We start from the raw sequence: 115,343 nt of genomic DNA, 5'->3' as shown, positions 1-115,343 counted from the left end.
AGCGCGGTAGCCCCTGCTGGCCGTCGGTGGTGGTCAATACCGTCATCGTGTCTCCCCTGGTTCCAGCGACGCTAGTCGGCCAAGACACGCTGTTCCATGGGAAACTTGGCCGCGGATCACGGAGAGTTCATGAAAAGGCCCCCTAGGGGGCCGGGCCCCTGCCCGTCAGTCGGTGATTCCGGCGTCCTGGTCCCGCGCGCCGCGCATCCGCGACCGCACCAGCCGCCCCACGAAGACCGGCAGCACGAAGCCGACGATGGCCACGACCCAGAGCCCGATGGCCAGCGGGCTACCGACCAGCGTCAGGTAGTCCCCGTTCGAGATCGTCACCGCGCGGCGCAGATTGTTCTCCATGGTCGAGCCGAGGAGCGTGCCCAGGATGATCGGCACCAGCGGCACGTCGAGCTTGCGCAGCACCCACCCCAGAACGCCGAAGCCGACCATCACCATCAGGTCGAAGGACGACCCCGAAATGCCGTAGATGCCCACGAAGCTGACCATCGCCACCAGCGGCATCAGGATCTTCGGCGGCACCATCAGCACGCGGGTGAACATGCCCACCATCGGGATGTTCATGGCCAGAAGCATGAAGTTGGCGATGAAGAGCGCGGCGATCAGGCCCCAGACGACGTCCGGGTTCTCCGTGAACAGCAGCGGCCCCGGTGTGATGTTCAGCGCCAGAAGCACCGCCAGCAGCACCGCAGTGGTGCCCGACCCCGGCACGCCGAGCGCGAGCATCGGCACCAGTGCCCCCCCCGCGGCGGCGTTGTTGCCGGCTTCGGGGGCGGCGACGCCGCGGGGATCGCCGGTGCCGAAGGTGCCCTCCCTGTCGACCATGCGCTTTTCCATCGAATAGGCGATGAACGATCCCAGCGACGCGCCGGCCCCCGGCAGCACGCCCGCCACGAAGCCAAGTCCGGAGGCACGGAGCATCGACGGGATGCAGCGTTTGATCATCGACCAGGGCGGCGTCAGGCGGCCGACCTCGACGCGGCCGACGGAGTCGGATTTGTCGTGGCGGGTTTCCAGGAAGATGAACACCTCCGACAGGGCGAAGAGGCCGACGATGGCCACCAGGAAGTCGATCCCGTCATAAAGGTGCACCTCTCCGAAGGTGAGGCGCGGCACCCCCGTCTGGGTGTCCACGCCGATCACGCCAACGCCCAGCCCCAGCATCGCCGCAAAGGCGGATTTCGCCTGGTTGGTAGAGGACACGCCGCCCAGGGTGGCGAAGGCCAGCACGAAGAGCGCGAAATATTCCGCAGGTCCGAAGAGCAGCGCGAACTTCACAAGCTGCGGCGCCAGAAGGATGAGACCCCAGGTCGCCAGGAACGCCCCCACGAAAGAGGAGATGCCCGAAAGCGACAGCGCCTCTCCGGCCAGGCCCTTCTTGGCCATGGGGTGGCCGTCGAGACAGGTCATCATCGCCGGTTCGTCGCCGGGAATGTTCAGCAGGATCGAAGAGATTCGCCCGCCGTACATCGCCCCGTAGTAGACGCTGGTCAGCAGGATCAGCGACGGCGTCGGCCCCAGCCCCATGGTGAAGGCGAGGGGGATCAGGATGGCGACGCCGTTCGACGGCCCCAGCCCGGGCAGCGCGCCCATGACCGTGCCCAGAAAGCAGCCCAGGAGCGCCAGGCCGATGTTCTGCCAGGTCAGCGCGACGGCGAAGCCGTCTCCGAGCGATGCGAGGGTTTCCATGGGTGAACTCCTCAGAAGCCGAACGGTCCGCGCGCGAGCGACAGACCGAGGACGAGGTTGAAGACGACGTAGATCCCGACCGAGATCGAGATCCCGGCGACGATGGCCATGAGGATCGTGTTGCCCAGCCGCCAGCTGAGATAGGCCGAGGCGAGCGCGGTCGCGGTCACGAACCCGACTTCGGGCAGGAACTGCGCATAGAGGATCATCACCACGGTGGCGGCGGCGATTTCGGCCAGCCGGCCGATGCCGGGCCAGTCCGGCCCTTCGTCAGGGCGCAGCAGGATCGCCAGCGACGAAATCGCCAGGATCGCGGCGATGGCCAGCGGAAAGGTCTTGGGCCCCACGGCGTCGGAGAGAAAGCTCACCTGGATCTGCAGCGTGGCCCATGCGTAGAAGGCGGCCAGGATCAACCCGACGGCCCCGAAAATTCGGTCGCTCATGTCATCCTCCGCGGATCGGTTTGCCCGCGCCGCGGGATGGCGGCGCGGGTCACGGACGGGGCCGTTACTGGATGATCCCGATTTCCTTGGAGATCTCCTGGATCTGCGCGACAGAGTCCGCGACGAACTGCTCGAACGCGGCGCCCTGCAGGTCGAGCGGGGCAAGGCCGTTGTTCTCCATGACCGTCTTCCACGCGTCGGACGCGTAGAGGTCGGAGATCTTGCCGACCCAGCCCTCATACGCCGCGTCGCTCATGCCGCCGGGGGCGTAGAAGCCGCGCCAGTTGGCACCGATGGCGTCCACCCCCTGCTCGCGCGCGGTCGGCATCTCGGCGAATTCGCCGTCCAGCCGTTCGGGCGCCAGCACCGCGATGACCTTGATATCGCCGGAATCCACGAATCCCTTGGCCTCGGAGATGTCGCCGGTGAAGGCCTGGACCGATCCGGCCAGAAGCTGCGTTACCGCCTCTCCGCCGCCGTCGAAGGCGATATACTTGACCGAGCGCACGTCCTCGATCCCGTAGGCCGAGGCGGCGATCAGTACCTTGAGGTGATCCCAGCCGCCCACCGCCGACCCGCCAGCGATCGACACGGCGGTCGGATCGGACTTGATCCGGTCGAGCAGGTCGGGAAGGGTCTCGACCTCGCTGTCGGCCGCCACCGCGATCACGCCGTAATCGGCGCCGATGGAGGCCAGCCAGCGAACCTGGTCCATGGTGTTGCCGGGATAGGCGCCCTGGGCCAGCCGGGTCGCCGTGGCGGCAGAGGCCGCGACGATCAGGTCGTCATCGTCGGGGCGCTTGGTCACCACCTCGGAAAAGGCCACGCCGCCGCCGCCGCCGGCCAGGTTCACGACCTGCATGGTCTGGTCGAGCAGGCCCGCGTCCTGAAGCGACTTGCCGACCTGGCGGCAGGTGAAGTCCCATCCGCCGCCGGGATTGGCCGGCGCGATGCATTCGGGGTTTTCGGGGGTAAAGCCGGTATGGCTCTCGGCCAGCGCGGCACTTCCCGCAAGGCCAATGGTAACCGCGGCGACAGCGCCGCGGAAGAACGTGATGGTCATCGGTTTCCTCCTCTTTCGACCGTCTGACGCAGATGCGCCGCGGCCTTGCCGACCTGCATAGCGGTTGAACCTGTCGGGAACCTGTCGGATGCTGCCGCCTGGCCGGAACGGGGACAACCGCGTGCGCATCCTTCTGATCGAGGACACCGCAGACCTGGCGGACACCATCGCCGCCGGACTGGCTGCGCGCGGGATCGCCTGCGACCAGGCCGCGACGATCCGCCAGGCCTGCGCGCATCTGGACGTGCAGGCCTATGACGCCGTCGTGCTCGACATCAACCTGCCAGACGGCTCCGGCACCGATCTGCTCCGCGACATGCGGCGGCGCGGCCGGAAGGTGCCCGTCCTGATGCTGACGGCGCAGTTCTCCGTCGACGACAAGCTCTCCGCGTTCTCGCTCGGCGCGGACGACTATCTGGTGAAGCCCTTCGACCAGCGTGAGCTGGAGGCGCGGCTCCACGTGATGGTGCGCCGCCCCGCTGCCGATCCGGGCGGTGCGATCCGGCTGGGGCGGATCAGCTACGATCCGATCGGCGGGCGCGTCCGAAAGGATGGTGAATGCGTGGACCTGACCCGCCGGGAGCTGGCGCTGCTGGATCTGATGCTGCGCCACCGCGGTCAGGTGCTGAGCAAGGACCGGCTCCTTGAGGGGCTCTATTCCTTCGATGACGCCGTCGTGGGCCTGAACGCCATCGAGCTTTACGTCGCGCGGCTGCGCAAGAAGATCGCCGGGGGCGGCGTCGTCATCCGTACGCTGCGCGGACAGGGCTACGTGCTCGAAGCCGATGGCTGAACGCATGGCGGCGCATACCATGTCCCTGACGGCGCGGATGGTCATCGGTCTGACCGCGCTTCTGCTGGTGGGCGGTGCGGCCCTGTCGGTCGCGGCGCTGATCTACGGCCGCACCGCGGCGCGGGACGCGTTCGACCGGCTTCTTGTGGGGGCCGCGGCCTCCATCGCCGCATCGGTGTCGGTGGAGGACGGCACCCCGGTGGTGGACCTGCCCGTCTCCGCCTTCGAGCTTCTGGCCCTGGCGCCGGACGACCGGGTGGCCTACCGCGTCACCGGGCCCGGGGGCGGGCTTCTGACCGGTTACGCCGACCTGCCCGCCGGACCGGCACCGGAGCGCGCCGGAACGGTCTTCTACGACGCGCCCTTCGGCACGGAACCCGCCCGCTACGTGCGCACCTCGCGCCTCTTTGCGGAGCGCAGCTTTTCGGGGCGGGTCGAGATCACCGTCGGGCAGACCCGCCGGGCCCGGACCGAGCTTGCCTGGGACATCACCCGTCGCGCGCTGATCGTGCTGGGGATTCTGGGGGGCGCGGTCCTGATCATGGCGGTGGTGGTGATCCGCACCGCACTCAGCCCTCTCGACCAGCTGGCCCGCACACTCTCGGCCCGCGACCCGCAGGATCTCGACCGGCTGGACACGCGCGTGCCGCGCGAGGTGGCCGCCATGGTCGAGGCGATGAACGGGTTCATGGCCCGGCTGGACCGGCAGCTTGCCTCCATGCGGACGCTGATTTCCGACAGTGCGCACCAGCTGCGCACCCCCGTGGCGGCCCTGCGCGCCCAGGCCGACCTGGCCGCCGGGGCAACCGACGACCGCCAGCGCGCGCAGCTTGTGGGCCGGATCCATGCGCGCACCATCGGCCTTGGCCGTCTGCTGGACCAGATGCTGGCGCGGGCGCGGGTGGCGCACCGCGCCGACGCCGTCCGGCGGGCGCGGATCGACCTGCGCGACATCGCCCTGGATGTGGTGGAGTCGGGCGACCACACGCTGGTGGCGCCGGGCGCGGAACTGCGGCTGGAGATCGGAGAGGATCCGGTCGCCGTGCGGGGCGATGCGCTGTCGCTGAGGGAAGCCGTGTCGAACCTCGTGGCCAATGCGCTGATCCACGGCGTGCCGCCGGTCCGGATCGGCACGGACCTGGCGAAGGGCGCGCGGATCTGGGTCGAAGATCAAGGCCCCGGCATACCGCCCGCGCTCCGCGACCGGCTGGGCGACCGGTTCCTCGGCGCCACAGGATCCCGCGGAGCATCCTCCGGGCTCGGCCTGGCCATCGCGTCGGAGATGGCGCGCTCCTTCGGCGGGCGGCTCTGGGTGGAGGACCGACCGGATGCGTTCCGCATCGGACTGGCCTTCCCGCAGGATCCGGCATGAGGCGGCTTGCGGCTCTGGCCGTGCTCCCGGTCCTCTTCGGTGCCGCTGCCCCCGCGCAAGAGGTCAGCCGCAGTTTCGGACCCGCCGATGCCCCCCGGCGCCTGACCCTGCGCACCACCACCGACATGGATATCCTGGCCCCGACGGTCGTGCGGTTTCTGGCCACCCGCCCCGATCTGGCGCTGGACTACGAGCAATGGGGATCGAACGACCTGTTCGCGCTGACGGCCGCCGAATGCCGCGCCGGCACGCCCGCAGCGGACCTGGTCATCAGTTCCGGCGTGCATCAGATGGTCAGGCTGGTCAACGACGGCTGCGCCGCGCCGTGGCGGTCGGACGCGACGGCCGCCCTCTCGCCGGCTCTGTCGTGGCGGGATGAGCTCTTCGGCGTCTCAAGCGAACCGGCGGTGATGGTCTACAACCGCGACCTTGTCCCCCCGGAGGAGGTTCCGCTGTCGCGCTTCGACCTTCTGGACCTGCTGCGCCCGGCCGACACCGCCTATGCCGGCAGGATCGCGACCTACGACATAGAGCGGTCGGGGCTGGGGTATCTCTTCGCGTTCGTGGACAGCCAGGAGGCCAGTACCTTCGGTGCGCTGATGGAAGGGTTCGCCCGAACCGGAGCGGTGGCCACATGCTGCTCGTCCGAAATCATCGCGGGGGTGAGCGACGGCACCTATCTCATCGCCTACAACGTGCTCGGCTCCTACGCGCAGAGTGCGGCGGCCGACGACCCGTCCCTGGGGATCGTGGAGCCTGCGGACTATACGGTGGTGCTGTCGCGCGCGGCGCTGCTGCCAGGTCCGGTGGCAGGGCCGGAGGCGGGCGCGCTTCTCGACTACCTGCTGTCCCCGGACGGAATCCGCAGCCTGGCGCGGAACCACCTGACCGATGCGGGGCAGACCGGCGAGGAGACGACCGGCGGGCGGCGCGTGCCGATCGGTCTGGGCCCGTCGCTTCTGGTGGCGATGGATCAGGCCAAGTCGCGCCGCTTCATCGCGCGCTGGCGGCAGACCTTCTCGGGCGCGGGGGCGCCCGATACATCGCGCTGAGAGTCAGGTCCCGGCCGCCGAGGCGACGGGTACGCAGGAGCGATGCCGGCCGGTCCCCGCCTTGTCCGGCGCGGCTGGAGCCGAACCGGTCGCGGCGGCCGTTCCATCGAACGCCGACCGCGGCGAAGGCCGATGGATCTGACCTGTCACGGCTTTGTCAGGCCGGCAGAGCGACCCGTAGGATAGGCTTGACCACAGGGATCGGAGGAATCGACATGCTGAGACTGGCGATAGCGGGAATGGTTCTTGCCGGAACGGCCTCGGCCCAGGGGGGAGAGCGCGTGCAGGTCACCGGTGAGATCATCGACACCTGGTGCTATTTCTCCGGGGTCATGGGCGGGCCGGACGCGGTCGTGGGATCGGCGCATCACACCTGCGCGCTCTGGTGCTCGGCCGGGGGGATCCCCGTGGGCCTGCTGGCAGAGGACGGCACCGTCTACATGGTGATGAAGATCGATGGCAGCGCCGACAGCGCCGGCGGCGACACGCAGCTCAGCCTTGCCAGCCACGTGATCACCGCCGACGGACTCCTGTACGAACGTGACGGGCTGAACTATCTGATCGTGGAAAAGGTCGTCTCGGACCAGGATATCCAGGTCCGGAACCACCTCGACTACGGTGCCGTGCCGGGCTTCGCCATTCCCGACAGCGCGATAGAGCAATAGGAGCCGCCGCCATGATCCGCGCCCTCATCGCCACCCTTGTCCTGGCGCTGCCCGCTGCGGCCCAGGATTTTTCCGAAGGCTCCGAAGCGTCGTCGTGGAACCTCTCTGCAGAAAAGCCTGCGAAGTTCGAGGCCCGCGTGGTCGATATCCTCTGCGAACTGTCCGGCGACTGTCCCGAGAATTGCGGCGACGGTGCACGGCAGCTGGGACTGGTCCGCGCCGCCGATGACGTGCTGGTCTTTCCCAACAAGAACGGCCAGCCCGCCTTTACCGGTGCGGCAGTCGAACTCCTGCCGTTCTGCGGGACGGACGTGGTGGTGGACGGGCTGCTGATCGACGATCCCGACCTGGGCGCCCGAAATATCTATCTGGTGCAGACCATCACCCCCGCCGAAGGCGGCGAGACGGTCAAGGCGGACCGCTGGACCAAGGTCTGGGCGGACGAAAACCCCGATGCCGGGGGCAAGGGGCCGTGGTTCCGCCGCGACCCCCGCATCATCGGACAGATCGAGGAAGAAGGCTGGTTCGGACTCGGAGCCCAGGCGGATCAGACCGCGTTCGATGAGCTTTACAGATGAAGCAAGCGTCGGCGGCCTGTGCCGCGCCGACCGGCGCCGAGGCGGCGCAGGGCCCACGGCCGTTCGGCGGCACCGGCGGGGCGCTCGGATTGGGCGCCTTTCCCGGCACCCACGGCCCCGAGCGGCGCTGCGACGGACGTCATCCACCGCGGTGTCTGGGATGCGCGCCCGGCGCGCAGGTTGACGTCGCCCTGCCGCTGACCGGCCTTGCCGGGCGCAACGTGGATCCGCGCCCCGGCACGCCCGAACACGCGCGCGATACGGATGACCGCGAGACGCCGGAACCGGCCCGGCATCGCCGGGACGGTCCGGGACTGACCGGCGCCCCGCGGGCTATCGGCCGCACGGTCCCGTTTGCCGGACCGGACGACGACGATCGGCGCGCCCGGTCCGCCGTTTTCCGCCCGCGGTCGCACGACGTTGAGCGTCTCGCCGCGGTCCCGCCGGACCCGCCGGCAGATCATCGGACGTTCGGGACCGCCGCGCGCCGTGTCAGTGGCGCATGAGGGTCATCGGGCTCATCGTCGCCCTCATCGCGGGACAGGCCGCGCAGGCGGGGTGCGGCCCGGATCCCGCGCCCTGCGCCATCGACGGCGGCGACTACCATGCTGCGCGTCCGGACGCGCCGGACGGCAGCGCGCTGGTGTTCATCCACGGCTACAACTCCAGCGGCGAGGCGATGATGCGCGCCCGCGGCATGGTCGAGGCCGCGCTGGAGCGGGGCTACACGGTGATCGCCCCCTCCGGCCAGCCGATGCAGTCGGGCGACGGACGCACATGGAGCTTTCGCCCCGACCGGTCCGGCGGCCGCGACGACATCGCATTTCTGCAAGCGGTCCGGGACGATGCGGTGGCGCGGTTCGACCTGGACCCCGCGCGAATGCTGCTGGCGGGCTTTTCCATCGGCGGCTCCATGACCGCCTATGTCGCCTGCGCCGTGCCCGGCGCCTTTTCCGCCTACGCCCCGGTCAGCGGCAATTTCTGGCGCCCCTACCCCGAAAGCTGCGCAGGCCCCGCGCCGATGTTCCACACCCACGGCTGGCGCGACGGCACCGTGCCGCTGGAGGGCCGCGTGCTGCGCGGGGGCGCCCTTCGGCAGGGGGACGTCTTCGCCGCCATGCGGATCTGGCGCGATACCAACGGCTGCCCGAAGCTGCAGGCCGACGGTTTCGACACCTCGGGCGATTTCTGGCGCCGCCGGTGGAGCGATTGCGCCGCCCCGCTGGAACTTGCGCTTTTCGACGGCGGGCACGAGATCCCGCCCGGCTGGACGGACATGGCGCTCGACTGGTTCGAGGGCCTGACCGCGCCGGAGTGACGCCTAGGTCGTGAACCCATAAACAGGATTCCCTTGGTTTCTGTGTCGTGATTCACTTCCGGGAGGTGGAGGTGATATATGTCGGGCAGGCACGATCTGACGGATGCGGAGTGGGCTGTGATCGCGCCGCTCCTGCCGAACAAGCCACGGGGCGTCGCGCGGGTTGACGACCGGCGGGTCATCAGCGGCATCTTCTACATTCTCAGGACCGGGACACCGTGGCGCGATCTCCCGGAGCGCTACGGTCCTCGGACGACCGTCTACAACCGGTACAACAGGTGGGCCAAGAGCGGCGTCTGGCTGTGCATCTTCGAGGCTCTGGCGGAGCGCTCCCCGGGGTCGCTGCATCTGATCGACAGTTCCATCGTCCGCGCCCACCAGCACGCCGCCGGCGGAAAAAAGGGGGCGAGGATCACGCCATCGGTCTCTCCCGTGGAGGCCTGACGACCAAGATCCATGCGGTGGTGGACGGTCGCGGCCTGCCGGTTCGGCTGCTCCTGACGCCCGGCCAGGCCTCGGACAAGACCACCGCGCCGGAGCTTGTCGCGCCGCTCGGACTGACCGGCGACGTCGTCGGCGACCGGGGCTACTTCGGACAGGCGGTGATCGCCGCCATCGAGGCGAGCGGTGCGACGGCACATATCCCGAGCCAATCGAACGTCAGGGTGGTGCGAAGCGTCGACCGGGACCTCTACCGCCAGCGCAACAGGATCGAACGGTTCTTCAACCGCCTGAAACACTTCCGCGGCATCGCCACGCGCTACTTCAAGACCGCAACGAACTTCCTCGCCGCCCTCCACCTCGCCTCAACCCGCATCTGGATCAGGACTAATGAGTCCACGACCTAGTCCCTGGGCGTCTTCATCGCGTCGGCCAGCCCGGCGAAGGGCTTCAACGCGGCGTCCTTTAGCGGCTCGGCCCCCGGTGCCGTCGCGGTAACGGTGCCGATCCCGGCACCTTCGGCGCGCGGAAAGGCGGGGAGGGCGAGCGACAGCGCCTCGATCATCACGGCATCGAGGTCGAGAACCCCGGGGACCGCCTCGGTTTCGGTATCCTCCGGGATCTCGACCTCTTCAGCGTCGGGCGGCGCGTCCTGGTATTCGGCGAGGTAGCGGCGCGCGACGGGCTGGTCGATGCGCGTGACGACCGGCTCCAGCGTAACGCCGCAGGGCTGCACGACCGTGGCGCCGAGCGTGGCGTCGAGCCGCCAGTCGCGCGCCCCCTCCGGCACCAGCTGCCCCGAGAAGCGCAGCTTGCGCAGGGAGGACAGGCCGAGTTCCGCGGCCATGGCGGCGCGGACCTCGGCATCCGGCTGCAGGTCGAAGGCGTGGGCGGTGCGATCCGCGCGGCCCGACAGGCGCAGGCGGGACCGGGGGGCTGTGGCTGTCATGGTGTCTCCATTCTTGATGCCGGGCCGGGTCTTGATGTAGGCACCCCTCAGGCCCTCGGGCAAGGCAACGGGACAGATCAGATGAATCGACCAGTCCGGCTCATATGCGCGTGCCTGTTGGCGGCTGCCCTTGCGGCCTGTGCGCCGATCGTCCGCAATCACGGCTACGTGCCGCCGGACGACCAGTTGCGCCAACTGGCGGTGGGCCGGGACAGCCGCGCGGAGGTCGCGGAACTGGTCGGCCGTCCGACGACAGAGGGCGTGCTGGGCGAGGACGCGTGGTACTACGTCCAGAGCCGGTTCCGCCAGTCCGGCTACCGCGCGCCGCAGGAGATCGACCGCGAGGTGGTAGCGATCTCCTTCGCGGCGGACGGCAGGATCGAGAACATCGAGCGGTTCGGCCTTGAGCGCGGCCGCGTCGTGCCGCTGTCGCGCCGGGTGACGGAGCAGAACGTCAAGGGCGTGGGCTTCCTGCGCCAGCTCTTCGGCAATATCGGCCAGTTCAATCCGGGCGACTTCTTCAACGAGTAGCCCGGGCGCGACACGGCGTCGCGGCGGGCGCTACGCCCTGTCGGCCGGCTCGAACTCCAGCGCGACCCCGTTGATGCAGTAGCGCAGGCCGGTGGGCTGGGGTCCATCGGGAAAGACATGGCCCAGATGGGCATCGCAGCGCGCGCAATGCACTTCCGTTCGCGTCATGAAGAACTTGCGGTCCTCGGACGTGCCGACGTTCTCCGGGTCGGCGGGATCGTAGAAGGACGGCCAACCGGTGCCGCTGTCGAACTTGTGCTCCGCGTCGAATACCGGCAGCCCGCAGCAGACGCAGTTGAACGTGCCGGGGCCGTCGGGAAAATCCTCATGGGTATAGGCACGTTCGGTGCCGTGCTTGCGGGTGACCTTGTAGGCCAGGTCCGAAAGCTGCGCGCGCCACTCGGCGTCGGATTTTTCGATTCTGTCCATGGTGTCCTTCGCCGATCGGTCACGAAACCGTCGCCCGGTTTCTGTTATTGCTTTCCTTGAGGAATATAGGCTCGATCAGATGTGTTGAAAAGGCGGGAGGCGGCGCCGTGACGCTGGTGACGAAGGGTGGATACCGGGCGTTCGAGTCCGCGGATCCCGGAGAGGTGGCCCGCGCCATGGCGCTGCGCGCGCGGCTGTTTCCGTCCGATCGGGCGGCGCCCGACCCCTACGACGCACGCTGCCGCCACGTGTTGGTGGAGGATCGGCGCGGCCGCGTCCTGTGCACCTTCCGGCTGATGCCGCTGGCGGGCGGCGGGGAGATCGGCGGCAGCTATGCGGCGCGCTTCTACGGGCTGGACCGGCTGGGCGTCTATGACGGTCCGATGGTCGAACTGGGCCGGTTCTGCGTCCATCCCGACGAAGTGAACGGCGACGTCCTGCGCGTCGCCTGGGCCGCGCTGACACGGATCGTGGACCGTGAGGGGGCACGGATGCTGTTCGGCTGCGCGTCCTTCCCGGGCACGGACGCGCGGACCCACGCGGATGCCTTTGCGATGCTGCACGCGCGTCACCGCGCACCGCTGCGATGGCGCCCCCGCGTCAAGGCGCCGCGGATCGTGTCCCTGGCCCGCGCGCTGTCGCGGCCGTTCGATGCGCAACGCGCCGCGGCGGGCCTGCCGCCGCTTCTGCGGACGTACCTTGGCATGGGGGGCTGGGTGTCCGACCATGCCGTCGTCGATGAGGAGATGGGCACCATGCATGTGTTCACCGGCGTCGAGGTCGGGGCGATCCCGCCCGCGCGGAGGCGGCTGCTGCGCGCCATGGCGGCGTGATCACTCCTTTTCGGTCGTGAACGTCAGCGGATAGCCCTCTGCCGCGCCCATCTCGTTGGCTTGGGCGGCCTTGTCCTCGGCGACCTCCCGGGTGAAGACCGCCACCACCGACGCCCCCAGCCGATGGGCGGTGAGCATGACGCCCAGCGCGTCGCTTTCGCCCATGCGGAACACCGATTTCAACACCCGGGTCACGAAGTCCCGCGGCGTGAAATCGTCGTTCAGCAGGATCACCTTGTAGAGAGGCGGGCGCGTGGCCTTCGCCTTCGCCGCAGGTTTCAGGAGGGTGTCGTCATCGGCCATGGCGGTGATATAGGGCGACACGGGCTTGATGCGGCCCGCGGGCACCTCTAGGTCGCGGCCATGGCGCGCGCACCCCTTCTCCAGCTTTCCGACATTTCCCTGACCTTCGGGGGCGATCCGGTGTTCTCCGGCCTCGATCTGGTGGTCCAGCCGGGGGACCGCGTGGCGCTGGTCGGTCGCAACGGGTCGGGCAAGTCCACGCTGATGAAGGTCATGGCCGGGCTGGTCGAGCCGGACCGCGGCGCGCGGGTGCTCTCACCCGGCACCACGGTGGGTTACATGGAGCAGGAGCCGACCATGGACGGCTTCGCCACGCTGGGCGATTTCGCCGCCTCTACCCTGGACGAGGCGGAGCGCTACAGGATCGAGATGGTGGCCGAGGGGCTGACCTTCGATCCCGACACCGACCCGGCCAAGGCGTCCGGCGGCGAGCGTCGGCGCGCCGCACTCGCCAAGCTGCTGGCCGAGGCGCCGGAACTGATGCTGCTGGACGAGCCGACCAACCATCTGGACATCCGCGCCATCGCCTGGCTGGAGGATCAGCTTAGGAGCACCCGCGCGGGCTATGTGCTGATCTCTCACGACCGCGCCTTTCTGCGCAACCTGACACGCGCGACCCTTTGGATCGACCGGGGCGCGGTGCGGCGGCAGGAGAAGGGCTTCGCCGATTTCGAGGACTGGCGCGACCGGGTCTGGGACGAAGAGGACACCCAGCGCCACAAGCTCGACCGCAAGATCAAGGCCGAAGGTCGCTGGGCGGTGGAGGGCATCAGCGCGCGGCGCAAGCGCAACCAGGGCCGGGTGCGGGCGCTCCAGCAATTGCGCGACGACCGCTCGGGCATGATCCGTCGCCAGGGCACCGCGGCGATGGCGCTGGAGCAGGGCTCGCAGAGCGGCAAGAAGGTCATCGAGGCCGAGGCGATCACGAAATCCTACGGCGATCACGAGATCCTGCGCCCGTTCTCGATCCGCATCGGGCGGGGCGACCGGGTCGCCTTTGTCGGGCCCAACGGGGTGGGCAAGACGACGCTGCTCAGGATGCTGACCGGAGAGCTTGCGCCGGACGCGGGCCGGGTGCGCCACGGCACCAACCTGGAGATCGCGGTGTTCGACCAGGCCCGCGCGCAGCTCGACGGCGACATGACCCTGTGGGAGAACCTGATCGGCAGCCCGGACATGCGGGTGTCGGGCGCGGCCGATCAGGTGATGGTGCGCGGCACGCCGCGCCATGTGGTGGGCTACCTCAAGGATTTCCTGTTTTCGGAAGCGCAGGCCCGGGCGCCGGTGCGCGCGCTGTCGGGCGGGGAAAAGGCGCGGCTGCTGCTGGCCAAACTGATGGCGAAACAGTCGAATCTGCTGGTCCTGGACGAGCCGACGAACGATCTGGACATCGAGACGCTGGACCTGCTCCAGGATCTGTTGGGCGACTATGACGGCACGGTGCTTCTGGTCAGCCACGACCGCGATTTCCTGGACCGTGTGGCCAGCCAGACCGTGGCGTTCGAGGGGCAGGGGCGCGCCGCGGTCTATGCGGGCGGCTGGACCGACTACCAGTCGCAGAAACCCGCACAGACCCCGCCGGAAACGGCCCCGGCGACGCCTGCCAGGACCGTGCGTGCGCAGGACCGGTCCCGGTCCGGAGGCGGGCTGTCCTTTACCGAAGCGCATCGTCTGAAAACCCTGCCCGATGACATCGCGCGGCTGGAGGCCGAGATCTCGAAGCTCGAATCGCTGCTGTCGGACCCGGAGCTTTTCACCCGTGAGCCGGTGAAATTCCGCAAGGCGACAGAGGCGCTGGCCGACCGTCAGGCCCGTCTGTCCGCGGCAGAGGACGAATGGCTTACCCTGACCGACCGGGCGGAGGTCTGAACACGAAGTTTTGAGCGATCCGTTGCGGGAATGCTGCAGGGCGGCGCGATCTTGCCCAAACAGCCGTGCGCTCTCCGCCATGAATGGCTTATGACTGAAATCTTCCCGGGAACCTCCGTGCAGTCTGTGCGTCTTGCGCGCAGATGTCCGGGAGAGCGCCGCGCATTCACGCGGCGTGACGGATCAAGAAACCACAAGGAGCAGATCCCATGAAATTCGTTACCATGACCGCCGCCGGCGCGCTGATCGCCGGAGCCGCCCATGCCGGCGGTGTGAACACCGCCCCGGTCGAGCCCATGGTGGTCGCGCCCGCGCCCATCGTGTCCTCCCCCGACTGGTCCGGCGGATATGCCGGTGCGTCGCTGGGCTATGGCCTGATCGACGAGGACGGCCTCGACGGACTCGAGGACGAAGACACGCAGTTCTTCGGTGATGACGACATCACCTTCGACGTGGACGGCGACGGCGCCATCGGCGGCGTGTTCGCCGGTTACCAGTACGACTTCGGCAGCTACGTGCTTGGCGCCGAACTGGACCTGAACGCGGCCAACCTGGACTTCGACGACGACAGCATCAGCGATGTCTTCGACGACAACGACATCGATGACGACAGCAACGTCTCCATCGACCAGATCCACCGCCTGAAACTGCGTGCGGGCTACGACGCGGGCAACACGCTGGTCTATGGCGTGCTCGGCGCGGCCTATGCCAAGGCCGACATTTTCGGCTCCGACTTCTCCGACACCGGCTATGTCGTCGGCGCCGGCGTCGACTACAAGGTGACGGACGCGGTCAACGTCGGCGGCGAAGTTCTGTACCAGCAGTGGGACGACTTCGACAACACCGGCGTGGACTTCGACGCCACCACGTTCCAGGCCCGCGTGGCCTACCAGTTCTGATCCGACGATCGGCACTGTTTGCGGGGGGTCGGCCGAAAGGCCGGCCCCCTTGCCTTTGGGCTTGCCTCGTCCCGCCGATCTTGCGACACCGCGCGCGCCATCGCCGGAAGAGGGACATGCCGTGATCCGCCTGACCAATTCCGCGACCCGCCGGAAAGAGACGTTCACGCCGCTGACCGAGGGCGACGTCCGGATGTATGTCTGCGGGCCGACGGTCTACGACCGCGCGCATATGGGCAACGCCCGATCGGCGGTGGTGTTCGACACGCTTTACCGGCTGCTGCGCCAGGTCTACGGGGTGGCCGCGGTAACTTATGTGCGCAACATCACCGACGTGGACGACAAGATCAACGCCCGCGCCGCCGAAACCGGGCGCCCGATCGCACAGATCACCGAGGAGACGGGCCGGTGGTACGTGGAGGACATGGCCGCGCTGGGCTGCCTGCCGCCGGACGAAAGCCCCCGTGCGACGGCCCATATCCCCCCGATGGTCGAGATGATCGGCCGGCTGATCGCGGACGGCCATGCCTATGAGGCGGAGGGGCATGTGTTGTTCTCCGTCTCCAGCTACGACGGCTACGGCCGGCTTTCGGGGCGGTCGGTCGAGGACATGATCGCCGGCGCGCGGGTCGAGGTCGCGCCCTATAAGCGCGATCCGATGGATTTCGTGCTGTGGAAGCCTTCGGACGACGGTGCACCGGGCTGGGGCAGCCCGTGGGGCCGGGGCCGTCCGGGCTGGCATATCGAATGCTCGGCCATGGCCGCGGAGTATCTGGGCACCACCTTCGACATCCACGGCGGCGGCGGAGACCTGATGTTCCCGCACCACGAGAACGAGATCGCGCAATCGGTCTGCGCCCACGGCGGCGCACCCATGGCGCGGGTCTGGCTGCACAATGAGATGCTGCTGGTCGACGGCCGCAAGATGTCGAAATCGCTGGGCAATTTCTTCACTGTGCGGGAATTGCTCGAGAAGAAATTTCGGGGCCCTGTAATCCGTTGGGTGCTTATGTCCGCAAAGTACTCTTCTGTACTGGAGTGGAGTGGAGATAAACTGCGTGAAGCTTCGATAGAGCTGGAGAAATATGCGACTGTGACGCGAGGCCTTTCTCCCGGTCAAGTCCCGCCCGGGATAGTCGAGGCACTTTCAAACGACCTGAATACACCTCAAGCCGTCAGTTATATCCGAAAGTTCTTTGCCGAGGGCGACTATGACAGCCTGATCTCCGGTCTTGCATTTCTGGGAATCAAGATTCGCCCAACATCTGAAATTGGCCGAAGGTCAGTTCAGGAGGTTACGGATCAATACTTGGAGGCACCGCTCTTGGGAGCGGAAGGCTTCTTCAAAAATCTTCGTAATCTACAGACTGACTTCTACCCAGAATATAAGGTGGTTCATCCCGACCAAGCCATACTATTGAATGTATTTAAAGCTGCGAGGAACGCGGGGATCGCAGATATGGTAGAAAGTTATCGAAACGCTAGAGCTAGAAAAGACTTTGATACTGCAGACAGGTTGCGGGAAGAAGCGGCTCAGTTGGGTTTTCAGATAATCGTCACTCCCGAGGGCGAGCGATGGCTCAGACGTAGTCCCAACAAATGACCCGCGAGCGGCTCACCCTCTACGACACCACCCTGCGCGACGGGCAGCAGACGCAGGGGGTGCAGTTCTCGGTCGCCGAAAAGCTGGCCATCGCGACGATGCTGGACACGCTGGGCGTGGACTATATCGAGGGCGGCTGGCCCGGCGCCAACCCGACCGACAGCGCGTTCTTCGAGACCGTGGCGCCGACGCGGGCCACCATGGCGGCCTTCGGTATGACCAGGCGGGCAGGGCGTTCGGCGTCGAACGACGATGTGCTGGCCGCGGTGCTGAACGCCGGCACCCCCGCCGTCTGCCTGGTGGGGAAAAGCCACGATTACCATGTCAGGACCGCGCTCGGAGTCAGCCGGGAGGAGAATCTGGAGGCGATCCAGGGGTCGATCGCGCATTGCGTCGCCAAAGGCCGGGAGGCCGTGTTCGACGCGGAACATCTCTTCGACGGCTATGCGTCCGATCCCGGCTATGCCCTGGCCTGCCTGCACGCCGCGGCAGAGGCCGGAGCGCGCTGGATCGTACTCTGCGACACCAACGGCGGCACGCTGCCGGACCGGATCGCCGAGGTGGTCGGCGCGGTGATCGACAGCGGCATCCCCGGCACGCGGCTGGGCATCCACACCCATGACGACACCGGAACCGCCGTGGCGGGGAGCCTTGCGGCGGTCGAGGCCGGGGTGCGCCAGGTTCAGGGCACGCTGAACGGGTTGGGCGAACGCTGCGGCAACGCCGATCTGGTAAGCCTGATCCCGACCCTGCTGCTGAAGCCCCCATACCGCGACCGGTTCGCCATTTCCGTGACGCCCGAGGGGCTGGCCGGATTGACCCGCATTTCCCGCAGGCTCGACGACATCCTGAACCGGGTGCCGCGCAACGACGCGCCCTACGTTGGGGCGTCGGCTTTCGCGCATAAGGCGGGGCTTCATGCCAGCGCCATCGCCAAGGATCCGGCCACTTATGAGCACGTGGATCCGGCGGCCGTGGGAAACCGGCGGGTGATCCCGATGTCCAACCAGGCCGGACAGTCCAACCTGCGCGCGCGCCTGATCGACATGGGCCTGTCGGTGGAAAAGGGCGATCCGCGGCTGGGACGGATCCTTGAGGCAATCAAGTCCCTGGAGGACAAGGGCTATTCCTATGACACCGCACAGGCGAGCTTTGAGCTGGTGGCCCGGCGCGCCCTGGACCAGTTGCCGAACTTCTTCGAGGTCAAGCGTTACCGGGTCAGCGTCGAGCGGCGGAAGAACAAGTACGACCGGATGGTGAGTCTGTCGGAAGCGGTCGTGGTGGTGAAGATCGGCGACGAGAAGAAGCTGTCGGTCTCCGAAAGCATGGACGCGACGGGGTCCGACCGCGGGCCGGTGAACGCCCTGTCGAAAGCGCTGGCCAAGGATCTTGGCCCCTACCAGCACATCATTGACGACATGCATCTTGTCGATTTCAAGGTCCGGATCACCCAGGGCGGGACCGAGGCCGTGACCCGCGTCATCGTCGACAGCGAGGATGGCCAGGGCCGCCGCTGGTCCACCGTGGGGGTCAGCGCGAATATCGTCGACGCGTCCTTCGAGGCGCTGATCGACGCGGTCGTCTGGAAGCTGGTCCGCGATGCCTGAGGCGGCCGGAAGGCGCGCCCGATGAGCGTCGGCGCCTGCGCCGAGATCGTCCGCAAGGGCGATCCCGACCGGTTCCTGTCGGCCATGGCCGCGCCGCCGGCGTCACGGGGCGTGCTCTTTCCCATCTATGCGCTGAACGTCGAGGCGGCGCGCGCGCCCTGGGTGACCGCAGAGCCGATGATCGCCGAGATCCGCCTGCAATGGTGGCGCGACGCCCTGGAGGAGATCGCCAGCGGCAAGCCCCCGCGCCGCCATGAGGTCGCGACCCCACTGGGAGAGATCCTGGATGCGAAGGGTGCCGCCATCCTCGACCGCGCGATCGCGGCGCGGCGCTGGGAGATCGCGAGGGAACCGTTCGCCGGGCAGGCGCAGCTTCTGGGGTATCTTGAGGACGTGGCGGGCGGGCTTGCCTGGGCGGCCGCGCGGGCGCTGGGGGCAGCCGATGAGGCCGCCGTCCGCGGTGTCGGGCTGGCCGGCGGCATGGCGGGCTGGCTGGCCTCCGTCCCGCGGCTGGAGGCTGCCGGGCTGTCGTCCTTGCCCGATCCCTCCGATGACGGGATCCGGGCGCTTGCCCAGGCCGGGCTGTCGCGGCTCTGCCCGGTCAGCCGTGCCGCGCGCCCCGCCGCCCTTTCGGCCTGGGAGGCCGGTCCGGTCCTGCGCCTGGCCCGGTCCGAGCCGGCGCGGGTGCGCGACGGGAGGCTCCTTCGGGCCCCGGCGCTGCGGCGGTTGAGGCTGATGCGGATGGCGGTCACGGGGCGGTAGGCGCCCCGTGCCGGCGGAAGAGCGTGCCGTGCACGGTACAGGCCCGCATAGGCCGGGCGACGTGGCGCGGAGGTCCCCGCGAGCGTACCGCCACGGCCGTGGCGGCGCCGGTCGTACGGTTCGTTTTCGGAATGGGGCTGCCGGTTGCATACGCGGCCGCCGGACCCGCCAGCCGATTTCGTCGCGATCGGTATGCCGCGGCGCACAGTGTTCTTGGCCCGGGGGGCGAGTGCGGGTATGTCCAGCGCGGGGATGTCAGGATGGCGCGGCACCGGGCCGCCATGACGCCCCCGGGGCTTTCCGCCCTTCTCCGGCTTAGCCCCGAGAGGGAGCGCGGCCCATGGCCGGTGACGGAAGGATCCTGCGATGTCGTTGCGCGTGTTGCTCCTTGCAGGCACTTTGGAGGCGCGGCATCTCGCGTCGGCGCTGGGGGCGGTGCGCGGCCTGACCGTGATGGCATCGCTGTCCGGGCCGGCGCGGGCGCCCAACGCCCTGGGTGTGGCCACCCGGATCGGCGGGTTCGGCGGCGAGGACGGGTTCCGCGACTTTCTCGATCGCGAGCGGATCGGTGCGGTGCTGGACGCGACGCATCCTTTCGCCGCCCGCATCTCTGCCCGGTCGGCGCGGATCTGTGGCGACTTGCGCGTGCCCTACGGTCTGCTGCTGCGCCCCGCCTGGCGCCCTCAACCGGGCGACCGCTGGCATTTCGCGCAGAACGAGGCCGACGCCGCGCGCCAGGTTCCGGAGGGGGCGACCGCATTCCTGGCCACCGGTCGCATGGGGCTCGACGCGTTCGGCACCATGCCGGGGCGCCGGGTCTATGTCCGGCAGCTCGACCGGCGGCCGGACACGCCCGTGCCGTTCGAGGACGGCGACTGGGTGGTGGGCCGGCCGCCCTTTCCGGTGGAGGCGGAGGCCGCACTCTTCCGGCGGCTGGGCGTGGCGTGGCTGGTGGTGCGCAATGCCGGCGGATCGTCGTCGCGCACGAAGCTCGATGCGGCGCGAAAGCTTGCGATCGACGTCGCGATGATCCGCCGCCCCCCACAGCCCGAATCGATCCGGTTCGATACGGTGTCCGCGGCGATCCTGTGGGTGCGCAGGATGATCCAGTGACGGTGCCGAAGGTCGCCGGAGAGCGGATCCTGACGGGACCCTCCTGCGTTGCGGAAGGGGCCGCGTGGCTTGCGGCGCGGGACGCGGGGATGGCCCGCGCGTGGCAGGAAGCGGGCCCTTGGCCGGACCGGCTGCGGCCGGGCGGCTTCCCCGCGCTGGTGGGTGCGATCGTATCGCAGCAGGTCAGCGTCGCCTCGGCCCGCGCGATCGGAGCACGCGTGGAGGCGGCGGGGTTTCACGACCCACAGACGGTGGGGCGCGCGGATGAGGCGGCGTTGAGGGCCTGCGGGCTGTCGCGCCCCAAGGCGCGGTACCTGCGCGCGCTCGCCGAGGCGGGTATCGACTTCGCCGCCCTTGAGACGGCGCGAAGCGATGCCGTGGTGGCGCGGCTGGTGGCGGTGCCGGGGATCGGGCGCTGGACCGCGGAGATCTACGCGCTGTTCTCCCTGGGGCGCGCGGACGTGTTTCCGGCCGGGGACCTGGCGTTGCAGGAGTCCGCGCGGATGCTCTACGGGATGGAGACGCGGCCGTCGGAGGGCGCGCTGCGCGACCTGGCGGAAGGCTGGCGGCCCTGGCGCGGCGTCGCGGCGCGGGGGCTCTGGGCGTGGTATGCCGTCGCCAAGTCGCGCGAGGGGGTGGCGTGACCGCCGGGGCTCTGCCCGTTCGGCGTTCCGCCCGTTCGGGGCTCTGCCCGTTCGGGGCTCTGCCCGTTCGGGGCTCTGCCCCGAACCCCGGGATATTTCGGGAAAGATGAAGGGGGGGCGCGGCGTTGATCGCGCCGCCGCGGCGGGCTAGGTCGGGCGGAACCTGACAGCGGAGAGCGGCGATGACACGGGCACTGGATGCGAAGCGGCGGGCGCCGGCCTCCGGCAGGGCGGGTTCTGCGGTGGTGTTCCTGCATGGCTATGGCGCCGATGGCGCGGACCTGCTGGGCCTGGCCGATCCGCTGGCGCAGCATCTGCCGGACACGGTGTTTCTGGCACCCAACGCGCCCGAAAGGTCGGTGGTCAACCCCATGGGATTCCAGTGGTTTCCGATCCCCTGGCTGGACGGATCCGACCCCGCGGAGGCGGAGGCGGCGATGGACCGGGCGGCCGACGATCTGAACGCCTATCTGGACGGTGTGCTGGCCGAGGAGGGCATCGGCGCCGACCGGCTGGTGATCGTGGGGTTCAGCCAGGGCACGATGATGGCGCTGCACGTGGCGCTGCGGCGGCCCGAGCCGGTGGCGGCGCTGGTGGGATTCTCCGGCCGGCTGCTCAGGCCCGAGGCGCTGGCCGATGAAATCGTGTCGCGCCCGCCGGTGTTGCTGATCCACGGCGACAGGGACGAGGTGGTGCCGCCCGCGTCGCTGCCGGCGGCGGCCGAGGCGCTGCAGGGCGCGGGGCTGGACGTGTTCGCCCATGTCATGAAGGGCACGGGCCACGGTATCGCGCCGGACGGGTTGAGCGTGGCGCTGGCCTTCATCCGCGACCGGCTGGGGCTGGACGCAGAGTAGCCGGGCGGCCGATCGGTACGCCTGCGCCTGGCGTTTTGTACGCGCCGAGTCGCCGAAACCGCGGAATTGTACGGCCCGCGTCGAAATCCCGCCCGATTTCGCGCACAAAACGAACGGCGCGCGCCCCGCACGGCGCGCCCGGTCCGCGCCCTGCCCGAAATCGCGGCGGGGGCGCGACATAGTGAGACAGATGGGGGGACCTCTTCGCTCTGCGGGACGCGGCCACCTTGCACTCTGGCGCGGTTGGCCGCACATGGGGCGCAAGAGCGGGTCCGATACCGCTAACCCTTATGCTGCCGTGGGAGAGACCACATGAAAGACGCCCGTGTTCCGTTGATCGGAGAGACCCTGTCGGATGCCATTCTCCAGCATCTGAAATATTCCTTCGGCAAGGATGCCGAACATGCCACCGTCACCGACTGGCGGCTGGCGCTCAGCTACGCCATCCGCGACCGGATCGTGGACCCGTGGTTCGCCTCGACCCGCGCGACCTATGCGCAGCACGGCAAGCGGGTCTATTACCTGTCCATGGAGTTCCTGATCGGCCGCCTGCTGGAGGATGCGACCGTCAACCTGGGGTTGATGGACGAGGTGCGCGGCTTTTTCGAGGGGCGCGGACTGGACGCCACCGAGATCATGCAGGACGAGCCCGACGCGGCGCTGGGCAACGGCGGTCTGGGACGGCTTGCGGCCTGTTTCCTGGAGTCCATGTCCACCGTGGGCTGCCCGGCCTATGGCTACGGCATCCGCTATGAGCACGGGCTGTTCAAGCAGAGCTTCGAGCGGGGCCGCCAGATCGAGGCGCCGGAGGACTGGCTGAGCCAGACCCACGCCTGGGAGTTCGAGCGCCCCGAATCGGTCTATCGGATCGGCTTCGGCGGCTCCGTGGAGACGCCGGGCGACCGCGCCGTCTGGACCCCGTCGGAGACCGTGGTGGCCGAGGCCTACGACACGCCCATCGTCGGCTGGCAGGGGCGCTGGGCCAACACTTTGCGGCTGTGGTCGGCGACGCCGGAGACGGTGTTCGACCTGGGCCGGTTCAACGCCGGCGACTACTACGGCGCGGCCGAGCCGGAGAACCTGGCCCGCACCATCAGCCGCGTGCTCTATCCCGACGACACCACCGAAGAGGGCAAGCGGCTGCGGCTGAAGCAGGAGTTCTTCTTCACCGCCGCGTCGCTGCGCGACATCGTGCGCCGGTTCGAGGACGAGTACGCCGACCTGTCCCTCCTGTCCGACAAGGTGGCGATCCAGCTCAACGACACCCATCCGGCCATCGCCGGGCCGGAGCTGGTGCGCATCCTGCACGACGAGAAAGGCATGGCCTTCGACGCCGCGGTGGAGACGGCGCGCGCCTGCCTTGGCTATACCAACCACACCCTGCTGCCGGAGGCGCTGGAGCGCTGGTCGGTGGGGCTGATGGCGGATCTGCTGCCCCGCCACATGCAGATCATCGAGCGCATCGACGCCGCCCACGCCGAGGCCCATCCCGACCGACGGGCGGTCATTATCGGCGACGGCGACGTGCAGATGGGGCCTCTGGCCTTCACCATGGCACATAGGGTCAACGGCGTGTCTGCCCTGCACACCGGCCTCATGCGCGACACGGTGTTCGCGGAGCTGAACCGCCTGCATCCCGACCGGATCGTGAACGAGACCAACGGCATCACCCCGCGCCGCTGGCTGCTGGGGGCGAATCCGCGGCTTTCCGGGCTGATCACCCGGGCCATCGGCGACGGCTGGGTGGACGACCTGGAGCAGTTGCAGAAGCTGGAGCCCCTGGCCGACGACGCGGCCTTCCGCGAGGACTATGCCGCGGCCAAGCGCGCCAACAAGGCGGATCTGGCGGACTACCTGGGCGCGCGGGGCACCCCGGTGGACCCGGACGCGCTGTTCGACGTGCAGATCAAGCGGATCCACGAATACAAGCGCCAGCACCTGAACATCCTGCAGACCATCGCCCTGTGGCAGGCGATGAAGGACGATCCGCAGGGCGACTGGGTGCCGCAGGTCAAGATCTTCGGCGGCAAGGCCGCGCCGGGATACGTGTTCGCCAAGGAGATCATCCACCTCATCAACGCGGTGGCGGAGGTGGTGAACGCCGATCCCGACACCGGGCACCTGCTGCGCGTGGCCTATCCGGCCAATTACAACGTGTCCCTGGCCGAAAAGCTGATCCCGGCGGCGGAGGTCAGCCAGCAGGTCTCGACCGCCGGCAAGGAGGCGTCGGGCACCGGCAACATGAAATTCGCCCTGAACGGGGCGCTGACCATCGGCACGCTGGACGGCGCCAACGTGGAGATCCGCAAGCTGGTCGGGGCGGAGAACTTCTTTCTCTTCGGCATGACGGCGGATGAGGCCGTCGAACGGCGCGGCGTCGCGGACCATGCCGGACGGGCGATCGCGGCCTGCCCGGAACTGGCCCGCGCGCTGGACGCGATCCGGGACGGCACGTTCGGAGAGCGGTTCGAGAGCATCACCGGGAACGTGTCGGGGGCGGATTACTTCCTGGTCGCCTCCGATTTCGCCGACTACTGGCGCGCCAGCCGGGAGCTGGAGGCCGCGCGCAGGGACGCCGCGGGCTGGACCCGGATGGCGATCCTGAACACCGCGCGCTCTGGCTGGTTCTCCTCGGACCGCACGATCCGGGACTACATGGCCGACATCTGGGACGCGCGCGCGATCAGCGTCGGCTAGGCCGCGGTCGGACCCGCGGCGCGTTCCGGCCGCGGGTCCGCGTTCGTTGCTTTCCGCGCGGCGGTCCCTTATGGTGCGGCCATCAGATCGCCGGGTGAACGGCGCTGATCGCCCGGACATCCGAAGATGACGCTTTCGACGTCTGCCAGCCTGGAACAGCGGCTGAAATGGGTCGCCTTCCTGCTGGGCCTGCTCAGCACCGTCTCCATCGTGCAGGGCTGGCCGCTGGCGGCCATGGTGCTGGGGCTGCCGTTCTGCCTGATCTGGGTCTATTGCGGATGGCTGAGATCGGAGCCGCAGCTGAAATATATCAACGTGATATTCTCCCTGCTTTATGTCTACGGGATCGCCAGGTACTTCCTGCTGCCGGTCTGACGGGCCGGAATCCGTTTCTCCGCATCCGCCCGCCCGGCCCCGGCGGCGATCCGTCCCGCGCGGCGCGGCGGGGTTTCTTCGCGATGGCCCGTTGCAAAGCGGCGCGCGCGGTTTAGCCTTGGGTCCATGACAGGATATTTGCGCAACCCCGCCCCGTCCATCGACCGTAAGGATGCCGAAGCCCTCCAGCAGGGGCGCCACGGCGATCCGTTCGCGGTGCTCGGCCCCCATGAGGTGGAGGGCAGGCGGATGGTCCGCGCGCTCGATCCGGGGGCCGAGGCCATGTTCGCGGTCGTGGACGGCACCGAGCACGAGCTGGCCCGCGTCGCCGAGGGGCTGATGGTCTTTGCCGGCGAGGTTCCGGGCGACGGGCGCTACTGGCTGCGCGGCAAGGCCGGCGGCAAGAGCTGGGATTTCGAGGACGCCTACCGCTTCGGCCCGGTGATCGGCGAGATGGACGAGTACCTTCTGGGCGAGGGCACGCACCAGCGGATCTGGACCGTGCTCGGCGCCCATGTGATGGAGCGCGAGGGGCAGGGCGGCACGCATTTCGCCGTCTGGGCGCCGAACGCGCAGCGCGTCAGCGTGGTGGGCGGGTTCAACCACTGGGACGGGCGGCGGCACCCGATGCGCAAGCGCGGCGCCACCGGCGTGTGGGAGATCTTCGTGCCCCGCGTCGAGGAGGGAGAGGCCTACAAGTACGAGATCCTCGGCCCCGGCGGAGAGTTGCAGCCGCTGAAATCGGACCCCGTGGGCTTTGGCTCACAGCATCCGCCGCTGAACGCCAGCATCGTGCGCGACATCCGCGGCTACGGCTGGACGGACGGCAAGTGGATGGCCGAACGCGACGGGCGCAACGGGCGCACGGCCCCGATCTCTGTCTATGAGGTGCATCTGGGGTCGTGGAAACGGGTCGCCCAGGAGGGCAACCGGCCGATCTCGTACAAGGAGGCGGCGAAGGTTCTGGTCGATTACGCCCATGACATGGGGTTCACCCACCTGGAGCTGCTGCCGGTCAGCGAGTTTCCCTTCGACGGGTCCTGGGGCTACCAGCCGGTGGGGCTGTTCGCGCCGACGATCCGCTTCGGCCCGCCGCATGAGTTCCGCGATCTGGTGGAGGCCGCGCACCAGAAGGGGATGGGCGTGATCCTGGACTGGGTGCCGGGGCACTTCCCGGCCGACACCCACGGGCTGGGCCGGTTCGACGGCACGCATCTCTATGAGCACGCCGACCCGCGGGAGGGGTTCCACCAGGACTGGAACACGCTGATCTACAACTACGGCCGGGTGGAGGTGAAGAACTTCCTGACCTCCAACGCGCTCTACTGGCTGGAGGAATACCACGTGGACGGGCTGCGCGTGGATGCGGTGGCCTCCATGCTCTACCGCGACTATTCGCGCAAGGACGGCGAATGGGTCCCCAACAAGGACGGCGGGCGCGAGAATTACGAGGCGATCGACTTTCTCAGGGGCGTCAACACCGTGGCCTATGCCGAACATCCCGGCATCGTCACCGTGGCCGAGGAGTCGACCTCATTTCCGCAGGTGTCGCGTCCCGTGGACGGGGGCGGGCTGGGCTTCGGCTACAAGTGGAACATGGGCTGGATGAACGACACGCTGCGGTATGTGCAGAAGGATCCGATCTATCGCAAGTTCGACCACCACCTGATGACCTTCGGGATGCACTACGCCTACTCGGAGAATTTCATCCTGCCGATCAGCCACGATGAGGTCGTGCACGGCAAGGGGTCGATGCTGAACAAGATGCCGGGCGGCGAATGGGAGAAATTCGCCAATCTGCGCGCCTATTACGGCTTCATGTGGGGCCACCCGGGCAAGAAGCTGTTGTTCATGGGCTGCGAGTTCGCCCAGCCCAGCGAATGGAACCACAACACGCAGCTGAGCTGGAACCTGCTCGACGACGCCAGGCACGCCGGGATGCAGCGCCTGGTGCGGGATCTGAACACGCTCTACCGGGCGGAGCCCGCGCTGCATGCGCTGGACTGCGACCCGGCGGGCTTTCAGTGGATCGAGGCCAACGACGCCGAGGCCAGCGTGTTCGCCTGGATCCGCCGATCCGGCGGGCCGGACCCGGAGGCGGTGGTGGCGTGCAACTTCACCCCCGTGGAGCGGCCCTACACGCTGGGGATGCCGCAGGCGGGCCGCTGGCGCGAGGCGCTGAACTCCGACGCGGAGATCTACGGCGGCGCCGGGCGTGGCAACATGGGCGGGGTCACGGCGGAAGAGACGCCGCACAAGGGCCAGCCCGCGCAGGCCCGGGTGCTGCTGCCGCCGCTGTCGACGGTGATCTTCGTCAAGGAGGGCTGACCGAAGGCCCGAAGAAAAACAAGGGGGGGGAGAGACCATGGAACGACCGACCAAGAGGCTGTCGTCGCGCACGCTGGCCTTCGTGCTGGCGGGCGGGCGGGGCAGCCGGCTGAAACAGCTCACCGACCGGCGGGTAAAGCCCGCGGTCTATTTCGGCGGCAAGACCCGGATCGTGGATTTCGCGCTGTCCAACGCGCTGAACTCCGGCATCCGCAAGATGGCCATCGCCACGCAGTACAAGGCCCACAGCCTGATCCGGCATTGCCAGAGGGGCTGGTCGTTCCTGCGCGCCGAGCGAAACGAGTTTCTGGACATCCTGCCCGCCAGCCAGCGGGTGAGCGAGGACAAGTGGTATCTGGGCACCGCCGATGCGGTGACCCAGAACATCGACATCATCGACAGCTACGGGATCGAGTACATCCTGATCCTGGCCGGCGATCACATCTACAAGATGGACTACGAGGTGATGATCGCCGAGCATGTGGACACCGGTGCCGACGTGACCGTGGGCTGCCTGACGGTCCCGCGCGACGAGGCGTCCGCCTTCGGGGTGATGGCGGTGGACGACAGCCTCAGGATCACGTCGTTCCTGGAAAAGCCCGCCGATCCGCCGGGGATGCCGGGCGACGACACGCAGACGCTGGCCTCCATGGGGATCTATGTCTTCAAATGGTCCTATCTGCGGGAGCTTTTGCTGAGCGACTCCGATCTGGAGGGGTCGGGCCACGATTTCGGCGGCGACATCATCCCGCATATCGTCCGCAACGGCCGCGCGCAGGCGCATCGGTTCTCGGAAAGCTGCGTGCGGCACCGCGACGGCGCGCCCGCCTACTGGCGCGACGTGGGCACGGTGGACGCCTATTGGCAGGCCAACATCTCGCTCACGGATTTCGACCCGGACCTGGACCTGTGGGACACCAACTGGCCGATCTGGACCTATTCCGAGCTGACGCCTCCGGCCAAGTTCATCCATGACGAGGAAAACCGCCGCGGCCATGCGATCAGCTCCATGGTGGCGGGCGGGTGCATCATCTCCGGAACGGAAATCCGCGAGTCGCTGCTGTTCACCCAGGTCCATACCAACAGCTACGCGTCGCTGGAGCAGACGGTGGTGCTGCCGCATGTGGTCGTCGGACGCCACGCGCGGCTGCGCAAATGCGTGGTGGACCGGGGGGTGCAGATCCCCGAGGGCCTGGTCGCCGGAGAGGACCCCGAGGCGGACGCGGCGTTCTTCGAGGTGTCGAAGGGCGGCGTCACGCTGGTCACCCAGCCCATGGTGGATGCCTGGAGCGCCGCGCGGTGACACGGGTGCTGTCGGTCGCGTCCGAATGCGCGCCGCTGGTCAAGACCGGCGGGCTGGCGGATGTGGTCGGCGCGCTGCCGCTGGCGCTGGCGGCCCAGGGGGTCGAGATGCGGGTGCTTCTGCCGGGCTACGGCCGGGTGCTGTCGGCGGTGCCGGAGGCGCGGCAGGTGCATCGGTTCGACACGCTGATGGGCGGACCGGCGCGGCTGCTGGCGGTGCGCGCGGGGGGGCTGTCGCTGTTCGTGCTGGAGGCCCCGCATCTCTTCGAGCGCGGCGGCACGATCTATCTGGACGAGGAGGGGCGCGACTGGGACGACAACCCCGAACGCTTCGCCGCGCTGTCCCGCGCCGGCGCGGAGATCTGCGCGGGCCGTGCCGGGGACTGGGTTCCGCAGGTCGCCCACGGCCACGACTGGCAGGCGGGGCTGCTGCCCTACTATCTCAGCCAGGAGACGGCCCCGGTGCCGTCGGTGATGACGATCCACAACATCGCCTTCGCCGGGCTGGCGCCGCCCGAGCGCATGGCCGCGCTGGGCATCGACGCGCGGGATTTCCGCGTCGAGGGCGTGGAATACTGGGGCCGGGTGTCCACCCTCAAGGCCGGGCTGGTCCATGCCGACCGGATCACCACCGTGTCGCCCACCTACGCCCGGGAGCTGGCGACGCCGGCGTTCGGCATGGGGTTCGACGGGCTGATCCGCGCGCGGCGCGCCGATCTGACCGGCATCCTGAACGGCATCGACGCGGAGGTGTGGAACCCCGCCACCGACCGGGCGATCCGGCGCTACCGCTCCGGGCGGGGCAAGGCCCGGGCGACCCAGGCGCTGCGCCGCGAGATGGGTCTGCCCGACGCCGCGGGACCGCTGGCGGTGGTGATCTCTCGGCTGACGGCGCAGAAGGGGCTGGACCTGCTGCTGGAGGCGCTGCCCTCCTATCTGGAGGCGGGCGGGCAGCTGGCGCTGCTGGGCTCCGGCGACCGGGCGATGGAACTGGCCTGGCAGGAGGCCGGCGCGCGGCACGCGGGCGTGTCGGTCCATATCGGCTATGACGACACGCTGAGCCACCGGATGATCGCCGGCGGCGACGCGGTGCTGGTGCCGTCGCGGTTCGAGCCCTGCGGGCTGACGCAGCTCTACGGTCTGCGCTACGGCACGATCCCGGTGGTGGCGCGCACCGGCGGGCTGGCCGACACGGTGATCGACGCCAACGACGCGGCGCTGAAGGCGCGCGTCGCCACCGGGATCGTGCACCGCCCGGACGACGCGGACGCTCTGGCCTTCGCGCTGTCGCGCATGGTAGGGCTTCACGCGCAGGCCGGGACCTGGGCGGCGATGGTCAAGGTGGCCATGCGCCACCCCGTGGGGTGGGACGTCTCTGCCGGCCAGTACGCCGCACTCTACAGGGACCTGACACCCGCCGCATGACCCAGAGATTTCCGATTGCCGCGGGCCGCGCCGCCCCCCTTGGCGCGACCTTCGACGGCGACGGCGTGAATTTCGCCGTCTTCTCCCAGAACGCCACCCGGATGGAGCTGTGCCTGTTCCCAGAGACCGGCGCGCCGCAGCGCATCGACCTGCCCGAGCGCGACGGCGACGTGTGGCACGGCTACATCCCGGGGCTGACGGCGGGCACGCGCTACGGCTACCGCGCGCACGGGCCCTGGGCCCCGCGCGAGGGGCACCGCTTCAACCCCGCCAAGCTGCTGATGGACCCCTATGCCAAGCGGCTGACCGGCCATCCGGTCTGGCATCCGGCACTGATGGGCCACCGCGACGGCGGCGACGACACGGTGATCGACCCGCGCGACAGCGCGCCCTGGATGCCCCGCTCGGTGGTGGAGGATCCGGCGTTCTCCTGGGGCCGGGACCGCGCGCCGCGCACCCCGGTGGAACAGACGGTCATCTACGAGGCGCATGTGAAGGGGCTGACCGCGACGCGGCCCGATGTGGGCGATCCGGGCACTTTTCTGGCGATGTCGTCGGACCCGATGCTGGATTACCTGACGGATCTGGGCATCACCGCGGTCGAGCTTCTGCCCGCGCAGGCCTTCCTGACCGACCGCTTCCTGCATGAGAAAGGCCTGACCAACTACTGGGGCTACCAGACGCTGGGCTTCTTCGCGCCGGAGCCGCGGTATCTGGCGCGGGGCCGGATCTCGGAATTTCAGCAGATGGTCGCGCGGTTCCACTCCGCCGGGATCGAGGTGCTGATGGACGTGGTCTACAACCACACCTGCGAGGGCGACGAGCGGGGCCCGACGCTGAGTTTCCGCGGGCTGGACAACGCCAGCTACTACCGGCTGGAGCGCGACCCGCGCCGCTACGTCAACGACACCGGCTGCGGCAACACGGTGAACGTGGAGCACCCGATGGTGCTGCGGATGATCATGGACAGCCTGCGCTACTGGGTCGAGGTCATGCATGTGGACGGGTTCCGGTTCGACCTGTGCCCGACCCTGGGGCGGGCCGGCGACGGCGGCTTCGATCCGGGGGCGGCGTTCTTCGACGCGATCCGGCAGGACCCGGTGCTGGGCCAGGTCAAGCTGATCGCGGAACCCTGGGACATCGGGCCGGGCGGCTACCAGCTGGGGGCCTTTCCGCCGCCCTTCCTGGAGTGGAACGACAAATTCCGCGACCGGGTCAGGATGTTCTGGCGGGGGGACGCGGGCTCCGCCCCGGGGCTGGCGGACCGGCTGACCGGCTCGGCGCTGCAGTTCGACCATTCCGGGCGGCCCGCCACGGCCAGCGTGAACCTTCTGACCGCCCATGACGGGTTCACGCTGCGGGACGTGGTCAGCTACACCGCCCGGCACAACGACGCCAACGGCGAGGACGGGCGCGACGGCCATGGCGAGAACTACAGCGACAACATGGGGGTCGAGGGGCCGACGGAGGATCCCGCGATCCTGTCGGCCCGCGCGCGGCGCCGGCGCAACATGATGGCCACGCTGATGCTGAGCCAGGGCACGCCGATGATCCTGGCGGGCGACGAGATCGGCAACAGCCAGGGCGGCAACAACAACGCCTATGCCCAGGACAACGCGACCGGATGGATCGACTGGACGGAACCGGATGCCGCGTTCCACGCCTTTACCCGTGCCATGATCGGGTTCCGCGCGCGCCATCCGCTGCTGCGCCAGAAACTGTTCCTCCACGCGCGCGAGCGGGCGGTGGACGGGCGCGAGGATCTGTTCTGGTGGCGCCCGGACGGCCTGCCCATGCAGGATGCGGACTGGACCCGCGGCGCGTTGAACGCCCTTGCGATGGAGCTCAGGATGGCCAGCGGCACCCCCGCCTATGCAGAGACGGAACAGGCGATCTTTGCGGTGTTCAACCGCGGTCCGGCGCAGACCTGGCGGCTGCCGGTCCCGCCCGACGGCATGGGCTGGCACTGGCGGATCGACACCGCCGTGCCGGACGGTTGCCCGGATCCGGGTGCCGGCCGGGTCGCCGGCGCGGCCAGGATCCCCGCCGACAGCGTGTCGGTCTTCGTGCTGGAACCGGCGCCATGAGCGACGCGCGCGACAGGCTGGCGGAGCGGCTGGGCGTGGTCCCGTCCTATGAGGACGCGACCGGACGGCGCCACGAACTGACGCCCGAAAGCCGCGACGCGCTGCTGCGCGCCATGGACGCGCCCGACGACGCGGCCGGGGCGGCGGCGATGCTGGCGCGGCTGGACGCCGGGCCGGACCTGCCGGACTGGGCGGTGGTCGAGGCCGGCGCGCCGATACGGCTGGACGCGCTCGCCGGGCGGGACTGGCGGCTGGCGCAGGAGGACGGCACCGCGTCCGAGGGGCGGGGCGCGGCGCTGGGGGCGCTGCCGCTGGGCATCCATGCGCTGGAGGCGGACGGCGCGCGGGTCTGGCTCATCAGCGCGCCGGCGCGGCTGGCAGAGCCGCCGCGCGCCTGGGGGGTGACGCTGCCGCTCTACGGCCTGTCCGGCGACGGGCGGATCGGCACCTACCGGGATCTGGCGCGCGCCTGCCGGTCACTGGGCGCGGCGGGGGCGGATTTCGTCGGCGTGAACCCGGTCCATGCGGGGTTTCCCACCGACCCGGGCGCGTTCTCGCCCTATTCGCCGGCGCACCGGGGGCGGCTGGCGGGGATCCACGTGGCCCCGGACTCAGAGCCGCCGCTGCCCGGCGAAGAGCTGCTCGACTGGTCCGTGGCGCAGCCCGCGCGGCTGGCGGCCCTGCGCGCGGACCCCGAGCCTGCCGGTTTCGACGACTGGGCCGCGGCGCAGGACGCGGGGCTCTGGCGGTTCGCGCTGCACCAGGCCCTGTCCGAGCGGTTCGGCCCCTACTGGCCCGCCTGGCCGCCCGAATATCACGACCCCGACGGAGATGCGGCGCAGGCCTTCGCGCGGCGGGAGGCCGCCGCCGTGCGCTTTCACGCCACGTTGCAGTACCGCGCCGACGCCCAGCTGGCGGATGCGCAGACAGAGGCGCTGGCGGCCGGGATGCGGTTCGGCCTGTACCTGGATCTGGCCGTCGGCACCCATCCCGAAGGGGCCGAGACCTGGGGCCAGCCGGGGCTGTTCGCGCAGGGCGTGTCGCTGGGCGCGCCGCCGGACGCGTTCTCGCCGGGCGGGCAGAGCTGGGGGCTGGCGCCGCTCCGCCCCGACGCGCTGGCCCGCGACGGGTTCCGGCCGCTGGCGCGGATCCTGCGCCGGTCCCTGGCCCATGCCAAGCTGCTGCGGATCGATCACATCCTGGGGTTCGAGCGGGCGTTCTGGGTGCCGCAGGGCGACGTGCCCGGCGCCTATGTGCGGATGCCGCGCGACGCCATGCTGGCGGTCGCGCGGATCGAGGCCGCGCGCGCCGGGGCCACGATCGTCGGAGAGGATCTGGGCAACATCCCCGAGGGGCTGGGCGCGGCGCTGGACGAAAGCGGCGTCCTGGGCTGCCGGGTGGTCCAGTTCGAGCAGCACTGGGACGCCGACCGGGCGACGTTCCGCGCCGCCGCGGACTACGCGCGCGGGGCGCTGACGTCCTTCGGCAGCCACGACCTGCCGACCTGGGAAGGCTGGAAGGCGGGGCGCGACATCGACTGGCGCGCGGCGCTGGACGGCTGGTCGGAGGCGGCGGAGGCCAGCGCCCGCGCCCGCCGCGCCGAAGAGGTCGGCTTTCTGTGCGAGATGCTGGGCGGCGACGGGATCGACGCGCTGCACGCCTTTCTGGCGGCCACGCCGTCGCGGCTGGTGGTCTGCCAGCTGGAGGACCTGGAGGGCCGCGTGGAGCAGCCGAACCTGCCCGGCACGGTCCACGATCACCCCAACTGGCGCCGCCGGATCGACACCCCCGCCGGCGCCCTGGGCCAGCTTGACGCGGTGGCCCGCACGGCCATCATCATGCGCGACGCCGACAGATAGGACATATTCCATGGAACGCCTGACGATCCAGACAAGGCCCATCGAGGGCCAGAAACCCGGCACCAGCGGGCTGCGGAAAAAGACCCGCACCTTCATGGAGCCGCATTACCTGGAGAATTTCGTCCAGAGCATCTGGGACGGGATCGGCGGGGTGGCGGGCAAGGTGCTGGTGCTGGGCGGCGACGGGCGCTATTTCGGCGACCGCGCGGCGCAGGTGATCCTGCGCATGGCCGCCGCCGGCGGGGCGGCCAGGGTGATCGTCGGACAGGGGGCGCTGCTGTCCACGCCGGCCGCATCGCACCTGATCCGCGCGCGCGGGACCGACGGCGGGATCATCCTGTCGGCCAGCCACAACCCCGGCGGCCCGGACGAGGATTTCGGCGTCAAGTTCAACACCCCCAACGGCGGCCCCGCGGCCGAGGACGTGACGGGACGGATCTACGCGGCGACCAGGGCGATCGAGGCGTATCACATCCTGGAGGCGCAGGACGTGGACCTGTCGTCGCCGGGCACGCGCGACCTGGGCGACATGGCGGTGGAGGTCGTGGACCCGGTGGCCGATTACGCCGCGCTGATGGAGGAGCTGTTCGATTTCGACGCGATCGGGGACCTGCTGGCGGGCGGGTTCCGGGTGGTCTTTGACGCCATGCACGCGGTGACCGGCCCCTATGCGACCGAGATCCTGGAGCGGCGGCTGGGCGCGGCGCCGGGCAGCGTCATCAACGCCCGGCCGAAACCCGATTTCGGCGGCGGCCATCCGGACCCGAACCCGGTCTGGGCCAGGGATCTGATGGCGGCGATGCACGGGGACGACCCGCCCGATTTCGGCGCCGCGTCGGACGGGGACGGGGACCGCAACATGATCATGGGTCCGGGGATGTATGTGGCGCCGTCGGACAGCGTCGCGGTCCTGGCGGCCAACGCGACCCATGCGCCGGGCTATGCGGGCGGGCTGAAGGGCGTCGCCCGGTCCATGCCGACCAGCCGCGCGCTGGACGCGGTGGCGAAGGCCCGCGGGCTCGACTGCTATGAGACGCCGACGGGCTGGAAGTTCTTCGGCAACCTCTTGGACGACGGGCGGATCACCCTCTGCGGCGAGGAGAGCGCCGGCACCGGATCCGACCATGTGCGCGAAAAGGACGGCCTCTGGGCGGTGCTCTTGTGGCTCAACATCCTGGCGGGCACGGGCAAGGGCGTGCCGGAACTGATGGCCGACCACTGGCGGGAGTTCGGGCGCAACTTCTACACCCGCCACGATTTCGAGGCGATCGAGACCGAAAAGGCCGAGGCGCTGATGGACGACCTGCGCGGTCGGATGGACGGGCTACCCGGCACGCAAGCCGCCGGGCGCAGGGTCGAAGCCGCCGACGAGTTCGCCTATACCGACCCGGTGGACGGCTCGGTCGCCGAGCGGCAGGGCATCCGGCTCTACCTGGAGGGCGGCGGGCGGATCGTGCTGCGCCTGTCGGGCACCGGCACCCAGGGCGCGACGCTGCGCGTCTATCTGGAGGACCGCAGCGACGACCCCGCCACGTTCGGGCGGGACGTGCAGGACGCCCTGGCCGACGTCGCCCGCGCCGCCCATGAGCTGGCGCGGATCGAACACCATACGGGGCGCACCGAACCCGACGTGCGCGCCTGAGAAAGGACCGACATGACTTTGAAGGACCGCGTCTTTGCCGACATGGACCGGGCGGAGGGGCTTGCAGCGGCCTGCCGCAAGGCGCTGAACACCGCCGAGACGGCATTCGACGCGCACCAGGCCATCGCCCGCCGTCTGGGCGGACAGGTGGATGGCGACGCGGCCACATTCGGGTTCTGGACGCCCGAGCTTCTGGACGCGCGCATCCCCGACGGCGACGTGTTCCTGGAGGTGCTGTCGCCCGCCGGTCCGCTGGACCTGACCCGGGCGCACCAGCGCGTCGATTTCGAGCGGATCTACCTGCCCGTCGCGCGCTACGAGGCGCATACCTTCGCGGTGGCCACCGGGATGCGCGCGGGATCGCGCGAGGAGGGCGGCGATTTCTACGCGCTCGTCTGGCGCGACCAGAACGACGACTGGCACCGGATCCTGGACCCGCTGGCCATGTCGCTGCCCTTTGGCGCCTTCGCCCCGGCAGAGCTCTACGATCTGGCCCGGCTCCGGGCCGGGCGCCGGGACAAGGACTACTGGCAGGGGTTCGCGGGCGACGCGCCGCACAAGTTCGGCCCGCCCACCAACATCCTGCAGATCCATGTCCCCACGGCGACCGCCGGCGGCACGCTCGCCAGCCTGACCCGCCAGTTCGAGCGGCTGTCCGAGCGGCTGCGCCAGAACCTGCCCATCGACCCGATGGACGAGATCTACCTGGGCTACGACGCGGTGCAGCTGCTGCCCGTCGAGCCGACCACGGTCTATGAGAAAGGCCCCGGCTTCTGGGCCGAGACCGACATGGGCGACGACCGGCTGGAGGTCGAGCTGACCCGGCCCGACACGACCAACTGGGGCTATGACGTGGTGATCAGCGGCATGGGCACGGTGAACCCGGCGCTGCTGGAATCCTGCCGCCCCGACGAGCTGTCGGACTTCGCCGCCGCGCTGCACAATTTTCCGTCCCGTCCCAAGATGCTGGTCTTCGACGTGGTCTATGGCCATTCGGACAACCAGGGGCTGGGCGCGCTCAACAGCCACTTCTTCGCCGGGCCGAACATGTACGGCCAGAACATGGACTACCGGAACCCCGCCGTGCGCGCGATCCTGCTGGAGATGCAGCGCCGCAAGGTGAATTTCGGCGCCGACGGGGTGCGCGTGGACGGGGCGCAGGACTTCAAGTGGTGGGACCCCCAGGCCCAGGAGATGAAGCACGACGACGAGTTCCTGCAATCCATGTCCGACATCGTGCAGGAGGTGGCGGGCACCCGCTACCGCCCCTGGTTCGTGTTCGAGGACGGCCGCCCCTGGCCGCAAGAGGACTGGGAGCTGTCGTCCACCTACCGCGCGGTGATCGACGCGCAGACCGACGGCGACGTGTTCCAGTGGGGGCCGCTGACCTTCGCGCACAACACGCCGTTCATCTACGGCTACTGGCTGTCGAAATGGTGGCGCATCAAGGAGATCCTGGCCTGCGGATCGCACTGGATCTCGGGCACCGCGAACCACGACACGCTGCGGCGCGGCACCCAGGTCAACCCCAAGCTGAACATCAACACCCGCCTGGGCGAGACGCGGATGGAGATCCTGGAGAAAGCCTACGACAACCCCGCGGTGTCGATGCTGACCTATGCGGCCCTGCCCGGCGTGCCGATGGATTTCCTGAACGCGACGGCGCGGGCCAACTGGGGCTTCATCCGCAACCAGGACGACCAGTACGGCGTCAAGGTCGTGGCCGAAGAGGCGATCAGCCTGAAATGGCAGGTGGACGAATACCGCTATTCGGTGCCGGGCAACTTCCGCAGGCTCAAGGAGCTTGGGTTCCGCACCCGCGAGGAACTGGCGCGGTTCTTCGACTTCCTGCCCGCGCTGGTGGAGGTCACGGATTACGATCTGGACCATATCGTGCGGCTCTTGAACGGGGTGGAGCCGCCGCTGGCCGGTCCGGGCACGTTCTCTGTCCTGGACCTCAAGACCATCGCGCGGGCCTGGATGGACGACATGCACGAATATTGCAACGTCGCCAATTCCACCTCTGCGCTGAACCCGGTGCAGACGCGGTTCATGCTGGATCTGCGGTCCTTCCGCCGCAACAACCCGTGGCTGCGGCACAACCTTGGGCCGCAGGATCACTTCGACTACATGCAGCCCGTGGAGGGGCGGACGATCTTCACCAGCTACCGTAAGGGCCCCGGAAGCGAGATCTACGCGATCACCCACATGGAGGGCGGCGCGTCCGAGGAGTTCGATCCGCTGCGCCTGAAGATACCGGGGCTGAAAGGCAGCGGCTGGCGGTGTATACTGCGCACGCCGGGAATCGGCGACGACTACGTCTCGGGTCCGATCGTGCTGCGCGATTCCATGGGACTCGTATTCGAAAGGAGCTGAGATGCTGGAGCGATTTGGCTACGATCCGGACCGGGTCGGACCGCTGGACCGGTTCCTGGGGCTGGGGGTGGCGGCGCTGGCGGCGCTGGTGTTCCTGGGCGCAGCGCTCTGGGCGGGCGGATGGTGGTGGCTCTTGGCGCTGGTCGCGCTGGGGCTGACGGCCACGGGTCTGCGCGACCTCGCGCAGCGCGACCACGCGATCCTGCGCAACTATCCGGTTCTGGGCCATATCCGGTTCTTCTTCGAAAAGATCCGCCCGGAGATCCGGCAGTATTTCTTCGAGGCCGACAGCGACGAGGAGCCGTTCAGCCGAGAGGACCGCTCGATCGTCTACCAGCGCTCGAAGAACCAGGAGGGGGTGCGCCCCTTCGGCACCAAGAAGAAGGTCTACGAGGGCGGCTATTCGTGGATGACCCATTCGATCAACCCCACGCATCTGGACCGGCACGATTTCCGCGTCCGCATCGGCGGGCGGGACTGCAAGCAGCCCTATGACGCGTCGCTCTACAACATCTCCGCCATGTCCTTCGGGTCGCTGTCGGGCGCCGCGATCGAGGCCATGAACAAGGGCGCCAAGATGGGCGGGTTCGCCCATGACACCGGAGAGGGCGGGATTTCCAAATACCACCGCAACGGCGGCGACCTGATCTGGGAGATCGGATCGGGCTATTTCGGCTGCCGGGCCGAGGGGGGCGGCTTCGACCCGGGGCTGTTCGCGTCCCAGTCCCAGGATCCCCAGGTCAAGATGATCGAGATCAAGCTGAGCCAGGGCGCCAAGCCCGGCCACGGGGGCATGCTGCCCGCCGCCAAGATCACCGAGGAGATCGCCGAGGCCCGCGGCGTGCCGATGGGAGAGGACTGCGTGTCGCCCGCCGGCCATTCGCAGTTCTCCACCCCGCTGGAGCTGTGCGCGTTCATCGCCGAGCTGCGCGACCTGTCCGGCGGAAAGCCGGTGGGCTTCAAGCTCTGCATCGGCCACCGGCGGGAATTCATGTGCATTGTCAAGGCGATGATCGAGACCGACATCTATCCGGACTTCATCGTCGTGGACGGAACCGAAGGCGGCACCGGAGCCGCGCCGCTGGAGTTTTCCAACCACGTCGGAATGCCCCTGACCGAAGGGCTGACCTTCGTGCACAACGTGCTGCGCGGGGCGGATGTGCGCGACCGGATCCGGCTGGGGGCCAGCGGCAAGCTGATCCATGCCTTCGACATCGCGCGGGCCTTCGCGCTGGGCGCGGACTGGTGCAACTCCGCCCGCGGGTTCATGTTCTCGGTCGGGTGCATCCAGGCCCAGGCCTGCCACACCAACCATTGCCCGGTTGGGGTGACGACGCAGGATCCGCTGCGCCAGCGCGCGCTGGTGGTGCCGGAAAAGGCGCCGCGGGTGGCCAACTTCCACCGCAACACCATGCGCGCCCTGGCCGAGATGACCGGCGCGGCGGGCCTGAGCGATCCGCGCGACTTCCTGCCCTATCACTTCATGAAGCGCGAGGGGGACGGCGACATGGTCGAGGCCTCCGACGTCTGGCAGTACATGCCCATCGGGTTCCTGGTCCGCGACATGGAGTTCGACGACGAGGTGTTCCGCCGCCGCTGGAACCGCGCCAGCGCCAGCAGCTTCAAGCCGCCAGAGCCCGACGGCCGCACCCAGACCAAGGCCGACGCCTCACGCTCCGTACGCGCGGCGGAATAGGCGCCCGGGTTGGGTGCGCGGAGGCTGAACGCGATGGGCTGGACGGCCCTTCGGACCCATGCCGAGGGGCCGCTGGGACGGCTTTCGGTGTTCTTCGCCGTGCTGCCGTTCGTGATCGGCCTCTTCAACGCGCTGCTCGACGCGGCGACCCGGATCGAAAAGGGTCTCGAACGCGCCGAGACGCGGCTTTGGGACAGCGCGGAGCTGGTGTCGGCCTACTGGACGCCGGTCCTCGACTGGGTCGCGGCCAATCGCGCCACGTTCCTGTCCTTTTATGTCGGCATCGGGCTGTGATCCTTGGCCGGGTGATCGTCTCCGTGGCGGCGCCGGCCCGGGTGTCGCGGGACGAGGCGCTGCGCGATGCCGAACTGGCGCTGAGCCTGTCGCGGGAGCATGCCTCCCGCGGGCGGCGGACGATGGCAGAGACCTATCTGTCCGAGGCGGATCAGCTCTTTGCCGTCCTGAGGGGCGGGCCGGTTCCGTACCGGATCGACCGGGATGCGCTGCGCGATCTGGACGAGCCCGCGCGGATCGACGCGTACCGCGAGGCAGAGCGGCGCGATCTGGAGGAACGGCGCTTTCTGGCGGACGACCAGTCGCGCGAAGGCGCCCGCCAGGCGACCACGATCCTGTTCGTCGCGGCCTATGTTCTGATCTTCGCCCCGGTGGTGCTACGGTTCTTCTGGATCCTGACGGCGGATTTCGTCCCGGCCCTGTTCTTCGGCTGAGCGCCGCCGGCCCGGTCCCGCGTCATCCGTTCAGCAGACCCTTGGCGTGGCGGGCGCAGCCGGTGAGGGCGGCGTCGTCGTCCGCGACGGACCAGACCGCGAAGCGGGACATGAAGCCGGAAAACCGGCCCTTGGCGCGGAACGCCTCATCAAAGCCGTGGCGCGCGAGGTAGGGGCGCATCGCCGCCGACATGCCGCCGACCAGGAACACGCCGCCGAAGGGCAGGTGGGTCAGGGCCAGATCCCCGGCCACCCGTCCCAGCGCGCGGCAGAAGGCATCCGCCGCGCGGAGCGCCACCGCATCCGTTCCGGCGGCGATGGCGGCCATGATCTCGGCCGAGCTTCTTGCCACGTCCGCGCCGCTGGCCCAGGCGTAGACATGTTCCAGGCCGCGGCCCGACAGCACGTCCTCTACCTCTGGAAAGCCGTGGCCGCGCGCCACGTAGCGGGCCAGCGACGCGTCGTCGGGCGACAGCTGCGGAAAGGTGATGTGGCCGCTTTCGCAGGGCGGCACGTATTCGCCGGTCTCGGTGCGGAACACCGGCACGGAGTTGAACCCGGTGCCGACGCCGATCACCAGCTGCGCGGTATGGCTGGCGGGGCCGGGCCCGGGGATGATCTCTACCAGGCTCTCGCGCGGCAGGACGGGAACGGCGTGGCCCTGGGCCTGGAGGTCGTTCAGGATCGCCGTCACGGGCGCCCCGGTGCAGGCCGCCAGCGCGTCCCGGTCGAAGCTCCAGTCCAGGTTGGTCAGCTTTCCGGCCCCGTCCATCACCGGACCGGCCATGGCGATGCAGGCGCCGTCGCAGGCGGGATCGCCCTGGCCGGCCAGATAGGCCGCGTAGATCGGGGCCAGGCCGGTGTAGTCGCGGTTGCGGAACCGCGCGATCGTGGCGGGGCGCACGGTGCCGCCTTCTGCCAGCGCCACGCGGGTGTTGGTTCCGCCGACGTCCGAGACCAGGACCAGACTCACCGTGCCAGCGCCCGCTGCAGCGCCAGATAAGAGGATTTCGGCGTGCGGGCCTGCGTCGCGTAATCCACGTGGACGATGCCGAAGCGCGGGTCGTAGCCGACGTTCCATTCGTAATTGTCCAGCAGCGACCAGGTGAAATAGCCCTTGACCGGCACGCCGTCCGCCGCGGCGCGGGCGACCTGGGCCAGATGCGCGTCGAGATAGGCCACGCGGCGGTCGTCCCGGACCGCGCCGTTCACCAGCCGGTCGTCCCAGGCCATGCCGTTTTCCGTCACGTAGAGGGGCAGGCCGCGGGTGTAGCCGTCGTGGACCCGCTTGAGAAAGGCGTAGAGCCCTTCGGGATAGATCTCCCATCCCACCTGGGTCTTGGGCAGGGGGCCGGGCACCTCCTCCAGTCCGGGCCAGGGGCCGGGGGCGGCGGCGATCAGCTTGCGCGTGTAGTAGTTCAGCCCCAGCCAGTCGAGCCTCTGGCCGATCAGGTCCATGTCGTCCTGCCAGTTGGCGGGCATGTGGGGGCCGAGCCCCTCCAGCACGTCGTCGGGATAGGTGCGGTTCATCAGCCCCGACAGAAAGAAGCGGTTGTAATAGCCGTCGTAGGTGGCCGCGGCCTTCTTGGCCTCGGGGCCGGCATCGGCGGGAACGGCGTATTCGAAGTTGCACACCGCCCCCAGGTTGGACATGCCCAGATCCCGCATCACTTCCGTCGCGCGGCCATGGGCCAGCAGCACGTGGTGCATGGCCCGCGCGGTGGCGCGGATGTCGCGCAGGCCGGGCGCGTGCTGGCCCATGAAGTGGCTCATGAAGCCGACGCACCACGGCTCGTTGATGGGGGCGGCGGACCAGAGCCGGTCGCCGATCCGCGACATGATCGTATGGGTGAAATCCGCGAACCAGCCGGCGATGTCGCGGTTGCGCCAGCCGCCGAGGTCCGCCAGGGCAGAGGGCAGTTCCCAGTGGTAGAGCGTGGCGGCGGGTTTCAGGCCGCGGTCCAGCAGCCCGTCCACCAGACGGTCGTAGAAGTCGAGCCCTTCGGGGTTCGCCGCCCCGCGCCCCTCCGGCATGACCCGCGCCCAGGAGGTCGAGAAGCGGTAGACGTCGAAATTGCCGTCGCGGAGCAGGTCCAGGTCCGCTTCCCAGCGGTTCAGGTGGTCGCAGGCGATGGCCCCGTTCTGCGCGCCCGCGACATTGCCGGGCGTGTCGGCGAAATCGTCCCAGTGGGTGCGGCCGGCGCCGCCCTGGGCGTGGCCCTCGATCTGGTAGGAGGACGTGGCCGCCCCGAACAGGAAGCCTTCGGGAAAGTCTGCGCGGGTCAGTTTGAGCATGGAGCGTCCTTTGCGTGCCAGAGGGCAACATATGGCGGCGCCCCCCCCGCGTCAAAACGCCGTCGGCCCGCCGGAGCGCCGGGCGCGGTTGCAGGGCGGGGTCAGATTTCAGTTGGCGCTTGGGGGTTTGACTCCTAGCTTCGGTTTGTGGAGCCTTAGGGAGATGTCCGGGCGGCGCCAGCCGAACCCGGGACCGCGAAACAGGCGCGGAGACACCGCGCCGCCAATGGGAGAGAGACCGCATGAAACTTCACCGCAACCAATCGCTATACGCCGGCGTGGCCATCCTGGCGCTGGGGGCAGGGTCCGCCCAGGCCCAGGACCTCGTGTTCCCCAAGGGCGAGGGCGCGTTCAGCTGGGACAGCCTGGAGCAGTTCGCCTCCGAGAACGACTATTCCGGCCAGAGCATCGACATCACCGGCCCGTGGACGGGCAGCGACGCCGAGCTGGTGGACAGCGTGATCGCCTATTTCGAGGACGCGACGGGCGCGACGGTGAACTACTCCGGCTCGGACAGTTTCGAGCAGGATATCGTGATCTCGACGGAGGCGAACTCGGCCCCCAACATCGCCGTCTTCCCGCAGCCGGGCCTCTTGGCCGACCTCGCGTCCCGCGGGGCCATCGAGCCGATGGCCGAAGGCACCTCCGACTGGATCGCGGAGAATTACGCGGCCGGCGACTCCTGGGTGGATCTGGCGACCTTCGAGGGACCGGAGGGCGAGGAGGCGCTCTATGCGTTCCCCTACAAGATCGACGTGAAGTCGCTGGTCTGGTACGTGCCCGAGCAGTTCGAGGAAGCCGGCTACGAGGTGCCGGAGACCTATGAGGACCTCAAGTCGCTGACCGAGCAGATGGCCGCGGACGGGGTGACGCCCTGGTGCATCGGGCTGGGATCCGGCGCGGCGACGGGCTGGCCCGCCACCGACTGGGTGGAGGATCTGATGCTGCGCACCGTCACCCCGGAGGAATACGACGCCTGGACCACCAACGAGCTGCCCTTCGACGATCCCAAGGTGGTCAACGCGATCAACGAATACGGCTGGTTCCTGCAGGACGGCTATGTGAACGGCGGCCGCGAGGCGGCGGCGACGACCGACTTCCGCGACAGTCCCGGCGGTCTCTTCGAATTCCCGCCGGAATGCTACATGCACCACCAGGCGACCTTCATCCCGACCTTCTTTCCCGAAGGCACGGTGGTCGGCGAGGACGTGGATTTCTTCTACTTCCCGGCCCCCGCCGAAGGCGACCTGGGCCAGCCCGTTCTGGGCGGCGGAACGCTTTTCGCGATCACCAAGGACAGCGAGGCCGCCCGCGGCTTCATCGAATTCCTGAAGACGCCGCTTTCCCATGAGATCTGGGCGGCGCAGGGCGGACTTCTGACCCCGCACACCGGCATCAACCCCGATGTGTTCGCGTCGGATGCCGCACGGGGGGCGAACGACATCCTGCTGGACGCGACCACGTTCCGGTTCGACGGGTCCGACCTGATGCCCGGCGAAATCGGCGCGGGCGCGTTCTGGACGCAGATGGTGGAGTTCACCACCGGCTCCATCGACGCGGAGACGGCGGCCCAGGCCATTCAGAGCCGCTGGGACGCGCTGAAGAACTGATCCGCCACGGGCAGGGGGCGCGGCGCGACCGGCGCCCCCGTGGCCGTCTGCGTCCCGGTCCGGCCTTCGGTCCGGCGCGCCGCGGCAGGGATTGCTTTTCCGGCGGGTTAGCGCAAACTGACCGAAACGCGTCCCGGCCGCATGGCCGGTGGGCGGTCAAAACAAAAACGGGGGGATAGCGATGCCGATCATCGTGCAGGGCCTGATCACGATCCTGATCGGCGTGGGGGGATGCGTGGGCTATTTCTACCTGTCCAACCTGGCGCTCGACAAGGTCATCTTTCCGGCCAAGGAGACGCCATCGCGACGTCTTGTCGGAGCCATTATCTGTCTCATCATTCCTCTGGGGTTGCTCTTTTTCCTTTACGTTGGCCCAACGGTATTCGGCGCATTGGGAATCGGTTTCCTAGCACTATCGGATGTGTCGACCATCAGTGCTCTGCTGGCAGTGGCCGTTTTTTTGGTGGCGACTTTTCTTCTGTTCAAGGCATTCAATACGCTGTTTCCCGCAAAGGGATCGTCGGTCGGCGATAACATCAACCGCGCCAACGCGGTGCGGCCGTGGCTGTTTCTGTTTCCGGCGATCTTCGTCCTGGGGCTCTATCTGGTCTATCCGGTTGTGGGATCGTTCTGGCGCTCTCTCTTCGGGCGCAATCCGAACGATTTCGTGGGCTTCGGCAACTACGTGTCGCTGGCCCAGTCGCCGGATTTCCGGATCTCTTTCTTCAACAACTTCCTGTGGGCCATCGTGGTCCCCGCCGCCTCGACCTTTCTGGGACTGCTGGTCGCCCAGCTCACCGACAAGCTTTCCTGGGGCAATATCGCCAAATCGCTGATCTTCATGCCGATGGCGATCTCCTTCGTGGGCGCGTCGCTGATCTGGAAGTTCGTCTATGCCAACGACGCCGATATCGGCCTGATCAACGCGGTCCGGGCGATGTTCGGCTTCGACAATCCCATCGACGTGCTGCAGATCCCGTTCTGGAACAACTTCTTCCTGATGGTGATCCTGATCTGGATCCAGACCGGCTTTGCCATGGTGATCCTGTCGGCGGCGCTGCGCGGCATCCCCGAAGAGACCATCGAGGCCGCGATCCTGGACGGCGCCAACCCCTGGCAGCTGTTCTTCAAGATCAAGGTGCCGCAGATCATGGCCACGATCGTGGTCGTCTGGACCACCATCACCATCCTGGTGCTGAAGGTCTTCGACATCGTCTACACCATGACGGGCGGCAATTTCGGCACGGAGATCCTGCCCAGCTACATGATGGATTTCATGTTCCGCGACGACGGGCGGGCCACGGCCATCGCCTTCGTCATCATGCTGGTGGTGCTGCCGGTGATGGTCTGGAACATCATCGAAGCGCGCAAGGAGACACGCTGATGGGCCCGACCGCAGGAGCGAGCAATGGATAACATCGCCGGAACGAAATCCTCTCTGACCTGGGCCACGCATCTGTCGGTGCTGGCGCTGGTTCTGCTGTGGCTGATCCCGACCATCGGGCTGTTCGTGTCGTCCTTCCGCGACCGCGACCAGATCTCCGAAAGCGGATGGTGGCAGGCGCCCTTCGCGGTGGAGCTGACCGCGCGGGGCCGCACCGGGACCGAGGCGACACAGGAGGGTGACGTCTATGTCGTCACCGGCAACATCTACGACGACCCCGAAGCCAAGAGCTATTTTCCGGGCGGCGGCGGAGAGATCGTCGCCTTCGGCACGTCGGGGCGCAATCCCGGCGAGTTCGAGGCCGGAACCCCGGTAGATCTGGGCGACGGCGAGAGCCTGGTCGTGAACGGCGACGGCACCTACGAATGGCGCACGCCCGAAGACCCCGGCGACCGCGGCCAGAGGGTCTATTTCGCGGCCGAGAGTCCGCCCAGCTTCACCACCGACAACTATGAGCAGGTGCTGACATCGGACGGCATGGACCGGGCGTTCATCAACACGCTGACGGTGACGATCCCGGCCACCATCATCCCGATCCTGATCGCGGCCTTCGCGGCCTATGCCCTGGCCTGGATGGACTTTCCCGGACGCGGCGTGCTGATCGCCGTGGTCGTGGGGCTTCTTGTGGTGCCGCTGCAACTGGCGCTGGTGCCGATGCTGAACCTGCACAACAGGATCGGGATCGGGCAGAGCTTCATGGGCATCTGGTTCGCGCACACGGCCTTCGGGATGCCGCTGGCGGTGTACCTGCTGCGCAACTACATGGTCGGGCTGCCGCGCGACATCATCGAAAGCGCCAAGGTCGACGGCGCCACGGATTTCGAGCTGTTCATCAGGATCGTCCTGCCGCTGAGCCTGCCGGCCCTGGCCGCCTTCTCGATCTTCCAGTTCCTGTGGACCTGGAACGACCTGCTGGTGGCCAAGGTGTTCCTGCCCTCCGACGATGCGTCCAAGGTGATGACGGTCAAGATCGCCGACGATCTGCTGGGCTCTCGCGGGGGGGACTGGGGAATCCTCGCGACCGCCGCCTTCGTGTCGATCGCCGTGCCGCTGATCGTGTTCTTCTCCATGCAGCGGTTCCTGGTGCGCGGCCTGCTGGCAGGGTCCGTCAAGTAATGAACTCCATGGCCGACAGGGCGGCCGGCGCGATCCGCGCCGACCCCGGCGTGGATCGCGACTGGTGGCGGGGCGCGGTGATCTACCAGATCTATCCGCGCTCCTTCCAGGATACCGACGGCGACGGCATCGGCGATCTGTCGGGGATCATCCAGCGGCTCGACCATGTGGCGCGGCTGGGGGCGGACGCGATCTGGATCTCTCCGTTCTTCCGCTCGCCCATGCTGGATTTCGGCTACGACGTGTCGGACTACAGGGACGTGGACCCGATGTTCGGGTCGATCCGCGACTTCGACGCACTTGTCGAACGCGCGCACGCGCTGAACCTCAAGGTGCTGATCGACCTGGTGCTCAGCCACACCTCTGCCAGCCACCCCTGGTTCGCGGAAAGCCGCATCAGCCGCGACAACGGCCGCGCCGACTGGTACGTCTGGGCCGATCCCAAGCCCGACGGCTCCCCGCCCAACAACTGGCTGTCGATCTTCGGCGGCTCCGCGTGGGAGTGGGACGGGGCGCGGATGCAGTACTACATGCACAACTTCCTGGCCGCCCAGCCGGACCTGAACTTTCACTGTCCCGCCGTGCAGGACGCGCTGCTGGACGTGGCGCGGTTCTGGCTCGACAAGGGAGTGGACGGGTTCCGGCTGGACACGGTCAACTTCTACGTCCACGACAAGGCGCTGCGCGACAACCCGCCCCTGGCCGCCGACGCGCGGAACGAGAACACGGCGCCGGCGGTCAACCCCTACAATTTTCAGGACCATCTCTACGACAAGACCCGGCCGGAGAACCTGGACTTTCTGCGCCGCCTGCGCGCGGTGATGGAGGAATATCCCGCGATCACCAGCGTCGGCGAGGTCGGCGAGAGCCAGCGCGGCATGGAAACCCAGCGCGACTACACCGCCGGGGACGACCTGCTGCACATGGCCTACGATTTCGATTTCCTGGGGACGGTATTCCCGTCGGGCAGCCGCATCCGCGAGGTGCTTGAGCGGTTCGACCGGATCGTGACCGACGGCTGGGCGTCCTGGGCGTTCTCGAACCACGACGTGGTGCGCTATCCCACGCGGTTCGATCTGAGCGTGCCGGCGCGCAAGCTCTACGCGGGCCTGCTGATGTGCATGAAGGGGACGATCTGTCTCTACCAGGGCGAAGAGCTTGGGCTGACGGAGGCCTACATCCGCTACGAGGACCTTCAGGACCCCTACGGCAAGAGGTTCTGGCCCAAGTTCAAGGGCCGCGACGGATGCCGCACGCCGATGCCCTGGACGACCGGGGTGAACGGCGGCTTCTCGGACGTCCGGCCCTGGCTCCCGGTGGCGGTGGAGCACCGCGACATGGCCGTGAGCCTTCAGGACCGCGACCCGGGATCGACGCTGAACTTCTACCGCGCGTTCCTGGCCTTCCGCAGGCGGCATCCGTCCCTGGCCAAGGGCGCGCTCGACGTGCGGCGGGCCGACGACGCGGTGCTGGCGATGATCCGCGACGGCGCGGGAGAGCGGCTGTTCTGCGCCTTCAACCTCACCGATGCCGCACAGCGCGTGTCGCTGCCCGACGGCCGCTGGACCATCCTGACCGACGCCCCCTTCGTCCACGCGACGGAGGGAAACGACATCATTCTACCGCCCTGGCAGGCCGCTTTCGCGGCCGCGGGCCAATAAGGGAGGACGACCATGGCAGACCTGAAACTCACCGACGTGGCAAAGGCCTATGGCAGCGTGAAGGTGCTGGAGAACATCAACCTGGACATCAAGCAGGGCGAGCTGATCGTCTTTGTCGGACCGTCGGGCTGCGGCAAGTCCACGCTGCTGCGGATGATCGCGGGGCTGGAGAAGATCACCGGCGGCACGCTGGAGATCGACGGCCGGGTGGTCAACAACGTCCCGCCCAGCCAGCGCGGCATCGCCATGGTGTTCCAGTCCTACGCGCTCTACCCGCACATGACGGTGCGCGACAACATGGCCTTCGCGCTGAAGATCGCCAAGAAGAGCAAGGAAGAGATCGACGCCGCGGTGACCAAGGCGGCGAAGATCCTGCAACTCGACCCCTATCTCGACCGCTTGCCCAAGGCGCTGTCGGGCGGCCAGCGCCAGCGGGTCGCCATCGGCCGGGCCATCGTGCGCGACCCGAAGGTGTATCTCTTCGATGAGCCGCTGTCGAACCTGGATGCGGCGCTGCGGGTGGCGACCCGGATCGAGATCGCGCAGCTCAAGGAGAACATGCCCGAGAGCACCATGGTCTACGTCACCCACGACCAGGTCGAGGCAATGACGCTGGCCAGCCGGATCGTGGTTCTGGCGGGGGGCGGGATCAGCCAGGTCGGCACGCCGCTGCAGCTCTACGAGAAGCCGGAGAACGAGTTCGTGGCCCAGTTCATCGGCTCTCCGGCGATGAACCTGCTGCCCGGAGAGGTCGTCGAGACGGGCGAGCGCACGGTGGTCAGGATGGAGGGCGGCGGCACGGCGGTGTCCCATTACGCCACCACCGACGCCGACAAGGGGGCAAAGGTGAAGATCGGCGTGCGGCCCGAGGATTTCCGCGAGGCCGACGGCGGCGATTACATTTTCGAGGGCAAGGTGGACATCACCGAGGCGCTGGGCGAGGTCACGCTTTTGTATTTCGAGACCGGCGATGCGTCGATGGAGGATCTGGAGAAAGGCGACGCGGCGGTGATCGCCAAGCTTCAGGGCGTCCACCAGGACCTGCGCGGACGCGAGGTGAAGCTGGGCGCCGATCCCGACAAGGTCCACGTGTTCCACGAGGGGCGCTCGCTGCTCTATCGCTGAGAAACCCCGATCGGCCGTTCATCCGGCGTTAACCATGTCCGGGCAAAGGTCCGGCAATGCTGACGTGGTATGATCCGGGTCCCGAGTGGGACCGCATTTGCGGCGCCGCCCCGTTCGAGATGTCTGGGGCCTATGGCGCGGCGGCGGAGGCGCAGGGCGCGCGGGTCTGGCGCCTGGGGCTGGGCGATCCGGGCGATCCCGACGGGCTGGCGCAGATCGTCTCTCGTGGGGTGGGGCCGGTTCGGCTGGGGCTCCTGCCGCGGGGCGTGTTGTGGCGGCGGCCGCCCGGCGCGGAGGCGGCGGCGCGGCTGCAACGCGAACTTCCCGGGTTTTTCTGGCTGCTCCATGCCGGGCACGACGGGCGCATCGTGGCGCCCGGGCGCACCGTCGCGCGGCTGGATCTGGCCGGCGATCCCCGCGCCCGCATGGCCAAGTCCTGGCGCAACGCGCTGACCCGCGCCGGCAGGCAGGGCCTCTGCGTCTTCGTCGAGACGGGCTGCCCGGACTGGCTGATCCGGGCGGAGGCCGCGATCCGCCGCGCCCGCGGCGTCCGCGGGCTGCCCGGGGGGTGGGTCCGCAGCCTGGCGCGCGCGGCGCCCGGGTGTCTCGAAACGCTGGTCGCCTACCGCGACGGCGCGCCGCTGGGCGCCATGTGTTTCGCGCGGCACGGGGCGGGGGCCACATACCTTCTGGGGTGGAACGGGGCGCAGGGGCGGCGGCTGGGCGCGCATCAGCTCCTGCTCGACCGGGCCATGGCACGGCTTCGGGACCGGGGCGCCGATGCGCTCGACTTGGGGCTGATCGACCCCGAGCGATGCCCGGGGCTGACCCGGTTCAAGCTGGGCGCCGGGGGACGGCCGGTGGAGATCCCGGCGACGCGCCTGCTGGCCCCGCTGTGGCGACCGCGCCGGAGCCCGCCGCGCCTTGCGCGCATCGGGGCGGGGTAGAAACCGGATCCACGGTCGGCGCGGCGCGGCGGAACGGCCCGCGGTGTGTAGCCGGCGGATCGCGGGGGCGTGCGGCCTGTGCAGGATGGCGCGGCCGGGCGCGGTTTGGTGGCTGCGACTGCGGAACCGCGACGGGTTTCCGGCACCGTGCCCGCGACCGGTCCCCGCCACGTGGCAAGGGTCGCGGCAACGGCAACGGCGTCTGCCTGCGGTGCGCCCGGGATGCGGCGGGCCGTCGCGCCGGAGGCGGTCGATCCCGGGGGTTCAGCGGAGCGGGCCGGCCGGACCGCTGTCAGGCGGCCTTGTCGCCGCCAAGCGCCCGTTCCACGACATCGCGCGGAAGCGCTCCGATCTGGATGAAGAATCCGATCAGGTCGAAATGGTTGTAGGCCGACAGGATGAGGCCGTCGCGGACTTTCATCATCGTCTGCCCGGCCGCGGTCATCGGCTGTCCGGTCTGCGCCGAGACGCCGGTGAAGCGGACCAGAGCCGAGATCCAGTTGCCCTCGACCACCTCGTTGAGGATCTCCACCTTCAGATCGTCCACATGCATGTGGACCATGTCCACGAAGATCTCGAAATCCTCCGGACGCAGGGCCATGTCGGTCAGGAAACCGGCCGCTTCGGCATCCGGCGCGAAGAACGCCCGTCCCGCGGCGGCATCGCCCCGAACCCAGACCGTATCGAAGAAGGCGCGGACGATATCGCCAGAATCATGTGCCAAGGCCCATTGCTCCCAAGCTGCATCTGCATGGATAGACCCAAAGCGTGAACAAATTATGAATATGAAAGTGCAGGCTTCTGTTGCCAGGTGCCTGCGAACCCCGCCTTACGCTGCTAGGCGCAAGGACTTAGATTTCGATTCCTCGAACTGCTTACGCAGCCAGAGCAACCGGAGCACGATTGTTGTTGGCAATTGTACTTTTCTGCACCGATATCGGTGGTAGCTCACCGAGACAAAGCAACCCCTTTAGACGTCCGTCGATCCTGTTTCGGCCCCATGATCCCCCCCAACAACGGGATATTGGTGGAGCCGCCGGGTACCGCCCCCGGGTCCGATCCGCTTATGACGAGCGCGTTTATGTCCATAGTCTCCGAAGAGACACTGGGAATATGGGCCGGTTCGCCGGGAAATTCAAGCGTCCAGACGGGCAGGGGGCCGCGCCTTGCGCTGGACGCGGCGCGCCTCCGCCCTAGGCTGCGAGAGCGGCCGAGGTCATGGGAGGAGACGGTGATGAGAGCGCTGATTGTCGAGAAGGACGAGGACGGCAAGACCGATGCGCAGGTCCGCGACATCGACGAGGACCGCCTGCCCGACGGCGATGTCACCGTCGCGGTCGAATACTCGACGCTGAACTACAAGGACGGGCTGTGCATCGGTCCGGGCGGCGGGCTGGTCCGCAGCTATCCCCATGTGCCCGGCATCGATTTCGCCGGCACCGTCGCGGCGTCCGATCACGTGGATTACAGCCCCGGCGACAAGGTCGTGCTGACCGGCTGGCGGGTGGGTGAGGCGCATTGGGGCGGCTATGCGGAAAAGGCCCGCGTCAAGGGCGAATGGCTCGTGCCGCTGCCCGACGGGCTGAGCACGCGCCAGGCCATGGCAGTTGGCACGGCGGGATTCACCGCGATGCTGGCGGTGATGGCGCTGGAGGATCACGGGCTGACGCCCGATGCGCCGGAGCCGGTGCTGGTGACAGGTGCCTCCGGCGGGGTCGGGTCGGTGGCCGTGGCGATCCTGGCGCGGCTTGGCTACAAGGTCGCCGCGGTGACCGGGCGGCCCGAAAACGAGAGCTACCTCAGGGACCTGGGCGCCACCGAGATCGTCCCGCGCGAAGATCTGGCCGAAACCGTCAAGCGCCCCCTGGAAAGCGAGCGCTGGGCGGGCTGCATCGACGCGGTGGGCGGCGCGATGCTGGCGCGGGTCCTGGGGCAGCTTCGCTATGGCGGGTCGGCCGCGGCGGTGGGTCTGGCGGGCGGTTCGGACCTGCCGGCCAAGAACATCCCGTTCTTGCTGCGCGGCGTGAACCTTCTGGGCATCGACAGCGTGATGCAGCCCTACGACAACCGCCAGCGGGCCTGGCAGCGCATCGCCCGCGACCTGCCCATGGACAAGCTGGAGGCGATGGTCCAGCCGGCCGCGCTGGAGGACCTGCCCGGGCTGGGGGCCGATATCCTCAAGGGCCGGGTCAAGGGCCGCGTCTTGGTAAAGATCGCCTGACGCGCGGGGAGAAGACGCGCCCCGTGACGTATTCGGGACACGAAAGGTCGCATTGGTTTGCGATGTCGGATGGGCGCTGCTAACCTTTCGGTAGCGGTAACCAATGAAAAGACACGATCCACCCGACAGGAGGCATTCGCATGGCCGACACCACCAGCCCACCCGGCATTCCCGACCCGACCGGGTCGGTGAACCAGATCGACACCGACTACAGTATCGGCGACAACAACGTTCAGGGTAATTTCGGCCCGTTCGGGTTCGACATCCACAACCCCGTCTTTCTCATATCCGGCATCTCGATCGTGGCCTTCGTGTTCTACACGCTGGCCCTTCCCGATCAGGCCAACGCGGCCTTCACCGCGATGTTCAACTTCACCACCAAGTCGTTCGACTGGTTCTTCATCGGGGCGGCGGATATCTTCGTGATCTTCGCCATCGTTCTGATCTTCACCCCCTGGGGCGCCGTGCGCCTGGGCGGCAAGGACGCCGTGCCGGACTACACCTACTTGGGCTGGTTCGCGATGCTCTTCGCCGCGGGCATGGGCATCGGGCTGATGTTCTACGGCGTGTCGGAGCCGATCACGCATTTCTCCACCTCCATGGGCGGCACCACGGTGGAAAACGGCGTGCGGACCGACTGGGCACCGCTCGGCGGCGCCGCCGGGAACGAGCAGGAAGCGATCCGGCTCGGGATGGCGGCCACGATCTATCACTGGGGTCTGCACCCTTGGGCGATCTACGGCATCGTCGCGCTGGCGCTGGCGCTGTTCAGCTACAACAAGGGTCTGCCGCTGACCATCCGCTCGGCCTTCTATCCGATCCTGGGAGAGCGTGTCTGGGGCTGGTGGGGACATGTCATCGACATCATCGCGGTGTTCGCGACGCTCTTCGGGCTTGCGACCTCGCTCGGCTTCGGGGCGACCCAGGCCAACGCCGGGCTGAACGAACTCTTCGGCGTGCCGCTGGGCATCACGACCCAGGTGATCCTGATTTCGGCGATCACCGCGGTGGCGCTGGTGTCGGTTCTGCGGGGGCTGGACGGCGGCGTGAAGATCCTGTCGGAGATCAACATGGGGCTGGCGGCGCTGTTGTTCCTGTTCGTCCTCATCACCGGGCCGACCGTGTTCCTGCTCACCTTCTTCTGGGACAGCCTGGTTGCGTATTTCCAGTATCTGCCGGCGCTGGCCGCACCCTTCGGCCGAGAGGACGTGAACTACAGCCAGGGGTGGACGTCGTTCTACTGGGCGTGGTGGATCTCCTGGTCACCGTTCGTGGGCATGTTCATCGCCCGCGTCAGCCGGGGCCGGACGGTGCGCGAATTCATGATCTGCGTGCTTCTGATCCCGTCCATGGTCTGCGTCATGTGGATGGCGATCTTCGGCGGCGCGGCGATCAACCAGGTGGTGTCAGAAGGCTACACCGCCGCGCAGGACGCCGAGCTGCCGCTGCAACTGTTCAAGATGCTCGACCCGCTGCCGCTGGCGTCGATCACGTCCTTCATCGGCATCGTGCTGGTGATCGTGTTCTTCGTCACCTCGTCCGATTCCGGCAGCCTGGTGATCGACACGATCACGGCAGGCGGCAAGATCGATGCGCCGGTACCCCAACGGGTGTTCTGGTGCGTGTTCGAGGGGGCCGTCGCCATCGCGCTCCTGATCGGAGGCGGGCTGGCGGCGCTGCAATCCATGGTCATCTCGACCGGGTTGCTGTTCACCGTCGTGCTGCTGCTCATGTGCTTCGCCATCGTCCAGGGGTTGAGGACCGAGCCGCGCTGACCGCGATCCGACGCCGAGGCAGGATGCCGGGCCGATCCGTCGGTCCGGCATCTTCACGTGCGGGGCCAGCGACATCGCGCCGCCCGGATCGGGGCCTTCCCCCGCCGGTGCCGTGCCCTAGCTGTCGGCCATGAGCGAAACCGGTTCTCCGATCATCCTTTGGTTCCGCCGCGACCTGCGGCTGACCGACCATCCCGCGCTGGACGCCGCGGCCAAGAGCGGACGGCCGGTGATCCCGGTCTTCATCCACGACGAGGTGGTGGAGACCCACGGCGCCGCCCCGAAGTGGCGGCTGGGCCTGGGGGTCGCGCATTTCGCGGACCGGCTGGCGGGCATCGGCTCGCGTCTGGTCCTGCGGCGCGGCCGCGCCCGGGAGGTGCTGGAGGCGCTGGTCGAGGAAACCGGCGCGGGGGCCGTCTGGTGGACCCGCGCCTACGATCCCGACGCCATCGCGCGCGACCGGGCCGTCAAGTCGGCGCTGACGGAGAGGGGCATCGACGCGGGCTCTCACCCCGGGCACGTCCTGTTCGAGCCATGGACCGTCGAGACCAAGCAGGGCGGCTACTACAAGGTCTACACGCCGTTCTGGCGCGCGGTGAAGGAGCGCGACCAGTCCCCCGCGCTCACCGCGCCCGCCGATCTGGCGGCGCCGGAAAGCTGGCCCGGCAGCGACGACATCGCCGACTGGAAGATGGGCGCGGCCATGGACCGCGGCGCCGGGGTGGTGCGCCCCTGGCTCACCCTGGGCGAGGAAGCGGCGCAGCAGCGCCTGGCCACCTTCGTGCAGCACCGCATCGACCGCTACGACGCGCGGCGCGACTATCCGGGGGTCGATGGCACCAGCGGCCTCAGCGAGAACCTCACCTACGGCGAGATCAGCACCCGCGCCTGCTGGCACGCCGGCCAGCGCGCGCTCGATGAGGGCAAGGACGGCGCGGCGGCCTGGCTGCAGGAACTGGTCTGGCGCGACTTCGCCTACCATCTGGTCTATCACACGCCGCGCCTGGTGTCGGGCAACTGGCGCGAGGACTGGGACGCATTCCCCTGGAACGAGGACGAGCGCCTGGCCGAGGTCAAGGCCTGGAAGCAGGGGCGGACCGGCATCCGCTTTGTCGATGCCGCCATGCGCGAGCTCTACGTCACCGGCCGGATGCACAACCGCGCGCGGATGATCGTGGCCAACTACCTGACCAAGAACCTGATGTGCCACTGGAAGATCGGGCAGGCCTGGTTCGAGCATTGCCTGGTGGACTGGGATCCGGCCTCCAATGCGCTGGGCTGGCAATGGGCCAGTGGCTCTGGGCCGGATGCGGCGCCCTATTTCCGCATCTTCAACCCGGTCACGCAACTGGACAAGTTCGACAAGGACCGCGCCTATGTCACCCGCTTCCTGGCCGAACTGAGCGACGATCCCCCCGATCCCGCCTTGAGCTTCTACGACGCGATCCCGCGGCACTGGCCCATGTCCGCGACGGACACCTATCCCGACCAGCCCATCGTCGGCCCCAAGGAGGGGCGGAACCGCGCGTTGGAGGCCTACAACAACCGCGATTTCTAGGCGCGCGCGGTCTGCGGGGCAGGCGGGGCTGCACGGGGCAGGATGGGCGCGCCGTGCCCAAGGCGACGGATGGACCTCTGCGCGCGTGGGGGGTACCGGTTGACCCAAACCCGCGAGCATGGGGCGGCTCGGCCCGAAGGGGCCACCGCCTTGAGGGAGGGCACGTGAGATGACGATACCGCAGGCGCAGCGTTCGGATGGCTTCATCGCCCACATCCGCGGCGAACTCGGCGGGATCCGCGACAGCGGGCTCTACAAGTCGGAGCGGGTGATCTCTTCTCCGCAGGCGGGACGGATCGACGCCGAGCCGGGCGGGCGGGTGCTGAACTTCTGCGCCAACAACTATCTGGGCCTTGCCGATCACCCCGATCTGGTCGATGCGGCGAAGACCGCGCTCGACCGGTACGGCTACGGCATGGCGTCGGTCCGCTTCATCTGCGGCACGCAGGAAGAGCACAAGGCGCTGGAGCGGCGGCTTTCGGGGTTTCTCGGCACCGAGGACGCGATCCTCTATTCCTCTTGCTTCGACGCGAACACGGGGCTGTTCGAGACCCTGCTGGGGCCGCAGGACGCGATCATCTCGGACGCGCTCAACCACGCCTCGATCATCGACGGGGTGCGGCTGTGCAAGGCAGAGCGCCACCGCTACGCCAACAACGACATGGCCGACCTGGAGCGTTGCCTGCGCGCCGCGGCGGGGGCCCGGCACCGGCTGATCGCTACGGACGGCGTGTTCTCGATGGACGGGATCATCGCCAACCTGCCCGAAATCTGCGATCTGGCCGACCGCCACGACGCCATCGTGATGGTCGACGACAGCCACGCGGTGGGCCTGCTGGGCGAGGGCGGGCGCGGATCGCCGGCGCTGTGCGGCGTCGCCGACCGGGTGGATATCCTGACCGGCACGCTGGGCAAGGCGCTGGGCGGCGCGTCGGGCGGCTACACCGCCGCCCGCGCCGAGGTGATCGAGTTGCTGCGGCAACGCTCTCGCCCTTATCTGTTCTCGAACACGCTGGCGCCGGTGATCGCCCAGACCACGCTGACGGCGCTCGACATGATCGAGCGCGGCCAGGACCTGCGCGAGCGGTTGTCCGAAAACGCCCGGCTCTTTCGCAAGGAGATGACCGCGCTCGGCTTCACCCTGACCGGGGCGGGGCATCCGATCGTCCCGGTGCTGCTCGGCGATGCCGGTCTGGCAGAGCGCTTCGCGGGCCGGATGCTGGAGCGCGGCGTCTATGTCGTCGCGTTCTCCTTTCCGGTGGTGCCCGAGGGCCAGGCGCGCATCCGCACGCAGCTGTCGGCGGCGCACGGGCGCGACGATGTCATGGCGGCGGTGGCGGCCTTTGCCGAGACCGGGCGCGAGCTGGGGGCGATCCGGTGACGAACGGCATGAGGGCGCTGGTGAAATCCCGGGCGGAGCCGGGCCTGTGGATGGAGCGGGTTCCCGTCCCCGAACCGGGGCCGACGGACGTGTTGATCCGCGTCGTCAAGAGCGCCATCTGCGGCACCGACCTGCATATCTGGAACTGGGACGACTGGGCGCGCGCGACGGTGCCGGTGCCGATGGTGGTCGGGCACGAGTTCTGCGGCCGCATCGCCGAGATCGGGCCCGCGGTGACGCGGTTTCGCGTCGGGCAGCGCGTGTCGGGAGAGGGGCACATCGTCTGCGGCGCCTGCCGCAACTGCCGCGCGGGGCGCGGGCACCTGTGCCGCAACACCCGCGGCGTGGGCGTGCACCGGCCGGGGTCCTTCGCCGAATACCTCTGCATCCCCGAAGACAACGTCGTTGCGATCCCCGACGACATTCCCGACGAGATCGCGGCGATCTTCGACCCGTTCGGCAATGCCGTGCACACCGCGCTGAGTTTCGACTGCGTGGGTGAGGACGTTCTGGTCACCGGCGCCGGTCCGATCGGGATCATGGGTGCGCTGGTGGCCCGGCGGGCGGGCGCGCGCAAGGTGGTGATCACCGACATCAGCCGCTACCGGCTGGACCTTGCCCGCCGGCTGGGCGTGGAAACGGTGGTCGATGCGTCGGCCCGCGATCTGGCGGACGTGATGCGCGACATCGGCATGACGGAGGGGTTCGACATCGGGCTGGAGATGTCCGGGGCCGCCCCGGCGTTCCGCGACATGATCGACAAGATGAACAACGGCGGCAAGGTGGCGATCCTGGGCATCGCGCCCGCGGCGTTCGAGATCGACTGGAACAACGTGATCTTCAAGATGCTGACGCTCAAGGGCATCTACGGGCGCGAGATGTTCGAGACCTGGTACAAGATGATCGCCTTCGTGCAATCGGGGCTGGACCTTGCGCCGCTGATCACCCACCGGATCGGGATCGAGGAATTCGCCGACGGATTTGCCGCGATGCGATCGGGCCGGTCCGGCAAGGTCGTGATGGATTGGGGATAGGCGATCACGGTGCGACTCCAGCGCCCGGTCCGGACCCGCAGGGCCCAGCCCCTTACGCTAAGTGTTGACGATTCCAGCCGCCGCCCGCCGCTGATGCTCATGCGCCAGGATTCCCATGATCCAATCGTCGTGCCAGACACCATCAATGAGCGCTGCGTCCCGCTCCGTTCCTTCGTGGTGGAAGCCGCAGGCAAGGTAGCAGCGGATGGCCCGGGTGTTGAACGCGAGAACCCGCAGATCGACGCGATGCAGACCCATCGGTCCGAAAGCGTGGTCGAGACAGAGGGTGATCGCTCGACGTCCGACGCCGCGCCCAAGCATCGCTTCCGAGAACAATCCTATGGCGAGGCGCGCCTTCCGATCAGCCTTGCTCAAAGAGTGGAGTCTGACGTGGCCGACAGGCTCGCCGTCGACGTCTATCATTGCCCCATAAGACTGACCCATGATCCACGCGAGCCATTCGGACGACCGCGCCATCGTCGGTTTCGGCAGAGCGCCGGCACCTGCGCCATACATGCGGGCGATGGAGGCCTGCGGAGGGTAGCGGTAGTGGACTTCGGCGTCCGACGTCTCGGGCGGCCGGAGGTGGACATCCATCGGCGCTTCCCTTCGAAGATGTGACCTGAAAACCTCCCCGAAGATAAGTTCGGGATCTGGATCACGCACGCGCACGAGCGCCGCCGGAGGCCGGCGGCGCTTATCAACATTTACGGTGAGGGGCTGGCCCGCAGGGTGGCCCCATCGACCTGCGGGCGGCGCGACGGAACCCGCCATGTCCATTCCGACAATCACGGGTGCGACCGTCTTTGTGCCTGTCGCGGCCGCAGGACCTTGTGACCGCCGTGCCACGCCGCTCTGCACAGGGCGACGGGCGTCGGCGCGGGGTCATGGATGATGCATCCACCCGACATGCGGTCGACAGCGCCCCCGGACCGGCCGTATAGCCATCGACCAGGGGCGCTCCGACGGGGTCAGGACGCGCGGGGCCGCGCGAACCCTCCAAATCTGATCCCGTCAACGCCGCAGAGAGATGATTCATGTTCATCGGCGCGCAGATGTCTCTCTACCCCATGACGTCGTCATTCGCCGATGTCACGATGGCCGGGCTGGATGCCCTGTCGTTCCGCCGGGACAGGTTTGGATCGCGGGGAACGTCCATAGTGACGGTCGGCGCCCGGGATCCCCTCATCGATGCGATCCGCGACACCTTCGCGGCCGTGGCGCGGCGGCCCCCAGCACGCGATCCTGCATGGCACCCTCTCGCGCGGCTGTTCCGGGGGGCTGCACGACCCCGCCTGCTGAGCCGTAGAAGGCGCGGACCCGCGCCCCGGCCGGCGGCGGCGCAAGAGGCGTTGGGCGCGGCATCGACCTTGGAGGCCGGGGTCGACAACCGGTTCTCGCCTTCGGTCCTGGCTCGGGGCCGGCGGATGATCGAGATCTGTGGCTGCATCGCGGTCCGAAACGGTCCGGCACGTTGCCGGGATCCGGATGTCGGCGACTGGTTCGATCAGAGCTGGCGGGAGTTGGCGTCGTGGCATCGGTGGCGGACCCGGTCGCATGGCGGCGACAGGCCAGGCACGGTGCCACGTCCGGCGCCGCGACGATGTGGCACAACGGCGGAGGCCGGGGCTTGCCGGGGGCCATCTTGCGACACGGACCGGCCTTCACGCCGCGGCAAGTTGCCGACATCCGCCGAGAAGGGTCCGGAGCGATCCGGCGCCATCGCGCGCCGCGTTCCTGGCGCGGTTGTTCCGTCGGGCCGCTCTGTTGCGTCAGCCGTCCGTCCTGCGCGCATGGTTGCGCGCCGACAGGGTCTCGATCGCCACGGCCAGGTGGGCATCCTCTATGTTGTCGTCCCCGGCCGCCTGGCGCACCCGGAACGCCTCGACCAGCACATCCGCATGGCTGGCACCGGCAGGCGGCACGAAGCGGTAGGAGGCCAGTTCGATCAGCAGCCCCAGCGGGTCCTTGAAGTAGATCGAGTTCATGAACCCGCGGTCCTTCTCCCCGGAATGGGGAATGCCGCGCGCGTCCAGGCGCGCCGCAAGCTGGCTGAACGTCGACTGGCTGACGGCAAAGGCGATATGGTGCACGCAACCCACCTCTCTCGGGGTGCCGGTGGGGTCGACGGCGCGCTGCTCGTCGGTGAAGACCGTGATGAGCCGTCCGTCGCCGGGATCGAAATACAGGTGGTTTTCGTCGGGATTGTCCAGGTTGGGCTGCTCGAACAGGAATGGCATTCCCAGAACGCCCTCCCAGAAGTCGATGGAGGACTGGCGGTCGGCGCCCATCAGGGTGATGTGGTGAAGGCCTTGGGACTGGAGTCTCTGCACTGTGGTCTCGTCGGTATGGGGAAGGACGGATGATGGCGCACCATGCGCCCGCGGCAGGCATCGTGCGCATCTTGGCGCGATTGTCACGCGAAATCGCCGGCCGTTGGCATCCCGTGCCGAGCGGCCGCGGTCCGGCGCATAGCGCGTGGAAGGCCGGTGCCGGGGCCCGTGGCGGCCGGCGGGATACCGCGTCTGCGTCCCGGGCGCATCCGGGTGGGGGACCTTGCACCAGCGGCGTGGATGCGCGAATATCGGCAATGAGACGGATGGTCTTTCCGTCGCGGTCCAGAACGGGCCGTGTATGCCCTTGAAAAACAAGCCCTGAATGCCGTTCTCCGGCAACATTGCCGAAAGCTTCGTGCCGAAGACCTACAATTTTCCGGAACTTTTACAGATCTGGAACGTGTCTAATCGCAATCCGCAACCTGAAGGCAGCAGTGCATGAGTTACAGATCCCTTCTTTCAACCGTAGCCGTGATCGGCCTGTTTCCCCTGTCCGTTTCCGCGGGCGGCCTCGTCGCGATGACGCCGACGCAATGCGAACAGACCGACAGCCGCAGTTTCGCGCTCTGCTGCGCGTCTGAGAACCGGAATGAACTGCTGACGCCCAGGCAGATCGAGCAGTGCCCTGAGCTGAACCAGACCCAGCTCCAGCAGGTTCTGCGAACGCCGAACATTGCCGTGGTCGATCGGGACGGCATTCCCATCACTGGCGTGGTCGAAACCGGTGAGGAAGACAACGATAACTTCACCAGACCCGGCAACGGCGGAACCGCCAACCCCCCGACCGGCGGCCAAACTCCAGCGCAGGGCGGCGGCGGCAACGGCGGCGGCGGCGGTAGCAACGGCGGCGGCGGCAGCAATGGCGGCGGCGGCGGCGAGAACGGCAGTGGCGGCAGCAACGGCGGCGGCGGCAGCAATGGCGGCGGCGGCAGTAACGGCGGCGGCGGCGAGAACGGCGGCGGCGGTAGCAACGGCGGCGGCGGCAGCAACGGTGGCGGCGGCGAGAACGGCGGCGGCGGCAGCAATGGCGGCGGCGAGAACGGCGGCGGCGGCAGCAATGGCGGCGGCGGCAGCAACGGTGGCGGCGGCAGCAATGGCGGCGGCGGCAGTAACGGCGGCGGCGGCGAGAACGGCGGCGGCGGTAGCAACGGCGGCGGCGGTAGCAATGGCGGCGGCGGCAGCACTGGCGGCGGCGGCAGCACTGGCGGCGGCGGCGAGAACGGCGGCGGCGGCGAGAACGGTGGCGGCGGCAGCAACGGCGGCGGCGGCGAGAACGGCGGTGGCGGTAGCAATGGCGGCGGCGGTAGCAACGGCGGCGGCGGCGAGAACGGCGGCGGCGGTAGCAACGGTGGCGGCGGTAGCAACGGCGGCGGCGGCGAGAACGGCGGCGGCGGCAGCAATGGCGGCGACGGCGATCATGCGTCCGGCGGTGGCGACGGCGGATCGTCCGGCGGCGACAAAGGCTCCGGCGGCGGAGACGGCGGTGACAAGGGCTCCGGCGGCGACGGCGACCATGCGTCCGGCGGTGGCGACGGCGGATCGTCCGGCGGCGACAAGGGCTCCGGCGGCGGAGATGGCGGCGACAAGGGCTCCGGCGGCGGAGATGGCGGTGACAAGGGCTCCGGCGGCGACGGCGATCATGCGTCCGGCGGTGGCGACGGCGGATCGTCCGGCGGCGACAAGGGCTCCGCTGGGGGCGGCGGCGGGGATAGCAAGCACTGACACCTGGCGCCCGGTCGAAAGAGAACGCCGCCCCATCCGGGGCGGCGTTTTCATGTCGCCCCATACCGCATCGCGGATCTAGATGTTGTCCACCTGCGGCATCCCCAACACGTGGTAGCCGCCATCGACATGGATGATCTCACCGGTGGTGGAGGCCCCGCCGTCGGAGGCCAGGTACACGGCTGTCGCCCCGATCGCGTCGAGCGTTGCGTTGGCGCGCATCGGGGCGTTCTGCTCTGCATGTTTGAACGTCTTGCGCGCGCCGCCGATGGCCGCGCCCGCCAGGGTCTTCATCGGGCCAGGGGAAATCGCGTTCACGCGCACCCCCTGCGGCCCAAGGTCGTTCGCCAGATAGCGGGTCGCCGATTCGAGCGCCGCCTTGGCCACGCCCATGACATTGTAGAACGGCGTGACCTTGTTCGACCCCTGGTAGGTCAGGGTCAGGACCGTTCCCCCGTCGGGCATCATGTCGGTGGCGCGGCGGGCGACATCGATCAGCGAATAGCATGAGATTGTCAGCGACGACTGGAAATTGGCGCGGCTGGTGTTGACGAACCGGCCCGTCAATTCGTCCTTGTCGGAAAAGGCGATGGCATGGACGACGAAATCCATGGTGTCCCACCGGGTCTTCAGCTCGGCGAAGGCGGCGTCCATGGAGGCGTCGTCGGACACGTCGGCCTGCAGCAGGATGTCGGATCCCGCGCGCTCGGCCAGCGGGCCGACCCGCTTGAGCAACTGGTCGCCCTGGTAGGTGAACGCCAGCTCTGCGCCGGCGTCGCGCATCGCCCGGGCGATTCCCCAGGCGATCGACCGTTCGTTTGCCACACCCATGATGAGGCCGCGTTTGCCGTCCATCAATCCCATCGGATCATGCCCTCCATCTGGACAGGAGCATCGACCCGTTCGTTCCGCCGAATCCGAAGGAATTGGTCATCACCGTGTCCAGCCCCGCCCCCTCCACCAGCCTCGTCGCGATCTCTCCGTCGCGGATCGCCGGGTCCAGCGTTTCGACGTTGATCGAGGGCGCGATGAAGTCGTGTTCGAGCATCAGCAGGCAGTAGACCGCCTCCTGCGCACCGGTCGCGCCCTGGGAATGGCCGGTCATCGACTTGGTCGAGCTGATCGGGGGCGTTGTGCCCTCTCCGAAAACGCGGCGGACGGCCTCGACCTCTCCGACGTCGCCCACCGGGGTCGAGGTTCCGTGGGCATTGATATAGCCCACGCGGCCCGGATCGACGTTTCCCAGCGCGATGCGCATCGCGCGTTCGCCGCCCTCTCCCGAGGGCGCCACCATGTCGTGCCCATCGCTGGTGGCGCCGAAGCCGGTGACCTCGGCGTAGATCTTCGCGCCGCGGGCCTGGGCGTGCTCCAGGCTCTCCAGCACCACCATGCCGCCGCCGCCGGCGATCACGAACCCGTCGCGGTCCTTGTCGAAGGCGCGGGAGGCGCGTTCGGGCGTGTCGTTGAACTTCGAGGACATCGCCCCCATCGCGTCGAAGAGGCAGGACAGCGTCCAGTCGAGCTCTTCCCCGCCGCCCGCGAACATCACGTCCTGGACGCCCAGCTGGATCTGCTGCGCGGCCATGCCGATGCAATGCAGCGAGGTCGAGCAGGCCGAGGTGATGGAGAAGTTCATCCCCTTGATCCTGAACGCGGTCGAGAGGTTCGCGCTGACCGTAGAGGACATCGCCTTGGGCACGGCGAAGGGGCCGATGCGCTTCGGGCTGCCCTTTTCGTCGACGATGCGGTGCGCGTCGTAGAGCGCCGATGTGGACGGCCCGCCGGACCCCGCGATCAGGCCGGTGGCGGGGTTCGACACGACCTCTTCGGGCAGGCCCGCGTCGGCGATGGCCTGACGCATGGCGATATGGGCATAGGCGGCGCCTTCGCCCATGAAGCGCAGGGTGCGCTTGTCCACATGCTCGGCCACGTCGATCTTGAGCGTGCCGGCGATCCGGCTGCGAAACCCGCGCTCGGCCATTTCCGGCGAGGACTCGATCCCCGACCGCCCCGCCTTCAGGGACTGGACCACCTCCTGGGCGGAATTGCCGATCGGCGAGACGATGCCCAGACCGGTGACGACGACACGACGCATCGCGCTACTCCTCATGTTCGGTGGCCATCGCGGCGCGGGGCCCTTCCCTTTTCGCCGGTCTCAGCTTTCCGAGAGCGCGACCTTCATGTCCCTGACGTGATAGATGAGTTCGCCGTCGGCGTGAACGGTCCCGTCGGCGACACCCATGGTCAACCGCCGCGACTGGATGGCTTTGGTGAAATTCACGTTATAGGTCAGCATCTTGCGGTCAGGCCGGACCATGCCGGTCAGTTTGATTTCTCCGGTGCCCAGCGCATAGCCGCGCCCCGTCCAACCCCGCCAGCCCAGGTTGAAGCCGGTCAATTGCCACAGCCCGTCAAGCCCCAGGCAGCCCGGCATGATCGGGTTGCCGGGAAAGTGGCACTCGAAGAACCACAGGTCCGGCGAGATGTCGAACTCCGCCACCACGTGACCCTTGCCGTTGGGACCGGAATCGGCCGAAATCTCGGTGATGCGGTCCATCATCAGCATGGGCGGCAGCGGCAGCTGCGCGTTGCCGGGGCCGAAGAGGTCGCCGCGCGCGCAAGCGATCAGGTCGTCCTTGCCGAACGACGTGGGATAGTCTGGCATGCGGGCCTCCCTGCCACGTTTGCCAGACCGGCTGTATCACCCCGTCTTGAAAACGTGCAAGGGCGCCGCTGCGCGGGGACATTGAATCCACGGGGACTTTCGACCTATATATCCGGTGATGACAGAGATCGACGCCCATATCGACGAGAACCGGCTGGCGCGCGGGGGCCGGTGGCTGTCGCGCGCGGACCTGCGTCCCACGCGCCAGCGGCTGTCGCTGGCCGCTCTTCTGGTCGGGGACGGGCGGAACCGGCATGTCACCGCCGAAACGCTCCACGCCGCGACCCGCGCCTGCGGCGAGACCGTGTCGCTGGCCACCGTCTACAACACCCTTCGGGCGTTCTGCGATGCCGGGCTGATGCAGGAGGTGTCGGTCGAGGGGGCGCGCAGCTATTTCGACACGCGGATGGACGACCACCCGCATTTTTTCTGGGAGGACACCGGCCAGCTGGTGGACGCCCCGCCGGAGGATTTCCGGATCGCGCGCCTGCCCGACCCGCCCGAGGGCGCCCGCATCGCGTCGGTGGATGTGGTGATCCGCCTGCGCCGGACTTGAGGCCGGCAGGGATCAGCGGCGGTCTTCGACCCGTTTGCGCGCCAGGTTCGAGTCCCGGTCGTTGATCCCCAGCATCGGCGCGACCATCCGCATGATCGAATCCTCCGCGGCGTCGCGCTCGCCATCGGCAAGCACCACGTCCCAGAGCGCCTCGATCACGCCGATGCGGTCGTCATAGGCCACGCCGTCCTTGATCGCGCGGGTGAAACGCACCGTGTCGGGCGCCTCGGCCTCCAGTCGCTCGGCCTCCGCGCGCAGGGCCGCGGCCTCTGCGGGGGGCATGGCGTAGCGCGATGAGATCACCCGGTCGATCCGCCGCCGCTCTGCCGTGGAATAGTCGCCGTCGGATCGGGCGAGCCGCACCAGCAGCGCTGTCAGCGCCAGCCGCGCGTCGGTGTCGTGCATGGGCGTTCCGCCCGTGTCGGGCCGTGTCAGCCGCTGGATGAGATCTGTGAACATCCCGTTGATATAGACGTCTGTTGCATCTGTGCAAAGGAGAGAGCCGAAATGACCGAATTCGCGCGCGCAGAGAAATCTGGCCTTTCGCGCGCCCGCCCGGGACCCTAGATAGAAGGCGGACGTGTTCGGGATCCGTGTAATGGTGTATCGCAGCCTTTTGACTTTCTGTGCGCTGGTTGCGGCGCCCGTGGCCCAGGCCGGAAGCATCGCGATGCCTGCCGACGCAGCGCAGCCGGTCTATACCGCCCCCGAACCGATCTCGGCCGGCGGGCCGGAGGTCGTGCTGACCCTGGGGGCCGGTCTGGCCGTGAAGCCCGAATACTTCGGATCGAGCGACTACGGCGCCGGACCGTCCTTCGGCGTTCGCCTGAACTACCTGAATTTCGGGCCGCTGAACTTCGGCTCCCTGAACGGCGATCCGGCCAGCGGCATCGGCCTGCGCGGGTCGTTCCGCTACGTGGGTGAGCGCGTCGCCGGCGACTACCCCGAGCTCGACGGTCTGGACGACGTCGATGCGACGGTGGAACTGGGCCTTGGGCTTGGCTACCGGTCGCGCAACTTCGACGCCTTCGCCGATGTGCGCTACGGGATCGGCGGCCATGAGAGCCTTGTCGGAGAGTTGGGCGCCGACTACAAGATCCAGCCTGCGGACCGGCTGACCGTCTCGCTTGGGCCGCGCGTCCTTCTTGGCTCGGACGACTATACCTCGACCTATTTCGGGATTTCCGCGGCCGAAGCCGCGGCCAGCGACTACACCGCCTATGCGGCGGATGGCGGGGTGGTCAGCGCGGGCGTCGAGCTTGGCGCGCGCTATGAGATCAACGACGTCTGGGGCGTGCAGGGTGCCGTGACCTACGACCGCTTCATGGGCGACGCCGCCGACAGCCCCATCGTCGAACAGGGTGAGCGCGACCAGTACGGCCTGCGTATCGGCCTGACGCGGCAGATCACGCTCGACTTCTGAGCGGGGCGGCCGCGTCTAGCGCTTGAGATCCGCGAACACGTTGTCCTGGCGGTCCACGTCGATCGTCTCGGTCGCGGTCGTACCCGCGTTCGCGTCCCTGACGCGGACCTCACCGGTGCCGCTGCCGATCACCGCCAGGTCGCAGATGTCGATGAAGAGACCGTTTTCGACGACGCCGGGGATCTGGTTCAGGCGCGACGCCATCCGGCGCGCATTGCCGATGCGGCCCAGATGCAGATCCAGGATCCGGTTGCCCTCATCGGTGACATAGGGCTGGTCGTCGTCCTTCATCCGCAGGGTGACCGTCTCGCCCATCACGTCGAGCCCGGCGAGCGTCTCTTCGATCAGCGACCGGGTGGTCTGCCAGCCGAACGGGATGACCTCCACCGGCAGGGGAAAGGCCCCCAGCGTGGCCACCTCCTTGGTGCCGTCGGCGATCACGATCATCCGGTCGGAGGCCGTGGCGACGATCTTCTCCTGCAAGAGCGCGCCGCCGCCGCCCTTGATCAGGTTCAGGTCCGCATCGAACTCATCGGCGCCGTCGATGGTCAGGTCGAGCCACCCCGCTTCATCCAGGGTCGTCACGCGAATGCCCGCCCGCCGGGCCAGCTCGGCCGTGCGCGACGATGTCGGCACACCGGTAATCCGCAGACCCTGCCGGACCCTCTCGCCCAGGCAGCGGACCAGCCAAGCGGCCGTCGATCCGGTTCCCAGCCCCAGGCGCATACCGTCCTCGACGAAGTCGCAGGCCCGTTTTGCGGCAACGTATTTCGCCGTGTCGACGGCAGAGAGGTTGGCGGTCATGTCGGGGTCTCCTGCAGGCGGTCGCGGACGTTATAGGCGCGCCGGGGCCATGCCGCCATCCCAGAAACCGCGCAGGCCCTTGCCCTGGCTGCGGACCGGCGCGATCCACTTGGGGCGCGCGCCGGTCCCGTCGTCAAAGATGTCGGTCCCGGACCAGCGCCGGGGGGCGGCCGATGCGACGACATCGACCGGAGGTGCGCCCATGTTCGTATCCGTGCTGGAACTCTTCAAGGTCGGGATCGGCCCGTCATCGTCCCACACCATGGGACCGATGGTGGCGGCGGGCCGGTTCCTGGACATGCTGCGCCGGGGGGCCTTCACCCCCGCCGGACTGCGCGTCCAGCTTCGCGGGTCGCTTGCCCATACCGGGCGCGGCCATGCGACCGACCGCGCGGTGATCCTGGGCCTGTCGGGCATGACGCTGGACGCCTACGACGCCGATGAGGCAGAGGCGCGCCTGGCCCGGATCGGCGCCGAGCACACCGTCCGCCCCGACGGCCTGCCGGACCTGCGGTTCGATCCCGGCGCGGACCTGGTCTTCGACACCGGTGCGGCGCTGCCGGGCCATGCCAACGGGCTGGAGTTCTTCGCCACCGATGCCGAAGGCGACGTGATCCTGCGGCAGGTGTTCTACTCTGTCGGCGGCGGCTTCGTCGTGACCGAGGCCGAGCTTGAGGGCGGCGACACCGACGGGAACACGGTCGCCGAGCCGCATCCCTTCCGCCGCGCCGACGAGATGCTGGAGATGTGCGCCCGCACCGGCCTGTCCATCGCCGAACTGCAGCGCGCGAACGAGCTCAGCCGTGTCTCCCGCGCCGCGCTTCACGACGGGCTGGAGCGGATCTGGTCGGAGATGTCGGCCTGCATCGACAACGGGCTTGCCACGGGGGGCACGTTGCCCGGCGGGCTGAACATCCGCCGCCGGGCGAAGGCGCTGCACGACGGCCTGCGCGCCGAGCACGGGTCGAACCAGGGGATGCCGCACACGCCCATGGACTGGATGTCGGCCTATGCGATGGCGGTGAACGAGGAGAACGCCGCCGGGGGCCGCGTGGTCACGGCCCCCACCAACGGCGCGGCGGGGGTGGTGCCCGCGGTGATCCGTTACTGGCTGGACCATGTGCCCGCGGCGCGCCGTGACCGGGTGCCGGAGTTCCTGCTGACCGCCGCCGCCATCGGCGGGCTGGTCAAGCGCAACGCGTCGATCTCCGGCGCCGAATGCGGCTGCCAGGCAGAGGTCGGCAGCGCCGCCGCCATGGCCGCCGCCGGTCTGGCGGCGGTCCTGGGCGGCAGCCCCGGCCAGATCGAGAACGCCGCCGAGATCGCGCTGGAGCATCACCTGGGCATGACCTGCGATCCGGTGCGCGGCCTGGTCCAGGTCCCCTGTATCGAGCGCAACGGCATGGGCGCCATGAAGGCGGTGGGCGCCGCGTCTCTTGCCCTGCGGGGCGACGGCGCCCATTTCGTCCCGCTCGACGCGGTGATCGAGACCATGCGCCAGACCGGCCGGGACATGAGCGACAAGTACAAGGAGACCTCGCTGGGCGGGCTGGCGGTCAACGTCCCGAACTGCTGAGCGCGTCCCAGGCCGCGTCCCGCTGCGCGGTCGGCAGCAGCACCACCATGCCGGGACCGTCGAACGCCAGCGTCACCCGCCCGGTCGCCCGGTTCGACGTCCCGATCCGCGCCGTCGGCCCAAGGTCGATCCCGTCGATGGGCCACGCCAGCCCGGTGGATCGTCCGGTCACCGGCGCCATGGGGAACAGCGACAGGCGGCAGCCCTCCGGCAGGTCCAAACCGATCTGCGGCGGCGCGGCAAAGGCCACGTCATGCGGGCCGACCAGCAGGCAGGGCGCGCCGCGCCGGGCGACGCAGGAGAGCGCGGCCAGGGTATGATCGACCCGACCGCCCAGAAACCCCAGCCCGATGACCGCAGGGGCGCGGATCCGGTCCAGGCATTTTTCGAAATCGGTGCTGTCCTGTTCGGCCACCCGTACCAGCCGCTCCTGCGGGATCCGGCGCGCATCCCGGTCCGACAGGGAGTCCATGTCGCCGATGACCCGGCGCGGCATCATCCCGAAGGCCAGCGCCCATGCCGCCCCGCCATCGGCCGCAACCAGAACCGGGGCCCGGCGAAGCGCCCAGTCGACATCCGCCCGCAGCACGGTCGTGCCCCCCAGGAGCGTGACGCCCGCCTCCGACTCGACGACGGCCTCATCCTTGCCGTAATCGTTGGTCATGATCGCGCCGAAGGCGGGCAGGGACGATCGGCGCCGGCCTGCGGATCGGCCCGGGACCGGGTCGTTGCGGATGGTGCAAGAGCGGTGGGCAAGCGGGCGATGACGGGATCGAACAAGACGGTGACGGTCTCCTACGGCACGTTCACCTGCACATTGGAGGGCTTCGACATGCCCTTCAACACGATGCACGCCATCGTCGAGTATTTTCGCGACCTCGCCGCTGAATCGCGCCAGTCCGCCGCGGGCGATCCCGGGCCGGAGCCTGACGCGCTGCTGGCCATCGCGCGATTGGAGGAGCATCTGGTGGTAGAGGCCCGCCCCACGGCCACCGGCATCTGCCTGACGCAGATCGGCCACCGGGAGGATACGGCCGTCGGCGACAGCACGGCCGGCGGCGACAGCACGGCGGATGACCTCCGGCCGGAGGAGGACGGGGACGGACCGGACCTGTTTTCCGGGGACGCGGTGTCGGTGCTCTACGGCCGCCCTGCGTCTGCCCCGGACGGGGACACCGCCGGCGATACGGCGCCCGATCCGGCCGAGATCGAGATCGAGGTCGAAGACGACGACGGCACGCCGCGCACCCTCAGGATGACGCGATCGGAGTTCGACGCCGCACTGGCCGCCGGCGAGATCGAGGAGATCACCGAGAGCGAAGATCCGACACCCGATGCCGGGTCCGCTGCCGAAGCGGAGCCCGACGGCGATATCGTCGCGCTCCTGGCGAAATCCCCGCTCGATGAGGCCCGGCGTACCGCCCTGGCTCTGGAGCTGACGCGGCTCGAACGCGAGGCCGGGCCGGATGGCGGCCCGCGCCCCGTCGCGGCAGGGCGCGGGCGGCGGCAGCGGCGGCGGGCGTCGCCTCTGGGGGGCTCCGGCGACGCGACACTGGACCGGCTGATCGATGAGACCGACGTCCAGTTCCGCCAGCCCGACGCGAACCGCCGCCGCACCTCCATCGCGCATCTCAAGCGCGCGGTCGCCGCCACCGTCGCCGATGACGGGCTGCGCGACCGCTGGACCGGCACGGGCCGGAGACTGTCGGAATTCCGGCAGGATCTGGACCGCGCCGTCCGGCCCGGCAACGACGGCGACGGCGACGGTGGCGACGGCGGCGCGCGCCCGCAGGCCGGGCGCGATGCGGGGCGGACGGCGCCCGCGATCCCGGTGGCGCCCGCGTCGCCCCCATCCCGTGGCCCGGCGGCGGAGGAAAGCGACGGCGGCCAGACGGAACAACCGGTCGCGACCGCACCCGGGGCCGATGGGACGGGGGAACGCCGAGACTCGCATCGCGTGCCATCACCGGAGTTCGCCGCCTTCGCCCGCGACAGGGGCGCAGAGGACCTGCCGGATCTCATCGTCGCGGCGGCGGCCTACGCGGCGCTGGCCGAAGGCTCTTCCGACGCGTCGCGGCCCGAACTGATCGGCCGTGCGGCATCCGTCCATGCGGGAGACGTGTCGCGTGAGGATGGGCTGGCAGGCTTCGCCAAGGCGCTGCGGACCGGACGGATCAGCAGGCTGCCGACAGGCCGCTTTGCCCTGGCCCGCCCCGCGTCCGCCGACTGACATCCCTTTGCCGCACCCTGGGGACGGATGCGGGCCGCGCGAAACCTCCGGCCCCGCAAGGCCGCGACGCGCGGGGGGCACAGTGACGCAGACATGTCGAAGCCCAGTCCGGCCCAACTGACTGCGCCCGGCAACAGAGCCGCAGGGCCGTGGCATGTCCGGGCTGTGCGGTGTGTACCCTGTCGGCGCCTTTGCTCCCTGGCAAACGGCACGGGGCGCGCGGCCGGGCCGGTGCCGCGGACGGGCGCATGGCGGCATCGGGACCGACAGACGACAGCCCCTTCGTCAACCTTCCGGCGGCATCGCCTCTGTTTGAATGTCCCGAACATGGGGCAATCCAGCGCCGGAGCCGGGCGTTTCCGGACGAATGCCCCCTTGAACGACGCGCTGAAGCTCCGGATCGAACCGCCGTCTCCGGACAGCTCGCGCGGGGGCGGAGGACAACGGCCCCGTCGAGCTGGAAGCCCGTGGCCGGCACGGACATCCCGGGGCGACGGGATTTCGCTGTGGCCCGATGCCGGAACGCCGCGGAGCGTCCCTCAATCCGCGCCGGCAGGGTTTCGGCATCGACCGGGACCGCGCCACCAATCCGCCTCGCGATCAGGCACTGCCGGCAGTCGATGGTCGCAAAGCCCGGCTACATTCGGCAGCCGGGCGGCCGAAGAGGCGTGAGCGCGCGCCGCAGGTCGTGCCGGCGATCTCTGGCGCGAAACCGGGGCGCCGCAACGGCCGCCCCCCGGCCCTCCGGTCGAAGGGGATGCCCCTCAATCAGCGCCACCGCATCGCGCGTTCGCGGGCAGGCGCGGGTGCAGCGGGACACCGCCCCCCGGCCGAAACCAGGCCGGGCATGATCGTCCGGCGCGCCGGCGGGTGTCTATCGCCCGTCCTCGTCGTGCGGCCTGCCCGGATCGGCCTGTCCGACGCCGCGAAAGACCGACCGGAACGGCAGGGCCCAGACCACGCCCAGCACCATGTACACCAGCAATTCGACCAGGATCGGCGGCCGGCCCAACGCGGTCATGACGCTGGACGCGACCACGATCCAGATCGGCAGACCTACCAGCAGGATCACCAGCGACCAGCGCCTCTTGGCTTTGTGCGACAGAGCCATGGCCGTCAGTCCCGGAACGGATCGGTGACAAGGATCGTATCCTCGCGTTCGGGGCTGGTGGACAAGAGCGCCACCGGACAGCCGATCAGCTCTTCCACCCGGCGCACGTATTTGATGGCACCGGCCGGAAGATCGGCCCAGCTGCGCGCGCCCCGGGTGGAATCTGACCAGCCGTCCATTTCCTCGTAGATCGGCACGCAGCGGGCCTGCGCCTCCGACGCCGTGGGAAGGTGGTCCAGCCGTTCGCCGTCCAGATCGTAGGCCACGCAGATCCTGAGCCGGTCGAACCCGTCCAGCACGTCGAGCTTGGTCAGGGCGATCCCGTGCATCCCCGAGATCGCCGCCGTCTGCCGCACGAGGCAGGCATCGAACCAGCCGCAGCGCCGCTGCCGCCCGGTGGTGGTGCCGAACTCATGGCCACGGGTGCCCAGACGCGCGCCATCGGCATCGTCGAGCTCGGTCGGGAACGGGCCTTCGCCCACACGGGTCGTGTAGGCCTTGACGATCCCCAAGACGAAATCGACCGCATCCGGCCCCATGCCCGATCCGGTGGCCGCCTGCCCCGCGACGACGTTGGACGACGTGACATAGGGGTAGGTGCCGAAATCGATGTCGAGAAGCGCGCCCTGCGCCCCTTCGAAGAGGATCCGGCGGCCGCGTCTCCGCGCCTGGTCGAGCTCCTTCCAGACCGGTTTGGCATAGGGCAGGATCTGGGGCGCGACGGCCTCCAGCTCCGCGATCAGCGCGTCGCGGTCGATGGCCGTGAGGCCCAGCCCGGAGCGCAGCGCATTGTGATGGGTCAGCGCGCGGTCCACCCGCAGGGACAGCGTCCGGCGGTCGGCCAGGTCCGCGACCCGGATCACGCGGCGGCCGACCTTGTCCTCATAGGCCGGACCGATGCCGCGGCCGGTGGTGCCGATCCGCGCGACTGACGTCTGGCTTTCGCGGGCGCGGTCCAGCTCTCCGTGGAAGGGCAGGATCAGGGGCGTGTTCTCGGCGATCATCAGCGTCTCGGGGGTGATGTCGACCCCCTGGCCGCGAAGCCCCTCGATCTCGCGGATCAGGTGCCAGGGGTCCAGCACCACCCCGTTGCCGATGATCGACAGCTTGCCCCGACGCACCACGCCGGAGGGCAGCGCGTGCAGCTTGTAGGTGGTCCCGTCGATGACCAGAGTGTGGCCCGCGTTGTGCCCGCCCTGGAAGCGGACGATGACATCGGCGCGTTCGCTCAGCCAGTCGACCAGCTTGCCCTTGCCCTCGTCGCCCCACTGGGCGCCGATCACCGCGACATTGGCCATGGAATTCTCCCCCGGATTGGACCGGGCCTGTCTAGCGGTGCGCGGGACGGGGCGAAAGCGCGAAACGGCGGGTCAGAGGCGGACGGGGGCGCCATGGGGCGTGTGGCGGTAGGCGGCCTCCCACGCGCGGCGCAGGTCGCTCAGGCGGGCCGACAGGGCGGGATCCGGCGCGACGAGCCGCTCCAGCGTCGCCAGCCAGGCGGACCAGTAGGCGTCGGTATCGGCCGCCCCGCCCCGGGCGATCGTGTCGCCGAGGGCGGCGGTCCATTGCGGCCAGGAGATCACGCCCCGGTCGGCCAGGTGGTGGGTGAGCGCGAAGGCCTGCGCCTGCCACGGGGCTTCGAAGGGGGCTTCGAAGGGGGCCTCGAACGGGGCTTCGCGGGAGGGGGCGCCGGTCACGGGCTCTCCAGGTAGCTTTCCCACAGGTCCAGCCGGACGCTGTCGGCGGGATGTGCGGACACGCCCCAGAGGTCGGCGGCCCTGAACGCGACCGTATAGAGCGGCTCGGGACGCTCGCCCAGGCCGTGCGCGCTGGCATCGGGCAGCACATGGGCGCCATGGCAGCGGATGACGGTGCCGCTGTGCCCGGCGGCATAGGCGGGCAGGCGGGTGTGCCCGCCCGAGACGTACAGGTTGCGCGCCGGGCGGCGGGTCCGCACCGGGTCGCCCGCCGCGAAGCGCGGGCCCGCGCCGTCGCGTCCGTAGGGCGATCCCCGGCCCATGACGGGGGCCACATCGGCCGCGGCAAGACGGCGCGACGCCAGAGGCGACGGGGTTGCGGGCGCGCCGCGCAGCTCTTCGCGGGTCACGGCGCCGGTGGCGACAAGCAGATCCGCCAGCGCCGCGATCCACTTCTCATAGTAGCCGAACCGGATGTAGTCGGCGGGCGACAGGCACTCCCGCGCGTGACGCGCGCGGTCGATGCTCCAGAGCCCCAGCGCTCCCGCGGCCAGGGTCACCGCGCAGGCGCGGGCGTGCCACGGCCGGGCAAACGGGGGCGCGTCCTGCGGCGCGGGGGTCACGGGGCCGTCGCCGTGGCGTCCGCCCATGTCGTGCACCCGGGTCACGGGCATGTGCCGGGGTCGCGCGCCAGCCCTGTCCCCACCATGCTGTCGCGCGTGACCAGCCCGGCCAGCGCGTCGGCCCCCCATTCCTGTGTTCCCTCCGGGCGCCGGGGAATGACGAGATAGCGGATCTCGGCGGTGGAATCCCAGACGTCGACGGCGGTGGCGGCGGGCAGGACCACACCGAATTCCGACAGGACGGCGCGGGGATCACGGGCCGCGCGGGCGCGGTAGGCGTCGGATTTGTACCACCCCGGCGGTATCCCGAGGAGCGTCCACGGATAGCAGGAGCACAGAGTGCAGACGACAAGATTGTGGACCGTCGCGGTGTTCTCCAGGGCGACGATGTGTTCCCCCTGACGGCCGGTGAAGCCCATCTCGGCCACGGCGGCCGTGGCATCGGTCCGCAGGCGGTCCAGGAACGCCGGATCGCTCCAGGCCCGCGCGACCACCGCGGCGCCGTTCCGCGGCCCGACCTCATGCGCATAGGTGTCGATGATCGCGTCGAGCGCGGCCGGATCGACCAGCCCCTTTTCGACCAGCAGCGTCTCCAGCGCCTTGACCCGGAGCGCTGGGTCCGGCGGCAACAGGCTGTGGGGGTGGTCGTGGTCGTCATGGGGCATGGGCCGCAGGATGCCGTCCGCCGCCCGATTGCGCAAGCGGCCTTGGGTTGCGCCGCTTGGGCACCTGCCCTAGATGGGACCGGTCACGCGAGGCAGGGTCGCCGCCATGGAAAACATCGTTCTCACCATTCATCTGATCCTGGCGCTCAGCCTGATCGGCGTCGTGCTGCTCCAGCGCTCCGAAGGCGGCGGGCTTGGCATGGGCGGCGGCGGGGGCGGCGCGATGTCGGCGCGGGGCGCGGCCACGGCCCTGGGAAAGATGACCTGGGGTCTGGCCGTATGCTTCATCGCCACCTCGATCTGGCTCACGGTGATCGCGGCGCAGAATTCCGCGGACAGCTCCGTGCTCGACAGGATTTCGAGCGGGGTAGAGGGCGCGCCGATCGAGGAAGGCGACCAGTCGCCTTCGGTGCCGCCGCTGGGCGGTGACCTGCTGCCGCCATCGGGCGGCGACGCGCCGCAGCTTCCGCCCCGGGCCGAATGATCCCCAACATCTAGCGTTCCGGTTGCGGCCGGGGCGAAACTCTTCTAAGCCTCGACCCCCGTGACGGGCGGTGTTCTGCCGCCCGGTTTCGATCCATTCCGCTTCGAGACACGGGGGACTTTCCGGCCCATGGCGCGTTACGTTTTCATCACCGGCGGGGTGGTGTCCTCACTCGGCAAGGGGCTGGCCTCGGCGGCGCTGGGCGCGCTGTTGCAGGCCCGCGGCTTTTCGGTCCGGCTGCGTAAGCTGGATCCCTACCTCAACGTCGATCCCGGCACGATGAGCCCGTTCGAGCATGGCGAGGTCTTCGTCACCGACGATGGCGCGGAGACGGACCTGGACCTGGGCCATTACGAGCGTTTCACCGGCGTGGCGGCGCGGTCCACCGACAGCGTGTCCTCCGGGCGGATCTATTCCAGCGTCCTGGAAAAGGAGCGTCGCGGCGACTACCTGGGCAAGACGATCCAGGTGATCCCCCACGTTACGAATGAAATCAAGGACTTCTTGACAATCGGCGCCGATGAGGTCGATTTCATGCTATGCGAGATCGGCGGCACGGTGGGCGACATCGAGGGCCTGCCGTTCTTTGAGGCGATCCGCCAGTTCGGCCAGGAACGGTCCCGCGGCCAGTGCATCTTCATGCATCTGACCCTGTTGCCCTGGCTTGCGGCGTCGGGCGAGCTCAAGACCAAGCCGACCCAGCATTCGGTCAAGGAGCTGCGCTCTATCGGCATAGCGCCCGATGTGCTGGTCTGCCGGTCGGAGAGACCGATCCCCGAAAAGGAGCGCGAAAAGCTGGCGCTGTTCTGCAACGTCCGCCCCGACAGCGTCATCGCCGCCTATGACCTGAAGTCGATCTACGAGGCGCCGCTGGCCTATCACCGCGAGGGGCTGGACCAGGCGGTGCTGGACGCTTTCGGGATCAGCCCCGCGCCGCGGCCCAACCTGACCCGCTGGGAGGACGTGGCCGACCGCGTGTTCAACCCCGAAGGGGAGGTGCGGATCGGCATCGTCGGCAAGTACACCCAGCTTGAGGACGCGTACAAATCCATTGCCGAGGCGCTGACCCACGGCGGCATGGCCAACCGCGTCCGCGTCAAGGTCGACTGGGTCGATGCCGAGATCTTCGACACGGAAGACCCCGCGCCGTACCTTGAGAATTTCGACGCGATCCTCGTTCCCGGCGGGTTCGGGGAGCGGGGGACCGAAGGCAAGATCAAGGCGGCGCAGTTCGCGCGAGAACGCAAGGTGCCCTATCTGGGCATCTGCCTGGGGATGCAGATGGCGGTGGTCGAGGCGGCGCGGAACCTGGCCGGGCTGACCCATGCCGGCAGCCAGGAGTTCGACCACGAGGCCGGGGAAGAGCGGTTCGAGCCGGTGATCTTTCACCTCAGGGAATGGATCAAGGACAACCAGAAGATCGCCCGCGACGTGCTCGACGACAAGGGCGGCACCATGCGGCTGGGGGCCTACACCGCTCATCTCAAAGACAGCTCGAAGGTCGCCGCGGTCTACGGCACGCACCGCATCGAAGAGCGGCACCGGCACCGCTATGAGGTCGATATCCGCTATCGCGACGTGCTGGAGGAGGCAGGGCTGTGCTTTTCCGGCATGTCCCCCGACGGGCGCCTGCCGGAGATCGTGGAGGTCGCGGACCATCCGTGGTTCATCGGCGTGCAGTTCCATCCGGAGCTGAAGTCGAAGCCCTTCGCGCCGCATCCCCTGTTCGCGGATTTCGTGCGCGCGGCCAAGGAGGTGTCGCGCCTGGTCTGACGGGTGTGCCGCGAATTTGACCTCCCGGGTGGAACGCGGCCGGTCCCGCCGGTGTTGATGGTGTGTAAACAGTGCAGGAGAATGCGCCATGAACAAGAACGAAACCGAAGGCCACGGCAAGGAACTCAAGGGCAAGGCCAAGGAGGCCGCCGGCGAATTGACCGGGAACGAGAAGCTCGAAGCCGAAGGCGAGGCCGACCAGGTCGAAGGCAAGGTCCAGAAGAACGCCGGCAAGGTCGAGAAGTCCGTCAAGGACAACTGAATCTCTTCGTTCCAGACGGAATCGTGAACGGGCGCCGCTGGCGCCCGTTTCGCCTTCCGGGTGGCGCCGGTCGTCCGGGTATGAAATACCCCGCGCGGAGCCAGCGCCGGAGGATCGGATGAGCGATTTCGACTACGACCTGTTCGTCATCGGCGGCGGATCCGGCGGCGTCCGCGCCGCCCGCACCGCCGCCGCGACCGGCGCCCGTGTGGCCCTGGCCGAGGAAAGCCGTCTGGGTGGCACTTGCGTCATTCGCGGCTGCGTTCCCAAAAAGATCATGGTCTTCGCCTCCGGTTTCCACCGCGAAGTCGAGAATGCGCGCGGCTTCGGCTGGGATGCGCAGATCAAGGGGTTCGACTGGACCGGCTTCCGTGGCAACCTGCATGACGAGCTCGACCGGCTGGAAGGCGTCTATCGCAAGATGCTCGACGCCTCGGACGTCGAGATCTTCGACGCCCGCGCGCGCCTCACCGGGCCCCATGAGGTCACCATGGCGGATGGCACCGCTGTCTCTGCCAAGCACATCCTTGTGGCCACCGGCGGCAGCCCCGTGCGGCCCGATATGGCCCAGGCCGACCTGGGACTTGTCTCGAACGACATGTTCCTGCTCGACCGGCTGCCGGAGACGCTGCTGATCGTGGGCGGCGGCTATATCGGCTGCGAGTTCGCGTGCATCATGGCCGGTCTCGGCGTGAAGGTGACCATGTATCTGCGCGGTGGCCAGATCCTCAACGGATTCGACGACGAATGCCGCGGGCTGGTGGCCGAGATGATGCGCGACCACGGTATCGACATCCACAGCGGCACCACGATCATGGACATGGACCGCGCCGACGCGGGTGAGCACCTGCCCACCGGCGGGCAATCGGACGCGGCGATGGGCGCGCCGCGGATGGAGCGCCCGGAACCGCATCCGCAGCCCGATCTGGCCGACAACCCGAAAAGCGGCACGCGCGCCCATGCCGGTTGCCCGATCTGGGTAAAGGCCACCAACGGGCGAGAGCAGGTTTTCGACCATGTGCTTTTCGCCACCGGGCGGCGTCCGAACACGGCCGATCTGGGGCTTGAAGACGTCGGCATCGAGCTGGGCCGCAAGGGTAAGGTCAAGGTCGATGCCTACTCCCAGACCTCCGTGCCATCGGTCTATGCCATCGGCGACGTGACCGACCGGGTGCAGCTTACCCCGGTGGCGATCCGCGACGCCATGGCCTTTACCCGCACCGTGTTCCTGGGAGAGGACTGTCCGGTGGACCACGAACTGGTCCCCTCTGCGGTATTCACCCAGCCGGAACTGGGAACCGTCGGCATGACCGAGGAGCAGGCCCGCGACGACCGCGAGATCGTGGTCTATTGCGCGTCGTTCCGGCCGATGCGCACGGCCTTCATCGACCGGCCCGACCGCACGCTGATGAAACTGGTGGTGTGCAAGGAAACCCGGGTGGTGATGGGCGCCCATCTTGTGTCGGAGAACGCCGGTGAGATGATCCAGCTGATCGGCATCGCGGTGAAGAACGGCCTCACCAAGGAGCAGTTCGACGCCACCTGCGCGGTCCATCCGACAGCGGCCGAAGAGCTCGTCACCATGTCGCAACCGGTGCGCGCGGGTTGAACGGCTTTTGTTCCGTCCACATTTAGACCATGAAGCGGGACACAGAGTAGCAAGGGGAACTCACCAGACATGGCGAGCAACAATGGCGGCCCTTGGGGCGGCGGCAACCGCGGCGGCAGCGGCGGCAACGATGGCGGCGACAGGCGGCCGCCCGGGCAGCGTCCGACCCAGGGCGGGGGGCAGGTCCCCGACATCGACGACATCATGCGCAAGGGGCAGGAGCAGCTCCGCGTCCTGATGGGCGGCAAGGGCGGACGCGGCAAGGGCGGCTCCGGCGGCGGAGGTCCGCAGTTCGGCCGCTCGACCTGGATCGTCGGCGGGCTCTTGCTGGTCGCGCTGTGGCTCTTCGCCAGCTTCTACACCGTCCGGCCGGAGGAGCAGTCGGTCGAACTCTTCCTCGGGGAATACTCGTCCACCGGGCAGCCGGGCCTGAACTTCGCCCCCTGGCCCCTGGTTACCGCCGAAGTCATCCCGGTGACGCGCGAACAGACCGAAGAGTTGGGCGTCGGCAGCGGCGCTGACGCCGGTGACGGCCTGATGCTCACCACCGACGAGAACATCGTCGACATCGACTTCGAAGTGGTCTGGAACATCCGCGACCCGGCCCAGTTCCTGTTCAACCTGGCCGAGCCGGAGGAAACGATCCGCGCCGTCTCCGAAAGCGCCATGCGTGAGGTCGTCGCGCAGTCCGAACTGGCGCCGATCCTGAACCGCGACCGCGGCCAGATCGCCGTCGACGTTCAGGAGCTGATCCAGACGACGCTCGACAGCTACGATTCCGGCGTCAATATCCTGCGTCTCAACCTCGACAAGGCGGATCCGCCGACGGAGGTCATCGACGCCTTCCGCGACGTCCAGGCCGCCGAGCAGGAGCGTGATCGGCTGGAGCGTCAGGCCGACGCCTATGCCAACCGGGTGCTTGCGGGCGCGCGCGGCGAATCCGCGCAGACCCTGGAAGAGGCCGAAGCCTACCGCGCCCGCGTCGTGAACGAGGCGATGGGTGAGGCATCCCGCTTCTCTGCGGTGCTGACAGAGTATCAGAAGGCGCCGGAAGTCACCCGCAAGCGCCTTTACCTGGAGACGATGGAGCAGGTTCTGGGCCGCGTCGACAAGGTGATCCTCGACGAGCAGGGCGGTGGCAGCCAGGGTGTCGTGCCGTATCTGCCGCTCAATGAGCTGACCAACAACCGCGCGGCCCGCCAGGCGGCGGCCGCGAACGGAGGTTCGAACTGATGCGCAAGGGATATATCCTTCTGGCAATCGTCGCGGCGGTCCTGTTTACCGCGATGAACGCCCTTTTCGTCGTGGACGAGCGCGAAAAGGCGCTGGTGCTCCAGTTCGGCCAGATCCGGTCGGTCAAGGAGGATCCGGGTCTTGCCGTCAAGATCCCGTTCATCCAGGACGTCGTGAGCTATGACGACCGGATCCTGTCGCTCGACACCGATCTGATCGAGGTCACGCCATCGGACGACCGGCGCCTCATCGTCGATGCCTTCGCGCGCTACCGGATCGTGGATGTGGAGCAGTTCCGCCGCGCCGTGGGCGTGGGCGGCATCCGCGCGGCCGAGAGCCGTCTGGCCGCGATCCTGGTTGCCCAGACGCGGGCGGTGCTGGGCTCTGACGGCGTCACCTCGAACAGCATCCTGTCGGAGGATCGCTCGACGCTGATGACGCGCATCCGCGATGAGGCCCGGTCGCGGTCGGACGATCTGGGCGTCGAGATCCTCGACGTGCGCCTCAAGGATACCGCCCTGCCGGACCAGAACCTGGCGGCGACCTTCGAAAGGATGCGGGCCGAGCGGGAGCGTGAGGCCACCGACGAGCGGGCCCGGGGCGAGGAAGCCGCGCAGCGGGTGCGTGCCCAGGCCGACAGGACGCGGGTCGAGCTGACCTCGGAGGCCGAGCGCGAGGCCGAGATCACCCGAGGCGAGGCCGATGCCGAACGCAACGGGATCTTTGCCTCCGCCTTTGGCAAGGACGCGGAGTTCTTCGAATTCTACCGCTCCCTGGCTGCCTATGACCGGTCCCTGAAAGGCGACAACTCGACCCTGATCCTGTCGCCCGACAGCGAGTTCTTCGACTATCTCAAGTCTGACCAGCCACGCGGCACGACGGCGCGCGAGGACCAGCGCGCCGCGGAAACCCTCCGCGGATCCGCGCAGGGCGCCGGCAGCGCAGCGTCGCAGGACGAACCGCAGCCCGAAGACGGCGGCAACGCGGCGCCGGAAGAAGGGTCGCAGCCCGAGGCCGGCAGCGCGACGCCGGAGCAGGAGGCGCAGCCCGATGCGGCGTCCATCAGCGCTGAAGGCGACGCTTCGGAGACGCCCACGAACTGATGGTGGGCACGCTGCTCATGGCGCTGGGCCTTGTGCTCTGTCTGGAGGGGCTGGTCATGGCACTGGCCCCTTCGCGGCTGGAGGATCTTCTGGAAACCCTCCGGGCCATGCCGATCGAAGCGCGCCGCCTGCTGGGCCTGATCGCCGTGGTGGCGGGCGCCGCCCTGTTCACCCTGGCGCACCTGTTGGCGGGGTGATCGGCTCCGTGTTTCGACCTGTCACAGGCTGTTGAGCGGCCGCGACGGATCGTTGTGTTGTTCCGCGGGCTTCCTATCTCGTAGGACATCGTACGCCTGACATTCTTCGCGGCAGGATTGTTCCGCCGCCCTGCCAGAAGCATCCAAGTCCCAAGGAGAGAGACGTGAACTCACTAGTCATTCCCGCCGGTCCCCGGATCCGCCGCCTGACCACTGCGTTGATGGTGGGAACGGCGCTGGTCGCAGCACCCGCCGTGGGCGCTCAGACGACGCCCGAAACCTTCGCGCCGCTGGCCGAAAAGATCTCCGATTCGGTCGTGAACATCACGACCTCGACCACCGTCGCCGCGCGCACCGGACCGGGGCCGGTCGTGCCCGAAGGCTCCCCGTTCGAGGATTTCTTCCGCGACTTCATGGATCGCGGCCAGGGACAGGGTCAGGGCGAACCACGCCGCAGCCAGGCGCTGGGCTCTGGCTTCGTCATTTCCGAAGACGGCTATATCGTCACCAACAACCACGTCATCGACGGCGCGGATGAAATCAGCATCGAGTTCTTCAACGGCGAGTCCCTCGATGCCGAAGTCGTGGGCACCGACCCCAAGACCGACCTTGCGCTTCTCAAGGTCGCCAGCGACGCGCCCCTGAAGCCCGTTCCCTTCGGCGATTCCGACGAAGCCGCGGTCGGCGACTGGGTGATGGCCATGGGCAATCCGCTGGGGCAGGGGTTCTCCGTCTCGGCCGGGATCGTGTCGGCGCGCAACCGCGCGCTGTCGGGGACCTACGACGACTACATCCAGACCGACGCCGCGATCAACCGCGGCAATTCGGGCGGCCCGCTGTTCAACATGAACGGTGAGGTCGTCGGCGTGAACACGGCGATCCTGTCGCCCAACGGCGGCTCCATCGGTATCGGTTTCGCCATGTCGTCGAACGTGGTCAGCAAGGTGGTGGACCAGCTTCGCGAATTCGGAGAGACCCGCCGCGGCTGGCTGGGCGTGCGCATCCAGGACGTCACCGACGATCTGGCCGAATCCATCGGGTTGGCCGATGCCCGCGGTGCGCTGGTCTCCGACGTGCCGGAAGGGCCTGCCGCAGAGGCGGGCATGGAAGCCGGCGACGTGATCCTTTCGTTCAACGGCAATGACGTGGGCGACACCCGCGAGCTCGTCCGCCGGGTCGGCGACGCGCAGATCGGGGCGACGGTCCCCGTCACCGTGTGGCGCAACGGCAATTCCGAAGAGCTCGAAGTGACGCTGGGCCGACGCGAGGATGCCGAAGCCGTGCCTGCGTCGGTGAACCGCGACGCGCCCGAGAGCTCGTCCGAGTCGGAAATTCTGGGCGTTACGGTGCAGCAGCTCAGCGCAGAGATGCGCGACAGCCTGGGCCTGCCGGGCGGGACCGAGGGTCTGGCGGTGATGGACGTCAACGGCGAGAGTGCGGCCTATGAAAAGGGCATTCGCGCCGGCGACGTGATCACCGAGGCGGGACAGGAAAAGATCGCGTCGGTCGCGGATCTGGAGGACCAGATCGCAACCGCGCGCGATGCCGGGCGCAAGACCGTCCTGCTGCTGATCCGCCGCGAGGGCGATCCGCGCTTCGTGGCTCTGCCTGTCGAGGAATAGGGTCCTTCGGTCCGGCATCGACGACGGGCGCCCAACGCGGGCGCCCGTCGCGTTTCCAGGGGCCGCAGCGACGCGCCCGCGGGGCCGGAGGCCGTAAAGCTAGAGCGGGATGAAATCAGCCTGAATCGATAGAGGATTCATAGGCCTGCATTTTGGTGATTCACTGTTGCCGACCACAAGATGGAGGGCGAGTAGTGGGTAGAGCACTTTCAATGGACCTTCGAGAGAGGGCAATGGCGCGGCTGTTGGGGGGCGAGAGCGTGCGTCAGGTCGCAGCGGCCCTGGATGTGGCTCCGTCCAGTGTTGTGAAGTGGTCGCAGCGTTTGCGTGCGACCGGGAGTTGCGCTCCGGCAGGGACAGGCGGCCACCCGCCACGCAAGATTGCAGGCGGGCATGAGGCGTGGCTTCTGGAGCGGATAACGGAGCCGTTCACACTGCGCGGACTGGTGGTGGAACTGGCCGAGCGCGGGCTCAAGGTCGACTACCGCACCGTCTGGGCCTTCGTGCGCCGCACGGGCTACTCGTTCAAAAAAAGACCCAACTCGCCGAGGAGCAGAACCGCCCCGACGTGAGCCGCCGCCGTGTGCGCTGGAAGCGGCACCAGGGCCGGATCGACCCCCGTCGTCTCGTGTTCATTGATGAAACCTGGGCCAAGACCAACATGGCCCCGCTGCGCGGCTGGGCTCCCAGAGGTGAACGCCTGATCGGGCGGGCCCCGCATGGTCACTGGCGCACCATGACCTTTATCGCAGCGCTGCGTCATGATCGGATCGACGCGCCCTTTGTTTTGGACGGTCCCGTCAACGGCGAAGCGTTCCGGGCTTATGTCGCGCACGTGCTCGTCCCAACCCTGCGCCCGGGCGATGTGGTGGTTATGGACAATCTGGGCAGCCACAAAGGGCAAGCCGTGCGGCAGGCGATCCGTAACGCGAAAGCGCATCTACTTTTTCTGCCGCCCTACAGCCCCGACCTGAACCCGATTGAACAGGTCTTCTCGAAGCTCAAACACATGCTCCGCAACGCAGCCGAGCGCACAATTGAGGCAACGTGGCGCAGGATCGGGACACTGCTCGACCGCTTCAGCCCACAGGAGTGCGCGAACTACCTCGCCAATACTGGATACGCTTCAAGCTAATCTCATCATGCTCTAGAGCCCGTCGCGGGCGATCAGCGCCGCCAGTTCGTCGATGAGTTGCGCCTTGGCCGCCGCGATGGAGCCCGCGTTCAGCGCCTGGTAGGGGGCGCTGAGGTCGAACCGGCGCGCGACCTCGCGGCTGGTGCCGCTGACGGACGCCACGAAATACTGCCCCGACAGGCGGTAGATCCCGTCCCGCCCCGGCAGCGCGCGGCTGACACGCACATCCAGCCGCACGTCGGGCCGGTCGAAGAATGGCCAGGGTTCGGCCGCGACGCGGGCGCGGGTCCGGGCGGCGAGCGAAAAGGCCAGCCCCTCGGTGAAGCCCCGCTCCGGGTCGTCGGCCCAGAGCAGGTTGTCGTCGGAGACCAGCGCGCCGGTTTCGTCCTCGAAGAAGATGACCTCCTGCGCGGCGTAGAGCGGCAGCGACACGTCGGACACCTCGACCGACCCGACGGAGACCGGGATCCGGGCCGCGGGCGGCGCGCTGGGCACATCGAAGCGCAACGGCCCGCCCCCGCAGGCAGTCAGGAGTCCGAGGGCAGCGGCGATCAGGGGCATCTTCATCAGGGTCACCGTCCGAACAACAGGGAATTGGGCGCGCGCTCCAGCTGGCGCGCGAGATTGTCGACCGAGCTTGCGGCCGACTGGATGTCGCGCAAGGTGGCCTGCACCTGGGAGCCGAGGGCGCCGCGCGCCTCATAGCCCGCCACCACGGTGCCGGTCTGGCCCAGCAGCGTGCTGACGTCGTTCAGGAGCCGCGGCAGCCGGTCCGCGGCGCTGCGCACCGAGGCCAGCGTGGCATTGGCATTCTCGATCAGGCCGCCCTCCTGGACCTGGATCAGCAGGCGCTGGACCTCTTGTAGAGCGTCCGACAGCGCCCCCGGCACGCGCTGGGTATCGGGCGCGGAGATCAGCGTGTCGGCCGAGGCCAGAAGCGAGGAGGTGCGTTCGCCGATCTCCTGCAAAGGCAGGTTCGCCGCCTCGTTGACCAGAAGCTCGATCTGGTCGGCCACGCGCTTGGCCCGGTCGGCCACCTCCGGCGCGGTGTCGGCCGCGTCCGCCACAGCGGTGGCGGCCCGCTGGGCGTCGACCAGCACCGGGCGCAGGGCGGCGACGATCTCCGCGACGGAGTCGCGGCTGGCGGTCAGCAGGGAGTTGGCGCGGTCGAGCGTGCCGTTCTGCTCCGTCAGTGCCGTGAAGACCAGGCGAAGGTCGGCCAGGGTGGTGGACACGTCTTCGGGCAGCGACTGGGTCTGCGGGGCGCTGACCAACGTGTCGAGCGAGATCAGCAGCCGGTTGGCGCTGGCCACGGCCTCATCGAGCGCCATGCCCTGCACGTCCTCGGCCACCGCCGACAGGTTCTGCGTTAGCGTGTCCACGTTCTCCAGCAGCGCGGGCACCCTGTCGATGGACCCCTGGGCCGAGGCGATGGCGGTGCGGACCTCTTCCAGGATCGGAGTGGCCTGTTCGGAGACCTCGTTCACCGTGGTGCGAAGCTGCGTCAGCGTGGCGTTCGCGGTCTCGACCAGGCCGGAGGCGCGCACCTCCGCGACCAGTCCCTCGACCTCTCCCAGCAGGTCAGACACGTCGCCGGTCAGCCCCTGCGTCGCCGGTTCGGCCAGCAGCGTGCGCAGCGCCGCGACGGAGCCCTCGACCTCCGTCAGAACGCCGTTCAGCGGCAGGTCGTTCACGGTGAGGATCAGCGTGTTCAGGCTGTCCAGCGCCTCGTTGATCTGGTCCAGGGTCGCGGGACCGTCCTCCATGGTCTCGAACACCGAATCGGCGGCATCCTCGGCGGCGGTGAGCGCCGAAATCAGCGCGTCCACGGCCCCGGCCTCGTTCAGCTGGGCCACGACCTGCTGCAACTGGCCCGCCGTCTCGCGGAGCGAGGTCATGGTCTGGCCGGCCTCGTCCGGGATCGACTGGATGCCTTCGGAATTCACGAAGCTGCGCACGTCGCCCAGAAGCGCCAGGACCTCCGACGGGGTTTCCGTCACCCCGTCGTCGTTCAGCAGCCGGGTGACCGACTGCATGACCAGGATCGCGTTGTCGAGCACCTCTTCGATGGGCAGGTTGTTGACCCGGTTGAACACACTTTCGGCGGTGTCGGCGAAATCCGACAGATCGGCGGAAACAGACGGGATCCGTGGGTAGGGCTGCGCCTCCGGGTCGATCTGGGCAGGGACCGTATCGGTCAGCTGGACCAGGGCGACCTGGAGGCCGCCCAGGAGCGATGCGGACTGCAACTGCGCGCGCAAGCCGTTCTGCACCGCGAACTGCATGAAATCGAGCACGTCCTCGGGGCTTGATTCGGGGTCGAGCCCCATCTTGCCGGGCTGGATCTCGATCGTGGCCAGCAGCCGCACGCCGCGGTCTCCGAACGTCTCCTCATCCAGCGCGCCGGTCAGGCCCGCGACCCGGCCGACGACGATGCCGCCGAACTCCACGTCGGCGCCGACCTCCAGTCCGGGCACGGACTCTTCGAACACCACGGAGAAGTTCACCGGCTCTCCGTCGGTGGTGGAATCGAACACCGAGGAACGGGCGCTTTCCTCATCGGAATAGAGCCGGAACACCGGATCCGCCGGCAGGTCCGTGCCGCCAGAGACGGTGGTTTCGAAGGTGACGCCGCCGGTCACCAGCGAGGCCAGCGAATTGACCGACAGCTGCGCCCCGGACGCCCCGAAGGAGAAGTCGAACCCGGACGTATCCCAGAACCGCGTCGCGGAATTGATGAGCTGCGACTCGGGCTCGCGGACGAAGGCATCAGCGATCACCGACACGCCATCGTCGCCCAGCCGCAGGTTGCCGACGCGACCGACGTTGATGCCGCGATAAAGGATCGGGGCGTTCTCGCTCAGCCCCGCCACCGTGCTGGCCCGCAGCTGGAAGAGCAGCCCCTCCTCACCGTTGGTCGCCAGGGGCGCCGTGGTCAGCCCGGTGAACTCACGCTGGGGCTCGCTGCCTTTGCCGTCCCAGCTTGCCGTCAGATAGACACCGCCCAGCACGGTATCCAGGCCGGACACCCCCTGCGCCGAAACTTCCGGCCGGACGATCCAGAACTTGGCGTCGTTGTCGATGAACGGTCCGACCGACTTGTCGACGCGGATCCCGATCACCACCTGCCGCAGGTCGTCGGTGAAGGTGACGGCCTCGACCATTCCCACCACCACGTCGCGGTAGCGCAACTGGGTCTCGTCCGCGCGCACGCCGGCGGCGTTGTCGAACGTCACCTCGATCAGAGGCCCGCGGTCGGCGTAGTTGCGCCAGAACACGGCCAGCGAGATCAGCACCGCCAGGATCGGCAGCACCCAGACGATGGACACCCTGTCGCGCCAGGACCGGCGGCCGTCGTCCATCGCCGGCTCGGCGGCGCCTCCTGGGGTCTGGTTGTCGTCGCTCATTGTCTATCGGGCCCCTGCCCGTCCCTGTCCCAGATCATCCGCGGGTCGAAACTGATCGCCGCCAGCATGGTGAAGATCACAGAAAGCGCGAAGGTGATAGCCGCGGGGCCGGGATTGATCGACGCCGCGAAATTCAGTTGCACCAGTGCCGACAGGATGGCCACCACGAAAACGTCGATCATCGACCAGCGCCCGATGAACTCGACGATATGGTAGAGCCGGTGGCGCTGCGCGGGACGCAGCCGCTCCGGCCGGGCGACGGATATGGCAAGGTAGCCGATGGCGACGAACTTGCCGATCGGGATCGCCACGGAGGCGATGAGGATGATCATCGCCACGCCGATATTGCCGTTCAGGGCAAGCTCTATCGCGCCGGCCACGATGGTGTCCTCCGATTCGGAGAACAGGACGCGTGTCTTCAGCATCGGGAAGAGATTGGCGGGGATGTAGCAGATGATGCCGACGGTCAGCCAGGCCCAGACCCGCTGGAGCGAGCCCCAATCGCGGGAGCGGAGCGCGCTGCCGCAGCGCCCGCAGGTCCGCCGCCCCATGGGCCAGACCCGTGCGCAGCGGCGGCAGGCCACCAGCCCCGTCTCGCGCGCGCTTACGATCCGCTGTCCAGCGATTTCCATATGCTCCACCTGTCCATGGCGCCGTCCTTCAGCACGATGACGACCACCAGCCCCGCGAACATCCAGAACGCCGGCCCGAACTCCACGCTGGCCAGGTCAGAGACCTTGGTCAGCGCCACGGCGACCCCGATGATGAAGATCTCCGCCATCGACCAGGGGCGCAGGTCCTCGCTGACCTTGAACGCCTTGCGGGCGCCCCGAAGCGGCGCGCGGCCCAGCGCCAGGGGCCCCAGGACGTAGATCACCAGAGCGGCGCGCAGCACCGGCACCATGATGATGAACGCGACCACCAGCACGGCGAGCGATGCCATCAGCCCGCCGTCGACGAAGGCCAGCGCCGAATCGAGCACCGATGCGCGGTTCGAGAACCCCGCCACGTTCACCGCCAGGAACGGAAAAGTCGTCGCGCCGATCATCAGCACCATGACGGTGAGGGCCAGGGCGATGACGCGCGCATAGGCCCCCTGCCGCGGTGCGATGAGCACCGTGTGGCACCGCCTGCAGGTTGCGCGGCGTCCGTCCGGAGGCATCCGGGCATGGTAGAGCGCGTCGCACTGGGGACAGGCGATCATCTCATCCAGCCCGTCATCGGGGATCTCGGCCGCGGGATTTGACATCCGCGCAATCTGTCAGCGTTGCGCGCGGATTGGCAAGCCCCGGCGGGCGTCCCGGCGCGGTCCTGCGCCGCACCGTCGCAGCGGTGCCCCAAGGCGCGCGGCCCCTGCAAACGCCCGCCAGCGGCCCGTCCGGGGCGCACCGCCAGGGTTGCGGCCAGCCCGGCGCCGTCCCGGGGCGTCGCGGCATCGTGATGGGCCCGGTGGCGCCGCCCAGGGGGCGCGACGTCCCCGGGGGGCCGCCAGGCGCCGTTGGCGACGGGGCTTGCCGTCGCCAGCCAACCGCCCCATCATCCCCCCATCACAAGACCGCGACGAACGCGGTTCGCCACAATCCCAAGGGAGATACGATGTCCTACCTCAAGAGCCTCTCCATCGCCGCCGTCGCCGCCACCATGGCCGCCCCCGTCGCCGCCCAGGAAGAGACCTTCATCACCATCGGGACCGGCGGTGTGACCGGCGTCTACTATCCCACCGGCGGCGCGATCTGCCGCCTGGTGAACCGCAACCGCGCCGAGCACGGCATCCGCTGCTCCGTCGAGTCGACCGGCGGATCGGTCTATAACGTCAACGCCATCCGCAGCGGCGAGCTGGAGTTCGGCGTCGCGCAGTCCGACATCCAGTACCAGGCCTCCAAGGGCGAGGGCGAGTTCGAATCCCAGGGCCCGGACGAGAAGCTGCGCGCGGTGTTCTCGATCCACCCGGAGCCGTTCACCCTGGTCGCCCGGGCCGATGCCGGCATCGAAAGCTTCGACGACCTCAAGGGCAAGCGCGTGAACATCGGCAACCCCGGCTCCGGCCAGCGCGCGCTGATGGAGCGGATGATGGAAGAGATGGGCTGGACCACCGCCGATTTCCAGCTTGCCGCCGAGCTTCAGGCCGCCGAGCAGAGCCAGGCGCTGTGCGACAACAACATCGACGCGATGGTGTATTCCGTCGGCCACCCGTCCGGCTCGATCCAGGAGGCGACCACCGCCTGCGACTCGGTCCTGGTGCCGGTGGACAACGAGGCCGCCCAGTCGCTGGTCGAGAACAACGACTACTATCGCATGGCGACCATTCCGGGCGGCATGTATCGCGGCAACGACGAGGACGTGACGACTTTCGGCGTCGGCGCGACCCTGGTGACGAGCTCGGACGTGTCCGAGGATGTGGTCTATGAGGTCGTCAAGGCGGTGTTCGAGAACTTCGACCAGTTCAAGAGCCTGCACCCGGCCTTCGCCGACCTGGAAAAGGAGCAGATGGCCAACGACGGCCTGTCCGCCCCGCTGCATCCGGGCGCCGAGAAGTACTATACCGAAGCCGGTCTGATGTCGCAGTGACATGACAACGGGACGGCTGGCGCGCGCCCGCCGTCCCCTCCGCCGCGCCGGGATGGCCGACGTCACGCTTTTCCCAAGACCGCGCGGGACCGGAACGACCGTGGTCCGGTCGGCGCTGACGGCGCATGCCGCCGGGCAGGGCGCGGCCGGTATCCTCCGTCCGCGCCGTGCCCGTCGCCCCGCATCGCCACGCGACCCGCTGCGGCGCGACCGGCCGATACGCCGTCTTCCTGAACGACGCGGCGGTGCGGCGATCGCGCCACCGTCCGGCGCCGTGCCCCGGGCCGCGTGGGCCGCGAGCGCCCCCGCGCGCCGTGCCGGGCACGGCTCTCGACGTTCCGGACCAGAGGCGGATCGGCGGGCGCGCCGGGCCGGATCCGGACCGCTCCCGCAAGGTCGCCGACCTGTGAACGATTGACTCCGGCCGCCTTCGCCGTCTCCATGGTCCGGTCAGTGCGCGACTCGGCAACGGTTCGCCGGGTCGCAACGGATGGGCCGGTCCCGATCGGGCAGGCGCCGCCGGCGTAACCGTGTCGGAGACAAGACGAGCATCCCTTACCCACGGAGGCATTCCGCGTGACTGAAGAAACCAGCGGCAAGCGGCAATTCTCTGACGAAGAGCTTCAGGACCTCGTCGCCTCCTCGGACGCGGGCGCCCGGACGCCGACCACCCGGTGGGTCGCGCTGCTGATCGGCGGCGTCGCCCTGGCCTGGTCGCTGTTCCAGCTCTGGATCGCGCAGCCAATGCTGTGGTTCGGGGCCTATCTGCCGGTCCTGAACGCCTCCGAAACTCGGCCCCTGCACCTGGCATTCGCGATTTTCCTGGCGTTCCTGTGCTATCCGGCGTTCAAGTCCTCTCCGCGCGACAGGGTGCCGCTGGTGGACTGGGCGCTGGCCATCGTGGCAACCGGCACCGTGCTCTACATCTTTTTCGCGGCCGACACACTGTCGCGGACGGCGCGGTCCGGCCTTCCCACCGACACCCAGGTCATCATCGGCGCCGTGGGCCTGGTGCTGCTGCTGGAGGCCTCCCGGCGCGCGCTCGGTCCGGCGCTGACCGTGGTCGGGGCGATCTTCCTGGCCTATGCCTATTACGGCGAGGGCTGGCTGATCCCCGACCTCATCAGCCATGAGGGGCTGTCCTTCACCTCGCTCATCACGGCGCAATGGCTGGACACGGCGGGGGTCTTCGGCATCCCGCTGGGCGTCTCCACCGCCTTCGTGTTCCTGTTCGTGCTGTTCGGCTCGCTCCTCGACAAGGCCGGCGCGGGCAACTACTTCATCCAGCTGGCCTTTGCCGGCCTCGGCCACCTGCGCGGCGGGCCGGCCAAGGCGGCGGTCGTGGGATCGGCCATGACCGGCCTCATCTCCGGCTCTTCCATCGCCAATGTGGTCACCACCGGCACGTTCACCATCCCGCTGATGAAGCGCGTGGGCTTCACTTCCGAACAGGCCGGCTCTGTCGAGGTGGCGTCGTCGGTGAACGGGCAGATCATGCCGCCGGTCATGGGTGCCGCGGCCTTCCTGATGGTCGAGTTCATCGGCATCAGCTACGTCCAGGTCATCAAGCACGCCTTCGTCCCGGCGGTGATCTCCTACATCGCGCTGGTCTATATCGTGCATCTGGAGGCGCTCAAGAAGGACATGAAGAGCCTGGGAGAGGGGGCCTCCCTGCCGCGGATGCTGCTCAACTTCTTCATCGGCTTCGCGGTGTTCGGCGTCGGCTTCACGGCGATGATCTACCTCATCGACGGGCTGGGCGCGCTGGTGCCCGCGCTGGTAACCCCCATCGTGATGATCGGTCTGGCGGCGGTCTATGTCTGGCTGGTCTGGATCGCGTCGCGGCAGACCGACCTGACGCCCGAAACGCTGGAGGAGAAATCCGGCGACATCGAGCTGCCCAAGGTGGCCGACGTCTGGAAGACCGGTCTGCACTACGTGCTGCCGATCCTGGTGCTGGTCTGGTTCCTGATGGTCGAGCAGCAGTCGCCGGCCAAGTCGGCCTTTTACGCCACGGCGCTGATGCTGTTCATCATCGTCACGCAAAAGCCGCTGAAGGCGATGTTCCGCAAGGGCGAATCCATCGCCGAACAGACCCGTGAGGGGTTGTGGGACCTGGTCGACGGGCTGATCGCGGGCGCGCGCAACATGATCGGCATCGGCGTGGCCACCGCGGCCGCCGGCATCATCGTGGCCACCGTCACCAAGACGCCCATCGGCACGGAGCTTGCCGGGCTGGTCGAGCAGCTCTCCGGCGGCATCCTGATCGTCATGCTGGTGCTGATCGGCCTGTTCTCGCTGGTGCTCGGGATGGGGCTGCCGACCACGGCCAACTATATCGTGGTCTCGTCGCTCATGGCGTCGGTGGTGGTCAGCCTGGGCGCGCAGGAGGGGCTGATCATCCCGCTGATCGCGGCGCATCTCTTCGTGTTCTACTTCGGCATCATGGCGGACGTGACGCCGCCCGTGGGCCTGGCCAGCTTCGCCGCCGCCGCCGTGTCGGGGGGCGATCCGATCAAGACCGGATTCATCGCCTTCTTCTACAGCTTGCGGACCGTCGCCCTGCCGTTCCTGTTCATCTACAATCCGACGCTGATCCTCTACGGGGTGGATCTGACCACCTTCACAGGGGTCGCGCACGCGGTCTTCGTGTTTGTCGTGGCGACCTTCGCCATGCTGCTGTTCGCGGCGGCGACCCAGGGCTATTTCCTGACCCGGTCGAACATCGCCGAAAGCGCGATGCTGCTGCTGGTGGCCTTCACCCTGTTCGTTCCGAACTTCTGGCTGAACCAGGTCCAGCCCCGCTTCGTTCAGGAAAACCCCGAGGCCTTCGCCCAGGTTCTGGCGGACTCGCCGGTGGACACGCGGCTGAGGCTCAGGATCAGCGGGCCCGACTTCAATACCGGCGGCCAGACGGAAACCACCGTGTCGCTCAGCGTGCCCGAGGGCGACGGCGCGACCCGGATGACCGAAAGCGGCATCATGCTGCGCCCCGACGGCGACGGCACGGTCCTGGAAGAGCCGATGTTCGGCACCGAACTGCAGGAGAAGCTGGCGAATTTCGACTTCTATTCCGATGAGCCCGTGCGTATCTCAGAGGTTCTCGGCCCCAACAACAGCCGCCTTCCCGCGCAGATCTTCTACCTTCCGGCCCTTCTGGTGCTGGGTCTGGTGATTGTCCTGCAGCGCCGGCGCCAGACAAAACCGGCGTTCTGAACATGACCCAAAGCATCCTTCTGCCCGTCGACCTGGCTGCGCCCGCCACATGGGAGAACGCCCTGCCGCGGGCGCTCGACCTGACGCGCGGGGGCGCGCTGCACGTCATCTCCGTGATCCCGAATTTCGCCATGCCCGTCGTCGGCACCTATTTCGACGACGGCTTCATCGAACGCGCGCTCCACGAGGTGGGCGAGGAGCTGACCAAATGGGTCAACGCCCATGTCCCCGACAGCCAGGAGGTGCACCCCCATGTCACGCACGGCCGGGTCTACGACGAGATCGTCAGCGCGGCCGAGCGTCTGGGCGTCGAGACCATCGTGATGGGCGCGCCCCGGGCGGATCTGAGCCAGTATCTTCTGGGTCCCAACGCCGCGCGGGTCGTCCGCCACGCCCGCCAGTCGGTGTTCATCGTCCGTGGCTGACAGCGCGGTCTTCGGCCGCACCGCCGCCCATGACGCCCTGCCCCGCGCCGTGGCCGGCGACGGCTGCTATCTGATCGACGCGGACGGCAGGCGCTATCTCGACGGGTCGGGCGGTGCGGCGGTGTCGTGCCTGGGCCATTCCGACGCGGCCGTGCGTGACGCGATGCACGCCCAGATCGACGCGGTGGCCTTCGCGCATAGCTCGTTCCTTTCCACCGACGCGGCCGAGCGGATGGCCGCCAAGCTGGTCGAACACGCCCCCGGCGGGCTGACCCGCGCCTATCCGCTTTCCGGCGGGTCCGAGGCGATGGAGGCCGCGCTGAAGCTGGCGCGCCAGTACTACCTGGAGATCGGCCAGCCGCAGCGGCGCCACATCGTCGCCCGCCGCCAGAGCTACCATGGCAACACGCTGGGCGTCCTTGCGGCGGGCGGCAACGCCTGGCGGCGTGAGAAATACCGGCCGCTGCTGATCGAATGCCACCACATCGCCCCCTGCTACGCCTACCGCGACCAGCAAGACGGCGAGAGCGCCGAGGCATACGGCCGGCGCGTGGCCGACGAGCTGGAGACCACGGTCGCGGCGCTGGGACCGGAGACGGTCATCGCCTTCGTGGCCGAGCCGGTCGTCGGCGCCACGGCCGGCGCGGTCGCCCCGGTGCCGGGCTATTTCAGCCGCATCCGCGAGATCTGCGACCGCCACGGCATCCTGCTGATCCTCGATGAGGTGATGTGCGGCATGGGTCGCACCGGGACGCTCTTCGCCTGCGAGCAGGACGGCGTCGCGCCCGACATCGCCGCCTGCGCCAAGGGGCTGGGCGCGGGCTACGCGCCGGTATCGGCCATGCTGGCGTCCGAGCGGATCTATCGCGCCATCGCCGACGGCTCCGGCGCGTTCCAGCACGGCCATACCTACCACGCCCATCCGCTGGCCTGCGCCGCCGCCCATGCGGTGCTGACCCGGCTGGTCGACGACGGGCTGGCCGCGGGGGTCGCGGCGCGGGGCGAACGGCTGGCCGATGCGCTTCGGGACCGTTTCGGACAGCACCCCCATGTGGGCGACATCCGCGGCCGCGGACTGTTTCGCGGCATCGAGCTGGTCGAGGACCGAGAGTCCAAGGCCCCGTTCGACCCGGCGCGCAAACTGCACCAGAAGGTGAAGAATGCCGCCATGGCGGAGGGGCTGATCTGCTACCCGGCGGGCGGCACCATCGACGGGCAGCGCGGCGACCACATCCTGCTGGCCCCCCCCTTCATCATCGAGGACGATCAGATCGGCGAACTGGCCGACAAGCTGTCCCGCGGCCTGGACAGAGCGATCGCCTCGTGACCCGCGGGGCGGGACCTCCGCCCCCGACCGGGTGTCGCGAAATGGGCGCGGACGCCCGCCGGTCAGACCACCACGCCCTCCTTCAGCCGCACGACACGGTCCATCCGCCCCGCCAGATCCAGGTTGTGCGTGGCGATGAGCGCGGCCAGGCCGGTCTCGCGCACCAGCGCCATGAGGGCAGCGAACACCGTGGCCGAGGTCTCCGGGTCCAGGTTTCCCGTCGGCTCGTCGGCCAAGAGCACCTTGGGGTGGTTCGCCAGCGCCCGGCAGAAGGCCACGCGCTGCTGCTCGCCCCCCGACAGCGCCGAGGGCCGGTGCCCGGCGCGGTGGCCGACGCCGACGATGTCCAGCAGATCGCGGGCGCGGTCCTCTGCCGCGTCCTGCGCCACGCCGTCGGCCAGTTGCGGCAGGACGATGTTCTCTGCCGCGGTGAATTCCGGCAGCAGATGGTGGAACTGATAGACGAAGCCGACGTCGGAGCGCCGCGCGGCGGTGCGGCGGCGGTCGCCCAGGTCGGTCATGTCCTCTCCGCCCAGAAAGACGCGCCCCGCATCGGCCGAATCCAGAAGGCCCGCGATGTGCAGCAGCGTGGACTTGCCAGCCCCGCTGGGCGCGACCATGGCCACGATCTCTCCGGGCCGCACGGTCAGGGAGGTGCCGCGCAGGACCTGTACCTCCGCCGGGGTGCCGCGGTTGTAGTGCTTCTCGATCCCGCGAAGCTCCAGCGCCGGGTCACTCATAGCGCAGCGCCTCGACCGGGTTCATGCGCGCCGCGCGCCGGGCGGGAAAGATCGTCACCACGAAGCTGAGGCCCAGCGACAGCACCACGGCCGACAGCACGTCGCCCCATTGCAGCTTGGCCGGGAGGGCGTAGATGCCGCGGATCGACGGATCCCACGCATTGCCGCCCGACATGTAGTTCACCGCCGAGAAGATCGGGTCGATGAACAGCGCGAAAATGCAGCCGAGGATCACGCCCAGCACCGTGCCGATGACCCCGGTGAGCGAACCGCAGATGAAGAACACCCGCAGGATCGATCCTTCGGTCAGCCCGATGGTGCGCAGGATGCCGATGTCGCGGCCCTTGTTCTTGACCAGCATGATGAGGCCGGAGACGATGTTCATGGACGCGATCAGCACCAGCACCGACAGGATCACGAACATCACGTTGTCCTCGATGTCGAGCGCGCGCAGGAACGAACCCGACGCATCCTTCCATGTCCACATGATCGCGCGGTCGCCCGCCGCCGCCAGCAGCGGTAGGGTCAGTGCATCCACGTCCTCGGGGTTTTCGGTCATCACCTCCAGCTCGGTCGCCGCACCTTCGGAGTTGAAATAGACCTGTGCCTCTTCGAACGGCATGTAGACGCGGGTGCGGTCGATGTCGTAGCGCCCGGCGGTGAAGATATAGACGATCTCATAGTTCGACACGCGCGGCGAGGTGCCGAAGGGCGTGCGCGCACCGTCCGGAGAGATCAGCCGGATCACGTCGCCCACGCCGACACCGAGTTCCCGCGCCACCCCGGAGCCCACGGCGATGCCCGCCACGCCGTCGGCGCCGAAGCGCGAGAGATCGCCCTCTGCCTCTACCGGATCGGCGATGCGCGGGATCGTGGCCAGATCCTCGGCCGCGATGCCGAAGACCTCTACCCCCGTGGTCTGTCCCGTGGAGCTTGCCATGACCTGACCCCGGACCAGCGGCGCCGCGCGTGTCACGCCCGGCACCGCGGCCACCCGTTCGGCCATCGCGGCATAGTCGGTGATCGCCCGCGAGGTCGTGCCCGCCTCTGTCTGGTAGGGCGCGGAGTAGAGCGTTACATGGGCGTTGGCACCCAGGATCGTGTCCACGAACTCTGCCCGGAAGCCGGAGCGCACCGCCAGCGTGGCGATCAGCGCGAACACGGCCAGGGTGATCCCCACCAGGCTGATCCAGGTCATCACGCTGACCCCGCCCTCGGCCCTCTTGGCGCGCAGGTAGCGCCAGGCGATCAGCCATTCGAAGCGCGAGAACGGGGCGGTGGTCGCCATGGGGCGGATCTCCTGGACGGGTCGGCGGAGCCTTGGGACAAGCCGCGTGCCGGGTCAAGGCCGCGGCCACCTGAAGCGGGCCGCTGACCGCACCGTGACTGGATAGGGCGCCCGCGCCCGCTATTTCGCCCCGAAACCGAAAGTTCGAGGACCCGCTCATGACCGTTTCTCACCCCCACGCCCGGACACTTCTGCGCGATGCGGCCCGCGGCGCCCTGTCCCGGCGCGAGTTTCTGACCCGGGCCACGTCGCTGGGTCTGACGACCGGCGCGGCCTACGGGCTGCTGGGCCTGGTCCCCGCGCCCGCGCGCGCGCAGGAGCGCCGCCCGGGCGGCACCCTGCGGATCCAGCAGGACGTGCGGGCGCTGAAGGATCCGCGGCTCTACGACTGGCCGCAGATGGCCAATGTCACCCGCGGCTGGCTGGAATACCTGGTGAGGTACGAGCGCGACGGCTCGTTCTCCCCGATGCTGCTGGAAAGCTGGGAGATCGACGAGGACGCGACCGGCTACACGTTGCGCATCCGCCCCGGCGTCACCTGGTCCGACGGCACCGATTTCACCGCCGAGGACGTGGCGTTCAACATCGGCCGCTGGTGCGAACAGGCGGTCGAGGGCAACACCATGGCCCCGCGCATGGGCGCGCTCATAGACGAGGAGACCGGCCAGGCCCGCGAGGGCGCGATCGAGGTGTCCGGCGACGGCGTGGTGCGGCTGGCCCTGTCCAGGCCGGACGTGACTCTGATCGCCAGCTTCTCCGACTTTTCTGCCGCCATCGTACCCCGGGACTTTTCGGGCGATCCGCTGGAGACCAAGGGCACCGGCGCCTACGCCCCGGCGGAGTACGAGGTCGGCGTCCGCGCCGCGATCGAGAAGCGCGAGGGCCACGACTGGTGGGGTGCGGAGGTCTTCGGGCCCGCCACGCTCGACCGGATCGAGTTCATCGACTATGGCACGGATCCCGCGTCGTGGTTCGCGGCGGCCGATGCCGGCGAGATCGACATGGTGTACGAATCCGTGGGCGAATTCATCGACCTCTTCGACACCATCGGCTGGACCCTCTCAGAGGCCGATACCTCGGCCACTGTCGTCATCCGCGCGAACCAGTCGAGCGCGCCCTATGACGACGTGCGGGTGCGGCGCGCGCTGCAGATGGCGACCGACAACGCGACCCTGCTGGAACTGGGATATTCGGGACGCGGGGCGGAGGCCGCGAACCACCATGTGGCGCCGATCCAGCCCGATTTCGCCGATATCGGTCCCTCGACCTATGCCCCGGACGAGGCGATGGCGCTGCTCGAGGACGCGGGCCAGGCGGGATTCGCGTTCGACATCGTGTCGCTGGACGACGACTGGCGGCGCAACACCGCGGACGCCATGGCGGCGATGCTGCGCGATGCGGGCCTGAGCGTGTCGCGCTCTGTCGTGCCGGGGGCCACGTTCTGGAACAACTGGACGCAATATCCGCTGTCGGCCACCGATTGGGGCCACCGTCCCCTGGGCATCCAGACCTATGCGTTGGCCTACAAGTCCGGCGTGCCCTGGAACGAGACCGCGTTTTCCAACGAGGATTTCGACCGGGTGCTGTCGGAGGCGGAAGGCATCGCCGATGCCGATCGCCGGGCAGAGCTGATGGGAGAGCTGGAAACGATCCTGCGCGAGGAAGGCGTGGTGGTGCAGCCCTTCTGGCGCGCGACCTTCCGGCATGCGCGCCCCGAGGTGGTCGGCGCCGAGCAGCACCCGACCTTCGAGATCCACCCCTATGAACTGGGCCTCTCCGCATGACGGCGACGCTCTCCGCGCCCTGACCGACGGCGGTTCCATGCGATTTTTCCAGCGCATCGCCGAAGAGCGGATCGAGGCAGCCATGGAAGAGGGCGCGTTCGACAACCTTCCGGGCGCGGGCAAGCCCTTTACCTGGCGGGCGGGCGATCCCGTGGTGCCGAAATCACTCCGCAAATCGGGCTACACGCCGCCCGTCGTGGTGCTGAACAGAAAGCTGGAAGACCTGCGGGCAAGGCTGTCATCGGAGGTGGACCGGACGCGCCGCCGCGCCCTGCTGGCCGAGATCGCCGAGACGGACATGCGCCGCGCCATGGAACTGGAACGCGCGGTGCGTGACGCCCGGCGGCGGTAGCGCCACGCGCCCGGCACGGGCCGTCCGCCTGCGCCAAGACCCCGGGCGATCCGCCGCGACGCAGGCGAAGCGGTGTCAGCCGGCGGGGGTGACGCGCAGGAGGCTGCCGTCGGGCGCATCGACCAGCAGCAGCACCGCGCCGTCCTTATCGATCTCAACGTCGCGGATCCGGCCCCGGTCGGTCACCAGACGCTCTTCGCCCGTCACGGTGTCGCCGTCCAGCGTCAGGCGGACCAGGCCGCCGGGATTGAGCGAACCGGCCAGCACGTCGCCCTGCCAGTCGGGGAACATGTCGCCGTCGTAAAAGGCAAAGCCGCCGGGGGCGATGACCGGGTCCCAGTAGTAGCGCGGTTCGGTGAAGCCCTCCGCGCGCGGCTTTCCGATGCCGATCAGGGGACCGGCATACTGACGCCCATAGCTCACCTGCGGCCAGCCGTAGTTGGCGCCCGGCTCGATCAGGTTCAACTCGTCCCCGCCGGCGGGGCCGTGCTCCAGGGTCCAGAGCGCGCCGGTGTCGGGGTTGAGGTCCGCCCCCTGGATGTTGCGATGCCCCAGCGTCCAGATCTCCGGCCTGGCGCCGTCTCGATCCGCGAATGGATTGTTTTCGGGTATCTCACCGGAGGAGGTGACGCGGATCACCTTTCCGAACGTCTTGTCCAGGTCCTGGGCAAAGACGCGGGTGGCCTGCGACGAATGTTCGCCGGTCGTGATATAGACGTTTGCGCCATCCGGCACGAGCCTGGATCCGAAATGCATCGGCGGCTCGACCGGGGGATCCTGAACGAAAATGTCGGTGACCTGGCTCAGCGCGGTGCCGTCGCCGCTGAGCACACCGCGGGCGGCGGCGGTGGCGTTCAGCCCGTCCGGCATGGGCTTGGCATAGGTCAGGAATACCACGCGGCTGGTCTGGAAATCCTCTGCCAATGCCACGTCCAGAAGTCCGCCCTGCCCTTCGTACAGCACCTCCGGCACTCCGGAAATGGGCGTTCCGACCTCACCGTCGCGGGTCACCAGACGCAACGTGCCCTTGAGCTCGGTGACCAGATAGCGCCCGTCGGGCAGGACCTCGATCCCCCAGGGACGATCGAGCCCGCCGGCGACCTCGGCGACCTCTACCTGCGTTTCCGGCAGGGCCGGAGCGCGGGTCTGGGCGTCGAAGGCGGGAGAGAATTCGGGAACGTTCTTCGGACCCTGCTCGACCGGCTGGGCAAGGGCAGGCGCGGCAAGCGTCGATGCAAGGACGGCGGCGATCAGACGGGTGGGCATGGGGATCCTCCGGGCTTTGAGACAGGTCAACCGCATCGGCGCGCGTGTGTTCCGCCACGTCCGACACGCCGGATCGCGATTCCGTGATCCAAAAAACCGGCCCGGCCGGAAACTTCCCCCGCCGCCGCGCGTGAATAGGCCATACTCAAGCCCACGATATTCCGGGCTCTGATATTTTAGTGAGTGATCTGCTTGGTCACGAGTTATCCGGGTCGGCCCTTTGGGCCGGCCCGCTTTCGTTCGCGGCCCCGGCTGGCTAGACCCCGTAGATCTGCGCCACGCGGTCGATCGCCGCCGCGACCGACATCTCTTCGGTGTCGCCGGTTCTGCGGGCGGTCAGTTCCACCTTGCCGTCCTTCAGGCCGCGCGGCCCCACGGTGATGCGCCAGGGCAATCCGATCAGATCCATCGTCGCGAATTTGGCGCCCGCCCGCTCTTCCCGGTCGTCGTAGAGCGCCTCCAGCCCCCTGGCGGCCAGCTCGCCCTCGATCCGGGCGCAGGCGGTGTCGCAATCGCCGTCGCCCTGACGCAGGTTCACGATGCCGCAGTGGAACGGGGTGACCCCCTCGGGCCATATGATTCCCTTGTCGTCGTGGCTTGCCTCTATGATCGCGCCGACCAGACGGGACACGCCGATGCCGTGCGAACCCATGTGGACCGGCACCTGAGCGCCTTCGGCGGTCGAGACGGTCGCGCCCATGGGTTCGGAGTACTTGGTGCCGAAATAGAAGATCTGGCCGACCTCTATGCCGCGCGACGTCATCTGCCGGTCCGCAGGAATCTGCGCGAAACGGTCGGCGTCGTGGGTCTCATCCGTGCGGGCATAGGGGGCGGTCCATTCGTCCACGATGGCTTGGCAGCCCGCGCGGTCGTCGAAATCGACCGGCCGGTCGCCAAAGCGCAGATCTAGGATCGCGCGGTCGTAGAACACCTCTGATTCACCGGTTTCGGCCAGCACCAGGAACTCATGGGTGTCGTCGCCGCCGATGGGCCCGGAATCCGCACGCATCGGAATCGCCTTCAGCCCCATGCGCTCATAGGTGCGCAGGTAGCTCAGCATATGGCGGTTGTAGGCATGGATCGCGTCGTCGCGGGTCAGGTCGAACGTGTAGCCGTCCTTCATGTAGAATTCCCGCCCCCGCATCACCCCGAACCGCGGGCGCACCTCATCGCGGAACTTCCACTGGATGTGGTAGAGGGTCAGCGGCAACTCGCGGTAGCTGCCGACATGGGCACGGAAGATGTCGGTGATCATCTCCTCGTTGGTGGGACCGTAGAGCATGTCGCGGTCGTGGCGGTCGCGGATGCGCAGAAGCTCATCGCCATAGGCATCGAAGCGGCCGCTCTCGCGCCACAGGTCGGCGGGCTGCAACGTCGGCATCAGCATCGGGATGTGGCCCGCCTTCTGCTGTTCCTCATGGACGATCCGCTCCAGCGTCCTGAGCACCCTGAACCCCAGGGGCAACCACGAATAGATCCCGGCGGCGGCCTGCTTGATCATACCCGCGCGCAGCATCAGCCGGTGGCTGGCGATGGCGGCGTCGCTGGGCGTTTCCTTGATAACGGGCAGGAAATAACGGCTGAGGCGCATGGGACGGGCTCCTGGACGGTGCGTCGCGATGGCTAAGCCATCGGCCCGGCCCCCGCAAGATCACGCGCGCCAGTGCTCGTCCACCCAAGGGGCGGGGCGGATGAAATGGCGCAGATGCGCCCAGGCCGATCCGCGCGGACGGACCCGCAGCAATTCCGACAGATGCGCGCGGGCGGTGGTGGCCCCCTCTGCCCGGTAGCGTCCCGCGATCGCGTCCTGCGGACCCAGGTGCCCGGCGAAGATCACGATCCGCGCTTCCTTCGGCAGTCGCGGCGCCAGCGCGTAGTTCAGCGGAAAGGGCCTGCGGCAATGGCGGCGGAAATGCGCCACCCATCCTTTCGGGAAGAACTGCGCGCCGCCGGGGGCCATGCGGGTCACGAAGCGCTGCTCATAGCGGTACTCGGCGGCGATGCGCGCGGCATCCGCCCCGAACGCCTGCTGGAGCGGCAGCAAAGCGCCCACCGGAAAGCGGAACACGCTGGTCTGGCCAAGCCGTTCCAGCGGGTTGGTCGGGTTCGGAGCCAAGATCACCCGGTTGGGGTCGCCCGCCTCGAAGAACGGGTCGAGCGATCCGGTCACCACCACGTCGAGGTCAAGAAACAGCACCGGCCCCTCCAGATCGCCCAGCCGCGCGCCCCAGAGCCGGGATTTCGGCCAGATCCCGGTCCTGGTCTCCGGGATCTCGTAGTCGATGGGCGGCAGGGGCTGCGTCTCGACCTCCGGACGGATGCCGGCGGGATCTTCGCAGAAACACACGAAGCGGAACGGCGGCGTGACGTTGCGCGCGACCATGCCGTAGAGGCGGTCGATATAGGGCGGGCCGTACTTGGTGCCCCAGTTGATGCAGACGATCTGTTTCATGGGCCCTGACCTAGCGCATCGGGACGGCCTGCGACAGCCGACGCATGGCCGCCTGGCTTGCGTCCGGCGGGACCATGCGAGACAAGGGATCATCCCGCGAACAAGGCACAAGCCCATGGCCCTCCCCGTCAGAGACCAGCTCAAGTACTGGGGCATCGCCGCCCTGGTGTTCTTCGTGCTGCTGTGGTGGCTCGGGAACGTGATCATGCCCTTCCTGCTGGGGGCCGCGGTGGCCTATCTGCTGGACCCGATCGCCGACCGGCTGGAGCGTCTGGGCCTGAGCCGCGGCGCCTCTGTGGCGGTCATCGCGGTGATCATGGTGCTGATCCTGGTGGCGATGGTGGTGCTGGTGATCCCCACGCTGATCAGCCAGGCTATCATGCTGTCAGAGCGGATCGCCATGCTGGTCGAACAGGCCCCGTCCCTGCTGGCGCGGTTGCAGGACTGGCTGTCGACCAACTATCCGGGTCTGGTGGAGCGCTTCCCCGACTTCGCGGATATCGAGACGTCTCTCAGGACCATGCTGACCAACTTCAGCAACGCGCTGCGCGAACGCGCGGGCCTGCTGCTGGAGGGCGTGCTGGTGTCGGTCACCGGGCTCTTCAGTACGCTGGTGCTGTTCGTCATCGTACCGGTGGTGGCCTTCTACCTGTTGATCGACTGGGACCGGATGGTGGCCCAGATCGACGCGTTGCTCCCGCGCGAGCACCAGCAGACGATCCGCCAGGTGGCGCGCGACGTGGACAGGACGCTGGCCTCCTTCGTGCGCGGACAGGGGCTGGTCTGCCTGATCCTGGGGACGTATTACGCGGTGGCGCTGGGACTGGTGGGGCTTCAGTTCGGCTTCATCGTCGGGGCCATCGCCGGGGCGCTCACCTTCATTCCCTACGTCGGCGCGCTGGTGGGCGGGATCCTCGCCATCGGCCTGGCGCTTTTTCAGTTCTGGGGCGACTGGTTCTGGATCGTCGTGGTCTGGGCGATCTTCCAGTCCGGACAGTTCGTCGAGGGCAACGTCCTGACGCCGAAGCTGGTCGGCTCGTCGGTGGGGCTGCATCCGGTCTGGCTGCTGTTCGCGCTGTCCGCCTTCGGATCGATCTTCGGGTTCGTGGGCCTTCTGGTCGCGGTGCCGCTTTCCGCCGCGCTGGGCGTCATCGCGCGGTTCCTGACCCATCGCTACCGCCAGAGCGCGCTCTACCGCGGCACGTCGGAGGAGCCATGAGGCCGGAGCAGCTCGCGCTCGACCTGGCCCTGCGGCCCGCTCTGGGAAGGCAGGCCTTCGTCGTCACCCGGGCGAACATGGCGGCGCTGGAGATCCTGGAACGCGGTCCCTGGCCGGGCGGGCGGCTGGCGCTGAGCGGACCCGCGGCGTCCGGCAAGACCCACCTGGCCCATGTCTGGGCAGCCGATACCGGCGCGGTGATCGTCGGGGCCGCGGAGCTGGCGCGTTTGGACACCGCCACGCTGGCCGGGGCGGGACGCATCGCGGTAGAGGACGTGCCCGCGATCGGCGGCGACGCGGCGGCGGAAACGGCGCTCTTCCATCTCTACAACCGCATGGGCGCGGCGGGCGGCTTTCTGCTTCTGACCGGCCGCACCCTGCCCGCTCACTGGCCCCTGGCCCTGCCAGACCTGCGCAGCCGGATGCGCGCGCTGACCGCGGCCGAGCTGAACCCTCCGGACGAGGCGCTGCTGGGGGCGCTTCTGGAAAAGCAGTTCGCGGACCGGGGGATGGATGTCGCGCCACAGGTGCTGATGTTCCTCGTCCCGCGGATGCCGCGCACCGCCGCGGCTGCACGCGCCCTGGCCACAGAGATCGACCGCCTGTCGCTTGCCCGCCAGCAGGCGGTGACCGTCCCGCTGGCCAGACTTGCGCTGGATCGGGTGTCGTCGCTCTGTCACACCCCGGCGCCGGGCGACCAGCCATGATCGAGACCGACTTCCTGGCCGCGCCCTTCCCCGCGTCCGTGGACCCCTCCGACGGTGAGGACCTCACCGGCGCCGGACGCTACTTCAACCGAGAGCTTTCCTGGCTCGCCTTCAACTGGCGTGTGCTGGAAGAGGCCGAAAACGCGCGAGTCCCGCTTCTGGAGCGGCTGCGGTTCCTGTCGATCTCGGCGACCAATCTGGATGAGTTCTACACCGTCCGCGTCGCCGGTCTGCGGGAGCTTGCGATTTCCGGCAATACCACGCCAGGCGCCGACGGTCTGTCGCCGGCCCAGCAGCTTACCCGGATCGACGCGAACGCGAGGTCCTTGATGGAGCGCCAGCAGGTCGTCTTCGCCGAGCTGACGGCCCGCATGGCCGAGGAGGGCATCCACATCCTCGACGCGGACAGACTGACCGGCGACGATCGCGCATTCCTGGAAGAGACGTTCCTCAACCGCGTCTTTCCGGTGCTGTCCCCGCTGGCCATCGACCCCGCGCATCCGTTCCCGTTCATCCCCTCCACCGGCTATTCCCTGGCGTTGCAGCTGGAGCGCGAGAGCGACGGGCGGATCCTGCGCGCGCTGCTGCCGATCCCCCAGCAGATCGACCGCTTCATCCGCTTGCCCGCGCCCGACGGACAACACCGCTTCGTGGCGCTGGAGGACATGCTGCTGCTGCATATCGGGACGCTCTATCCGCGCTACAGGGTGACCGGATACTGCACGTTCCGTGTGCTCCGGGACAGCGACCTGGAACTGGAGGACGAGGCAGAGGACCTGGTGCGCGAATTCGAGGTCGCGCTGAAGCGTCGCCGCAGGGGCGAGGTCGTGCGGCTGAACATCTCGGCCCATGCGCCGGAGCGGCTGAAGCGGATCATCATGGACGAGCTTCCGGTCACCGAGAGCGAGACCATAGAGACCGACGGGCTGATCGGCGTGGCCCATGTGGCCGAACTGGTGCTGAAGGACCGCCCGGACCTGCTGTGGCCGTCGTTCATCCCCCGCGTGCCGGAGCGCGTGCAGGACCATGAGGGCGACATGTTCGCGGCGATCCGCCAGAAGGACATGCTGCTGCACCACCCGTACGAGACCTTCGACATGGTTGTGCGGTTTCTCCACCAGGCCGCCAGCGATCCCGCCGTGGTCGCAATCAAGCAGACGCTCTACCGCACCTCCCACGACAGCCCGATCGTCGACGCGCTGTGCGAAGCCGCCGAATCCGGCAAACAGGTCACCGCCCTGGTCGAGCTCAAGGCCCGGTTCGACGAGGCCGCGAACATCCGCCAGTCCCGCAAGCTGGAGCGCGCTGGCGTCCACGTCGTCTACGGTTTCATCAACCTCAAGACCCATGCCAAGATCTCTGCCGTGATCCGGCGCGAGGGCGACCGGATGGTGACCTATTCGCACTTCGGGACCGGCAACTACCACCATATCACCGCGCGGATCTATACCGACCTGTCGTTCTTCACCACCGACGGCGCGCTGGGGCGCGACACGACGCGGCTCTTCAACTACCTGTCGGGCTACGCGCAGCCGGAGGATCTGGAGAACCTCGCCGTGTCTCCGCTGACGCTGAAGCCGCGCCTTCTGGAGATGTTCGAGCAGGAGGCGCAGAACGCCGAGGCCGGCAAGCCCGCGGCGATCTGGGCCAAGATGAACTCCCTGATCGAAACCGACGTGATCAACAAGCTCTATGAGGTCTCGGGGCGCGGGGTGAAGGTCAGCCTGGTGGTTCGCGGCATCTGCGGGCTCAGGCCGGGAATCGCGGGCCTGTCGGAGAACATCCGCATCAAGTCCATCGTGGGTCGATTCCTGGAACATTCGCGCATCGTCTGCGTCGGCAACGGGCGCGAACTGCCGTCCAAGAAGGCGCGGGTGTTCATTTCATCGGCCGACTGGATGGGCCGCAATCTCAACCGCCGGGTGGAAACCCTGGTGGAATGCAACAATCCGACCGTGAAGGCGCAGATCGTGCGGCAGATCATGGCCGCGAACCTGGCCGACACCGCGCAGAGCTGGATCCTGCGCCCCGATGGCAGCTATGAGCGTCCGGCCGCCGACGACGATGCGCGCCCGTTCTCCTGTCACCGGTTCTTCATGGAGAATCCGTCGCTGTCGGGACGGGGGTCGGCGGGCGCCGCGGATGTGCCGGAACTGACCCACGGCGACGACTGACCGGGCAGCGCGCGCGGTTTCGCAACGTCGCGGGGGCGCCAAGGCGATTGACCTTCGGGGCGGCCGTGTCATCTTGTCCCCCGGATCCCGGAACAAGAGCCCCATGACCATCGCCCAAGTCCCTCGCACCGACGAGTACGGGCCGTTCGGCCCGCCGCTCTTCGACGATCCCGCGGCGCGGGCGCTGTCGCGCCTGGCGGTGATCGACATCGGCTCCAACTCCATCCGCATGGTGATCTTCGACGGTGCCGCCCGGTCGCCGGCCTATTTCTTCAACGAAAAGGTCATGGCGGGCCTGGGCGCCGGCTTTGCCGAGACCGGCCGGCTGAACCCCGAGGGCAAGCGCCGCGCCATGTCGGCCATGCGGCGGTTCCGCAAACTGATCGACGGGATGGGCGCGTCCCCGGTCATCGCCATCGCCACCGCCGCCATGCGCGAGGCCGCGGACGGCCGCGCCTTTCGCGATGAGGTCGAGGCCGAGACCGGCATCCGCATCGCCATCATCGAAGGCGAGGAAGAGGCGCGCCTGTCGGCGCAGGGCGTCTTCGTCGGCTGGCCGGGGGCGCGGGGTCTGGTCTGCGACATCGGCGGCTCTTCCATGGAACTCGCGCTGGTCAACGACGGCCAGGTCGGCCGCTGCATGACCTCTGCGCTGGGGCCGCTGCGGCTTCTGGGGATCGAGGGCGGGCAGAAGGCCGTCCGAGCAGAGATCCGCAGCACCGTGGCCGCGCTGGGCGACGCGGTCGGCGCGCGCCACGACCGGCTGTTCCTGGTGGGCGGTTCCTGGCGGGCCATCGCGCGGATCGACATGGAGCGGCGCGGCTACCCGCTGCACGTCCTGCACGAATACCGCATGTCGCCCCGGGACGTGCGCGAGACGGTGAAGTTCATCCAGAAGTCGTCGGTCGCGGACCTGCGCAGCGCCACCGGCATCGGCGAAAGCCGGATGGCGCTGGTCCCGCTCGCCAGCCTGGTGCTCAAGGAGGTCGTCAAGGCGCTGAAACCGGCGGAAATCGCGATCTCCTCCTACGGCATCCGGGAAGGGGTGCTGTTCGAGCAGATGCCCCAGCCGCTCCGCGACCGCGACCCGCTGATCGAGGCCTGCCGGTTCTCCGAGCAGAAGGACGCGCGCCAGCCCGGCTTCGGGCGTGCGCTGTATCATTTCATCCTGCCGCTGTTCCGGTCGGCCAAAGCGTCCCGGCTCAGGATCGTGCGGGCGGCCTGCCTGCTCCATGATGTGAACTGGCGCGCCCATCCCGACTACCGCCACGACGCCTGTTTCGACAGCGCCACCCGGGCCAATCTGGGCGGCATGACCCATGCCGAGCGGGTGTTCCTGGGCCTGGCGCTGCTGCATCGCTACAAGGGGTCCCGCATGGGGACCCGGTTCGACGAGATGCTGGGCATCCTGGACACGTCGGAGATGGACGAGGCGGAGGTGCTGGGCCGCGCCATGCGTTTCGGCGCGATGTTTTCTGCCGAGACGCCGCTCAGCCACGGTGAGTTGCGCTGGTTCCCCAAGAAAAAGCATCTGGAGTTGCGCCTGGCGGAGGATGCGCACGACCTGTTCGGAGAGGTGGCCCAGGCGCGGTTCGCGGCCTTGGTTGACGCGCTCGGCGCCACGTCTGAGGTGCGCAAGCTGCGCGGTGACGGCGCCGGCTAGAGCGCGCGGGCGCTTCCTGCCGATCAGGGCCTGGCCTGTGCACACAGAACGGCCGCCGGCGTCAGCATCAAGAGCGTTCTGCCCGAACAAGGCGGCGCCGCCGAAACCGGTGCTGGCGCCGCATTGGACGTATAGGCGCGCAAATTGCGCCGGGCTCAGAGGTCGCGTGCAAGTGTCGGAGCGCGCAGTTGGCGCACGGTCCTACGCTGGAGGCGGACCGTTTCGGGCGGCCAGCCAACCTTCAGGGCGGCCCGTCCGGTGCATGACATCCGCGGTGCTTTGTTGCCGCCACACTGGAATGCGCCCCTCGGCCATTCGCCGCGAACGCCAAGATCGGTCCATCGCGATCGCTGTCGGTCGTGCGGACGAACGCCTTCGCCGTCGCGGGTTCGGATCGTGCGCCTTCATCAGCCGCCGCCCCTTTTTTGCGGACACGATGAACCGCCCAGGTTTCACCGGAGGCTGGTTAGTTGGTTTCAGGCGGCCATATCGAGGTTGACGTCGGCATCAGCGAAATTCCTTTCCGCCTTGGCTGGCGGGATGTTTCCGATGGGCCCGAGCAGGCGTCGGTTGTTGAACCAATCCACCCATCGCAGCGTCTCCCATTCCACCGCGTCCGCCGTTTTCCAAGGGCCGAGCCGGTGGATGACCTCGGCCTTGAACAGCCCGATGATCGTCTCGGCCAGGGCATTATCGTAGCTGTCGCCGGCGGATCCGACCGATGGCTCGAGGCCCGCTTCGGCCAGCCGTTCGGTGTAGCGTCGCAACAGATATTGACCGCCACGATCCGAATGATGGGTCAGACCCTCGCCCGGGCGGCGCTCGTGGAGTGCCTGTTCGAGGGCATCGAGGACGAACTGCGTTTGCCGTGAACGGGAAGCGCGCCAGCCGGCGATCCTGTCGGCAAAGGTGTCGATGACGAAGGCGACGTAGAGTTCGGCATAAGGCCGCCATCGGTCCGAGGGCCATGCCGGACGCCCTGCCAGGTCGAGACGTAGGTGAAATCGTCGTCCATCGGGCCTGAACCGATGGCGCCCCGATGGACGACTCCAGAGCCGGTTCGGCGCCGACGCCCGGAACTGGCGGTTCACCCTGTCCTTCGGGCATGGCAGCGCCGGATCCGGGATCGTCGTCTTCTGGGATTTGCCACGGATAACGCCCTGTATTCCCGACTTCTTCATCAGCCTCTCCACTGTGCAGCGGGCGACATCGAAGCCTTCGCGGCGCAGCTGTCGCCAGACCTTGCGCACGCCATAGACCTGGAAGTTCTCTTCCCAGACCCGTTGGACCTCCGGCACAAGCCTGGCATCCCGCCGGGCGCGATCGCTCGCACGCGAAGGATCGCGGGCCGTCGCAGCGTGGGCTGGTAGGTCCCCTCTCGGCAGATTGCTTCGCAATCGCCTGCCGGGCAACGGATGGGGCGATCGGCAGGACCCGGCAGATCGGCTCGACCCCATGCTGGACGCGTCCGGCATGGGCCTCGGACCGATGGCGGCCTCATGCCGAACTCGTCGATGAAATCGATCATCGCTTGAACGGGCGGTCGAGCTCCGCCTGGGCAAAATACGCACCGGCCTTCTTCAAGATCTCATTCGCCTGCCGCAGGTTTCGAACCTCGCGTTCCAGATCCTTGATCCGGGCGCGCTCCTCGCTGGTCACGCCATTCCGGCCACCGGTGTCGATCTCCGACTGTGCTGCCCAGCGGCGAAGGGACTCGCGGCTGCACCCGATCTTCGGCGCGATCGCCCGGATCGCCGCCGACCGGTCCTTATGATTGCCCAAGTTCTCCAGAACCATTCGAACCGCGCGTTCGCGGGTCTGAGGTGAATACCGGTTCGCTCTGTTGTCTCGTTCCATAGGTGTCAGATCCCGCTTGATTGTATGGCCGCTTTTTGAAGAGCCTTGGCTTTTGGCGATGCCAGTCCTTGAGGGCGTCGATAGGCGTTCTGCCCTTCAGGACGGATTGCGGGAGCTGGCCGTTGTAGAGGCGGACATAGCGCAGGATCGTCTGCTCAAGGTCCTCGCCTGATCGGAAGCGATGACTCTGCAGGACGTCCTCGATCCGCCCGTTGAAGCGCTCCACCATGCCGTTGGTTTGCGGCCGCATCGGTGGTGCGAGGCGATGCTCGATCCCGAGGTCGGCACAGAGGCGGTCGAACTCGTGGTTGCCCGTGGCCGCGCGCTTGCGCAGGCCGAACAGCCGGTCGGTGAACTCCTTGCCGTTGTCGGTGAGAACACGTGTGATCTTCATCGGCGCGGCGCGCTCCAGGTCACGCAGGAAGCGGCGCGCGTTGGCGGCCGTCTTCGCTGGGTAGATGCGGACGAAGACCCATCGGGTCGCACGGTCAATCGCCACGAAGAGGTAGCGTCGCCGCTGCTCGTCCGGCATCTGCGGCAGGTATTTCACGTCGACATGCAGATAGCCGGGCTCATAGGCCCTGAAAGGCTTGTGCGCAGGCTTCGGCGCCTTTGGTGTGAGGTCGCGGAGCTTGCTCACCCCATGTCGCCGCAAACAGCGATCCAGCCCGGAGCGCGAGACGTTCGGGTTCAGGAACTCGCGAACGACGGACAGCAGGTCGTCGAGCGGCAACAGCAGAGCCTTCCGCAACGCTACGGCAACCGCCTCCTGGGCAGGGGTCAGCGTCGTCTGCAGCCTGTGCGCGGTGTGGCTGTGGTCGTGAACGCCATCCCGCTTGCGCCACTTCCAGACCGTCTGTTCGGAGATGCTGTAGCGCTCCGCAACCATCCACGCCGGCTCATCGCTCGCCTGCATCGCAGCTCTGATCCTGGGTGTCGTCGTCGCCTGCTTGTGAAGAGAGATCAGCATGATCGTCCCCCATCCCGAACCTCACGCAGAAACGACCTTGCCATGAAGAGCGCAGACCGGCGAGAGTCTATGTGATCGTTCGGGACTGAACACCTAGGCCAAAAGCGGCCGCCAGAGACCAGGTAAGTGATCCGATCACGATGCCGGAGGCGAGCAGGAGCCCGGAGGGGCGACCCCGCGCCATCGATGTGCCTGCGATCGCAAGTGTCGCGGGTCCCGGACTTGCGCTGGCAGCAAGATGCGCCAGCAGGATCAGAGCAAGATTGATGTCTCCGATCATCTGGGCCTCCTGTCGGAACGGGGTCTTCTTTCTGCGGCTGTGCTGGCCACGGCGCTGGCAGGGGAGAAGACTTGCGCCAGTTCTGTTGGCGCGCTCTTTGCAATGCGTGCCACTTCTCTCAGGGCATAGGTCCAGATCGTCAGGTCGTTTGCCGAGAAGGCAATTCTGACCCCGGACGGGGCCGCACCAGGGACCACTGCGAAAGCACTCCCTGGCGCGACGGCGATGCCTATCTCGGCGCAGGCTGCTGCAAAGGTTTCACTACGCCAGCCTTTTGGGAGGGTAAGCCATCCGTGCAGGGCTTCCGGTGCGCCTGAAAAGTCGAGACCTGCGAGCGTCCTCGCCGCAACGTCGAACATCTGGCGCGCCTCATGCCGCTTGCTCATCTCGACGGAGGCGACAGTTCCGTCCTCGATCCAATGCCGGGCGAGTTGAACGGCGAGGCTCTGCGCCATCCAACCGCCGGATCGTGCCGCGCGCCTAATCGCGTCGGCAATCGGCTCTGGTGGTGCGATGATACCCAAGGAAAGACCCGGCATGAGCCTCTTTGAAAGGCTGTCGGTGCGAATGACATTGTTGGGCGCATAGGCGGCCAACGGCACGGTCGGTTTGAGGAAGCTGTAGATGCGGTCTTCGATCGCACTTAGCTGGTGGCTCTTCAGCACGTCGGCGATGCGCTGCTTGCGGTCCTCCGACATCGTCAGGACGAGGGGACTTTGCAACGTCGGCTGGAGATAAACGCCCTGTAGTCCCGTCTGCGCCGCACGATCCAGGGCGACTGGCGTCACCCCTTCGGCGTCCATTGCAAGGGGAACGAGATCGATGCCAAGCTGGCGGGCGGCGGCAACCACGTAAGGATAGGTCATCGTCTCGACGCCGATGCGCCCACCGCGAGGGGCCAGAGCGGCCAGGCAGGTCGAGATGGCTTGCTTGCCGTTCCCGACGAGGACGAGCGAGTTGGGAGAAACAGGGTGCTCGGTAGAGCCGACAATCTCGGCGAAGACCGAAGCTGCCGAAGGCTCGGTCGACGCCGAAGATGGTGCAACCGCGGATTGTTCCAACCCTTGGCGGAAAAAGCGCACTGTCGATGCGGCGATACGGTCTCGCCCCTCCGCGCTTAACCTGAAGACGATGTCCAGATCGATGCCGCGGCCCGAAGGCTCCTGCAAGGCAGGATCGAGTGGCCGGAACCGGTTTGCGACAAAGGTGCCGCGCCCGACTTCTCCCACGACGAGACCTCTGCGGCGCAACTCTTCGTAGACGCGGCTGGCGGTCGAGACGGCGATGCCTTCGGTGTGGGCGAAGTCGCGCTGCGGGGGCAGGCGCGCACCCAGGGGCAACTCTCCGGTCGCGATCCGCAGCGCAATACGATCCGCGATTTCGGTATAGGGCTTCAAGCGAAAATTGCTCCGAGTACAATGATTACCTTGATCGGAACATTAGGACAGTTCATTTCATGGAAAATCAAGGAGAATATTCAATGCCTGCGCTTTCGCTTTGTCACCGCATGACAGCCTACATGGAGTGGGCCGACGATGTGATGCTCTCCGCCGCCGAAAGGCTGCCACAGGACGCCGTAAGTGCGCCGCGCGATGCTCTCTTCAAGTCGATTGCGGGTACGTTCGATCATACTCTGGTCGTCGGAGAGATCTTTCAGGCGCATCTGGAAGGTCGCTCCCATGGCCATGATGCGCGGCATCGGGCCAGTGTTCTCGACTTTCCACAAGTGGCAACGCGGCTGCGCGCCATGAACAGCTACTACGTGCGCTGTGCAAGGGACTGGACGACCAGCGATCTGGCCGAAACGATCGAGTTCACGTTTGTTGGGGGTGGGCAGGGCGCAATGACCCGTGAGGATATCCTGCTCCACCTAGTCAATCATGCGACATATCTGTCAGATCCCGCTTGATTGTATGGCCGCTTTTTGAAGAGCCTTGGCTTTTGGCGATGCCAGTCCTTGAGGGCGTCGATAGGCGTTCTGCCCTTCAGGACGGATTGCGGGAGCTGGCCGTTGTAGAGGCGGACATAGCGCAGGATCGTCTGCTCAAGGTCCTCGCCTGATCGGAAGCGATGACTCTGCAGGACGTCCTCGATCCGCCCGTTGAAGCGCTCCACCATGCCGTTGGTTTGCGGCCGCATCGGTGGTGCGAGGCGATGCTCGATCCCGAGGTCGGCACAGAGGCGGTCGAACTCGTGGTTGCCCGTGGCCGCGCGCTTGCGCAGGCCGAACAGCCGGTCGGTGAACTCCTTGCCGTTGTCGGTGAGAACACGTGTGATCTTCATCGGCGCGGCGCSCCCCAGGTCCCGCAGGAAGCGGC

The 115,343-nt window shown here is 68.4% G+C and carries 101 protein-coding genes, 1 other RNA gene, 2 pseudogenes and 1 other annotated feature (1 of these 105 running past the window's edge); of the genes and pseudogenes, 65 read left to right on the top strand and 39 right to left on the bottom strand.

Annotation, left to right across the window (positions count from 1 at the left end):
* The 4 genes from KW83_RS06340 to KW83_RS06325 all read right to left on the bottom strand — a co-directional run.
* A protein-coding gene (locus KW83_RS06340; RefSeq protein ID WP_036176322.1) for an SAM-dependent methyltransferase crosses the window boundary here: on the bottom strand, nt 1–46 show its 5' end (the start). Its footprint begins 1,163 nt before the window's first position; 46 of the gene's 1,209 nt are visible here — the first part of the coding sequence; it begins with the start codon at nt 44–46; its stop codon lies beyond the left edge, outside the window.
* A 119-nt stretch (nt 47–165) separates the two neighbouring features.
* Nucleotides 166–1,701, bottom strand: a complete 1,536-nt coding sequence (locus KW83_RS06335; protein WP_036176319.1) for a tripartite tricarboxylate transporter permease — start codon at nt 1,699–1,701, stop codon at nt 166–168.
* Between the two features lie 11 nt (nt 1,702–1,712).
* Complete coding sequence (locus KW83_RS06330; RefSeq protein ID WP_036176317.1) at nt 1,713–2,144, bottom strand: tripartite tricarboxylate transporter TctB family protein; 432 nt, start codon at nt 2,142–2,144, stop codon at nt 1,713–1,715.
* A gap of 64 nt (nt 2,145–2,208) precedes the next feature.
* A complete protein-coding gene (locus KW83_RS06325; protein WP_036176314.1) occupies nt 2,209–3,207 on the bottom strand; it encodes a Bug family tripartite tricarboxylate transporter substrate binding protein in 999 nt (332 codons plus the stop codon).
* A gap of 121 nt (nt 3,208–3,328) precedes the next feature.
* Here KW83_RS06325 and KW83_RS06320 point away from each other — a divergent pair, with 121 nt between their 5' ends.
* The 7 genes from KW83_RS06320 (at nt 3,329) to KW83_RS19695 (ending at nt 9,833) form a co-directional block, all read left to right on the top strand.
* A complete protein-coding gene (locus tag KW83_RS06320) occupies nt 3,329–4,000 on the top strand; it encodes a response regulator transcription factor (RefSeq protein WP_036176917.1) in 672 nt (223 codons plus the stop codon).
* Nucleotides 3,993–5,372, top strand: a complete 1,380-nt coding sequence (locus KW83_RS06315) for a sensor histidine kinase (protein ID WP_036176311.1) — start codon at nt 3,993–3,995, stop codon at nt 5,370–5,372. Before KW83_RS06320 ends, KW83_RS06315 begins: the two co-directional genes overlap by 8 nt.
* Nucleotides 5,369–6,424 (top strand): ABC transporter substrate-binding protein, encoded by a 1,056-nt coding sequence (locus KW83_RS06310; RefSeq protein ID WP_036176307.1) that lies wholly within the window; start codon nt 5,369–5,371, stop codon nt 6,422–6,424. Before KW83_RS06315 ends, KW83_RS06310 begins: the two co-directional genes overlap by 4 nt.
* 215 nt (nt 6,425–6,639) lie before the next feature.
* On the top strand, nt 6,640–7,089 hold the full coding sequence (locus tag KW83_RS06305; RefSeq protein ID WP_036176305.1) for a hypothetical protein: 450 nt from the start codon (nt 6,640–6,642) through the stop codon (nt 7,087–7,089).
* 11 nt (nt 7,090–7,100) lie between these two features.
* On the top strand, nt 7,101–7,667 hold the full coding sequence (locus tag KW83_RS06300) for a hypothetical protein (protein WP_036176303.1): 567 nt from the start codon (nt 7,101–7,103) through the stop codon (nt 7,665–7,667).
* Between the two features lie 502 nt (nt 7,668–8,169).
* Complete coding sequence (locus KW83_RS06290) at nt 8,170–8,985, top strand: alpha/beta hydrolase family esterase (RefSeq protein ID WP_036176288.1); 816 nt, start codon at nt 8,170–8,172, stop codon at nt 8,983–8,985.
* A gap of 78 nt (nt 8,986–9,063) precedes the next feature.
* Nucleotides 9,064–9,833, top strand: a protein-coding gene (locus tag KW83_RS19695; protein WP_152563479.1) for an IS5 family transposase whose coding sequence is annotated in 2 segments (ribosomal slippage) — nt 9,064–9,376 and nt 9,376–9,833 — 771 coding nt in all. Because the reading frame shifts where the segments join, the coding sequence is not laid out codon by codon here.
* On the opposite strand, the gene KW83_RS06275 is transcribed toward KW83_RS19695, so the two are convergent.
* A complete protein-coding gene (locus KW83_RS06275) occupies nt 9,830–10,375 on the bottom strand; it encodes a YceD family protein (RefSeq protein ID WP_036176914.1) in 546 nt (181 codons plus the stop codon). The two genes, KW83_RS19695 and KW83_RS06275, sit on opposite strands and share 4 nt — an antisense overlap.
* Nucleotides 10,376–10,456: 81 nt before the next feature.
* On the opposite strand from KW83_RS06275, the gene KW83_RS06270 reads away from it, so the two are divergent.
* Nucleotides 10,457–10,906 (top strand): outer membrane protein assembly factor BamE, encoded by a 450-nt coding sequence (locus KW83_RS06270; RefSeq protein WP_036176285.1) that lies wholly within the window; start codon nt 10,457–10,459, stop codon nt 10,904–10,906.
* Between the two features lie 30 nt (nt 10,907–10,936).
* Here the strand turns inward: KW83_RS06270 and msrB are convergent, their stop codons facing one another.
* Nucleotides 10,937–11,335, bottom strand: a complete 399-nt coding sequence (gene msrB, locus KW83_RS06265; protein WP_036176282.1) for a peptide-methionine (R)-S-oxide reductase MsrB — start codon at nt 11,333–11,335, stop codon at nt 10,937–10,939.
* Between the two features lie 107 nt (nt 11,336–11,442).
* On the opposite strand from msrB, the gene KW83_RS06260 reads away from it, so the two are divergent.
* Nucleotides 11,443–12,168 (top strand): GNAT family N-acetyltransferase, encoded by a 726-nt coding sequence (locus KW83_RS06260; RefSeq protein ID WP_036176279.1) that lies wholly within the window; start codon nt 11,443–11,445, stop codon nt 12,166–12,168.
* Here KW83_RS06260 and KW83_RS06255 read toward each other — a convergent pair whose 3' ends face one another.
* Nucleotides 12,169–12,516 (bottom strand): ATP-dependent Clp protease adaptor ClpS, encoded by a 348-nt coding sequence (locus tag KW83_RS06255; protein WP_235191372.1) that lies wholly within the window; start codon nt 12,514–12,516, stop codon nt 12,169–12,171.
* Between the two features lie 15 nt (nt 12,517–12,531).
* Between KW83_RS06255 and KW83_RS06250 the strand changes: the two genes are divergently transcribed.
* The 20 genes from KW83_RS06250 to KW83_RS06155 all read left to right on the top strand — a co-directional run bounded on the left by KW83_RS06250 (nt 12,532) and on the right by KW83_RS06155 (nt 40,337).
* The gene (locus KW83_RS06250; protein ID WP_036176276.1) at nt 12,532–14,340 is read left to right on the top strand and encodes an ABC-F family ATP-binding cassette domain-containing protein; all 1,809 of its coding nucleotides are present in this window, start codon (nt 12,532–12,534) and stop codon (nt 14,338–14,340) included.
* 209 nt (nt 14,341–14,549) lie between these two features.
* Nucleotides 14,550–15,239 carry an outer membrane protein gene (locus KW83_RS06245; RefSeq protein ID WP_036176273.1) on the top strand — a complete coding sequence of 230 codons (690 nt, stop codon included), beginning with the start codon at nt 14,550–14,552 and terminating at the stop codon, nt 15,237–15,239.
* Between the two features lie 121 nt (nt 15,240–15,360).
* Nucleotides 15,361–16,842, top strand: a complete 1,482-nt coding sequence (cysS, locus tag KW83_RS06240) for a cysteine--tRNA ligase (RefSeq protein WP_036176271.1) — start codon at nt 15,361–15,363, stop codon at nt 16,840–16,842.
* Nucleotides 16,839–18,449 carry a citramalate synthase gene (gene cimA, locus KW83_RS06235; RefSeq protein ID WP_036176268.1) on the top strand — a complete coding sequence of 537 codons (1,611 nt, stop codon included), beginning with the start codon at nt 16,839–16,841 and terminating at the stop codon, nt 18,447–18,449. The genes cysS and cimA overlap by 4 nt, the downstream gene beginning before the upstream one ends.
* Before the next feature lie 21 nt (nt 18,450–18,470).
* Nucleotides 18,471–19,211 (top strand): squalene/phytoene synthase family protein, encoded by a 741-nt coding sequence (locus tag KW83_RS06230; protein WP_036176265.1) that lies wholly within the window; start codon nt 18,471–18,473, stop codon nt 19,209–19,211.
* Nucleotides 19,212–19,577: 366 nt separating this feature from the next.
* Nucleotides 19,578–20,324 (top strand): cobalt-precorrin-6A reductase, encoded by a 747-nt coding sequence (locus tag KW83_RS06225; protein WP_327203960.1) that lies wholly within the window; start codon nt 19,578–19,580, stop codon nt 20,322–20,324.
* Entirely contained in the window at nt 20,321–20,968 is a 648-nt protein-coding gene (locus tag KW83_RS06220; RefSeq protein ID WP_235191371.1) for a DNA-3-methyladenine glycosylase family protein, read from the top strand. The genes KW83_RS06225 and KW83_RS06220 overlap by 4 nt, the downstream gene beginning before the upstream one ends.
* A 182-nt stretch (nt 20,969–21,150) precedes the next feature.
* On the top strand, nt 21,151–21,822 hold the full coding sequence (locus KW83_RS06215) for an alpha/beta hydrolase (RefSeq protein WP_036176262.1): 672 nt from the start codon (nt 21,151–21,153) through the stop codon (nt 21,820–21,822).
* A gap of 312 nt (nt 21,823–22,134) precedes the next feature.
* Nucleotides 22,135–24,519 carry a glycogen/starch/alpha-glucan phosphorylase gene (locus KW83_RS06210; protein WP_051928321.1) on the top strand — a complete coding sequence of 795 codons (2,385 nt, stop codon included), beginning with the start codon at nt 22,135–22,137 and terminating at the stop codon, nt 24,517–24,519.
* A gap of 126 nt (nt 24,520–24,645) precedes the next feature.
* Complete coding sequence (locus tag KW83_RS06205) at nt 24,646–24,894, top strand: hypothetical protein (protein WP_036176259.1); 249 nt, start codon at nt 24,646–24,648, stop codon at nt 24,892–24,894.
* Nucleotides 24,895–25,020: 126 nt separating this feature from the next.
* Entirely contained in the window at nt 25,021–27,222 is a 2,202-nt protein-coding gene (glgB, locus tag KW83_RS06200; protein WP_051928320.1) for a 1,4-alpha-glucan branching protein GlgB, read from the top strand.
* Between the two features lie 37 nt (nt 27,223–27,259).
* Nucleotides 27,260–28,525 carry a glucose-1-phosphate adenylyltransferase gene (glgC, locus tag KW83_RS06195; protein WP_036176256.1) on the top strand — a complete coding sequence of 422 codons (1,266 nt, stop codon included), beginning with the start codon at nt 27,260–27,262 and terminating at the stop codon, nt 28,523–28,525.
* Nucleotides 28,522–29,949: a glycogen synthase GlgA gene (glgA, locus tag KW83_RS06190; RefSeq protein WP_036176253.1), complete on the top strand. Its 1,428-nt coding sequence runs from the start codon at nt 28,522–28,524 to the stop codon at nt 29,947–29,949. Before glgC ends, glgA begins: the two co-directional genes overlap by 4 nt.
* A complete protein-coding gene (gene glgX, locus KW83_RS06185) occupies nt 29,946–32,036 on the top strand; it encodes a glycogen debranching protein GlgX (RefSeq protein ID WP_036176249.1) in 2,091 nt (696 codons plus the stop codon). Before glgA ends, glgX begins: the two co-directional genes overlap by 4 nt.
* On the top strand, nt 32,033–33,895 hold the full coding sequence (locus KW83_RS06180; RefSeq protein WP_036176246.1) for a 4-alpha-glucanotransferase: 1,863 nt from the start codon (nt 32,033–32,035) through the stop codon (nt 33,893–33,895). Before glgX ends, KW83_RS06180 begins: the two co-directional genes overlap by 4 nt.
* A 10-nt stretch (nt 33,896–33,905) precedes the next feature.
* Complete coding sequence (locus KW83_RS06175) at nt 33,906–35,537, top strand: alpha-D-glucose phosphate-specific phosphoglucomutase (RefSeq protein ID WP_036176243.1); 1,632 nt, start codon at nt 33,906–33,908, stop codon at nt 35,535–35,537.
* Between the two features lie 12 nt (nt 35,538–35,549).
* Nucleotides 35,550–37,913 carry a glucosylglycerol hydrolase gene (gene gghA, locus KW83_RS06170; protein ID WP_036176240.1) on the top strand — a complete coding sequence of 788 codons (2,364 nt, stop codon included), beginning with the start codon at nt 35,550–35,552 and terminating at the stop codon, nt 37,911–37,913.
* 1 nt (nt 37,914) lies between these two features.
* The gene (locus tag KW83_RS06165) at nt 37,915–39,609 is read left to right on the top strand and encodes an FMN-binding glutamate synthase family protein (protein WP_036176237.1); all 1,695 of its coding nucleotides are present in this window, start codon (nt 37,915–37,917) and stop codon (nt 39,607–39,609) included.
* A gap of 33 nt (nt 39,610–39,642) precedes the next feature.
* Nucleotides 39,643–39,903 carry a hypothetical protein gene (locus KW83_RS06160; RefSeq protein ID WP_036176235.1) on the top strand — a complete coding sequence of 87 codons (261 nt, stop codon included), beginning with the start codon at nt 39,643–39,645 and terminating at the stop codon, nt 39,901–39,903.
* Nucleotides 39,900–40,337: a hypothetical protein gene (locus KW83_RS06155; protein WP_036176233.1), complete on the top strand. Its 438-nt coding sequence runs from the start codon at nt 39,900–39,902 to the stop codon at nt 40,335–40,337. The genes KW83_RS06160 and KW83_RS06155 overlap by 4 nt, the downstream gene beginning before the upstream one ends.
* Nucleotides 40,338–40,359: 22 nt before the next feature.
* Here KW83_RS06155 and KW83_RS06150 read toward each other — a convergent pair whose 3' ends face one another.
* Complete coding sequence (locus KW83_RS06150; RefSeq protein ID WP_036176231.1) at nt 40,360–41,310, bottom strand: glucokinase; 951 nt, start codon at nt 41,308–41,310, stop codon at nt 40,360–40,362.
* Nucleotides 41,307–42,632: a GH1 family beta-glucosidase gene (locus KW83_RS06145; protein ID WP_036176229.1), complete on the bottom strand. Its 1,326-nt coding sequence runs from the start codon at nt 42,630–42,632 to the stop codon at nt 41,307–41,309. Before KW83_RS06145 ends, KW83_RS06150 begins: the two co-directional genes overlap by 4 nt.
* 242 nt (nt 42,633–42,874) lie before the next feature.
* Here KW83_RS06145 and KW83_RS06140 point away from each other — a divergent pair, with 242 nt between their 5' ends.
* The 6 genes from KW83_RS06140 (at nt 42,875) to KW83_RS19035 (ending at nt 50,535) form a co-directional block, all read left to right on the top strand.
* Nucleotides 42,875–44,242: an ABC transporter substrate-binding protein gene (locus KW83_RS06140; protein ID WP_036176226.1), complete on the top strand. Its 1,368-nt coding sequence runs from the start codon at nt 42,875–42,877 to the stop codon at nt 44,240–44,242.
* A 181-nt stretch (nt 44,243–44,423) separates the two neighbouring features.
* A complete protein-coding gene (locus KW83_RS06135) occupies nt 44,424–45,626 on the top strand; it encodes a carbohydrate ABC transporter permease (protein ID WP_235191369.1) in 1,203 nt (400 codons plus the stop codon).
* A 24-nt stretch (nt 45,627–45,650) separates the two neighbouring features.
* The gene (locus KW83_RS06130; RefSeq protein WP_036176225.1) at nt 45,651–46,802 is read left to right on the top strand and encodes a carbohydrate ABC transporter permease; all 1,152 of its coding nucleotides are present in this window, start codon (nt 45,651–45,653) and stop codon (nt 46,800–46,802) included.
* Between the two features lie 8 nt (nt 46,803–46,810).
* Entirely contained in the window at nt 46,811–48,463 is a 1,653-nt protein-coding gene (locus KW83_RS06125; protein ID WP_152563496.1) for an alpha-amylase family glycosyl hydrolase, read from the top strand.
* A gap of 12 nt (nt 48,464–48,475) precedes the next feature.
* Nucleotides 48,476–49,588 (top strand): ABC transporter ATP-binding protein, encoded by a 1,113-nt coding sequence (locus KW83_RS06120; RefSeq protein WP_036176218.1) that lies wholly within the window; start codon nt 48,476–48,478, stop codon nt 49,586–49,588.
* A 56-nt stretch (nt 49,589–49,644) separates the two neighbouring features.
* Nucleotides 49,645–50,535 (top strand): GNAT family N-acetyltransferase, encoded by an 891-nt coding sequence (locus KW83_RS19035; protein ID WP_051928319.1) that lies wholly within the window; start codon nt 49,645–49,647, stop codon nt 50,533–50,535.
* Nucleotides 50,536–50,827: 292 nt separating this feature from the next.
* On the opposite strand, the gene KW83_RS06110 is transcribed toward KW83_RS19035, so the two are convergent.
* Nucleotides 50,828–51,259, bottom strand: coding sequence for an ester cyclase (locus KW83_RS06110; RefSeq protein ID WP_036176216.1), 432 nt, complete (start codon nt 51,257–51,259; stop codon nt 50,828–50,830).
* Between the two features lie 66 nt (nt 51,260–51,325).
* Nucleotides 51,326–51,678: a transfer-messenger RNA gene (gene ssrA, locus KW83_RS19690) on the bottom strand.
* Between the two features lie 88 nt (nt 51,679–51,766).
* On the opposite strand from ssrA, the gene KW83_RS06105 reads away from it, so the two are divergent.
* The 5 genes from KW83_RS06105 to tdh all read left to right on the top strand — a co-directional run bounded on the left by KW83_RS06105 (nt 51,767) and on the right by tdh (nt 58,504).
* Nucleotides 51,767–52,756, top strand: coding sequence for an MDR family oxidoreductase (locus KW83_RS06105; RefSeq protein ID WP_081904483.1), 990 nt, complete (start codon nt 51,767–51,769; stop codon nt 52,754–52,756).
* Nucleotides 52,757–52,896: 140 nt separating this feature from the next.
* Entirely contained in the window at nt 52,897–54,531 is a 1,635-nt protein-coding gene (locus tag KW83_RS06100; RefSeq protein ID WP_036176210.1) for a BCCT family transporter, read from the top strand.
* A 130-nt stretch (nt 54,532–54,661) separates the two neighbouring features.
* Nucleotides 54,662–56,089 (top strand): cryptochrome/photolyase family protein, encoded by a 1,428-nt coding sequence (locus KW83_RS06095; protein WP_036176207.1) that lies wholly within the window; start codon nt 54,662–54,664, stop codon nt 56,087–56,089.
* 169 nt (nt 56,090–56,258) lie between these two features.
* The gene (locus KW83_RS06090; protein WP_036176204.1) at nt 56,259–57,470 is read left to right on the top strand and encodes a glycine C-acetyltransferase; all 1,212 of its coding nucleotides are present in this window, start codon (nt 56,259–56,261) and stop codon (nt 57,468–57,470) included.
* Between the two features lie 8 nt (nt 57,471–57,478).
* Complete coding sequence (tdh, locus tag KW83_RS06085) at nt 57,479–58,504, top strand: L-threonine 3-dehydrogenase (RefSeq protein ID WP_200879661.1); 1,026 nt, start codon at nt 57,479–57,481, stop codon at nt 58,502–58,504.
* A gap of 57 nt (nt 58,505–58,561) precedes the next feature.
* Here tdh and KW83_RS06080 read toward each other — a convergent pair whose 3' ends face one another.
* Nucleotides 58,562–59,101, bottom strand: a complete 540-nt coding sequence (locus KW83_RS06080; protein ID WP_051928318.1) for a GNAT family N-acetyltransferase — start codon at nt 59,099–59,101, stop codon at nt 58,562–58,564.
* Nucleotides 59,102–60,276: 1,175 nt separating this feature from the next.
* Nucleotides 60,277–60,837 (bottom strand): VOC family protein, encoded by a 561-nt coding sequence (locus KW83_RS06075; protein ID WP_036176198.1) that lies wholly within the window; start codon nt 60,835–60,837, stop codon nt 60,277–60,279.
* A 441-nt stretch (nt 60,838–61,278) separates the two neighbouring features.
* On the opposite strand from KW83_RS06075, the gene KW83_RS20905 reads away from it, so the two are divergent.
* Nucleotides 61,279–62,562 (top strand): hypothetical protein, encoded by a 1,284-nt coding sequence (locus KW83_RS20905; RefSeq protein ID WP_161785459.1) that lies wholly within the window; start codon nt 61,279–61,281, stop codon nt 62,560–62,562.
* Nucleotides 62,563–62,640: 78 nt separating this feature from the next.
* Here the strand turns inward: KW83_RS20905 and KW83_RS06065 are convergent, their stop codons facing one another.
* Genes KW83_RS06065 through fabA form a run of 3 tightly spaced genes read right to left on the bottom strand, consistent with a single transcriptional unit; the run spans nt 62,641 to nt 65,227 of the window.
* Nucleotides 62,641–63,426, bottom strand: coding sequence for an enoyl-ACP reductase FabI (locus KW83_RS06065; protein WP_036176195.1), 786 nt, complete (start codon nt 63,424–63,426; stop codon nt 62,641–62,643).
* A gap of 4 nt (nt 63,427–63,430) precedes the next feature.
* Nucleotides 63,431–64,657, bottom strand: a complete 1,227-nt coding sequence (gene fabB / locus KW83_RS06060; protein WP_036176192.1) for a beta-ketoacyl-ACP synthase I — start codon at nt 64,655–64,657, stop codon at nt 63,431–63,433.
* A 60-nt stretch (nt 64,658–64,717) separates the two neighbouring features.
* Complete coding sequence (fabA, locus tag KW83_RS06055) at nt 64,718–65,227, bottom strand: bifunctional 3-hydroxydecanoyl-ACP dehydratase/trans-2-decenoyl-ACP isomerase (protein WP_036176189.1); 510 nt, start codon at nt 65,225–65,227, stop codon at nt 64,718–64,720.
* 118 nt (nt 65,228–65,345) lie between these two features.
* On the opposite strand from fabA, the gene irrA reads away from it, so the two are divergent.
* On the top strand, nt 65,346–65,783 hold the full coding sequence (gene irrA, locus KW83_RS06050) for an iron response transcriptional regulator IrrA (protein ID WP_152563494.1): 438 nt from the start codon (nt 65,346–65,348) through the stop codon (nt 65,781–65,783).
* 12 nt (nt 65,784–65,795) lie between these two features.
* Here the strand turns inward: irrA and KW83_RS06045 are convergent, their stop codons facing one another.
* Complete coding sequence (locus KW83_RS06045) at nt 65,796–66,242, bottom strand: tellurite resistance TerB family protein (protein WP_036176186.1); 447 nt, start codon at nt 66,240–66,242, stop codon at nt 65,796–65,798.
* 211 nt (nt 66,243–66,453) lie between these two features.
* Between KW83_RS06045 and KW83_RS06040 the strand changes: the two genes are divergently transcribed.
* Complete coding sequence (locus KW83_RS06040) at nt 66,454–67,206, top strand: MipA/OmpV family protein (protein WP_051928316.1); 753 nt, start codon at nt 66,454–66,456, stop codon at nt 67,204–67,206.
* A 15-nt stretch (nt 67,207–67,221) separates the two neighbouring features.
* Here the strand turns inward: KW83_RS06040 and rpiA are convergent, their stop codons facing one another.
* Together rpiA and KW83_RS20900 are read right to left on the bottom strand one after the other, a co-directional pair.
* The gene (gene rpiA / locus KW83_RS06035) at nt 67,222–68,010 is read right to left on the bottom strand and encodes a ribose-5-phosphate isomerase RpiA (RefSeq protein WP_036176169.1); all 789 of its coding nucleotides are present in this window, start codon (nt 68,008–68,010) and stop codon (nt 67,222–67,224) included.
* Between the two features lie 30 nt (nt 68,011–68,040).
* Nucleotides 68,041–68,214 (bottom strand): hypothetical protein, encoded by a 174-nt coding sequence (locus KW83_RS20900; protein WP_161785458.1) that lies wholly within the window; start codon nt 68,212–68,214, stop codon nt 68,041–68,043.
* Between KW83_RS20900 and KW83_RS06030 the strand changes: the two genes are divergently transcribed.
* Complete coding sequence (locus tag KW83_RS06030; RefSeq protein WP_036176167.1) at nt 68,213–69,586, top strand: L-serine ammonia-lyase; 1,374 nt, start codon at nt 68,213–68,215, stop codon at nt 69,584–69,586. The two genes, KW83_RS20900 and KW83_RS06030, sit on opposite strands and share 2 nt — an antisense overlap.
* Here KW83_RS06030 and KW83_RS06025 read toward each other — a convergent pair.
* Nucleotides 69,567–70,250 (bottom strand): thiamine diphosphokinase, encoded by a 684-nt coding sequence (locus KW83_RS06025; RefSeq protein ID WP_036176165.1) that lies wholly within the window; start codon nt 70,248–70,250, stop codon nt 69,567–69,569. The two genes, KW83_RS06030 and KW83_RS06025, sit on opposite strands and share 20 nt — an antisense overlap.
* 99 nt (nt 70,251–70,349) lie before the next feature.
* Here KW83_RS06025 and KW83_RS06020 point away from each other — a divergent pair, with 99 nt between their 5' ends.
* The gene (locus KW83_RS06020) at nt 70,350–71,816 is read left to right on the top strand and encodes a hypothetical protein (RefSeq protein ID WP_036176164.1); all 1,467 of its coding nucleotides are present in this window, start codon (nt 70,350–70,352) and stop codon (nt 71,814–71,816) included.
* 874 nt (nt 71,817–72,690) lie between these two features.
* On the opposite strand, the gene KW83_RS06015 is transcribed toward KW83_RS06020, so the two are convergent.
* The 5 genes from KW83_RS06015 to nthA form a co-directional block, all read right to left on the bottom strand.
* Nucleotides 72,691–72,927 (bottom strand): DUF2842 domain-containing protein, encoded by a 237-nt coding sequence (locus KW83_RS06015; protein WP_036176162.1) that lies wholly within the window; start codon nt 72,925–72,927, stop codon nt 72,691–72,693.
* 5 nt (nt 72,928–72,932) lie between these two features.
* Nucleotides 72,933–74,225: an adenylosuccinate synthase gene (locus KW83_RS06010; RefSeq protein WP_036176159.1), complete on the bottom strand. Its 1,293-nt coding sequence runs from the start codon at nt 74,223–74,225 to the stop codon at nt 72,933–72,935.
* A gap of 72 nt (nt 74,226–74,297) precedes the next feature.
* Nucleotides 74,298–74,624, bottom strand: a complete 327-nt coding sequence (locus KW83_RS06005) for a nitrile hydratase accessory protein (RefSeq protein WP_036176156.1) — start codon at nt 74,622–74,624, stop codon at nt 74,298–74,300.
* Complete coding sequence (nthB, locus tag KW83_RS06000) at nt 74,621–75,292, bottom strand: nitrile hydratase subunit beta (protein ID WP_036176881.1); 672 nt, start codon at nt 75,290–75,292, stop codon at nt 74,621–74,623. The genes KW83_RS06005 and nthB overlap by 4 nt, the downstream gene beginning before the upstream one ends.
* Nucleotides 75,289–75,912 (bottom strand): nitrile hydratase subunit alpha, encoded by a 624-nt coding sequence (gene nthA, locus KW83_RS05995; protein WP_036176878.1) that lies wholly within the window; start codon nt 75,910–75,912, stop codon nt 75,289–75,291. Before nthA ends, nthB begins: the two co-directional genes overlap by 4 nt.
* Before the next feature lie 106 nt (nt 75,913–76,018).
* Here nthA and secG point away from each other — a divergent pair, with 106 nt between their 5' ends.
* From secG to KW83_RS19675, 9 genes are all read left to right on the top strand, one after another.
* Nucleotides 76,019–76,396: a preprotein translocase subunit SecG gene (secG, locus tag KW83_RS05990; protein ID WP_036176153.1), complete on the top strand. Its 378-nt coding sequence runs from the start codon at nt 76,019–76,021 to the stop codon at nt 76,394–76,396.
* Nucleotides 76,397–76,525: 129 nt separating this feature from the next.
* Entirely contained in the window at nt 76,526–78,169 is a 1,644-nt protein-coding gene (locus KW83_RS05985) for a CTP synthase (protein WP_036176151.1), read from the top strand.
* Nucleotides 78,170–78,257: 88 nt separating this feature from the next.
* On the top strand, nt 78,258–78,431 hold the full coding sequence (locus KW83_RS19680) for a CsbD family protein (protein ID WP_081904482.1): 174 nt from the start codon (nt 78,258–78,260) through the stop codon (nt 78,429–78,431).
* Nucleotides 78,432–78,549: 118 nt separating this feature from the next.
* Nucleotides 78,550–80,040, top strand: a complete 1,491-nt coding sequence (locus tag KW83_RS05980) for an FAD-dependent oxidoreductase (RefSeq protein WP_036176148.1) — start codon at nt 78,550–78,552, stop codon at nt 80,038–80,040.
* Between the two features lie 69 nt (nt 80,041–80,109).
* On the top strand, nt 80,110–81,273 hold the full coding sequence (gene hflK, locus KW83_RS05975) for an FtsH protease activity modulator HflK (RefSeq protein ID WP_036176145.1): 1,164 nt from the start codon (nt 80,110–80,112) through the stop codon (nt 81,271–81,273).
* On the top strand, nt 81,273–82,376 hold the full coding sequence (gene hflC / locus KW83_RS05970; RefSeq protein ID WP_036176143.1) for a protease modulator HflC: 1,104 nt from the start codon (nt 81,273–81,275) through the stop codon (nt 82,374–82,376). Before hflK ends, hflC begins: the two co-directional genes overlap by 1 nt.
* Nucleotides 82,376–82,573 carry a DUF2065 domain-containing protein gene (locus tag KW83_RS05965; protein ID WP_407667842.1) on the top strand — a complete coding sequence of 66 codons (198 nt, stop codon included), beginning with the start codon at nt 82,376–82,378 and terminating at the stop codon, nt 82,571–82,573. Before hflC ends, KW83_RS05965 begins: the two co-directional genes overlap by 1 nt.
* 221 nt (nt 82,574–82,794) lie before the next feature.
* Nucleotides 82,795–84,195: a DegQ family serine endoprotease gene (locus KW83_RS05960; protein WP_081904481.1), complete on the top strand. Its 1,401-nt coding sequence runs from the start codon at nt 82,795–82,797 to the stop codon at nt 84,193–84,195.
* Nucleotides 84,196–84,389: 194 nt separating this feature from the next.
* Nucleotides 84,390–85,330, top strand: a protein-coding gene (locus KW83_RS19675; RefSeq protein WP_161785457.1) for an IS630 family transposase whose coding sequence is annotated in 2 segments (ribosomal slippage) — nt 84,390–84,722 and nt 84,725–85,330 — 939 coding nt in all. Because the reading frame shifts where the segments join, the coding sequence is not laid out codon by codon here.
* A 12-nt stretch (nt 85,331–85,342) separates the two neighbouring features.
* Here KW83_RS19675 and KW83_RS05945 read toward each other — a convergent pair.
* From KW83_RS05945 to KW83_RS05930, 4 genes are read right to left on the bottom strand one after another with little or no spacing between them, the layout of a single operon-like run.
* Nucleotides 85,343–85,897 (bottom strand): PqiC family protein, encoded by a 555-nt coding sequence (locus KW83_RS05945; RefSeq protein ID WP_036176872.1) that lies wholly within the window; start codon nt 85,895–85,897, stop codon nt 85,343–85,345.
* Between the two features lie 5 nt (nt 85,898–85,902).
* Entirely contained in the window at nt 85,903–88,737 is a 2,835-nt protein-coding gene (locus KW83_RS05940) for an MlaD family protein (protein WP_051928314.1), read from the bottom strand.
* A complete protein-coding gene (locus KW83_RS05935; protein ID WP_051928313.1) occupies nt 88,734–89,369 on the bottom strand; it encodes a paraquat-inducible protein A in 636 nt (211 codons plus the stop codon). Before KW83_RS05935 ends, KW83_RS05940 begins: the two co-directional genes overlap by 4 nt.
* Nucleotides 89,342–89,986 carry a paraquat-inducible protein A gene (locus KW83_RS05930; RefSeq protein ID WP_051928312.1) on the bottom strand — a complete coding sequence of 215 codons (645 nt, stop codon included), beginning with the start codon at nt 89,984–89,986 and terminating at the stop codon, nt 89,342–89,344. The genes KW83_RS05935 and KW83_RS05930 overlap by 28 nt, the downstream gene beginning before the upstream one ends.
* Nucleotides 89,987–90,333: 347 nt before the next feature.
* Here KW83_RS05930 and KW83_RS05925 point away from each other — a divergent pair, with 347 nt between their 5' ends.
* The 4 genes from KW83_RS05925 to KW83_RS05905 all read left to right on the top strand — a co-directional run bounded on the left by KW83_RS05925 (nt 90,334) and on the right by KW83_RS05905 (nt 96,273).
* A complete protein-coding gene (locus KW83_RS05925) occupies nt 90,334–91,305 on the top strand; it encodes a TAXI family TRAP transporter solute-binding subunit (RefSeq protein ID WP_036176135.1) in 972 nt (323 codons plus the stop codon).
* 576 nt (nt 91,306–91,881) lie between these two features.
* The gene (locus KW83_RS05915; protein ID WP_036176129.1) at nt 91,882–94,521 is read left to right on the top strand and encodes a TRAP transporter permease; all 2,640 of its coding nucleotides are present in this window, start codon (nt 91,882–91,884) and stop codon (nt 94,519–94,521) included.
* Between the two features lie 2 nt (nt 94,522–94,523).
* Complete coding sequence (locus KW83_RS05910; RefSeq protein ID WP_036176126.1) at nt 94,524–94,946, top strand: universal stress protein; 423 nt, start codon at nt 94,524–94,526, stop codon at nt 94,944–94,946.
* On the top strand, nt 94,939–96,273 hold the full coding sequence (locus tag KW83_RS05905) for an aspartate aminotransferase family protein (protein ID WP_036176123.1): 1,335 nt from the start codon (nt 94,939–94,941) through the stop codon (nt 96,271–96,273). The genes KW83_RS05910 and KW83_RS05905 overlap by 8 nt, the downstream gene beginning before the upstream one ends.
* Before the next feature lie 62 nt (nt 96,274–96,335).
* On the opposite strand, the gene KW83_RS05900 is transcribed toward KW83_RS05905, so the two are convergent.
* Both KW83_RS05900 and KW83_RS05895 read right to left on the bottom strand, forming a co-directional pair.
* On the bottom strand, nt 96,336–97,013 hold the full coding sequence (locus tag KW83_RS05900) for an ABC transporter ATP-binding protein (protein WP_036176120.1): 678 nt from the start codon (nt 97,011–97,013) through the stop codon (nt 96,336–96,338).
* On the bottom strand, nt 97,006–98,301 hold the full coding sequence (locus tag KW83_RS05895; RefSeq protein ID WP_036176118.1) for a lipoprotein-releasing ABC transporter permease subunit: 1,296 nt from the start codon (nt 98,299–98,301) through the stop codon (nt 97,006–97,008). Before KW83_RS05895 ends, KW83_RS05900 begins: the two co-directional genes overlap by 8 nt.
* A gap of 158 nt (nt 98,302–98,459) precedes the next feature.
* Here KW83_RS05895 and KW83_RS05890 point away from each other — a divergent pair, with 158 nt between their 5' ends.
* Complete coding sequence (locus KW83_RS05890; protein ID WP_036176114.1) at nt 98,460–100,085, top strand: ABC transporter substrate-binding protein; 1,626 nt, start codon at nt 98,460–98,462, stop codon at nt 100,083–100,085.
* Nucleotides 100,086–100,122: 37 nt separating this feature from the next.
* The gene (locus KW83_RS05885) at nt 100,123–100,437 is read left to right on the top strand and encodes a DnaJ family domain-containing protein (protein WP_036176863.1); all 315 of its coding nucleotides are present in this window, start codon (nt 100,123–100,125) and stop codon (nt 100,435–100,437) included.
* 75 nt (nt 100,438–100,512) lie between these two features.
* Here the strand turns inward: KW83_RS05885 and KW83_RS05880 are convergent, their stop codons facing one another.
* The 3 genes from KW83_RS05880 to KW83_RS05870 form a co-directional block, all read right to left on the bottom strand.
* Nucleotides 100,513–101,703 carry a PQQ-dependent sugar dehydrogenase gene (locus KW83_RS05880; protein WP_051928309.1) on the bottom strand — a complete coding sequence of 397 codons (1,191 nt, stop codon included), beginning with the start codon at nt 101,701–101,703 and terminating at the stop codon, nt 100,513–100,515.
* Nucleotides 101,704–101,959: 256 nt separating this feature from the next.
* A complete protein-coding gene (gene proS / locus KW83_RS05875) occupies nt 101,960–103,294 on the bottom strand; it encodes a proline--tRNA ligase (RefSeq protein WP_036176110.1) in 1,335 nt (444 codons plus the stop codon).
* 60 nt (nt 103,295–103,354) lie between these two features.
* A complete protein-coding gene (locus KW83_RS05870) occupies nt 103,355–104,155 on the bottom strand; it encodes a hypothetical protein (protein ID WP_036176107.1) in 801 nt (266 codons plus the stop codon).
* A 115-nt stretch (nt 104,156–104,270) separates the two neighbouring features.
* Here KW83_RS05870 and KW83_RS05865 point away from each other — a divergent pair, with 115 nt between their 5' ends.
* From KW83_RS05865 to KW83_RS05850, 4 genes are all read left to right on the top strand, one after another.
* Nucleotides 104,271–105,374, top strand: coding sequence for an AI-2E family transporter (locus tag KW83_RS05865; protein WP_036176104.1), 1,104 nt, complete (start codon nt 104,271–104,273; stop codon nt 105,372–105,374).
* Complete coding sequence (locus KW83_RS05860) at nt 105,371–106,081, top strand: HdaA/DnaA family protein (protein ID WP_051928307.1); 711 nt, start codon at nt 105,371–105,373, stop codon at nt 106,079–106,081. The genes KW83_RS05865 and KW83_RS05860 overlap by 4 nt, the downstream gene beginning before the upstream one ends.
* Complete coding sequence (locus KW83_RS05855) at nt 106,078–108,255, top strand: RNA degradosome polyphosphate kinase (protein WP_036176101.1); 2,178 nt, start codon at nt 106,078–106,080, stop codon at nt 108,253–108,255. The genes KW83_RS05860 and KW83_RS05855 overlap by 4 nt, the downstream gene beginning before the upstream one ends.
* A gap of 103 nt (nt 108,256–108,358) precedes the next feature.
* A complete protein-coding gene (locus KW83_RS05850; protein WP_036176098.1) occupies nt 108,359–109,918 on the top strand; it encodes a Ppx/GppA family phosphatase in 1,560 nt (519 codons plus the stop codon).
* 476 nt (nt 109,919–110,394) lie between these two features.
* On the opposite strand, the pseudogene KW83_RS05845 reads toward KW83_RS05850, so the two are convergent.
* The 4 genes and pseudogenes from KW83_RS05845 to KW83_RS05825 form a co-directional block, all read right to left on the bottom strand.
* Nucleotides 110,395–111,775, bottom strand: a pseudogene (locus tag KW83_RS05845) (IS3 family transposase).
* Nucleotides 111,335–111,488 (bottom strand) — a sequence feature (AL1L pseudoknot). (Overlaps the previous pseudogene by 154 nt.)
* A gap of 4 nt (nt 111,776–111,779) precedes the next feature.
* A pseudogene (locus KW83_RS05835) lies at nt 111,780–112,745 on the bottom strand (IS481 family transposase); the annotation flags it as partial.
* A gap of 67 nt (nt 112,746–112,812) precedes the next feature.
* Nucleotides 112,813–113,025 (bottom strand): LysE family transporter, encoded by a 213-nt coding sequence (locus tag KW83_RS05830; RefSeq protein WP_036176092.1) that lies wholly within the window; start codon nt 113,023–113,025, stop codon nt 112,813–112,815.
* Nucleotides 113,022–114,422 (bottom strand): aminotransferase-like domain-containing protein, encoded by a 1,401-nt coding sequence (locus KW83_RS05825; RefSeq protein WP_051928306.1) that lies wholly within the window; start codon nt 114,420–114,422, stop codon nt 113,022–113,024. Before KW83_RS05825 ends, KW83_RS05830 begins: the two co-directional genes overlap by 4 nt.
* 83 nt (nt 114,423–114,505) lie before the next feature.
* Here KW83_RS05825 and KW83_RS05820 point away from each other — a divergent pair, with 83 nt between their 5' ends.
* Nucleotides 114,506–114,934 (top strand): DinB family protein, encoded by a 429-nt coding sequence (locus KW83_RS05820; protein WP_051928305.1) that lies wholly within the window; start codon nt 114,506–114,508, stop codon nt 114,932–114,934.
* Here the strand turns inward: KW83_RS05820 and KW83_RS05815 are convergent.
* Nucleotides 114,904–115,343, bottom strand: a 440-nt coding sequence (locus KW83_RS05815) for an integrase core domain-containing protein (protein ID WP_036176089.1), incomplete at its 5' end; no start/stop codon positions are given. The two genes, KW83_RS05820 and KW83_RS05815, sit on opposite strands and share 31 nt — an antisense overlap.

Source organism: Palleronia rufa (assembly GCF_000743715.1).
Taxonomy (GTDB): Bacteria; Pseudomonadota; Alphaproteobacteria; order Rhodobacterales; family Rhodobacteraceae; genus Palleronia; species Palleronia rufa.
Note: the sequence above shows the minus strand (reverse complement) of the source record. Positions and strands in the feature narration are given on the sequence as shown.

Bases quoted from the DNA above. Each gene is read 5' to 3' on its own strand.
- KW83_RS06215 (WP_036176262.1), top strand. From the start codon at position 21,151: ATGACACGGGCACTGGATGCGAAGCGGCGGGCGCCGGCCTCCGGCAGG.
- KW83_RS20900 (WP_161785458.1), bottom strand. From the start codon at position 68,214: ATGGGCGCACCTCCGGTCGATGTCGTCGCATCGGCCGCCCCCCGGCGC.
- KW83_RS06020 (WP_036176164.1), top strand. From the start codon at position 70,350: ATGACGGGATCGAACAAGACGGTGACGGTCTCCTACGGCACGTTCACC.
- KW83_RS06325 (WP_036176314.1), bottom strand. From the start codon at position 3,207: ATGACCATCACGTTCTTCCGCGGCGCTGTCGCCGCGGTTACCATTGGC.
- KW83_RS06090 (WP_036176204.1), top strand. From the start codon at position 56,259: ATGACGATACCGCAGGCGCAGCGTTCGGATGGCTTCATCGCCCACATC.
- KW83_RS05980 (WP_036176148.1), top strand. From the start codon at position 78,550: ATGAGCGATTTCGACTACGACCTGTTCGTCATCGGCGGCGGATCCGGC.
- KW83_RS05935 (WP_051928313.1), bottom strand. From the start codon at position 89,369: ATGGAAATCGCTGGACAGCGGATCGTAAGCGCGCGCGAGACGGGGCTG.
- KW83_RS06095 (WP_036176207.1), top strand. From the start codon at position 54,662: ATGAGCGAAACCGGTTCTCCGATCATCCTTTGGTTCCGCCGCGACCTG.
- KW83_RS19035 (WP_051928319.1), top strand. From the start codon at position 49,645: ATGCTGACGTGGTATGATCCGGGTCCCGAGTGGGACCGCATTTGCGGC.
- fabB (WP_036176192.1), bottom strand. From the start codon at position 64,657: ATGCGTCGTGTCGTCGTCACCGGTCTGGGCATCGTCTCGCCGATCGGC.
- KW83_RS06100 (WP_036176210.1), top strand. From the start codon at position 52,897: ATGGCCGACACCACCAGCCCACCCGGCATTCCCGACCCGACCGGGTCG.
- KW83_RS06210 (WP_051928321.1), top strand. From the start codon at position 22,135: ATGAAAGACGCCCGTGTTCCGTTGATCGGAGAGACCCTGTCGGATGCC.
- KW83_RS05870 (WP_036176107.1), bottom strand. From the start codon at position 104,155: ATGAAACAGATCGTCTGCATCAACTGGGGCACCAAGTACGGCCCGCCC.
- KW83_RS06140 (WP_036176226.1), top strand. From the start codon at position 42,875: ATGAAACTTCACCGCAACCAATCGCTATACGCCGGCGTGGCCATCCTG.
- KW83_RS06225 (WP_327203960.1), top strand. From the start codon at position 19,578: ATGTCGTTGCGCGTGTTGCTCCTTGCAGGCACTTTGGAGGCGCGGCAT.
- KW83_RS06330 (WP_036176317.1), bottom strand. From the start codon at position 2,144: ATGAGCGACCGAATTTTCGGGGCCGTCGGGTTGATCCTGGCCGCCTTC.
- KW83_RS06010 (WP_036176159.1), bottom strand. From the start codon at position 74,225: ATGGCCAATGTCGCGGTGATCGGCGCCCAGTGGGGCGACGAGGGCAAG.
- KW83_RS05900 (WP_036176120.1), bottom strand. From the start codon at position 97,013: ATGAGTGACCCGGCGCTGGAGCTTCGCGGGATCGAGAAGCACTACAAC.
- KW83_RS06015 (WP_036176162.1), bottom strand. From the start codon at position 72,927: ATGGCTCTGTCGCACAAAGCCAAGAGGCGCTGGTCGCTGGTGATCCTG.
- KW83_RS06065 (WP_036176195.1), bottom strand. From the start codon at position 63,426: ATGGGATTGATGGACGGCAAACGCGGCCTCATCATGGGTGTGGCAAAC.
- KW83_RS06300 (WP_036176303.1), top strand. From the start codon at position 7,101: ATGATCCGCGCCCTCATCGCCACCCTTGTCCTGGCGCTGCCCGCTGCG.
- KW83_RS05820 (WP_051928305.1), top strand. From the start codon at position 114,506: ATGCCTGCGCTTTCGCTTTGTCACCGCATGACAGCCTACATGGAGTGG.
- KW83_RS06335 (WP_036176319.1), bottom strand. From the start codon at position 1,701: ATGGAAACCCTCGCATCGCTCGGAGACGGCTTCGCCGTCGCGCTGACC.
- KW83_RS06025 (WP_036176165.1), bottom strand. From the start codon at position 70,250: ATGACCAACGATTACGGCAAGGATGAGGCCGTCGTCGAGTCGGAGGCG.
- KW83_RS06315 (WP_036176311.1), top strand. From the start codon at position 3,993: ATGGCTGAACGCATGGCGGCGCATACCATGTCCCTGACGGCGCGGATG.
- glgX (WP_036176249.1), top strand. From the start codon at position 29,946: ATGACCCAGAGATTTCCGATTGCCGCGGGCCGCGCCGCCCCCCTTGGC.
- KW83_RS06175 (WP_036176243.1), top strand. From the start codon at position 33,906: ATGGAACGCCTGACGATCCAGACAAGGCCCATCGAGGGCCAGAAACCC.
- KW83_RS19680 (WP_081904482.1), top strand. From the start codon at position 78,258: ATGAACAAGAACGAAACCGAAGGCCACGGCAAGGAACTCAAGGGCAAG.
- KW83_RS20905 (WP_161785459.1), top strand. From the start codon at position 61,279: ATGAGTTACAGATCCCTTCTTTCAACCGTAGCCGTGATCGGCCTGTTT.
- KW83_RS06125 (WP_152563496.1), top strand. From the start codon at position 46,811: ATGGCCGACAGGGCGGCCGGCGCGATCCGCGCCGACCCCGGCGTGGAT.
- KW83_RS06310 (WP_036176307.1), top strand. From the start codon at position 5,369: ATGAGGCGGCTTGCGGCTCTGGCCGTGCTCCCGGTCCTCTTCGGTGCC.
- cimA (WP_036176268.1), top strand. From the start codon at position 16,839: ATGACCCGCGAGCGGCTCACCCTCTACGACACCACCCTGCGCGACGGG.
- KW83_RS06270 (WP_036176285.1), top strand. From the start codon at position 10,457: ATGAATCGACCAGTCCGGCTCATATGCGCGTGCCTGTTGGCGGCTGCC.
- KW83_RS06165 (WP_036176237.1), top strand. From the start codon at position 37,915: ATGCTGGAGCGATTTGGCTACGATCCGGACCGGGTCGGACCGCTGGAC.
- hflC (WP_036176143.1), top strand. From the start codon at position 81,273: ATGCGCAAGGGATATATCCTTCTGGCAATCGTCGCGGCGGTCCTGTTT.
- KW83_RS05855 (WP_036176101.1), top strand. From the start codon at position 106,078: ATGATCGAGACCGACTTCCTGGCCGCGCCCTTCCCCGCGTCCGTGGAC.
- glgB (WP_051928320.1), top strand. From the start codon at position 25,021: ATGACAGGATATTTGCGCAACCCCGCCCCGTCCATCGACCGTAAGGAT.
- KW83_RS06030 (WP_036176167.1), top strand. From the start codon at position 68,213: ATGTTCGTATCCGTGCTGGAACTCTTCAAGGTCGGGATCGGCCCGTCA.
- tdh (WP_200879661.1), top strand. From the start codon at position 57,479: ATGAGGGCGCTGGTGAAATCCCGGGCGGAGCCGGGCCTGTGGATGGAG.
- irrA (WP_152563494.1), top strand. From the start codon at position 65,346: ATGACAGAGATCGACGCCCATATCGACGAGAACCGGCTGGCGCGCGGG.
- KW83_RS06080 (WP_051928318.1), bottom strand. From the start codon at position 59,101: ATGGATGTCCACCTCCGGCCGCCCGAGACGTCGGACGCCGAAGTCCAC.
- KW83_RS05860 (WP_051928307.1), top strand. From the start codon at position 105,371: ATGAGGCCGGAGCAGCTCGCGCTCGACCTGGCCCTGCGGCCCGCTCTG.
- KW83_RS05830 (WP_036176092.1), bottom strand. From the start codon at position 113,025: ATGATCGGAGACATCAATCTTGCTCTGATCCTGCTGGCGCATCTTGCT.
- KW83_RS06275 (WP_036176914.1), bottom strand. From the start codon at position 10,375: ATGACAGCCACAGCCCCCCGGTCCCGCCTGCGCCTGTCGGGCCGCGCG.
- KW83_RS06205 (WP_036176259.1), top strand. From the start codon at position 24,646: ATGACGCTTTCGACGTCTGCCAGCCTGGAACAGCGGCTGAAATGGGTC.
- KW83_RS05850 (WP_036176098.1), top strand. From the start codon at position 108,359: ATGACCATCGCCCAAGTCCCTCGCACCGACGAGTACGGGCCGTTCGGC.
- KW83_RS05945 (WP_036176872.1), bottom strand. From the start codon at position 85,897: ATGAAGATGCCCCTGATCGCCGCTGCCCTCGGACTCCTGACTGCCTGC.
- KW83_RS06160 (WP_036176235.1), top strand. From the start codon at position 39,643: ATGGGCTGGACGGCCCTTCGGACCCATGCCGAGGGGCCGCTGGGACGG.
- KW83_RS05960 (WP_081904481.1), top strand. From the start codon at position 82,795: ATGGTGGGAACGGCGCTGGTCGCAGCACCCGCCGTGGGCGCTCAGACG.
- KW83_RS05880 (WP_051928309.1), bottom strand. From the start codon at position 101,703: ATGCCCACCCGTCTGATCGCCGCCGTCCTTGCATCGACGCTTGCCGCG.
- KW83_RS05890 (WP_036176114.1), top strand. From the start codon at position 98,460: ATGACCGTTTCTCACCCCCACGCCCGGACACTTCTGCGCGATGCGGCC.
- KW83_RS06135 (WP_235191369.1), top strand. From the start codon at position 44,424: ATGCCGATCATCGTGCAGGGCCTGATCACGATCCTGATCGGCGTGGGG.
- hflK (WP_036176145.1), top strand. From the start codon at position 80,110: ATGGCGAGCAACAATGGCGGCCCTTGGGGCGGCGGCAACCGCGGCGGC.
- KW83_RS05910 (WP_036176126.1), top strand. From the start codon at position 94,524: ATGACCCAAAGCATCCTTCTGCCCGTCGACCTGGCTGCGCCCGCCACA.
- KW83_RS06180 (WP_036176246.1), top strand. From the start codon at position 32,033: ATGAGCGACGCGCGCGACAGGCTGGCGGAGCGGCTGGGCGTGGTCCCG.
- KW83_RS06250 (WP_036176276.1), top strand. From the start codon at position 12,532: ATGGCGCGCGCACCCCTTCTCCAGCTTTCCGACATTTCCCTGACCTTC.
- proS (WP_036176110.1), bottom strand. From the start codon at position 103,294: ATGCGCCTCAGCCGTTATTTCCTGCCCGTTATCAAGGAAACGCCCAGC.
- KW83_RS06120 (WP_036176218.1), top strand. From the start codon at position 48,476: ATGGCAGACCTGAAACTCACCGACGTGGCAAAGGCCTATGGCAGCGTG.
- KW83_RS05930 (WP_051928312.1), bottom strand. From the start codon at position 89,986: ATGTCAAATCCCGCGGCCGAGATCCCCGATGACGGGCTGGATGAGATG.
- KW83_RS06290 (WP_036176288.1), top strand. From the start codon at position 8,170: ATGAGGGTCATCGGGCTCATCGTCGCCCTCATCGCGGGACAGGCCGCG.
- secG (WP_036176153.1), top strand. From the start codon at position 76,019: ATGGAAAACATCGTTCTCACCATTCATCTGATCCTGGCGCTCAGCCTG.
- KW83_RS05925 (WP_036176135.1), top strand. From the start codon at position 90,334: ATGTCCTACCTCAAGAGCCTCTCCATCGCCGCCGTCGCCGCCACCATG.
- KW83_RS06230 (WP_036176265.1), top strand. From the start codon at position 18,471: ATGAGCGTCGGCGCCTGCGCCGAGATCGTCCGCAAGGGCGATCCCGAC.
- msrB (WP_036176282.1), bottom strand. From the start codon at position 11,335: ATGGACAGAATCGAAAAATCCGACGCCGAGTGGCGCGCGCAGCTTTCG.
- KW83_RS06145 (WP_036176229.1), bottom strand. From the start codon at position 42,632: ATGCTCAAACTGACCCGCGCAGACTTTCCCGAAGGCTTCCTGTTCGGG.
- KW83_RS05895 (WP_036176118.1), bottom strand. From the start codon at position 98,301: ATGGCGACCACCGCCCCGTTCTCGCGCTTCGAATGGCTGATCGCCTGG.
- nthA (WP_036176878.1), bottom strand. From the start codon at position 75,912: ATGCCCCATGACGACCACGACCACCCCCACAGCCTGTTGCCGCCGGAC.
- KW83_RS06245 (WP_036176273.1), top strand. From the start codon at position 14,550: ATGAAATTCGTTACCATGACCGCCGCCGGCGCGCTGATCGCCGGAGCC.
- KW83_RS05940 (WP_051928314.1), bottom strand. From the start codon at position 88,737: ATGAGCGACGACAACCAGACCCCAGGAGGCGCCGCCGAGCCGGCGATG.
- KW83_RS06045 (WP_036176186.1), bottom strand. From the start codon at position 66,242: ATGTTCACAGATCTCATCCAGCGGCTGACACGGCCCGACACGGGCGGA.
- KW83_RS05865 (WP_036176104.1), top strand. From the start codon at position 104,271: ATGGCCCTCCCCGTCAGAGACCAGCTCAAGTACTGGGGCATCGCCGCC.
- KW83_RS06305 (WP_036176305.1), top strand. From the start codon at position 6,640: ATGCTGAGACTGGCGATAGCGGGAATGGTTCTTGCCGGAACGGCCTCG.
- KW83_RS06040 (WP_051928316.1), top strand. From the start codon at position 66,454: ATGCCTGCCGACGCAGCGCAGCCGGTCTATACCGCCCCCGAACCGATC.
- KW83_RS05965 (WP_407667842.1), top strand. From the start codon at position 82,376: ATGGTGGGCACGCTGCTCATGGCGCTGGGCCTTGTGCTCTGTCTGGAG.
- KW83_RS05985 (WP_036176151.1), top strand. From the start codon at position 76,526: ATGGCGCGTTACGTTTTCATCACCGGCGGGGTGGTGTCCTCACTCGGC.
- gghA (WP_036176240.1), top strand. From the start codon at position 35,550: ATGACTTTGAAGGACCGCGTCTTTGCCGACATGGACCGGGCGGAGGGG.
- glgC (WP_036176256.1), top strand. From the start codon at position 27,260: ATGGAACGACCGACCAAGAGGCTGTCGTCGCGCACGCTGGCCTTCGTG.
- rpiA (WP_036176169.1), bottom strand. From the start codon at position 68,010: ATGACCGCCAACCTCTCTGCCGTCGACACGGCGAAATACGTTGCCGCA.
- KW83_RS06130 (WP_036176225.1), top strand. From the start codon at position 45,651: ATGGATAACATCGCCGGAACGAAATCCTCTCTGACCTGGGCCACGCAT.
- KW83_RS05885 (WP_036176863.1), top strand. From the start codon at position 100,123: ATGCGATTTTTCCAGCGCATCGCCGAAGAGCGGATCGAGGCAGCCATG.
- fabA (WP_036176189.1), bottom strand. From the start codon at position 65,227: ATGCCAGACTATCCCACGTCGTTCGGCAAGGACGACCTGATCGCTTGC.